The organism is Streptomyces sp. NPDC002787, from assembly GCF_053592095.1.
Map to the genome: position 1 here is coordinate 170,362 of NZ_JBSFVC010000002.1, position 94,379 is coordinate 264,740.

Below are 94,379 nucleotides of genomic sequence, written 5' to 3' on the forward strand. Positions count from 1 at the left end.
ACTTCAGGTAGGCGCGTCGCACCTGGGTCCCCCGGCCCGCGGCGAGGGGCAGCAGCAGCCAGAAGACCGGGCCGATCGTCCGGAGCACCAGCGAGAGGTGGTTCATGGAGTCGGAGAACACGGCCGCAAGTGTCATCGCCGCGATGGTCGTCAGGCCGTAGACGCGGGTGGTCTGCCGGTCGGTGAGGGTGGCCAGCCAGTAGAGCGCCGCCATGATCGGTGCCAGCAACAGGGGCGTGAGCAGAAAGCCCAGTGCCACCGCGACGATCGTGCAGAGGGCGGTCACGACGAGGGCGCCGCGCGGGTGGGTGCGGTGCTTGAGCAGGGCGAGACAGGACACGCCCATGACGGCGACGCCGACCTTGTCCTGGTCCGGCGGCTCGGTGCCGGGCAGGGTGAGCGCGGTGCCGAGGGTGGCGCAGCCCATCAGCGCCATGGCCAGCGCCAGATCGACGAGGAGGGGACGACGCTCGGAGAAGTCCGCCAGGCGATCCACGTAGCGCCCTTCCGGGCTGGAACTGCTGATACTCATCGTGACTCCGGTCGGTGAACTCTGACCATGGTGGTCGACGGGGGATGCGAACGCCCCGAGGGCCGCCCGTGGCCTTCGCCACGGACGGCCCCGGTGGGGGGTGGGGCGGTCGGATCAGGTGCGGGCCACCGCCGCCGGCTCGGCGGTCTCGGCCGGGGCGGACTCCGCCTCGGGCTCGCGGCTGAGGGCCTCGCCCTCCACATCCACGTGGGGCAGCATCCGGTCCAGCCACTTCGGCAGCCACCACGCCTTGTCGCCCAGCAGGGCGAGCACGGCGGGCACGATCGCCATCCGTACGACGAAGGCGTCGAACATGACGGCCGAGGCCAGCCCGAACCCGATCATCTTGATCATGGAGTCGCTCTCGCCGATGAACCCGGCGAACACCGCCATCATGATCAGGGCGGCGGCCACGACCACCCGGGCGCTGTGCCGGAAGCCACTGGTGATCGCCTCGTCGGCCCGGTCGCCGTGGACGTACGCCTCCCGCATCCGCGAGACCAGGAACACCTCGTAGTCCATCGCCAGGCCGAAGACGATGCCCACCAGGAAGATCGGCATCAGGCTCATGATCGGGCCGGTCTGCTCCACGCCCAGGAGCTCCGCGCCGTGGCCCTGCTGGAAGACCAGGACGACCACACCGAGCGAGGCGAGCACCGACAGCAGGAAGCCGAGGGCCGCCTTGAGCGGGACGAGGAGGGAGCGGAAGACGACCAGCAGCAGGATGACGGCGAGGCCGACCACGACCAGCAGGTAGGGGACCAGCGCGGACTGCACCTTGTCGGAGATGTCGATGTTCAGCGCGGTCGTACCGGTGACCTCGAAGGTCGCCCCCGTCTCGGACTCGATGCCGGGACGCTCGTCCCGGATGACGGTCACCAGGTCCTTGGTCTTCTCGTCGGTCGGCGCGGTGGCGGGCACGGCCGAGAAGACGGCGGTGTCACCGGCCTCGTTGAAGCGCGCGGGGGAGACGGACACGATCCCCTCGGTGGCGCCTATCTCCTTCGCGATCGTCTCGGCGGCGCCCTTGGCGTCGTCCACGCCCTCGGCGTCCACCACGATCGTCAGCGGGCCGTTGAAGCCGGGCCCGAAGCCCTCGGCGAGCGCGTCGTAGGCCCGCCGCTCGGTCGTGGAGGTCGACTTGGCCTCGTCGCCGGGCATGCCCAGCTGCAGATCGGTCATGGGCACCGCGAGCGCGCCGAGGCCGATGACACCGAGGACCAGCACGGGCACCGGGCGGCGCAGCACGAACCGGGACCAGCGGGTACCGCCGTTGTCCTGGACGCTCTCCTCGATGCGGCCGCTCCGGCGCGCCTTCCGGGTCAGCACGGCGTTCGGCCAGAAGCCGAGGAGGGCCGGGACCAGCGTCAGCGCGATCAGTACGGCGACGACGACCGCGCCCGCGGCGGCCAGCCCCATCTTCGTCAGCATCGGGATGCCGACCACGGACAGCCCGGCCAGCGCGATGACGACCGTGAGCCCCGCGAACACCACCGCCGACCCGGCCGTGCCCGTGGCGAGCGCGGTCGCCTCCTCGGGCGTACGGCCCTTGGCGCGCTCCTCGCGGTAGCGGGAGACCACGAACAGGGCGTAGTCGATGCCCACCGCGAGGCCCAGCATCATGGCGAGGGTGCCGGTCGTGGTGGACAGGCCGAGGGCGTCGGACAGGGCGAGGATCGTGGCCATGCTGAGGCCGACGCCGACGAGCGCGGTCAGCAGCGGCAGCCCGGCCGCCGCCAGCGAGCCGAAGGTGACCAGCAGGACGACGGCGGCGATGGCGACACCGATCACCTCGGCCATGCCGCCCGCACCGCCCTGCTCGGCCACCGCGTCACCGCCGGCCTCGACCGTCAGCCCGGCGTCCTGCGCCTGGTGCAGCGCGTTCTCCAGGTGGGTCCTGGCGGCGTCGGTGAGGTCGTTCGCGGCGACCTTGTAGGTGACCGTCGCGTACGCCGTCGAGCCGTCCTGGCTGACGGCCCGCGCCTGGAACGGGTCGACGGCGCTCGCGACCTGCGAGCCGTCGGCCAGCTCGGCCACCGTCTCCTCGATCGCCTTCTTGTTCTCGGCGGCGGTCACCTTCTCACCGCTGGGCGCGACGAACACGACCCGGGCGGTCGCGCCGTCGGCCGTGACGCCGGGGAAGCGCTGTTCCAGCAGGTCGAACGCCTTATGGGACTCGATGCCCGGCATGGCGAACTCCTCGTCGGCGGCTCCCGGGGCCTTGAGTGCGCCGAGACCGACGGCGCCCAGGACCGCCACCCACAGAAGGGTCACGTACCAGCGTTTGCGGAAGGCCAGTCGGCCCAGTCGATGAAGAAAGGTTGCCATGGGTCGCAGGTCTCCACGTCAGAAGTCTCGGATGCCTGCCCAAGACTCCCGGCCGGGCCCCTGTCCCGTCGTCGTGCGGCTGCCGACAATCCCGGCTACTCAGAACGCAGTACGCCAGGGCCGCCGGGTCACCCCGGGGTATGACCGGAGCCCCCTACATGGCGTGCAGGGTGTCGCGGGAGGACTTGATGAACGCCCTCAGCGCGTCCCAGAACGGCGAGTAGCAGGCGTCGAAGCGGGCGACGGCACCGGTGTCGCCCTCGATCATGGCCTCGATCGCCTTGTGGAAGGGGCTCGTCGCCCGCCTGACGGTGTTGGCGAGTGCGGCCACCTCCTCGGGCCCCTCCAGCGAGACGACCCAGGTGAGGTTCCGCAGCGCGGCGTACTCGTCCCGCTGCCGCTCACGCAACCGCCGCAGCTCCTCGACCTGCTCCGGCCCGAACCCGTCCTCGGCGCCCCGGACCACGTCGGACACCTTCCAGTGCACGTCGTTCAGCCGCTGCGCCTGCTCCATGAACTCCGCGTACGCCGTCCGCCGCGCCTGCCGCAGCCGCTCCACGCGCTGCGCGCTCGCCGTCGTGTCCGCCTGTATCCGCGCCGCCCGCGCGGTCCCCCGACTCGTCACCCAGCTCGCCAGCACAGCCGTACCCGCGGTGAGCGCGGCGATCCAGAACGCGCTGTCAGCCACGGCGGGACCCCAGGGAGCGTGCGGTGACCCCGGCCAGATGGGCGTCGAACACCGCGCGGGCGTCCGGGGTGAGGGCGCGCAGGGCGACCAGGGCCGTGACGACCACGTCGCACAGCTCCGACCGGACGTCGTCCCAGGTGTGGGTGGTGCCCTTGCGCGGGTTCTGGCCGGTCGCGCCGATGACCGCCTGGGCGACCTCGCCGACCTCCTCCTGGAGCTTCAACATCCGCAGCAGCAGGCCCTCTTGGCCGTCGCACGGTTGGTCCGCCTCCAGCCAGGCGTGGAGGAGGGCGATGGACTGCCAGAGGTCGTCGGGGGAGTCGGGGGCGTCGGTCTGCTCGCTCATGGGCGCAGCTTGCCACGCCCCTGTGACAGCGAGCGGTCACTCCTCGAACAGCGTCTCCTGTTCACCCTCCTTCTCCTTGCGCACCCGCTGGTTGCGCAGGCCCACGACCACGGCGGTGACCGCGGCCGTACCGGCGAGCGCCGTCGGGACCATCCAGCCCCGGTCGACGACATGGCGGAACGCGTGGTCGAGGGAGAGACGGCCGGGACCGGCGATGGCCAGGCCTGCCGCGGCCAGCCCCAGGGTCGCGGCGTACTCGTAGCCGCCCTCGGTGTTGAAGAAGCCGTTGGGCGCGTGGATCGCGGACGCGCCGCCCATCGCGCCCGCCGCGGCGGCACCGGCCGCGGGCGTCGCGAGGCCCAGCGCGAGCAGCACACCGCCGCCCGTCTCGGCCAGCCCGGCCGCGGTCGCGCTCGCCTTGCCCGGCGCGTACCCGACGGACTCCATGAACGCGCCGGTCCCCTCGATCCCGTGTCCGCCGAACCAGCCGAACAGCTTCTGCGTGCCGTGCGCGGCGAGCACACCGCCCGCGCCCAGCCGGAGCAGCAACAGTCCCAGATCGCGTCGGTCGAATGACGTCATGAGCACTCCCGAACAGCAGAGGTACCGGCGGGGAAGCCGACAGCATGAACGTGCGTACGTCCCCCCCGCGTATCCACCGTCGCACCGATCACACCTGCCCGGGGCGACGGGGGCCGCCGTTCGGGTGGCCCCGCCCCGGTCGCGCGCCTCCGGTGGCGTGCCCCCGCGAACGGTGTGACGCTGGCCGCCATGACGATCGCACCCGCCAGACTCAGCGACCCGGCCGTCAGGGCCTTCGTCGCCGCGGTGAACGCCCAGGACGAGGACGCGTTCTTCGCGCTCCTCACGGAGGACGCGACCATGTCGGACGACGGCTCCGACCGCGACCTCGCCGACTGGACCGACCGGGAGATCTTCTCCTCCCACGGTCACATCGAGGTCCAGCGGGAGTCCGACGGCGGCCGTGCCCTGGTCGCCAACTACCGCAACGACACCTGGGGCGAGATGCGCACCGCCTGGCGCTTCACCGTGTCGGAGGACGGCAGGATCAGCCGGTTCGAGACGGGCCAAGCCTGAAAAACAGTTCTCCTGAGGGGCTTGCCTTCGTGTGCGCTCCAACTCCTACCGTCCATGGTCATGGAGACGAACACGTACACGAGGTCCCTCGGCCGCAGCGGTATCCAGGTCAGCGCCCTCGGCTTCGGCTGCTGGGCGATCGGCGGTGAATGGCAGGACGCCGAGGGGCGGCCGCTCGGCTGGGGCAAGGTGGACGACGAGGAGTCCGTACGGGCGGTCCACCGCGCCCTCGACCTCGGCGTCACCTTCTTCGACACGGCCGACGCCTACGGTGCCGGACACAGTGAGCGCCTGCTCGGCCGTGCCCTCGGCAAGCGCCGCGCGGACGTCGTGGTGGCCACCAAGTGGGGCAACCTCTTCGACGAGTCCACCCGCACGTGCGACGGCCAGGACGACACCCCGGCCCACGCCCGCCGCGCCCTCACCGCCTCCCTCGACCGCCTCGGCACCGACCACGTCGACCTGTACCAGCTGCACATCTCCGACGCCGACCCCGAGCGCGCGGCCGAACTCCGCGACACCTGCGAGGAGTTCGTACGGGAGGGCCTGATCCGGGCGTACGCGTGGAGCACCGACGACCCGGACCGCGCCGCCGTGTTCGCCGAAGGAGCGCACTGCACGGCCGTACAGCACCGCCTGAACATCCTGCAGGACGCGCCCGAACTCCTGGCCCTGTGCGAGGAGTCGAACCTCGCGAGCGTCAACCGCAGCCCCCTCGCCATGGGTCTGCTCACCGGCAAGCACACCCCCGGGCGCGCGCTGGAGGCCGGTGACATCCGCAGCGCCCCGCCCGCCTGGCTGCCCGGTTTCAGCGCGGACGGCGGCGCCGACCCGGAGTGGCTCGGCCGGGTGGACGCGCTGCGCGAGATCCTCACCAGCGAGGGCCGTACGCTCGCGCAGGGCGCCCTCGCCTGGATCTGGGCCCGCAGCCCGCGGACCGTGCCGATCCCGGGCTTCCGCTCGGTCGCCTAGGCCGAGGAGAACGCGGGCGCCCTAGCGAAGGGGCCGCTCACCGCGGACCAGGTGGCCGAGATCGACCGGATCCTGGGGCGGTGAACAGCACTGGGGGAACACCCGGGCCTGGGAAACCTCCGGGCCCCTAGGGGAACGCCCGGGCCTTAGGGGAACCCTCGGGGGCAAGCCCCCCTGCGCAGACGCCGGTTGGCGGGCTGCCGACGACGCACGGGGCGGGCGAAGCTCGTTCGTATGACGGACATCAAGCGAAACGCAGCGCTGCTCGCCGCGTCGGCGGCCCTCCTATGCCTCGCCGTACCCCTCACCACCGCGACCGCTTCGACATCGGCGGCGGTCGCTCCGAAGCCGCCGCCCCTCGACTGGACGACGTGCGAGGGGACGGGGCTCGACCCGCGCCAGGAGTGCGCGACCATCGAGGTGCCGATGGACTACGCCGACCCGGGCGGCGAGAAGATCACCGTGGCCTTCTCCCGCATACGCGCCGAGAACGCGGAGGCGCGCCGGGGGGCCCTGTTCATGATCCCCGGCGGTCCCGGCGGCGGCAGCCTCGACGAGCCGTCCAGCAAGGGGCAGAAGCTGCCGCAGGAGGTACGGGACGCCTACGACCTGATCGGGTTCGACCCCCGCGGGTACGGCCGCTCCACCCAGGTCAGCTGCGATGTGGAGCGAGGCGACCTCCCCCGCACGAAGCTCTTCCCCTGGCCCGCCCCCGACGGCTCCGTCACCGAGACCATGGCCACCGCGCGGCGGATCTCGACGGCCTGCGCGCGCAACGGCGGCGAGCTGATCCGGCACATCAGCACCGCCAACGAGGCCCGCGACCTCGACCGTATCCGGGCGGCGCTCGGCGAGCGGAAGATCTCCGCGTGGGGCCTCTCGTACGGGTCCTACGTCGGCGCGGTCTACAACCAACTGTTCCCGCACCGCACCGATCGCTTCGTGCTGGACAGCAATTACGGTCCCGATCCCACCCTGGTGGCCCGCGGCTGGTTCGCCGGGTTCGAGACCGGCGTCGAGGACAACTTCCCCGAGTTCGCCAAGTGGGCCTCGGCGCCCCGTAACGCGGACCGAGTGGCCCGCACCCCGGCGGAGGTGCGCGCGCTCTACCTCCGCCTCGCCGCACGCCTCGACCGCGAGCCCCTCCCCTGGCCCGGCGCCAACCCGGAGGAGCTCAACGGCAAGGTTTTCCGTCAGGCGATGCTGGACAGCCTCTACGACCCCGACGACTACCCGACCCTCGCCCGGCTGATGCTGGCCGTCCAGAAGGGCACCGTGCCGCCCGCGCCCGAGGCGCCGCCCGAGTCCCTGATGCAGAACGTCGTCGCGATCGCCGCCGGCACCCTCTGCAACGACGTGGCCTGGCCCACGTCGGCGGCCGTGTACGAGAAGGACGTCGCCGAGAGCCGGGCCAAGTACCCGCTGACCGCCGGGATGCCGAGGAACGCGACGATGTGTGCCGCCTGGCCGTTCCCGCCGAAGGAGCCCGCGGTGCGGATCACCGACCGCGGCCCCTCCACCGTCCTCATCGTCCAGAACCGGCGTGACGTGGCCACCCCGCTCAGCGGTGCCCTCAAGCTCCGCGAGGCCCTGGGCAGGCGCGCCGTCATGGTGACCGTGAACTCCACCGGCCACGACGCCTACCTCGCCAACGGCAACGCCTGCGGCGACCGGACGGTGACCCGCTTCCTGGTGACGGGGGAGCGACCGGACGGGGACGTCACCTGTGGCTAGAAGAGCCAGGAGGAACCTTTGAGCCGTCGTGAACAAGGAATGTGCGAGGCCTGAGAAAGCGGGCTGCGGCATCAGATATCCATAAGACAGCCAATTCCCAGGCTGTCGAGGGCTCGCTGCCAGGAAGTCCCGGTTGGATACCGCCCGGAGAAGAAGCAGAACGGCGGGCAGCCGTCCCGTTCTCCGGTGCTTACCTCGCGGTCCCACGCGAGGTCCGCCCCCATCCGGATCACGGAACGGCTGCCACCCCCCTCGGGTTGGTCGCCGAAGCCACCACCTCCAAGTGTGAAGCTCTCGTGGAGGCGGGTCATGAGCATATGCCCGCCACGTGCTCGAATGGTCCGGAGTGAATCCCTCCGTTTGTGGAAGTTGCGTTGCCGGCGTCCGGTCTCACTCCGGGTTCCCGCGCTTCGCCAGGAGGCCCCGGGTCCCGTCCACCGCCAGGCCGCCGCCCAGCAGGATGGCGAAGATCGACCAGGGCACCGCCGTCACCACATCGGTCAGATAGAGCAGCAACAGCGTCAGACCGCAGACGACCTTGACCCCGTTGATCAGTCGGTTCACTCTTCCGAATCCTTCACCTGGGTACGGACAGTGCGGGTGGCCCCGGGGCCACCCGCACCATCGTGCTCAACCGCTGTTTTCAGCGGCTCAGTTCATCGTTCGCCACCAGCGCATGTTCCGGTACGAGCGCCATCCCCGGTACACCTTCACACGGCGATAGCGCGAGCCCGAGAACTTGCCGGAACGTCCCACCTTGATCGCGTTGGTCCAGGTGCGACCGAAGAATCCACCGGCCGCGCCCCAGCCGGCCGCGGTCGCGGTACCGCGCCAGGTCTTCCGGCCCGAGCTTCCCCAGTAGCCCATGGCGCCGACGGCCGCGCCGGCGGCGACACCGCAGACGATGGACACACCGCAGCCGAGAGCCGCGCCCACGGTCACCCCGATCGCGCCGACCCGCCAGACCGTGCGCCAGTGGCGCGACCGGACGAAGCGGCTCCTCTTGAACGAGCGCCACTTCTTCTTGAACCAGCCCCATCTGCCGTCCAGGTCATAACGGTTGAGCGGATCACCGTTGACGTACTCGTAGGCGTTCGCGTTGCCGCCGTACACCGGGTCCATGGACAGGAACCGGCCGCTGGCGGGGTTGTACAGACGCACGCCCATGAGCACGAGACCGGTGAGGGTCTCGGCGGACCGCTGCTTGGCGCCGAGCCAGTTGTAGCGGGTGGCCGCCTGGGACGGGCGACGGTTGCCGTACTCGTCCGAGTCCAGGGCGACAGGGGCCTTCGAGGTGTCCAGCGGGAGCTGGAGGGCCACATCGCCGTGGATGGTGGTCAGTTGGAGGACCGTCCCGCCGGTCTTGCCCGTGGTGGCGGCCAGATCGCCCCCGAGGGAGTCGACGTTGCGGGTCAGCGCGCCCGTGGCGGTGTCGTCGACGATCCAGCGGGGAGTGTCTCCGTCACCGTCGTAGTGGTTCCGCCGGGACGCGGTCTGCGTCCAGGTGGTTCCGCTGCCGGTCTCCACGGTCCAGGAGCGCGGACGCAGCGCCGCGTCGAGCTGCCAGGTCTGGCGCTGGGTCCCCGCGGTCTGCTGGTACGCCAGATCATTGGCGTAGTAGCCGAGTGCGCTGCCCGGCAGGGCGGTCGTGCGCCCGAAGGCGTCGTAGGTGTGGCCGGAGTCGACGAGGCGGTCGGCGCTGTCATAGCTGTGGGTGGTGGTAGTGCCTCCGCTCGTGGGGCAGTCGGCGCCGGTCAGGCCGCTCGCCACCGTGCGCGACGTGCGGTTGGTGCGCCCGTCGAAGGCGTACGTCCGGCGGGTGCAGACCGTGTCGAAGGTGTCCTCCACGGTGGTGAGCCGCCCCGCGGCGTCGTACCGGTAGCTCTGGTCCGACCAGCCCGCGTGGGTGGTGACCTGCCCGTGCACGGACTCCGTCACGGTGTCCGAGTAGACGGTCGTTCCGTCGCTGTCGCGGGTGTAGGTGCGTTCGACGGCGGAGCCGGTCGGGTCCTCGGCCTGGGTGAGGGTGTAACCGCCGGGCAGTTTCTCGCTCGCCACGGAGCCGTCCGCGTCATAGGTGGCGGAGAAGGCACCGGCGATCGAGTCGGTCACCTTGGTGGCCAGACCGCGTGGTTCGGCGGTGTGGTCATAGGTGTAGGTGACGGTGGACGGGACGGTGTCCGTGACCTTGACCGGCCTGTCGAGCAGGTCGTACTCGGTGGTGGTCCGGCCGCCGTCGGCGTCGGTGTAGGAGATCTGGCGGCCGAGGCTGTCGTAGGCCTTGGTGATCGTCCCGGCCGTCGGTGAACTCGTCGTGAGCGTACGGCCGGTGACACTGTCGTAGCCGATGGTGGTGGCCGGGACGGTCTGGCCGGTGCCGCCGGTGATCGTCGTGGTGGTGGGGCGGCCGGCGCCGTCGTGGGCGGTGGAGGTGGTGCGGGTGACGCCGTTCGCGGTGTCGACGACGGCCGACGTGTTGCCCCAGGAGTCGTACTCGTAGGTACTGGTCGGCAGCTGGGACGGGTTGCCGCCGCCACCGGTGATCGCGCCCGCCGGGCCGGTGGAGCAGACCAGGTCGGCCCACTCGGGGCGGCCTTCGCAGGTTCCGGTGCCGGTGGCGGACCAGTAGGCGGTCACCCGGGTGGCGGCGTCGGTGCCGGTGGCTCCGGGGAGCAGCTCCTTGGTGACGCGGCCCTGGGCGTCGTACTCCTTCGTCGTGGTGAGGGCGAGGCCCCCGGGGTCCTGGACGGTCTTGGTGGGCAGGCCCTTGGCCCAGTCGAAGACGGTCTGGGTGACCCGCGTCTCGCCCTGGACGGACGGGTGTTCCCGGACCTGGGCGCCGGTCGTGGTCCTGGTGATCTGGTCCTTGACCTTGGCGGTGCCGTCGGTCGGGCGGCCCTCGTCGTACACGTTGACCGTCCAGGCGCGGGCGGTCACCGAGGTGCCCGAGGGAACCAGGGTGGTCGTTCCCGACTTCAGGTCCGCGGTGAGGTCGATCCGGCGCAGCGGGCCGTACTCCTCCAGTTCACGGGTGCCGTTGTCGTTGTAGACCGAGCGGGTGGCCAGCAGGTCAGCGCGCTCGGCCCCGGTGAGCTGGGCGATGCCGAGGTCGGCCTGGGTCGCCCTGTCGGTGGCGGTGAGGCCGAGGGCGACGGCGCGGTTCGCGGCGTTCAGTTCACGGACGGTGTTGCCGAAGCGGTCGTACTCGGAGGTGCTGATGTGACCGCCCGGCGTGACCGAGTTGACGGTACGCCCGGAGACACCGAGGTAGGTGATGTCCGCACGGGTGTACGAGCCGCTGCCGAGGTCGCCGCCGGCGTTCGACGACGGCACGGAGTCCGCCGGGAACACGGCGGTGGCGTCGGTCGGGGCGTCGGTCTGACCCCACGCCTTGACGGCACCGGCGCCCATGTCGTGGGGCGCGCCGGCCCCGGTGAGCGGGACGTCGTAGACGACCGTGGTGACGGCGGAGCCGGAGACGGTGTCGGTGCTGCCCTGGGTCAGTGCCGGGCGGGATGCCTTGAGGAGCATGCCCTCACCGGCCGCGCTGCTGTTGCCGGCCTTGCCGTAGGTGAAGGTCCAGGGCTGGTCGGTGGTCTGCTTGACCCAGAAGACGCGGCCGGCGCTGTCGTACGAGTACTGGGTCTGCGTGGACTGGGCCAGCCTCGGGTTCCACTGCTGGCGCAGCCTGCCGCCGAGGTCGTACCGGTAGGTCGCCACGGGGCGGGCGGTGGCGGAGGTCGCGCCCTTGCCGGAGGCGTAGAGCAGGATCTCCTTGACCTGGCCGGCGTAGTCGCCGAACTCGTCCGCCGTCGAGTAGCCGGTGGCGGTGGTGGTGGTCGCGTACACGAACTCCAGCACCCGGCAGCCCTTGGTGGTCGGGGTCGCCGTACAGGTCGCCGCGGAGGCCGCCGAGGTCGGGGCGATGACGCGCTTGGGGCGGGCCAGCACCTTGCCGTTCACCTGGACCGTCTCGGAGACCACGGTCGTGGTCGTGTTCGCCAGGCCGTCCATCAGGGTGCTGGAGGCCTGCCAGGTGGTGGCCGCGGGGTCGGGCTTGGTGAACTCCGTGACCGTGCCCTGGGTGTCGGTCAGGGTGAACGAGCCGCCGACACCGCCCTTGAGGGTGAGGTCCTCGGAGCCTGGTTCCGCGATCCAGCCGGTCTTCGCCGCGTTGGCCGTGAAGTGGATCTCGCCGCCGTCGGCGGTGACGACGCTCACGGCGGTGGCGGAGGTCTGCTTGAGGTGGGAGTAGTCGGATTCGGTGACCTCGGCCGCCGTGCCGGCCACCCACTCCTTGCCGAAGATCGCGGCCTGCCCCTCCTGCTGCGCCCCGGCGTCCGGGGCACGTGAGGAGGCGGTGCGGCTGACCGTCATGTCGTAGTAGGAGGCGTCGTCCTCGCTGAGGGTGTAGTCACCGGTGAGGAGGTTCACCGAGCCGGGGCCGATCTCGTCGGTGGCGGCACCGTCGGCGTTGCGGTCGACGATCACGGTGAGCGGCTCGGTGCTGCCCGAGGCGCTGTTCGGACCGGTGAAGTCGGCCTTGATCTGGACCGTGCCGTCCGGGTCGACGGTGGTGGTGGCGTTCCAGGTCAGTTGGGCGTTCCTGCCGTTCGTCAGCGGAACCGGCCAGGCGGTGAGCGGATCGCCGCCGGACGTCACGTCGGCCGCCGGGATCCGCACCCAGTCGTCGGCCTCGGAGCGGCGCCAGGAGAAGGAGACGTTGTCGTACTTCGCCGCGTCGGCCTCGGCGACGAGTGGCAGCCGGCGTGCGGTGCGCTCCCCGTCGTCGGGCCGGACGAAGCCGCCGGGGCCCGCGTGGAAGGTGTACTCGATCGCCTCGGACTTGTTGTCCGCCTTGTCCACGGACCGCACCTGGAGGGTGTGGGTGCCGTTCCTCGGCGGGGCGAGGGATATCGCCTTGTCGGCGGCGGCGCCACCGGTGGCGACCTTGGTCCAGGTCACCCCGTCCAGGGACCACTCCAGCCAGTTGTGGTCGGAGGCCGGCGGCGTGACCGTGAAGGTGCCGGTCTGGCCCACGCCCTTGACCCAGGCGTTCGACGGGTAGTCCGTGGAGACGATCTTCGCCGGGGCGGACGGCGCGGTGGCGTCGACGGTGAAGGTCTTCCACGCCGACCAGCCGCTGTTGTAGTGCGTGCCGTCGTACGGGCTGCTGCGGAACTTGTACGTCTTGCCGTTGCTCAGCACTCCGGCGGGAACGGTCACCGAGGCGACCTGGCCCGAGGGCACGTACTTGGACACGATGACATCGCCGACCTGGGTGTTGGTGGCGTTGTCGTAGATCTGGAAGGTGCCGTTGACCCGGTCACCGTCGGCGTCGACGAAGGTGTCGCGGAGGGTGGGGGTGGCGGTGTTGACGACGTAGGAGCCGCCGTAGGAGAAGTACGGCGGTCCGGCCTCCTGCTTGGTGCCGGTGCGCGGCCGGTAGTTGTAGTCCACGACCAGCTTCGGCGGGTTCGACGCGGCGTTGGCGGAGTTGAGACGCTTCCACTGGGCGGTCGCGGTCTCACTGGAGGCGCGCAGACCCATGTGGCCGCGGGTGGCCTGGGCGGAGGCCCACTCCTGGACCAGGGTCGTCACATCCGCGTTGATCCAGCCGTCGGCGGAGCAGTCCGCGTTGCCCTTGGTCTCGGTGGACGTGGCCTTCTTCGCGGTCCACGCGGGCTGCGCGGTCCAGCGGGAGGAGGTCGACGCCGCTCCGGTCGACCACACCTCCCAGGGCGCCGCGGCGCAGTCCGTGTTGCCGGAGTGGAAGTTCCACAGGCTCAGATCGGCGTCCAGCACGAGGGCGTCCTGGATCGGGGTGGTGTTCCAGGAGAGGAAGGAGCGGGCGGTGCGCGGGGTGCCGTCCGCGTTGGTCGTGCCGGGGTTGCCCAGGTCCAGTTCGGTGTCGGTCGACCAGTCGACGGTCTCGCCCTGCTGGACGTAGGTGTCGAAGACGTTCGACAGCGACGAGGTCGAGGGGTCCACCGTGACCGGGTACTTGGTCTCCGGGTCGGCGAGGAACTTCGCGTCCGGGGTGACCACGAGGTCGACAAAGGAACCCTTCTTCACCACCTTCATCGACACGGGCACGCGGCGCGTGTGCTCACCGGAGCGCTTGTCGACCGTGGAGTCCCACATGACTGGCGCGGGCATGACAGCCCGTTTTCTGTCCTTCTTGTCGAGGAACAGCACACTGCCGTCCCGCAGTTGCCGCACCTCCATGCCCTTGGCCTTCAGCGGCAGGGTGTAGGAGTAGCCGTCGGTCTGCGGCTTCTTCTTGATCTCGACGTACTGCTCGAAGCCGGTACGGGTCGCCTCGACCACCACATCGGCTCCGGGCACGGCGTTGACGTACTCCGCCCGCGTCCCGTCGAGCCTGGGCGCGGGCAGCCCGCCCTTCCACTGCAGGGTGATCCGCTCGCCGCCCTCGCCGAGGGTCACCAGATCGACGGCCTTCTGCCCCTGCGCGGCCCGCAGCGACGTCGCGGGCGTTCCCTTCCTGCCGGACAGCCGCAGTCCGCCCGGGTGCGCCACCGGTTCCACGCCCGCGTCAGACTCGCGCAACTCGACATCGACGTCGACCCACTTGCCGTCGCGCTCGAAGCGGATCGGCCCGGCCGAGAGTTCGGTCGTCAGGCTGCCGTCCTTGTTCACCCATGTCGTGGACGTCTCGGTGCGTTCCGAGAGCGCCTCGACGCGCTTGCCGGACAGCCGGGCCGCGACCTTCGCGGACGGTATGTCCGCGGCGGTGGTCACGGCCTTCGCCTTCGGCGCCTTCGCGGGCTCAGCGGCGGCTGCGGCCAGTGCCGTCGCCTCGACGAGCGTCACGGACAGAACGAGGGCGAGCCCGCCGGATATCCAGCGCAGGCTTCTGCCTCTGTCGTTCCAGACCCGGCCTCTCTCCTCGGGAGAGGGCAACTCCTCAGGTCTCACGAATCCCCCTAGTCGTACCAAGCATCAGGTCAAGCAGGCGGAGCCTATGTGTCGTCAGGTGACCTGGGGGTGAAAGGTGAAGGAACAGTGAACGGCTGCCTGGCGGTCACCGGGGGCGCCATGTGGAACCTGTCCACGGCGAGCGCCCCGTCCTGCTCCACCACCGGCGGGCCGGGACGGGTCCCGCCCCGATCCCGCCGACCCGCCGGCCGCGGCTCAGCCCCGCCGCCCCCGGCCGGCGTCGGCTCAGCCGCGCCCCACGTACGGCATCGTCGTAGCCATCACAGTCGCGAACTGCACGTTCGCTTCCAGCGGCAGTTCCGCCATGTGGCGCACCGTTCGCGCCACATCCGCCACGTCCATCACCGGCTCCGGCATCAGCTGGCCGTTCGCCTGGAGCACGCCCTTCCGCATGCGTGCGGTCATGTCCGTCGCCGCGTTGCCGATGTCGATCTGGCCGACCGCGATGCCGTACGGGCGACCGTCCAGGGAGAGCGACTTGGTGAGGCCGGTCAGGGCGTGCTTCGTCGCGGTGTAGGCGACGGAGTGCGGGCGGGGCGTGTGCGCGGAGATCGAGCCGTTGTTGATGATCCGGCCGCCCTGGGGGTCCTGCTCCTTCATCTGCCGGTACGCCGCCTGCGCGCACAGGAATGCCCCGTTGAGGTTGGTGTCCACCACATGCCGCCAGGCCGCGTAGTCCAGCTCCTCCACCGGCACCCCGCCCGGACCGAACGTGCCGGCGTTGTTGAACAGCAGGTCCAGCCGCCCGAACCGGTCGCGCACGGCGGCGAGGAGCGTGTCCACGTCGCCGGGCCGCGAGACGTCCGTACGGACGCACAGCGCCTGCGGGGCGTCGGTGCCCGCGCCCGCGTCCCTGCCGGCGTCCCTGCCGGCGTCCGCCGTGGCGCCGGCCTCGGCCGCCGTCTCGGCGAGCTTCTCCGCGCGGCGGCCCGCCAGCGCCACCGACCAGCCGGCGCGCAGCAACTCCACCGCCACGGCCCGGCCGATCCCGGAGCCCGCGCCCGTCACGATCGCGATCTTGGTTCCCTTAGCCTTCATGGGCTCGCAGCGTAGGGGAGGGGACGCACCAGGCCGAGCACCGAGGGCACGCCATCCGGAACTCATCAGTCCGCCATCTGACTGTTGTGTACGTGACAGAAGGTCGTCGAACCTGACCACTCCAATGCCAAGTACAACAACCGTCAGCGGAGGGCCAGATGACACCCGCAGCCCAGAACCCCCACAGGTCGACGCAGCCCCGCTCGTCCCACTCGGCCGAACTCCGAGCCGCCGCCCGGCACTTCGACCGCCGCCGCTTCCTCACCGTTACCGGCGCGGCCGCCGCACTCGCCTTCGCCACCAACCTCCCCGCCGCGGGCGCCGCGGCCGCCGCCCCGCTCGACGCGCGGCGCATCGCCGAGAACCCCTTCACCCTCGGCGTGGCCTCCGGCGACCCGCTGCCCGCCTCCGTACTCCTGTGGACCCGGCTGGCCCCCGCCCCGTACCAGCCGGACGGCGGGCTGCCCGCCGAACGCGTCGCCGTCCAGTGGGAACTGGCCCACGACGAGAACTTCCGACGCGTCGTCAGACGCGGAACGGCCACCGCCCACCCCGAGTTCCACCACACCGTCCACGTGGAGGTCGGCTACCTCGATCCCGGACGCGTCTACTACTACCGCTTCCGCACCGGCACCTGGATCAGCGAGACCGGCCGCACCCGCACCGCCCCCGGCCGCACCCATCTGACCGGCTCCACCGCCCTGTCCTTCGCGGCCGTCTCCTGCCAGGCCTACACGGACGGCTACTACACCGCCTACCGGCACCTCGCGGGCGAGGACATCGATGTCGTCTTCCACCTCGGGGACTACCTCTACGAGTACGCGGTGAACTCGGTCGGCGGAAACCGCAAGTACAGCGACCGCGTCCTGCCCGACCTGTACAACCACGAGACGGTCACCCTGGAGGACTACCGCCTGCGGTACGCCCTCTTCAAGTCGGACTCCGACCTGCGGGCCGCGCACGCCGCGCACCCGTTCGTCGTCACCTGGGACGACCACGAGACCGAGAACAACTACGCCGACGACATCCCCGAGAACGACGTCCCGCCCGAGGAGTTCCTGCTGCGCCGCGCCGCCGCGTACCGCGCGTACTGGGAGAACCAGCCGCTGCGCAGCCCGCAGAAGCCCACCGGCCCCGACATGAAGCTCTACCGCCGCTTCACCTGGGGCCGCCTCGCCCAGTTCGACATACTCGACACCCGCCAGTACCGCTCCAACCAGGCGTACGGCGACGGCTGGCAGACCCCGGGCCCGGAGGCCGCCGACCCCGCCCGCACGATGACGGGCGCCACCCAGGAGCGCTGGCTCCTGAACGGCTGGGCCAAGTCCGACGCCGTCTGGAACGTCGTCCCCCAGCAGGTCACCTTCTCCCAGCGCCGCAACGCCGTCGGCGACACCTACAAGGTGTCCATGGACTCCTGGGACGGCTACACCGCCTCCCGCGAACGGATCCTCGCGGGCGCCGACGCGGCCGGCATCGAGAACCTCATGGTCCTCACGGGCGACGTCCACGTCGGCTACGCCTTCGACATCAAGCGCGACTTCGACAACCGCTCCTCCCGGACCGTCGGCACGGAGATCGTCGCGACCTCGATCAGCAGCGGCGGCAACGGCTCCGACAAGCCCGCCAACTGGGACACCTACATGACCGCCAACCCCCACATGCGCTTCTACAACGGCCGGCGGGGGTACGTCACGGTCGCCCTCGGCCGCGGGTCCGCCCGCGCCGACTTCAAGGCCGTGCCGTACGTGACGACGACGGGGGCCGGGATCTCGACGGTGGCGTCCTTCGCGGTCGAGGCGGGCAAGCCGGGGCTCACGCCGGCGTGACCACCAGTTCGTCGCCCCGACGGTCGTCCTCGCCGGGATAGCGCACTCCGATGCGGTCCCGGATCGCGTCGAGCGTGCGCATCACGGCGAGGGTGCCGTCGAGGGGGACGAGCGGGGACTCGGTCTCGCCGGCGCGCAGGGCGCGCATGACCTCGGTGGCCTCGTGGCGGAAGCTGTTGCGGGGGCCGTCGGCCGGGTCCGCGGTGAAGGTCCGCGGTTCGCGGCCGACGCGGTGCAGGAGGAATCGGTCCGCGAAGAAGAAGCCGTCGGGGATGTCGATACGGCCCTCGGAGCCGGTGATCGAGGCGGTGGTGCCGGTGCCGCCGACGATGGAACAGTGCACCGAGGCGAAGGCCCCCCTCTCCCAGGAGAGCAGCGCCCCGGTCTGCAGATCGATGCCCTCCTTCGAGAGCACCGCACTCGCCGTGACGTCCGAGGGCTCGCCGAGCAGCAGGTGCGCGAAGGAGACCGGGTACACCCCGAGGTCGAGCATCGCACCCCCGCCCTGCGCCGGGTCCCGCAACCGGTGCGACGGTGCGATGGGCCCCAGGATCCCGAAGTCGGCCTGCACGGTCCGCACTTCACCGATCGCGCCGTCCCGCACCATCTCCGCGATCCGCCGCACCACCGGATTGCAGTACATCCACATGGCCTCCATCAGGAACCGCCCGCGCTCCCGCGCCAGCGCGACCAGTTCCTCCGCCTCCCGCACGTTCAGCGTGAACGGCTTCTCGCACAGCACGTTCCGTCCGGCCTCCAGGCACATCCCGGCGGCGGTCCGGTGCGCCGAGTGCGGGGTGGCGACGTACACCACATCCACGTCCGCGTCCTCGGCGAGCGCACGCCAGTCGCCGTACGCCCTCGGTATCCCGAACCGTTCCGCGAAGGCCTTCGCCGAGTCCTCGCTCCGCGAGGCCACCGCCACGACCTCCGCGTCCGGCAGGTCGACGAGGTCGGCCGTGAAGGCCGCGGCGATCCCTCCGGTCGCCAGGATCCCCCACCGCACACGCCCGTCGTTCGACATCGCCACCCCTGTCCCTCGGTCCCGGGGCGCACCTGTGACCCCGCCCACGTCGTACGAGCTGAGAGCATAGGTGGCGGACCGAACGGAGAGGGAGGGGCACATGCCCGAGGGGCACATACCGGGCTCGGCGCAGGCCGAGTCGGACACGATGGCGGCGGGGTACGCGAAGCCGGACGCGACGGCGACACCCAGGCCGTCGAAACAGCCGGAACAGCCGGGACAGCCGGGACAGCCGGGACAGCCGGGACAGCCGGGACAGCCGGAACAGCCGAAGCCGAACACCACCGCCCTCCGCCGTACCGGTCTCCTCGTCACCCTCGTCCTCGGCGGGCTCACCGCCACCCCGCCCCTCGCCATGGACATGTACCTCCCGGCCCTGCCGGAGGTCACCAACTCCCTCCACGCCCCCGCCACCACGGTCCAGCTGACCCTCACCGCCTGCCTCGCCGGCATGGCCCTCGGCCAGCTGCTGATCGGCCCGATGAGCGACCGCTGGGGCCGCAGGCGCCCCCTCCTCATGGGCCTCGCCGTCTACATCGTCGCCACCGCGCTCTGCGCCCTCGCGCCCACCATCGAGACCCTGATCGCCTTCCGTCTGGTGCAGGGTCTCGCCGGCTCGGCCGGGATCGTGATCGCCAGGGCCGTCGTCCGCGACCTGTACGACGGCGAGGCGATGGCCCGCTTCTTCTCCACCCTCATGCTGATCTCCGGGGTGGCCCCGATCGTCGCGCCGCTGATCGGCGGCCAGATCCTCCGCGTCACGGACTGGCGGGGCGTCTTCGTCGTCCTCACGGTCATCGGCATCGCGCTCCTCGCGGTCGTCTGGGTGAAACTCCCCGAGACGCTCGCCCCCGCCGACCGTCACGTCGGCGGCATCGGCGAGACCCTGGGCGCGATGCGCGGCCTGCTCACCGACCGGGTCTTCATGGGCTACACGCTCGCCGGCGGCTTCGCCTTCGCCGCCCTCTTCGCGTACATCAGCGCCTCCCCGTTCGTGATCCAGGAGATCTACGGCGCCTCCCCGCAGACCTTCAGCCTGCTCTTCGGCGTCAACTCCGTCGGCCTCGTCATCGTCGGCCAGATCAACGGCAAGATCCTGGTCGGCCGGGTGAGCCTGGACAAGGTGTTCGCCGTGGGCCTCACGGTCGTCGCCCTCTCCGCGACCGCGCTGCTGCTGATGTCCCTCGGTGTCTTCGGCGAGGTGGGTCTGGCCCCGGTGGCGGCGGCCCTGTTCGTCCTGATGTCCGCGATGGGCGTCACCCTCCCCAACACCCAGGCGCTCGCGCTGATGCGGGTACGCCACGCGGCGGGTTCGGCGTCGGCGCTGCTGGGTACGTCGTCCTTCCTGATCGGCGCGATAGCGTCCCCCCTGGTCGGCGTCGCGGGCGAGGACACCGCCGTCCCCATGGCCGTCGTCCAGCTGTCCGCGACACTGGTGGCCGCGACCTGCTTCGTGGCACTGTGCCGTCCTTGGAACAGGCGTACGACGGTAGGTACTTCGGTGGGTACGACGGTGGAGGGAGCGGACAGCTGAGCGCGCCGAGACTGCGCACGGACACCCCGGAACGGGCCGGACTCGACCCCGAGGAACTGCGCCATCTCGTACGAGAGGTGCGCGCGCTGACGGAAGGGGACCGCCCCCGGGCCCCCGCCGCCGTCGTCCTCGCCGGACGCGGACCCGTCGTCGCCGTCGAGGAGGCGGCGGGCTGGGCGGTCCGCTACGAGGCCTACGACGAACGCGCCGACAGGGGAGTGGAGCTGCCGCCGGAGTCCCGGGTCCCCGCGACTGCGCACACCCCCTTCGACCTGGCCTCCCTCACCAAGCTCTTCACCGCCGTGGCCGCCGTCCAGCAACTGGAACGCGGCACCCTAGGCATCGACGCGAAGGTGGCGGCGTACCTCCCCGACTTCACCGGCGCGGCCGAATACGGCCTGACGGTGAGGCATCTGCTCACCCACACCTCGGGTCTGCGCCCCGAACTCCCGCTGTACGACTGCCCGTCCCAGGACGCCCGTCTGGCGATGCTGCGCTCCGAGGTGCCCACGGCTCCGCCCGGCACGACGCACCTCTACTCCGACCTGAACCTCCTGCTCCTCCAGCACGTCCTGGAACGCCTGACCGGCCGGGGCCTGGACGTGCTGATCCGCGACGGCATCACCCACCCCCTGGGCATGACGTCCACGGGCTTCGGCCCCTACCGGACGGCCGCCGCCACCGAGGACCAACGCCGCCCCTGGGCCAAGGCCGACCGGGGCATGCTCCGGGGCGAGGTCCACGACGAGAACGCCTGGGCCCTCGGCGGCGTCGCCGGCCACGCGGGCCTGTTCTCGACGGCCCGGGACCTGGCGATCTTCTGCCGCACGCTCCTGGCGGGCGGCTCCTACGGCCCCGCCCGCATCCTCGGCCCCGATTTCGTGGAGCTGATGCTGACCCCGCCGGGTCTCGGGTTCGCGCTCGACCAGCCCTGGTTCATGGGCGAGTTGGCGGGCCGGGGCGCGGCCGGCCACACCGGCTTCACGGGCACGTCACTGGTCCTGGACCGGGCGACCGACACCTTCTTGGTTCTGCTGACGAACGGGGTGCATCCGCGCCGCCGGGATCCGATCAACCCGGCCAGGGCGGCGGCGGGGACTCGGGTGGCTCGGGCGGTGCGGAGTCTCAGAGACCGATGACGTGCACGCGGTCGCCACACAGCTTGGTCATGTCGTCGACGTCGGACGTCAGTACGGCCACCGGGCCCGGCTGGCGCAGCGCCGCCTCGGCCACGGTGGCGTCGATGGCGTACCTGCGGCCGTGCAACCCTGCTGCCTTGAGGAGTCCGGCGGCCGCCCTGGCCGTCTGCTCGGTGACCGGCTCGACCCTGACCCGCGACAGCGTCCAGTTCAGGCGCGGGACGTTCATCCGTACGTGGCTGACTTCCACGATCGTGTTGGCGCCAGTCACGAGATCGGCGCTCATGGCGTGAAACACCTGCAGCATCGCGAGGACCTTGCGATCTTGCGCGACCCAGGCGGAAAGCCCCTCGGAGTCGAGGACGACCGTCTCGAAGCGTGTCTTCACGCCACATCCGTACGGTCACCGGAGTCCGTGGAGCCAAAGATCCTCGCGTGCGCCTCGGCCAGTTCCTCGGCCGTGAAGGAACCGTGCTCCGCCTGGTGGCGTCGCAGGTCGTCGCCGAGGAGTTGATGCCTGATGTGGCGGGCCACCGCGTCGGCCACGTAACCGGACACGTTGTCGGTCAGATTCCTTATTTCCGCCACCTGCTCGGTGGGCAGGGTCACGGTGATGCGCGTGGTGGCAGCCATGACGCAAGCATACTGCGGTATGCGCCTCGTGTCCGACTTCGGGCGCTGAGCGTTGAGGGCCGAGCGCGGATCGAGGCGCGGCCGTCCCTCGTAGAATCACCACGTGAACGTCCCCCTTGCCCCCGCCGACACCCTCCGCACCGCACTGTCCACCCTCCTCGACGGTCTGCCGCCCAAGTCGGCCACGCAGGCGGTGGAGCGGCTGATCACGAACTACCGGGGGCGGACGCCGACGGACGCGCCGGTGCTCAGGGACCGGTCGGACGTGGTGGCGTACGCGGCGTACCGGATGCCGGCGACGTTCGAGGCGGTGTGCTCGGCGCTGGAGGCGTTCGCGGTGGCGGTGCCCGGATGGGTGCCCGGCAGCCATGTCGACGTCGGTGGGGGTACGGGCGCGGCGACCTGGGCGGTGAGCGCGACCTGGGAGGGCGGGCGGCCGGTGACGGTGCTCGACTGGGCGGAGCCGGCGCTGGCGCTCGGGCGGGAGATCGCCGCGGCGAACCCGGGGCTGAAGAACGCCGAGTGGCGGCGCTCCCGTATCGGGTCGGCGCTCACCATCGACAGCACCGACCTCGTCACCGTCTCCTACGTCCTCGGCGAGCTGACCGCCGCCGACCGCACCGCCGTCGTCGACGCGGCCGCCACCGCAGCCCAGGCCGTCGTGATCGTCGAACCCGGCACCCCCGACGGCTACACCCGGGTCATCGAGGCCCGCGACCGCCTCGTCGCCGCCGGGTTCCACATCGCCGCGCCCTGCCCGCACAGCGCCGCCTGCCCCATCGTGCCCGGCGAGGACTGGTGCCACTTCGCCGCCCGGGTCAGCCGTTCCTCCCTGCACCGCCAGGTCAAGGGCGGCTCCCTGCCGTACGAGGACGAGAAGTTCAGCTACGTCGCCGCGACCCGCTTCCCTCCGGCCCCGGCGCCCTCCCGCGTCGTACGCAAGCCCCAGATCCGCAAGGGCCAGGTCCTCCTCGACCTCTGCGAGACGGAGCCGGCCCTCGGTCGGACCACCGTCACCAAGCGCCACGGCCTCCTCTACAAGGCGGCCCGTGACGCGGAGTGGGGCGACGCCTGGCCGCCGGCCGTGGGCGGCGACGAGCTCTGACGGGCTCCGTCCTCTCCTGCTCCTCCCTGTTCATCCCCCGTCCTCACCGGTAATTCGCTTGCGCTCCCCGCCCTCCCTGCGGCTATCTCATCGATCATGTCGACCACTGTGCGTCTGGAAGAGATAACCCCCGCCAACCTCGATGCCGCGCTCGGCGTCCGTGTCCGCCCCGACCAGGAACACCTGGTGGAGCCGGTCGTGCAGTCCCTCGCCGAGGCGTACGTCCGCCCCGGCGTCGCCTGGCCCCGGCTCATCCGGGACGGTGATCGCGCGGTCGGCTTCCTGATGGCCTTCCTCGACATCGACTGGAAGGGCGACGGGACCGGGACCGACATCCGTTCCGGGCTCTGGCGCCTCAACATCGCCGCCGACGAACAGGGGCGCGGCCACGGCCGTTTCGCCGTCGAGTCCGTCGCCGCCGAGATCCGCCGCCGTGGTGGGAGCCGGCTGTTCGTCACCTGGCACCCCGGCCCGGACGGCCCGGAGGCCTTCTACCTCGGCCTCGGCTTCCGGACGACCGGAGAGACCAGCGGGGGCCAGACCGTCGGCGTACTGGAACTGGCCGAATGACGACGCGCCTCGGTTCCCCGGGTGAGTTCTGCTGGATGGACCTCAAGACCCGCGATCTGCCCGGCACCACGGCCTTCTTCGCCGACACCCTGGGCTGGCGCTTCGCGGTGGACGAGGACGACTGGCGCCGGGCGACGAAGATCACCGCGGGGAACGGTCACCGGATCGGCGGTGTGAGCGACCTCGCGAATCCCGTCTACCCGCCGGAGACCCCGGCCCACATCGCCTTCTACCTGGCGGTCGACGACGTCGACCGCCGCACCGGCACGGCGGTGGCGAACGGGGCGCGGCTCGTCGTCCCGCCGTTCGACGCCGGCGACCAGGGGCGCATGGCCACGCTGGCCGACCCGGAGGGCGCGGCCTTCTCTCTCTGGGAGCCTCGCGGGTTCGGAGGGTGGGCGTTCCCGCCGGGAGCCACCGGCGTCCCCCACCACATGGTTCTGGCCTGCCGACAGCCGGACATGGCCCGGGACTTCTACCGCGAGGTGACCGGAACGGCCTTCGGCCAGGCCGACTTCGTCGCCGCCCAGGGACCCGGCGCGGTCACCCCCCAGTGGGAACTCGCCGTCACCGTCGAGGACTTGGGCGAGGTCGCCGCGCGCGTTCGTGCCGACGGCCGGGGTCATGCCGTGTGGCCGAACGACCCCGACCGTTCCCTACTACGGCTGAGCAGCCCGGAAGGCCTCGCCTTCCAAATGGTCCTGCCTCGGTCTCGCTGACGCGGCCGCCCCGGCGGGGCGGACCCGCCGCTGTCACGACGACTCGTCGGCCGTGCGATCACCCGCCGTGCGCCCTTCCTGGCGTTTCTCCTGCAGCTTGCGCAGCAGTTCCCGCTTCTGGGCCTGGGCGTCGAGGCCACCGCCGACGCGGCCGTTCGCGGGGCCGCCGCGCAGCGCCTGGCGGCCCAGGTTCCGGCGGGAACCGCCCACTCCCAGCATGTTTCCTGCTCCACCTCGGGTCATGACACGCTCCTCTACCGCTACGAGACGTTTCGTCTCGACTGCACCTCACCACCATCGGCGAGACGCACCGTCTTGTCAACCTGATAATTTGGAAGCATGGCCAACAAGACCGCCCCCGATTCCGCCCGGCGCAGCGAGAAGTCCCGCCGCGCCATCTACGACGCCGCCCTCACCCTCGTCGGTGAGGTCGGGTACCAGAAGACGACCATCGAGGGCATCGCCGCCCGCGCCGGCGTCGGGAAGCAGACGATCTACCGGTGGTGGTCCTCGAAGGCGGAGGTGCTGCTGGAGGCGTTCCTCGATCTGCAGGAGCAGGCCGCCGAGCAGGCCGCCGGGCCGGGCTCGGAGCCGGTGGAGTACGCCATCCCGGACACCGGCGATCTCGCGGCCGACCTCAAGAACGTCCTGCGCGCCACCGTGGACGAACTCCTCGATCCCAGGTTCGAGGCGCCCTCCCGGGCCCTTACCGCCGCAGGCGTGGTCGACGAGAAGCTGAGTGCCGACTTCGTCGGCAAGCTCCTCGAACCCCAACTGCAGCTCTACGTCCAGCGGTTGAAGGCCGCGCAGGACGCCAAGGAGGTGCGGCCGGACATCGACCTCCGCATCGCCCTCGAACTCTTCGTCGCCCCGCTCGCCCAGCGCTGGCTCCAGCGTTCGGGCCCCCTCTCGTACGAGTACACCGACACGCTCGTCGACTACGCCCTCCACGGCCTCGCACCCCGCTGAGCCGGGTCAACTCCCCGCCCGGGTGTGACCAAACCGACCAACCGGGCCTTCGGAAGGTCCGAAAATCCCGTCAAAGCGTGCAATAGCCCACCATCCCTGCCCGCACCCCGGCATCACCCCACCTACCCCGGATGCGGACTCCGGCCACCCGGGGCGCAGGATGGTGGGACCATGAAGCATGGTGTCCGCACCACAGCGAGGCGAGGCGAGGGGATAGATGAGCGCGACGTTCGGCGGCCGGAGCGGTCGGCAGGGCAGGATCTCCGAGTGGCTGCGCGCCCGTCGTACGAGCCGCCCGCTCGGCGAGGCCACCGACGACGCCGGCCGTGAGGAGCTGCTGCTCGCCGCAGCCGCCGCCGGACTCCCGCTCGCGCCCGCCGCGTACCCCTCGGGCTACCGGTGCTCCTGTGACCGCGTCGGCTGTCCCACTCCCGCCCGGCACCCGGTGTCGTTCGCCTGGCAGACGCAGTCCACCACCGACCGCGCCCAGATCGAGCGATGGGCCAGGCACCAGCCGCAGGCCAACTTCATCACCGCGACCGGCATGGTCCACGACGTGCTGGACGTACCGCTCGCCGCCGGCCGTGAGGCCCTGGAGCGGCTGCTCGCCTCCGGGATCGAGGTCGGGCCCGTCGCGGAGAGCGAGTCCGAGTCCGACGACGGACGGCTCCTCTTCTTCACCTCCACCCGAGGCACGCCCGAGGACGAGGACGAGTGGTGGCCCTGTGAGCTGGACTGCCATCCGGAGACCATGGACGAGCACCCGGGCCTGCGTTGGCACTGCCGGGGGTCGTACGTCCTCGTCCCGCCCGCCCAGCTCCCCGGTGACCTCGCCGTCCACTGGGTACGCGGCCCCGAGCACCCGCTGCCGGACCCGCTGACCCTGCTGGAGATCCTCACCGACGCCTGCTCCCGCCACGTGGGCGAGGAGCAGGACCACACGCACTCGGCCTGGCCCTCCAGGGGCTGACCCCCGCCCCCGGTCAACGGCGGCCGGACAGCGCCCCGTCCCGGGAGCCGCCGGCGCTCACTCGCCCTTCGCCCCCGTGAGCCCGCCCACCTGGCTCAGGAACTTCACCTGCTGGTCCGACTCCGTCTTCGCCGGGTCGAGCACCGCCTGGTTGTTCACGAACTCCAGGGTCAGCGACTCCTTGGGCTCGCCCGTCATCAGCGCCCGGACGGCCGCGTCGTTGACCGGGATGTCCACACCCTGCGCGGCGGTCTGCTTCTGGTAGTGGCGGGTCGTGAAGAAGACCAGCGCCCCGCCGTCCGTGGTGCGCAGCCCGACCGGCGCGTAGTCGCCGTTGGTGAGGGCCTCGTCGATGTACTGCCGTGCCAGGCCCGGCTTCTCCGCGTTCCGCTGGCGCCGGGCACGCTCCTCGGAGGTGTACGGGCCGTCCGCGAAGAGGGCGCTGTCCTCCTTGAGGTAGGTCACGTACTTGTCGGGCAACACCGCGGGCGTGACGGAGAGTTCGGGGTCGTCCGGCGTGACCACCTGGGCGTAGCCGTTCTCGTCCTTCTTGAACTCGGGCATGTCCTTGGCGGCCACGATCGTGAGGAAGGAGACCTCCCACAGATCGGTCAGCCCGTCGCGGGTGAAGACGAACAGCCAACGGGCCGTCTTGTCACCCTTGTTGGCGGTGGCATCGGCCAGGAACCAGCGCGGCCAGGCCGCCTTCTCCGGGATCGTGTACTTGACGTCGGCCAGCTTCAGCGCCACATGGTTCGGGTTGCCGCCCGGGTTGGTCTTCGCGCCCGAGCGGAGCTTGCCGCCGTCGATGTCGGCGAGCGCGCCGGTCACCCGGGAGGCGTCCTGGGACTGGTCGTACGCCTTGTCCGCCTTGTTGTACGCGGTGGTGAAGTCCTGCAGCGCGCGCTCCGCCTCCGCCTGTGTCGCCGTGGGCACGACCTCCAGGTCGCCGCGGACCACCACGCACCCGCTCGCCGTCAACGACAGCGCGGTCACCGCAGTGGTCATCAGCACGCCACGGCCGTACGAACGCAGTCCGGGGAACCTCCCCCGCGTACGAACCGGACGAACCTCACGAAGCCTTCGTGGGCTCCGCATCCCGCGAACCCTGCTCATCAGGAATCTTCACCTTCCCCTTCCCGGAGGCGAACCCTACCGGGGCGAGGAACAGCGCGAGCGTCGGGATCAGATAGAGGAGCCAGACCGTGACTTGGAGGACGGTCGGGTCGGGCTGGAAGTTGAAGACGCCCTTCAGGAGGGTGCCGTACCAGCTGTCCGGCGGGATCGTCCCGGTGATGTCGAACGCCTTGTCCGTCAGACCGGGCAGGAAGTCGGCCTCCTGGAGGTCGTGGAAGCCGTACGCGAGCACACCGGCCGCGACCACGACGAGCATGCCGCCGGTCCAGGTGAAGAACCTAGCCAGGTTGATGCGCAGCGCACCCCGGTAGAACAGCCAGCCGAGCACCACCGCCGTCGCCAGGCCCAGCAGGACGCCGACCAGCGGGCCCTCGGTGCCGTCGCTCGACGCCCGCACGGACGTCCACACGAACAGGGAGGTCTCCAGGCCCTCCCGGCCGACCGCCAGGAACGCGGTCGCCACCAGGGCGCCCGTGCCCATCCGCAGGGCCGCGTCCAGCTTGCCGTGCAGTTCGGACCTCAGATGGCGGGCCGTGCGCCGCATCCAGAAGACCATCCAGGTCACCAGGCCCACCGCGATGATCGACAGCGAGCCGCCGAGCGCCTCCTGCGCCTGGAACGTCAGCTCCTGGGAGCCGAATTCGAGGACGCAGCCGAAGCCGAGGGCGAGCGCCACGGCGACGCCGATGCCGATCCAGATGGGCTTCAGCGCGTCCCGGCGGTCCGTCTTCACCAGATAGGCGATGAGGATGCAGACGACGAGACTGGCCTCCAGGCCCTCCCGCAGACCGATCAGATAGTTGGCGAACACGACGTCAGCCTTCTTCTGTTGTCGGGGAGGAGAACAGCGCCCGTCCCCACCAGTCGTCCGCGTCCCGGACGCCCGGCGGCACCGCGAAGATCGCCGAACCCACGTGCTGGATGTACTCGTTGAGCGCGTCCGTCGCGAGATTGCGCTGGATCGGGATGAACCCCGTCCGCACGTCACGCTGGTACGCGAGGAAGAACAGGCCCGCGTCCAGGCGGCCGAGACCGTCCGTACCGTCGGTGAAGGAGTAACCGCGCCGCAGGATCGTCGCCCCGCCGTTGGAGTCGGGGTGCGTGAGCCGGACATGCGCGTCCGGCAGCATCGCCTTCAGGAACGGCTCGTCCCGTTCCTTCGCCTTGCCGACCGGGGCGCCCTCGCCCTTGTCCCGGCCGAACACGTCCTCCTGCTCCTGGAGCGAGGTCCGGTCCCAGGGCTCGATGTGCATGCGGATACGGCGGGCGACGAGATATGAACCGCCGACCATCCAAGACGAGTTCTCGTCGATGTCCTTCTCGCCCACCCAGACGTGCTTCTTCAGCCGGGCGGTCTCGGTGCCCGCGATGTTGCGGGTGCCGTCCTTGAACCCCATGAGGTTGCGCGGGGTCTGGGCCTCCGGTGTGGTCGAGGAGGTCTTGCCGAAGCCGAGTTGGGACCAGCGCACGGAGACCTTGCCGAAGCCGATGCGGGCGAGGTTGCGGATGGCGTGGACGGCGACCTGCGGATCGTCCGCGCAGGCCTGCACGCACAGATCGCCGCCGCTGCGGGCCCTGTCCAGGTTGTCGCCGGCGAACTGCGGCAGGTCCACCAGCGCTTCGGGCCGCTGCCCCGCGAGCCCGAACCTCTCGAACAGCGACGGCCCGAAGCCGATCGTCAGCGTCAGCCGGGACGGCCTCAGCCCCAGCGCCTCGCCGGTGTCGTCCGGCGGAGCCTCCGCCAGACCGCCGTACGCGCCCTCGCCGACCGTCCTCCCGGCCGTCATCCGCCGCGCGGCGGCCGTCCAGTCCTTCAGCATCGTCACGAACGCCGCCCGGTCGTCCGTCTCCACGTCGAACGCGGCGAAGTGCAGCCGGTCCTGCACGGGCGTGGCGATACCGGCCTGGTGCGCGCCGTGGAAGGCGACCGCCGCCCCGGCGGTGGGGGCCGCGTCGTCGCCCGTACGTGCCACGGCGACCGCGCCGCCGGCCGCGGCGGCACCGAGCGCGAGCCCTGCGCCGCCCCAGCCGATGAGCGAACGCCTCGACGGAGTACGGGAGTCGGGGGAGTCCTCGGCGGTCATCGTCACTTCACCACCGCGGCCGCGAGCTGCGACAGGGGCTCGGCGAGCGCGTTCACCGCGTCCGACAGCTCCTTGCGCCCGTCCTCGCCGACCTTGTCGTAGGAGACGAAGTCATAACCCGTCTTGTCCGCACGGTACTTGTCGAGCAGTGTGTTCAGCGCCGTGAACTGCTTGTCCAGCTCCTTCGTCAGCTCCGGGTCGTTCTCGGCGGCGACGGACCTCAGCAGCTCGTACGACTCCTCGGCGCCCTCGACGTTCGCCTTGAAGTCGACGAGGTCGGTGTGCGAGTAGCGCTCCTCCTCGCCGGTGACCTTGCCGGTGGCGACCTCGTCGAGGAGCTCCTTGGCGCCGTTGGCCATGGAGGTCGGGGTGATCTCGGCCTTGCCGACCCGCTTCTGCCAGTCCTCCAGGTCGGTCACCAGCTGGTCGGCCAGCTCGGAGTCGCGGTCGGTGAGCTTGCCGTCCTTCCACAGCGAACGCTCCAGACGGTGCCAGCCGGTCCAGTCCTTCTCCGGGTCCTGGCCCTCCTCCAGACCGTCCTCGCGCACATCCACCTTCGGGTCGATGTCCCCGAACGACTCGGCGACCGGCTCGGTGCGCTCCCAGCCGATACGGGAGGGCGCGTACGCCTTCTTCGCGGCCTCGATGTCGCCGTCCTTGACGGCCTGGGCGAAGGCCTTCGCCAGCGGGACGGTCTCGTCGGCCTGGGCCTGCGCGTACTTGCGGTAGGAGGCCACGGCCTCGTCGAGCCGGGGGTCGCGCTTCGCGACCTCGCCGCCGCCGGTGGCCGTGACGTCCTGCCGGATGCCGTCGCCCTTCATGCCGGGCTTGCAGGCGATCCGGTAGTCACCGGCCTTCACCTCGGCCGTGACCTTCTGCCTGGTGCCCGGCCCGATGTTCTCGCGCTCGGTGACCACCCGGTCGTCCGGGAAGAGGAGGTAGACCTCGGTGACCTTGGAGCCCTTGTTCTCGATGTCCAGCTCGACGTGCCCCGCCGGGAACTCCTTCTTCGACACCGCGCACTCGGTGTCGGTCGCTGTCACCGCGATGACGCCGTCCGCGCCCGCCCCGCTCTTCTCGGTGCAGCCGGTGACGGCGGCCAGGGCCGCGACGGTCGTGGCGGCGGTGACGACGGAGAGTCTGAGGGGGCGCATTTCGGCTCCAAGGGAGTGCACAGGGGACACACAGAGAAGGTGAGGCCGCCCTTAGTTATCTGAGGCTTACCTCACCAAATGCTGTGCTCCCAGTGAAACCCTCCCGCCCCGAACCGTGCGAGCACGGCCCGATCACGGTGGCTCAAAACAGCCCTCATGATCCGGTCAAGTGCCGGTCAAGAGGCTCATTTCGCGGCCAAGAACCCCGTTTCGGTGTGATCAGGACATCACCGGTCCGTGGATGTGGGAACACCTCGACCGGCTGCCGGTACACCTCCGACAGCAGCTCCTCCTCGAAGACCCCGGCCGGCGGGCCGTCCGCCGCGATCCGCCCGTCACGCAGTACGGCCACCCGGTCCGCGTACGCCGCCGCCAGCCCCAGATCGTGCAGCACGACGACCACCGCGTCCCCGGCCCGCGCCCGAGCCCGGCACACCCGCAGAACCAGCTCCTGGTGCCTGAGGTCCAGCGCGGCCGTCGGCTCGTCCAGCATCAGCAGCGGGGCCCGTTGGGCGAGGACCCGGGCCAGCGCCACCCGGGCACGCTCGCCGCCGCTCAGCGCGGAGAAGGGGCGGGCCGCGAAGGCGGTGACCTCGGTGACGGCCATCGCCTCCGCCACCGCTGTGTCGTCGGGGTCCTCCTCGTCGTACACGGCCGGCTGCCGCGCCCAGGGGGCCCGGCCCATCCGTACGACCTCCTCCACGGTGAACGGGAACGACAGCGTGGCGGCCTGCGGCAACACGGCCCGCCGCAGGGCGAGTTCGGGCGCCGACCACTCGCTCACGGGCCGCCCGTCCACCCGTACGATCCCGTCGTCGACCGGCAGATCGGCGGCCAGGGCGCCCAACAGGGTCGACTTCCCGGCCCCGTTGGGTCCGACGAGCGCGAGCACCTCACCGGCACGCGCGGCGACGGACACGGCGTGGAGCACCTCCCGGGCGCCGAGCCGGACCGTCACGTCCTCGGCCTCGGCGAGGACGTCACCGGGGGCGGACGGGGAGGGGGGAGTGGGGGCGCCCGAACCCAGGCGCACCCTGAGGAGTGCCCGCAGCGACTCCCTGTTCGTCCTGGACGTCATGCCCAGCCTCCCTGCTTGCGGCGGGTTCTGCGGAGCAGCCAGAAGAAGAACGGGCTGCCGATCAGGGCGGTGAGGACGCCGAGGGGGAGTTCGGCGGGCTGGACGATCGTGCGGGCCGCGAGATCCGCCGCCAGGAGCACGACCGCCCCGGCGAGCGCGCTGCCCGGGATCAGGAACCGGTGCCCCGGCCCGGCCGCCATCCGCAGCAGGTGCGGAATGACGAGCCCGACGAACCCGATGACCCCCGACACGCTCACGGCGGCGGCGGTGAGCAGCGCGACGACCAGGATCAGCACGATCCGCAGCCGCTCCACGTCCACCCCGAGGTGCCGCGCCGGCCGCTCACCCAGCGCCAGAAGGTCCAGCTTCCGCGCGTAGAGGGGCGCCACGGCCAGCCCGATCACCGCGCACGGCAACACGGCCAGCACTTTCGGCCACGTCGACTGCGCGAGCGAACCCAGCTGCCAGAAGGTGATCTGGTTGACGGCCGCGGTGTCCTCCGCCAGGAAGATGAACAACCCGATCGTGGCCCCGGCGAACGCGTTCACCGCGATACCGGTGAGGATCAGCGTCACGACCTCCGTACGGCCGCCCGACCGGGACATCGCGTACACGACGAACACGGTGACGAGACCGGCGACGAACGCGAACACCGAGACCGTCCAGTTCCCGAGGAACGCGATCCCGAACGCGATCGTCGCGACCGCGCCCACCGCCGCGCCCAGCGAGACCCCGATGACACTCGGCTCCGCCAGCGGGTTCCCGAAGATCCCCTGCATCAGCGCCCCCGCACACCCCAGCGACGCGCCGATCAGCAGCGCCAGCACGATCCGCGGGAACCGCACGTTCCACAGCACCGACTCGGGGACGCGTGCCAGCTCCGCCCCGCCGAGCCCGATCCGGTGGGCGACCGAGGAGATCACGTCACCGGTGGGGATGGGATAGGCCCCGAGCCCGCCCGCGACGGGAACCAGGACGAGGAGGGCGACGAGGAGGCCGACGGTGAGGAGGAGCGGAGCGCGACGGCGCCCGGGGGCGGCGGACGGGTCCCCGTCACGTGACGTGCGGCTCCCCGTCGCCCCGTCGGACCCGTCGGACCCGTCGGATCTCTCCGGCTCGACCGGCTCGACGCGCTTGTCCAGTACGGTCACTTGGTCCTCTCAAAAGGATGAGGTCGGTCTCCTGATCGCCGCCCGGCCGTACGGTGACCTGGGACGACCCGGTGGCCCGGTTGATGTTTCAATGCGTGCGTGACTGACTTCGACGTGCTGCGGGTCTTCTGCGGCCCCCGTGGCGGATACGGCAACGAACTGGGCGTCGTCCGCGAGGGCTCCGTGATGCCCGACCGCGCCGACCGCCAGGAGTTCGCCGCCAAACTCGGCTTCAGCGAGACCGTGTTCGTGGACGACCCCGAGCGCGGTGTCATCGACATCTACACCCCCTCGCTGCGCCTGCCCTTCGCCGGATACCCCTGCGTGGGCGCGGCCTGGCTGCTCGACGTACCCGAACTCGTCACCCCTGCGGGTGTCGTCGGGGCCCGGCTGGACGGGGAGTTCAGCTGGATCGAGGCCCTGCCTGAGTGGGCCCCGCCCCGCACGTTCCGCCAGTACGCCTCCGCCGCCGAGGTCGACGACCTGCGCGTCCCGCCGCCCGGCGACTGGATCTACGCCTGGGCGTGGGAGGACGAGGCCGCCGGCCGCATCCGCGCCCGCGCCTTCCCCGGCCGCGGCGACGGCATCGACGAGGACGAGGCCACGGGCGCGGCGGCGCTGCAGTTGACGGCCCAGCTGGGCCGCGCCCTGAACATCACCCAGGGCACGGGCTCACAGCTGCTCACAGCCCCGCAGCCGCACGGCTGGGTGGAGGTCGGCGGCCGGGTGTTCCTGGAACGCTGACGAGCGCGCTGCGGCAGTCAGGCAGGCGGGCGAGGCGCTGGTCGCCGAGCGGCCGGGGGCCTTCGGGAACAGGGGGCACCCCATGCTTTTGGCCGAGCGGCCGGGGGGCCTTCGAGAGCAGGGGCACCCCATGCTTTTAAGGGGCGCGGGGAACTGCGCGACCAGCCCCCACGCACCCGCACGGAACCCACGACCGAATCGCCCCCCCGGCCCCACCAGCGGAGCGTTCACGCACTCAACGGAAACTCGGCACCCAAGGCAAGAAAGACCGCGGTGTTGGCCGCGAACGCCCGCTTGCACTCGCTCACGATCCGCTGCTTCTCCAGGTCATCCGCCCGTACCCGGTCCAGCAGCTCCCGGTAACCCCGCTTGAACGCGGCCGGGTTGGTGATCTCCTCGAAGACGTAGAAGCGGACGCCGTCGCCCTTCCTGGCGAAACCCCACGTCTTCTCGGCCCGGTCCCGGATGATCTGCCCGCCGGAGAGGTCGCCGAGGTACCGCGTGTAGTGGTGGGCCACATAGCCACCGGGCCAGGTGCGCGCGCACTCGGCGACCCGCGCCGCGTACTCCTCGGTCGCCGGCAGCGCCGTGAGCGTCGCGCGCCAGCCGGGCCCGCGCAGATGCTCCAGGTCCCGCTCCAGCGCGCCCAGCCGCATCAGCTCGGGCTGGATGAACGGCCCGGCGACCGGGTCGTCGGCCAGCGCGGGCGCCGCGCTCTCCAGCGCCTCGTACACGAACCACAGCTGCTCGGTGTACCGCGTGTACGCCTCGACGCCGAGTTTGCCGCCCAGCATGTCGCCCATGAACGTCGTTGTCTCCGCCTCGGTGTGCTGCTCGTGCGAAGCGGTGCGGATGAGCGTGGAGAACGCTGTGTCCGATGTGACCGACGCGTTCATGAAGGCCTCCGGTGCCGATGAGGGATGGACGAGAACCTGACGCCATTTTTTATGGTTAGGCTTACCTAAGTCAACAGGTTCCCGACTCCCTGTCGGTAAAAACGGTACCCCGGATTCCCACCGGCTCCACATGGAATTCGCGCAAGAAGAAACCCGCCTCAGGCCGGAGCCGGGGGCGGGTCGTCGAGTGGGACCGGGTCTACGGCAGCGTGAGGATCTCCGCGCCGGTCTCCGTCACCACCAGCGTGTGCTCGAACTGGGCGGTGCGCTTGCGGTCCTTCGTCACGACCGTCCAGCCGTCGTCCCACATGTCGTAGTCGTGCGTCCCGAGGGTGAGCATGGGCTCGATCGTGAACGTCATCCCGGTCTGGATCACCGTGGTGGCGTGCGGGGAGTCGTAGTGCGGGACGATCAGCCCGGAGTGGAACGACGAGTTGATCCCGTGCCCCGTGAAGTCGCGCACGACCCCGTACCCGAACCGCTTGGCGTACGACTCGATGACCCGCCCGATGATGTTGATCTGCCGCCCCGGCCTGACAGCCTTGATGGCCCGCGCGAGGGACTCCCGGGTCCGCTCGACGAGCAGCGACGACTCGTCATCCACGTCCCCCACCAGGTAGGTCGCGTTGTTGTCGCCGTGGACGCCGCCGATGTACGCCGTCACGTCCAGGTTGACGATGTCGCCGTCGCGGAGCACGGTCGAGTCCGGGATGCCGTGGCAGATGACCTCGTTGACCGAGGTGCACAGCGACTTGGGGAAGCCGCGGTAGCCGAGGGTCGACGGGTAGGCCCCGTGGTCGCACATGTACTCGTGCGCGACCCGGTCCAGCTCGTCCGTGGTGACCCCGGGAGCGATGTGCTTCGCCGCCTCGGCCATCGCCCGCGCCGCGATCCGGCCGGCGACACGCATCGCCTCGATCGTCTCGGGTGTCTGCACCTCCGGCCCGGTGTACGGAGTCGGGGCGGGCTTGCCCACGTACTCGGGTCGGCGGATGTTTCCCGGGACGGCGCGGGTGGGGGAGAGCTTCCCCGGTGCGAGCAGCGACTGGCCAGACATGTCAGCGAGTTTAACCAGCGGTGGTGGGGGACCATGTCGGTAGGACTGTGAAGGGACTCAGGTCATGCCCCTGTTCAAACGGCGTACGGTCGGCAAGCCCGGCGAGTGGTTCTACTGCCTGGAGCACAAGAAGGTGGAAGAGGGCCCCGACTGCCCCGGCAAGGACCGCATGGGCCCCTACGCCTCCCGCCAGGACGCCACCCGGGCGATGGAAACGGCCCGCGAACGCAACACGGAATGGGAAACGGACCCGCGCTGGCACGACGCCCCCACGGGCCACACGGACGCCGACTGACCCCGCCAAGGCCCCCTCCCGAGCCACAGCGAAGCGCCCCGGAGCCCCGCCCGGTACGACCGGGCGGGGCCCGACCGGAGTCACGGCCGGCAGCCGCCGACGGCGTGGGGCCCCCACGGGAGACCGGTACCTGTCGCCTCGGAGTCACGGGCGGTGCGGGTGGGAAAGGGGGGCGGGTGGAGTCACGGCCGGCAGCCGCCGACGGCGTGGGGCCCCCACGGGAGACCCGTACCTGTCGCCTCGGAGTCACGGGCGGTGCGGGTGGGAAAGGGGGGCGGGTGGAGTCACGGCCGGCAGCCGCCGACGGTGTCGGGCCCCCACGGGAGACCCGTACCTGTCACCTCGGAGTCACGGGCGGTGCGGGTGGGCAAAGACGACCGGCGGAGCCACGGTCCGCAGGGGCCGATGGTGGGCCGCCCCCACGGGATACCCGTCAGCCGGGAGTCCCCGGCGGCCCGGCCGGGCAAGCCGCCCGCCGCTCACGCAACCGCACCGCATGCTCATTCGTCCGCACGTCGTACACCATCAGCTTCGGCAGACACAGCGCCAGCAACCCCACCGCCCCCACGCACAACACCCCACCGGCCCACACGGACGCCCGTACGGAGGTCCACGCGGCCATACTCCCCGCCCGCACCTGCCCGAGCTGAGGCCCGACCGAATACGACAGCAACTCGATCCCCGCGAGCCGCCCACGCAACTCGTCCGGAATGGTCTGATTCCACATCGCGGCCCGAAAGATCCCGCTGACCATGTCGAAGGCACCCCCCAGCACCAGAAAGGCCAGCACCAGCCACACGTCCCGCACCGCCCCCGCCGCCACCACCGACAGCCCCCACAACGCCGCCGCCAGCACCACCACCCGCCCATGCCGGTGCACCCGAGACGTCCACCCACTCGTCAGCGTCACCAGCAACGCCCCCGCCGGCAACGCCGCGTACATCAGCCCGAGCGACCACTCCGCGTCCAACTCGTCCGCGAGGAACGGCAGCAGAGCCAGCGGCATCGCCAGAAACATCGCGGCGAGATCGACGGCGTACGTACCGAGCAGCTCCTTACGGCTCCACGCGTACCGCGCCCCCTCCGCGATGGACCGCAACGACGGCTTCGCGGCCTCGTGCGAGGCGGGGGAGGGGGCGAGCCCCACGGCCAGCGCGACCGACACCACGAAGGTCGCGAGGTCCGCCGCGTACGCCCAGCCGAGCCCCGCGTACGCCACGACGACGCCGGCCAGGGCCGGTGCCGCCACCCCGCCCACCGTCCAGCGCAGCGAGTTGAGCGAGGCGGCGGCCGCCAGATGCTCGTGCGGGACGATACGGGGCGTGATCGAGTCCAGGGCCGGCCGCTGGACCGCGACCAGCGCGGAGGACAGGGCGGCGACCAGGTACAACGGCCAGACCAGCGGCTCCGGCAGCAACGCGTTCACCAGCAGCCCCGCGCACAGCACCCCCTGCCCGACCTCGCTCCACAAGATCAGCGCCCGCTTGTCGAGCGCGTCCGCGAGGGCCCCGCCGTACAGCCCGAACACGACCAGCGGCACGAGTTCGACGGCCCCGATCGCCCCGACCGCGACGACCGACCCCGTCAGCTCCTTCATCTGCACGGGCAGCGCCACGAACGTCAGAAAACTCCCGAAGTTCGTGATCAGCCCCGCCAGCCACAACCGCCGAAAGTCCACGGACGCCCGCCAGGGCGCGAGATCGGGCAGCAGCGCGAGCAGCCGAGAGGACGATCCGGGCGCCGACACGGCGGCCGGCGCGGGAGCGGAAGAGGAGTCATCGCGAGAAGCCACGACCGCCCATGCTCAGCCGCGCCCGACTCCCCGGGCAACCGCTTTTCCAGGAGGCGGGCGGGGGAGCCCCGCCGCAACCCACCACTCGTGACCCGCTGTTCACCCCGAATTAGCCCGAGCCGGGCACTCAGGTCGCGTCAGGAACGCGGCCCCCACGCCGCACCGGCTCGAGCCGCAGCCGGCACCCCCACCCCTGGAGCCCTTGTGACCCTCGTGACCTCCACGCCCGAGATCGAGACCAGTACCCCCTTCCGTGCCGGCCGCGAGGGCTACGCCAGCTTCCGGATCCCGGCGGTCGTCGCCACCCGCTACGGAGACCTGCTCGCCTTCTGCGAGGGAAGGGTCGGCGGACGGGAGGACTTCGGCAACATCGACATCGTGGTGAAGCGGTCGACGGACGGCGGCCGCACCTGGGGCCCGCTCCAGGTCGCGGCCAAGAACGGCGACGCCCTCGCGGGCAACCCCGCCCCCGTCGTCCTCGACACCGGCCGGCTCCTGCTGGTCCACGTCCGCAACGCCGCCCTCGCCACCGAGGACGCCATCCGGCGGGGCGCGGTGAGCGCGGCGGACGGGCGACGCGTGTGGGTGCAGCACAGCGACGACGAGGGGGCGACGTGGTCGAGCCCCGGGGAGATCACAGAACAGACCAAGCGGCCCGAGTGGCGGTGGTACGCCACCACGCCCGGCCACGCGCTCCAGCTCTCCACCGGCCGGGTCGTCGTCCCCGCCAACCACTCGCTCCCGCCCGCCGGCACGGACAACGGCACGGAGGGCAAGTACAACGGCGGGCACTGCCTGCTCAGCGACGACCGGGGCGCCACCTGGCGCATCGGGTACGTCGACGACAACACCGACGGCTACATCAACGTCAACGAGACCACCGCCACCGAACTCCCCGACGGCCGCGTCTACTTCAATACCCGCAACGACTCCCCGGCCCCCGGCACCCGCGCCGACGCGTACTCGCGGGACGGCGGTGAGACCCTCGTCAAACCCTTCCGGCCGCAGGCGGGCGTCGTCGGACCGGTCGTCGAGGGCAGCGTCCTCCAGCTCCGCGACCCCGACCTGCTCCTCTACTCCGGCCCGGCCGACCCCGGCTTCCGCGCCCTGATGACCGTCCGCGCCAGCACCGACCACGGCGTCACCTGGCGTCCCGTACACACCGTCGACGGTCTGCCCGCCGCGTACTCCGATCTCGTCCGCGTCGACGAGGACACCGTCGGACTGCTCTACGAGACGGGCGACTTCAGCGCGTACGAGACGATCACGTTCCGCCGCATCCCCCTCGCGGGCCTCGCCTGAGCCGCTCCGCTGCCCGTGACCGCATCCTGACCGCCACCCGCGACGGGAGCGCACGTAAAGTCGGCCCATGACCTCTACTGACAGTGCACAGCAGCCCACCGAGCAGGCCGCCGGGGCTTCCGCGAAGGCCCCGGCCAAGGACCCCTGGGACCTGCCGGACGTGTCGGGGCTCGTCGTCGGCGTGCTCGGCGGCACCGGGCCGCAGGGCAAGGGCCTCGCCTACCGTCTCGCCAAGGCCGGCCAGAAGGTGATCATCGGTTCGCGGGCCGCCGACCGTGCGCAGGGCGTCGCCGAGGAACTCGGACACGGCGTCGAGGGCGCCGACAACGCCGAGACCGCCCGCCGCAGCGACATCGTGATCGTCGCGGTGCCGTGGGACGGGCACGCCAAGACCCTCGAATCGCTGCGTGAGGAACTGGCCGGCAAGCTCGTCGTCGACTGCGTCAACCCGCTCGGCTTCGACAAGAAGGGCGCCTACGCGCTGAAGCCGGAGGAGGGCAGCGCCGCCGAGCAGGCCGCCGCCCTGCTGCCGGACTCGCGGGTCACCGCCGCCTTCCACCACCTCTCCGCCGTCCTCCTCGAAGACCCGGACATCGAGGAGATCGACACGGATGTGATGGTCCTCGGCGAGGTGCGGGCCGACGTCGAGATCGTGCAGGCGCTGGCGGGCCGTATCCCCGGGATGCGCGGCATCTTCGCCGGTCGGCTCCGCAACGCCCACCAGGTCGAGGCCCTCGTCGCCAACCTGATCTCCGTGAACCGCCGCTACAAGGCCCACGCGGGACTCCGCCTGACCGACGTGTAGCCGACGCACGCGGGCCCTCGGGCATGGGGGACACTGGACGCCGTACCACCCCGTCCAGCCGCGCCCCAGGAGCCGACCCCCATGCCCCGCCTCGCCGTGTACGCCCTCGCCGTCTGCCTCCTCGCGGTCACCGCCGCCGTGGTCTCCTTCGCCCGGGGCAGCTGGCTGGGTGTGGTGTGGGTGCTGATGGCGGGCCTGTCGTCCAACATGACCTGGTACTACCTGCGCAAGGCGAAGGCCGAGCGGTCCGTCACATGCCGGTGAGGCAGATGTCGCTGTCCTCGCGCCAGAAGCGGTAGAGCCAGTAGCCACAGTCGGACAGCTGGTCCTCGATGCCCAGGCCCCGCATGAACGCGTCGATCACGTCCCAGAACACACCGTTCACCGCCGGGATCCACAGGACCGCGAAGACGAGCAGCAGCCCGAAGGGCGCGAGCGGCTCCACCTGACGGCGGATCTTGTACGACAGCCAGGGCTCGATGACGCCGTAGCCGTCCAGGCCGGGCACCGGCAGGAAGTTCAGGATCGCCGCCGTGACCTGGAGCATCGCGAGGAAGGCGAGCGCGAAGAGGAACGCCGCCGGCACGCCGTCCGTGACGCCCAGCCAGAAGGGCGCCGTGCAGACCGCCGCGAACAGGACGTTCGTCAGGGGGCCGGCCGCCGAGATCAGGCTGTGCTTCCAGCGGCCCTGGATACGGCCGCGCTCGATGAACACCGCGCCGCCGGGCAGACCGATACCGCCCATGATCACGAAGACGACGGGCAGCACGATGCTGAGCAGGGCGTGCGTGTACTTCAGGGGGTTGAGGGTGAGATAGCCCTTGGCGCCGATCGAGATGTCACCGCTGTGCAGGGCGGTGCGCGCGTGGGCGTACTCGTGCAGACACAGCGAGACGATCCACGCCGAGGTCACGAACAGGAAGACGGCCAGACCGGGCTGCTCGGCGAACCCGGTCCACGTGGCCCATCCGGTGACCGCCATGACGGCCACGATCCCCACGAAGACGGGGCTGATCCTCCGGTCGCTCCGGCGGGACGCGGCGGTGGTCATGGGACTCCTAGCTGTTTCGATCACTCGTACGGACTGCCCGACGGTACCGGGCACACGGCGAAAACGTCTCGCGATCGCCTCCTGGTTCCTAGGAAGGTGGGAGGACGCCCGGTCGACGGTCGTACGAAGCGTCCGACTCGATGTACCGGCCACACGCCACCCGCCGCCTACGGAGACAATGGACCCCGTGCGCTATCGCATCCTCGGCACCACTCAGGCCCTGCACGCCGACGGCACCCCCGCCCCCGTCGGGGGCCCCCGGCTGCGCGCCCTGCTGACCGTGCTCGCGCTGCGGCCGGGGCGTACGGTGCCCGCGGCCGCGCTCGTCGACGAGGTGTGGGCCGACGATCCACCGGCCGACGCGCACGCCGCGCTCCAGGCGCTGGTCGGCCGGCTGCGCAGGGCGCTGGGCGCGGACGCGGTCGAATCGCTCCACGGCGGTTACCGCCTCAGCGTCGCACCGGACGACGTCGACCTGCACCGCTTCGAACGCCTCGCGGACGAGGGCGCCCGCGCCCTCGCCGACGGCGATCCCGCCAAGGCCGCCGCCGTCCTCGACGACGCCCTCGCGCTCTGGCAGGACCCGCCGCTGGCCGACCTCCCCGACCGCACGGCCGAGGCCGCCCGCTGGGAGACCCGCCGCCTCGACGCCCACCGCACCCGCCTCGCCGCCGCGCTCTCCCTGGGCCGCCCCGAAGCCGCCCTCCCCGACCTCACAGCCCTCTGCGACACCCACCCCCTCGACGAAGCCCTCCAGTCCCTCCGCCTGCGAGCCCTGCGGGACACCGGCCGCTCCGCCGAGGCCCTGGCCGCGTACGAGGAGGTGCGCCGCCTCCTGTCGGACCGCCTGGGCACGAGCCCGGGCCCGACCCTGCGCGAACTCCACGAGGACTTACTGCGATCGGACGGGCCCGCGCCCCGCACGGGGCGCGGGGAACCGCGCGAGAACCCCCACCCCACCCGCCTTCCGGGCAACCTCCGAGCCCGCCTCACCTCGTTCGTCGGCCGGGACACCGACATCGACGCCATCCGCCACGACCTCACCACCACGCGCCTCGTCACCCTCCTCGGCCCCGGCGGCGCGGGCAAGACCCGCCTCTCCCAGGAGGCGGGAGAGGCAGTCGCCCAGGCCATGCCGGACGGCGTCTGGCTCGCCGAACTCGCCCCCGTCGACGACCCCGCGACCGTCCCGGAGGCCGTGCTCACCGCCCTAGGCGCCCGCGAGACCGTCCTGCGCGGCGCCGGCGCCGAGGAGATGCGCGTCGTGGCCGACCGCCAGGACGACCCCCTCGCCCGCCTCACCGAACACTGCGCCAGACGCCGCATGCTGCTGATCCTCGACAACTGCGAACACGTCGTGGACGCCGCAGCCCACCTCGTCGAGCAGCTCCTCCAACGCTGCCCGGCGCTGACCGTACTGGCCACCAGCCGCGAACCTCTCGGCGTACCGGGGGAGTTGGTACGCCCCGTGGAACCGCTGACGGAGCCCCACGCGCTGCGCCTGCTCGCCGACCGGGGAGCCGCCGCCCGGCCCGGATTCACCCTCGCCGCCGACCCGGAGGCCGCCGCCGAGATCTGCCGCCGCCTCGACGGCCTCCCACTCGCCATCGAACTGGCGGCGGCCCGGCTGCGCGTGCTGACGCCCCGCCAGATAGCCGACCGCCTCGACGACCGCTTCCGGCTGCTCACCTCCGGCAGCCGCACCGTCCTGCCCCGACAGCAGACCCTGCGCGCGGTGGTCGACTGGTCCTGGGAACTCCTCGACGAGGACGAACGGGACGTGCTGCGCCGACTGTCGGTCTTCGCCGGCGGCTGCGACCTGGCCGCCGCCGAGGCCGTCTGCGGTCCCGCCGCGCTGGAGGCGCTCGGCTCCCTCGTCGACAAGTCCCTCGTGGTCGCGGCCCCCACGGCGAACGGCGAGATGCGCTACCGGCTCCTGGAGACCGTCGCCGAGTACGCCGGCGAACGCCTCGACGAGACGGGAACCCGTTCCGCCGCCGAACGCGCCCACCGCACCTACTACCGCGAACTCGCCCGCACCACCGACCCGTTGCTCCGAGGCCCCGGCCAGCGCCGGGCGAACGAACTGCTGGAGCTGGAGTACGAGAACCTGCGCACCGCCCTGCGTCACGCCGTCGCCGAAGGGGACGAGCAGGAGGCCCTGTATCTGACACTGTCGCTGGCCTGGTACTGGCAGATGCGGGACCTGAAGACCGAGGCCCGGCACTGGGCCACCCAGGTCATGGCGCTCGGCCCGAATCCGTTCACCCCACCGGCGCGCCCCGTACCCGACGTACGCGAGGGCCTCATCGACAGCCCGCCGCCGATGCGCCCGGAGGTGCTCGACGAGGCCCGGCGCGCGCTCCACCTCGTCCATCTCGCCTGCATGGACATGGAGATCTCCGCCTGGGAGACCCCCGAGGGCCAGGAGAAGCTCCAGGTCATCCGTGACACCTACCGCCCCGGCCAGCCACAGACCTGCCGCTTCCCGGTCGTCATGTGGTTCTACGCCGTCCTGCTCTCCGGCGACATGGAGCGCCTGCGGGAGATCCTCGACGCCGGCATCGCGACCGCCCGCGACCTCGGCTGCACGTGGGAGCTGGCCCAGGCCCTGCACATGCGGGCCAACATCCTCGCCAACCGCAGCGACTGGTCCGGCGACGCCACCCGTGACGCCGACGAGGCGCTGAAGATCTGCGAGGGGCTCGGGGACGCGTGGGGGGCCGCCGAGGCGCTCTCGGCGCGCGCCATGAGCCTGGAGCGCACGGGCCGGTTCGACCTCGCCGCGGCCGACTACCGGCGGGCCATCGCCTACGCCGAACGGATCGGCACGAACGCCCACTCGGGCGTCCTCGGGGTCCGGCTCGGCAACGTGCTCCTGGAATGCGGCGAGGCCGAACTCGGCGAGAAGATGCTGCTCGACGTGCTGGCGCGGCACGACACCCCCAAGGAGGCGTTGCCCGCTGCCCGCCTCTACCTCACCATCTGGTGCGGCCGCACCGGACGCCTGGACGAGGCATGGCGGCACATCACGCGACTGCGCGAGGAGTTCGAGGCCGTCGACTTCGTGCTCTTCGCCGGCTTCGTCCTCGGCCTGGAGGCCTGGCTGATGACGATGTCCGGACGCCACGCCGAAGCGCGAGAACGCGTCCGGCAGGCGTTCGAGCAGGCCATGGACCCGCTGGCCCTGACGATCACACCCCAACTGCCCGCCTCCCACCTCGTGACCGCCTCCGTCGCCGTCGCGGGCATGGACGGCGGAGCCCGCGCCCGCGACGCGGCCCGGCTCCTCGGTGCCTCCGACGCGCGGCTGCCGCCCGGCCACTACGCAAGCCCGCTGGAGGCCGAGGGCCGCGCCCACGCCGAGACCGAGATCCGGGCCAGGCTCGGCGACGAGGCGTACGAGGCCGCGTACGCCGAGGGCGCCGGCCTCACCCTGGAGGAAGCGGGCGCCCTGATCTGACGTGCGTCAGCTTGACGTGTGTCAGCTCTTCGTACGGAACTTGTGGATCGCGATCGGCGCCATGACCGCCGTCAGCACCACGGACCAGCCGAGCGTGACCAGGACGTCGTCGGCGACGGGCCCGCCCGTCATCAGGCCGCGTGCCGCGTCCGCGAGGGAGGACAGCGGGTTGTAGTCGGTGAAGCCCTGCAGCCAGCCCGGCATCGACTGCGTCGGCGCGAAGATCGACGAGCCGAACTGCAGCGGGAACAGCACCAGGAAGCCCATCGCCTGCACGGACTGCGCGTTCTTCAGGGTCACGCCCAGCACCAGGAAGATCCACATCAGGGACGCGCCGAAGACGACGGCCAGACCCACCGCGGCGAGCAGCCCCGGCCAGCTGACGATGTCGAAGCCGATGAGGACGGCGACGGTCAGCAGGATGGTCGTGGCGAGCAGCATCCGCAGCAGCTCGACCGCGATCTTCGCGAGCAGCACCGAGGACCGGCCGATCGGCAGCGACCGGAAGCGGTCCATGACGCCTTTCTGGAAGTCCTCGTTGAAACCCGTGCCGACGCCCATGGCGACGTTCAGGCCCAGCATCGCCATCAGCCCCGGGATCACGTACTGCACATACCGCTCCTGGCCGCCGCCCAGGGCCTGCCCGATGGAGCCGCCGAAGACGTACACGAACAGCAGCGCGAACACGATCGGCATGAGGACCGCGTCGAAGATCGACTGCGGGTCGTTGCGGATCCACAGCAGATTGCGGCGCAGTAGCGCGCCGGTGTGCCGGGCATGGGCACGCGGCCCGATACGGCCGTCGGAGTCGCCGGTGCGGGGCATGGTCACGGTGCTCATACGGCGGCCTTCTCGTAGGCGGGGGACGGGGCCGGGTCCTGCGGCGCACTGGCCTTGTGGCCGGTGAGCGACAGGAACACCTCGTCCAGGCTGGGCAGTTCGGTGCTGATCGAGGCGAGGGTGACGCCGCGCGCGGTGATCGCGCCGACGACCGCGGTGAGCTGCTCGTCGCTGAGGATCGGCACGAGCAGGGTGCCGGTCTCGGGGTCCACGGTGGTGGTGGCGAGCCCGGTGATGCCGAGGTCGTCGAGGTCGTCGGCGAGCGGACGCAGATGGACCGGATCGGCCGTGCGGACGCGGAGCGTACGCCCGCCGACCTGGGCCTTCAGCTCCTCGATCCGGCCGCCCGCGATGACCTTCCCACGGTCGATCACGGTCAGCTCGGAGGCCAGCTGCTCGGCCTCCTCCATGTACTGGGTGGTCAGCAGAACGGTCACGCCGTCGCCGACCATCCGTTTCACCTCGGCCCACACCTCGTTGCGGGTGTGCGGGTCCAGGCCGGTCGTGGGCTCGTCCAGGTACAGCACGGCCGGGCTGCCGATCATGGACGCGGCGAGGTCGAGCCGCCGGCGCATACCGCCGGAGTACGTCGCCGCCGGGCGCCCGGCGGCCTCGGTCAGCGAGAACCGTTCCAGCAGACCGGTCGCGCGGCTCCTCGCCTCCTTGCGGGGCAGGTCGAGCAGCCGGCCGATCATGTACAGGTTCTCGAAGCCGGACAGCTTCTCGTCCACCGAGGCGTACTGCCCGGTCAGGCCGATCACCCGGCGCAGCTGGCGGGGCTGGCGTACGACGTCGTAGCCGGCCACGGTCGCGTGGCCCGAGTCGGGCGCGACGAGCGTCGACAGACACCGCACGAGCGTCGTCTTGCCCGCGCCGTTCGGGCCGAGCACGCCCATCACGGTGCCCTCGCGCACATCCAGATCGACACCGTCCAGCGCCCTGGTCTCGCCGTAGTGCTTGACCAGCCCCCGTACGGTGACAGCGCCCTTCGCGCCGCTGGCTTCCTTGTCGATTCGTGTCATGCGGACGACGGTGCCAGGAGCCACCGACAAACCACCGACAGCGCACCTACACGTCCGACAGCGCACCGACACGCGTCACAGCTCGCCCCAGAAAGACGAAAAGCGCGGGGCGCAGCCCCTGCTTTTCAGGGGCGCGGGGAACTGCGCGAGCAACCACACACCACCCGCACCCGCAAACCCACCGGACCCCCGAGCTCCCCCGCGCCCGCCGAAGGCAAGCCGCAGCCCGCCGACGGGGGAAGATCGGCGGGCTGCTGTGTGGTACCGCAGTGGCTCAACTGGCCCTCAGGGCCCTAGTGGACGGAGTGCTCCTCCAGCGGGAACGTTCCGCCGACGACGTCCTCCGCGAACGCCTTCGCCGCGTCACCCATGACCGTACGGAGGTCCGCGTACTTCTTGACGAACTTCGGCACGCGACCCCCGGTCAGGCCCAGCATGTCGGTCCAGACGAGAACCTGCGCGTCGGTGTCCGGGCCCGCACCGATCCCGACCGTCGGGATGTGCAGCACCCGTGTGACCTCCGCCGCCAGCTCCGCCGGAACCAGCTCCAGGACGACCGCGAACGCGCCCGCGTCCTGGACGGCCTTGGCGTCGCGCAGCAGCTGCTGGGCGGCCTCCTCGCCCCGGCCCTGCACGCGGTAGCCCATCGCGTTGACGGACTGCGGGGTGAGGCCGATGTGGGCCATCACGGGGATGCCGGACTCGACCAGCAGCCGGATCTGCTCGTGCGACCGTTCGCCGCCCTCCAGCTTCACCGCGCCGACCCCGGCCTCCTTGATCAGCCGGGTGGCCGAGCGCAGCGCCTGCACCGGGCCCTCCTGGTAGGAGCCGAACGGCAGGTCGCCGACGATCAGGGCGCGGCTGGTGCCCCGTACGACCGCCGCCGACAGCATGGTCATCTCGTCGAGGGTGACGGGCACGGTCGACTCGTACCCCAGGTGGCAGTTGCCCGCCGAGTCGCCGACGAGTATGACCGGGATGCCGGCCTCGTCGAAGACGGACGCCGTCATCGCGTCGTACGCGGTGAGCATGGGCCACTTCTCGCCGCGCTCCTTGGCGAGGGCGATGTCCCGGACGGTGATACGGCGCGTGCCCTTGCCCCCGTACAGCGCCTTGCTGCCGTCGGAGGGCTTCGTCTGGGCAGCCGAAAGCTGTGTCATGGCTACAGCTCCTTCATGTCATCTCGAGGCACCCTTACGGCGTCCCCGGACCACATCCATGGTGGCACCTCGCGGCAGAGAGGGCTAGGGCAGGGCCGTGTGACTGTCCCGGGCAGGGGGCGCCGGGGGACGTTGCCACAGCCCGCGGCACGTAAGACCTGGGTAAAAAGATTTCGATACGAGACGGTCCCGTATCGGAATGGCGCTACGCTCGATCGCATGACTACCGCAGTCCCTGATCCCCGGATTCCGGCGGCGGTGCACCGGCGCCGCTGGCTGATCCTCGGTGTGCTGATGCTGAGCCTGCTGATCGTGGTGCTCGACAACTCGATCCTCAACGTCGCCATCAAGACGATCTCCACCCCGGAGCCGATCGGCCTCGGCGCCACCCAGAGCGAGCTGGAGTGGGCGATCAACGCCTACACGCTCGTCTTCGCCGGGCTGCTGTTCTCCGCGGGCATCCTCGGCGACCGCCTCGGACGCAAGAAGGTGCTGCTCGGCGGTCTCGTCGTCTTCGGCGTCGGCTCGGCCCTGGCCGCCATGTCGGGCTCACCGGCCGAGCTGATCGTCTTCCGCGCGGTCATGGGCTTCGGCGCCGCCTTCGTGATGCCCGCCACCCTCGCCGTCCTGATGAACGTCTTCGAGCGCGACGAGCAGCCGAAGGCCATCGGCATCTGGGCCGGCGGTGTCGGCCTCGCCATCGTCATCGGCCCGATCACCGGCGGCCTTCTCCTGGACCACTTCTGGTGGGGCTCGGTCTTCCTGGTCAACGTGCCGATCGTGATCCTCGCGCTGGGCCTGATGATCTGGCTGGTGCCCGACTCGCGCGACCCGAACCCCGGCCGCATCGACCCCGTCGGCGTCCTGCTCTCCGTCGTCGGCCTCGTCTTGCTCGTCTACGGCATCATCCGGGGCGGTCAGCTCGCCGACTTCACCGACGCCACGGTCCTCGGCACGATCGCGGCAGGGTTCGCGGTCCTCGCCGCCTTCGTGGTGTTCGAGAAGCGCAGCGACCACCCGTCCATCGACATCTCGTTCTTCCGGAACAAGGTCTTCTCGGCCTCCATCGGCGTCATCGGCCTGGTCTTCTTCGCGCTGATGGGCGTGACCTTCTTCTCCGTCTTCTACACCCAGACCGTGCGCGGCTACTCACCGCTGCAGACCGGCCTGTTGATGCTGCCGCTGGCCGTCGCGCAGCTCGTCTTCGCGCCGCGCGCCCGCCTCGTCGTGGACCGCTTCGGCAACAGCGCGGTGTGTACGGCGGGCATGGTCCTGATCGCCGGGATGCTGGCCGCGTTCGCCGTGCTGGACGCGGACACGCCGATCTGGATCCTCGAAGTGATCTTCTTCTTCATGGGGTTGGGCATGGCGCACGTCATGACCCCGCTGAGCGTCGTCATCATGCAGGCGCTGCCCCGGGAGAAGGCCGGCTCGGCGTCCGCGCTCAGCAACACCTTCCGCCAGGTCGGCGGCGCCCTCGGCATCGCCGTCCTCGGCTCCGTGCTGTCCACCGCCTACCGGGGCGGCATCGAGGACGAGTTGCCCGCCGGCGCCCCGCACGCCGCCGCCGAGTCCATCGAGGCCACGCTCGGCCTCGCGGCCCGCCTCGGTGACCGGGGCGAGGCCCTGGTCGGCCCTGCCCACGACGCCTTCCTGCACGCCATGCACGTGACCGCGCTGTGCGGGGCCGGCGTCGCCCTGGTCGGCGCGGTGGCCATGGCGGTGTTCCTGCCGGGACGCCCGAAGAGCGGCCAAGAGGGAGAGGAGGAGGCGGAGTTGGTGAGCACCGACACTGACAGGACAATGGGGCCGGCCTGACGGCACCGAGGGCCGGTCCCATGACACCGAGGTCCGGGTACGACACAGAGACGGAGTCGATTGTGAGCCTCGCCGAGAGCCACGCCGGAGACGGGCGGGTCCGGGACGGGAGCCCCGTACGGGGGCGGCCCCGGAGCGAGGCCGTGGAGCGTTCCATCATCGAGGGCGTGATGCGGCTCCTCGAAGAGGGCGTGCCGCTCGCGGAGTTGTCCATCGAACGGGTGGCCCGCACCGCCGGCGTCGGCAAGGCGACCATCTACCGCCGCTGGAGCGGCAAGGAGGAACTCTTCGTCGACGTACTGCGGGCCGCCGAACCCCCGGATCCGGTACTGCCCGGCACCTCGATGCGCGACGACCTGGTCGTCTTCCTGGAGTCGGCGCGCCAACGCGGGCTGCTCAACCGCCCGTCGGCGATCCTGCACAACGTCATCGCCCAGATGAAGCGCAGCCCGAGGATCTGGGACGCCTACCACACGGACGTCGTCGACCCCCGCCGCCGGGCCCTGGTCGAGGTGCTGCGCCGGGGGCAGGAGACCGGCGAACTCCGCGCCGACGTGGACATCGACCTCGCCGCGGATCTGGTCGTCGGCCCCATGCTCGTCCGCACGGTACTGAGCCCGGACGCCGAACTTCCCGAGGGCCTCGCGGTGACCATCGTCGACGCGATGCTCGAAGGACTTCGTCCTCCTGCGAAGTGAGCCACCGTGTTCGCGTCCCTGCGAGGTGGGTCACAGTGAATGTGCGCGTTTCGTTACAGAGCGCGTGGCCCGTCCGGCGGTTCGGAACTCCGAACAGCGGGTTGTTCGTCCTCGTGCCCGTACGGCCGCCATGTGGCGGCGGGAACGACGGCGATCATCCCCTAGGGTCTTAAGGCGCGGGGGGACGAAGTGCACGGCAGGTTGTGAGGCGACGGTATGGCGCAGGCGTACATGACGGAGGCGGGCGGCGGTACGGGCCAGGGCCGCGAACAATCCCGGTTCCGGCGCCTGCTCGGACGCCTCTTCGACGGCTGGAGAGGGGACCGGCGGATCTGGCGGCGGGGCATCGTCCTCGCGGTCCTCGCGGTCCTCGTCGCGCTGGTGATGGTGCTGCACGCCCAGGTCCCGAACGCGGTCGGCAACCTCGGCAGCCTGACCGAGACGTTCCTGCCCTGGCTGGGCGTCGCGATCCCGCTGCTGCTGATCCTCGCGCTGGTGCGCAAGTCGGCGACCGCGCTGATCGCGCTCCTGCTGCCCACGATCGTCTGGCTGAACATCTTCGGCGGACTCGTCACCAGCAAGGCCGGCAGCGGCGGTGACTTCACCGTCGTCACCCACAACGTCAACGCGGACAACGCCGACCCCTCCGGCACGGCCCGCGACGTCGCCGCGTCCGGCGCGGACGTGGTGGCGTTGGAGGAGCTGACCGAGGCCGCGGTGCCGGTGTACGAGAAGGCGCTGGCGGCGACGTACAGGTACCACCAGGTCGTCGGCACCGTCGGCCTGTGGAGCAAGTACCGGATGAGCGACACCGAGCCCGTCGACATCAAGCTCGGCTGGGAGCGCGCGATGCGCTCGACGGTGGCGACGCCCGACGGGCCGGTCGCCGTGTACGTCGCCCATCTGCCCTCGGTGCGGGTGAAGTTGGAGGCCGGGTTCACCGCGCGGCAGCGCGACAAGAGCGCGAACGCGCTGGGTGAGGCCATCGCCGACGAGCCGATCGAGCGGGTCGCCCTCCTCGGCGACCTCAACGGCACCATGAACGACCGAGCCCTCAACGCCGTCACCGCCCAGATGCGTTCCACACAGGGCGCGGCGGGCAGCGGGTTCGGCTTCAGCTGGCCCGCGTCGTTCCCGATGGCGCGCATCGACCAGATCATGGTCCGGGGCATGGAGCCGACGGCGTCGTGGACGCTCCCGCAGACGAGCAGCGACCACCTGCCGGTGGCGGCCCGGGTGACGATCGACACGTCGGGTAGCTGACGGCGCAGGTGGGACGGTCGCGAGTGGTGGGGGAATAGGTCCCCGGTTCGAGTTTGTTCCGTAGTTGAACATACGATGGAACGGAACCGATTCCCTTCTTTCCCCCTGCCCTTCGCACCCTTTGAAAGGTCTCTTCGCCATGCCCTTGGCCCTGCTCGCTCTCGCCGTAGGAGCCTTCGGAATCGGCACGACCGAGTTCGTCATCATGGGTCTGCTGCCCGAGGTCGCGGCCGACCTCGGCATCTCGATCCCCGCCGCCGGCCATCTGGTCTCGGCGTACGCGCTGGGCGTCGTGATCGGCGCCCCGCTGCTCGCCGCGGTCACGGCCCGCATGCCCCGCCGCAAGGTCCTGATCGGGCTGATGCTCCTCTTCGTCGCCGGCAACGCCCTGTCCGCCCTCGCCCCCGACGAGCACTGGCTGCTCGCCGCCCGCTTCCTCAGCGGTCTGCCGCACGGCGCCTTCTTCGGCGTCGGCGCGGTCGTCGCGACCGGCCTCGTGGCTCCGGAGCGCAAGGCCCGCTCGGTCTCGCTGATGTTCCTGGGCCTGACGATCGCCAACGTCGCCGGCGTCCCCGCCGCGACCCTCGTGGGCCAGCACTTCGGCTGGCGGATCACCTTCCTCGGCGTGAGCGCGATCGGGCTGGCCGCGATCGCCTCCCTCGCCCTCCTGCTGCCGAACGACCGGGCGGAGAACCACTCTTCCGGCCTGCGCGGCGAACTGGGCGCCCTGCGCTCCCTGCCCGTCTGGCTCGCCCTCGGCACGACCGTCGCCGGCTTCGGCGCCCTCTTCTCCGCCTACAGCTACATCACGCCGATGCTCACGGACTCCGCTGGATACGCCGAGACCAGCGTGACCATGCTGCTCGCGCTGTTCGGAGTCGGCGCGACCATCGGCAACCTGGCCGGCGGCCGTCTCGCCGACCACTCCCTCCGGGGCACCCTCTTCGGCGGCCTGGCGTCACTGATCGTCGTCCTGGCCCTGTTCCCGGTCCTCATGGCCGCGCAGTGGAGCGCCGCCCTGGCCGTCCTCCTCCTCGGCGTCGCCGCGTTCGCCACCGGCTCGCCCCTCCAGCTGATGGTCATGGAGAAGGCCGTCACCGCCCCCTCCCTCGCCTCCTCCGCCAACCAGGCCGCCTTCAACCTCGCCAACGCGGGCGGTGCCTGGATCGGCGGCCTGACCCTTGCCGCAGGCCTCGGCGCGACGGCCCCGGCGACCGCGGGAGCGGGCCTCGCGGTGATCGGCCTGGCGGTCGCGGGAGCGGCGTACGCGGTCGACACCCGCCGGACGCCCCCCACCACACCGCAGCGCGGACGCGTGGTGGCGTCCCACGTACCGGGGAAGTCGGAGAAGGCACCGGCCGCCGCCCTGGACAGCTGACCAGGGCCCGCCTCTCAGGCTCCTCAGGGGCGGGCCAGGGGCGCGGGGAACTGCGCGAGCAACTACGGACAACCCGCAGCCGCCAACGAACCGCCCCCCTCGGGCTATTGGGCGAACAAGGCGCCCAGGGGGCTCCGGCGCCTACGCCCGCTCGCGCCACCGATTAGTGATCGGCAGCCGTCGGTCCTTGCCGAAGCCCTTCGGGGAGATCTTCGTGCCCGGCGGGTACTGCCGCCGCTTGTACTCCGCGGTGTCCACCATCCGCAGAGTCCTGGACACCAGCTCCCGGTCGAACCCGGCCGCGACGATCGCGTCGGCGCCCTGGTCGCGGTCGACGTACAGCTCCAGGATCGCGTCCAGGACCGGGTAGTCCGGCAGGGAGTCCGTGTCGACCTGGCCGGGGCGGAGTTCCGCGCTCGGGGGCTTGGAGATGGAGTTCTCCGGGATCGGCGGGGTCTGGCCCCGCTCCCGCGCCGCCCGGTTGCGCCACTCCGCGAGGCGGAAGACCGACGTCTTGTACACGTCCTTGATGGGGCCGTACGCGCCCACCGAGTCGCCGTACAGCGTCGAATACCCCACCGCCAGCTCCGACTTGTTGCCGGGCGCCAGCACGATGTGGCCCTCCTGGTTGGAGATGGCCATCAACAGCGTTCCGCGCAGGCGCGACTGGAGGTTCTCCTCCGCCAGGCCCGTCAGCTCCGTCGACGACATATACGCGTCGAACATGGGGGCGATCGAGATCGTGCGGAAGTTCAGGCCCGTCCGCCGCGCCAGCTCCGCCGCGTCGCCCTTGGAGTGGTCCGAGGAGTACTTCGACGGCATGGACACGCCGTAGACGTTCCGCGCGCCCAGCGCGTCGCACGCGATCGCCGCGACGAGCGCCGAGTCGATGCCGCCGGACAGCCCGATCAGGACGGACTCGAAGCCGTTCTTCGCGGCGTACGCCCGCAGGCCGACCACCAGCGCCGAGTACACCTCCTCGTCGTCGTCGAGGCGCTCCGCGTACCCGCCGGTCAGCTCCGGCTCGTACGCGGGCAGCGGTTCCTCGGAGAGGACGAGCCGGTCGATGCGCAGCCCGTCGTCGACGACCCCGGTCACGGGTTCGGCGGCGGCCGCCGGGAGGTCCAGGTCGAGGACGACGCACCCCTCCGCGAACTGCGGCGCCCGCGCGACCACTTCACCGTGCCGGTCCACGACGATCGAGTCACCGTCGAAGACCAGCTCGTCCTGACCGCCGATCATCGCCAGGTACGCGGTCGTGCAACCGGCCTCCTGGGCGCGCTTGCGCACCAGTTCGAGCCGGGTGTCGTCCTTGTCGCGCTCGTACGGCGAGGCGTTGATGGAGAGCAGCAGCCCGGCCCCGGCGGACCGGGCGGCCGGGACACGGCCGCCGTCCTGCCAGAGGTCCTCGCAGATGGCGAGGGCGATGTCGACGCCGTGCAGCCGTACGACGGGCATGGTGTCGCCGGGCACGAAGTAGCGGAACTCGTCGAACACGCCGTAGTTGGGGAGGTGGTGCTTGGCGTAGGTGAGCGCCACCTCGCCCCGGTACAGCACCGCGCCCGCGTTGCGGGGCGCGCCCGCCGGCTGGCCGAATCTCGGCGAGGCGGACTCGGAGCGGTCGAGGTAGCCGAGGACCACCGGCAGTTCCCCGAAGCCCTCGTCGGCGAGCCGCGCGGCGAGCGCCTTCAGCGCGGAGCGGGAGGCCTCCACGAAGGACTGGCGCAGCGCCAGGTCCTCGACGGGGTACCCGGTCAGCACCATCTCGGGGAACGCCACGAGATGGGCTCCCTGCTCGGCGGAGTGCCGGGTCCAGCGGACGACCGCCTCGGCGTTCCCGGCGAGATCGCCGACCGTCGAGTCGATCTGATTCAAAGCGAGACGAAGTTGAGGCACGCGGCCAGTGTAATCGTCAAAGCGACGCAATGGGGTGTGGGCCGGCCCACGTTTGGACACCCGCGCCCAAGTCCACGGTCCCGCGTCCCGGGACCTGGGCTTGGGCGCGGGCGCCCGCACGACCGGCTAGGAGTGCTGCTCGTGCTCCTCGCCCGTCGAGGACGGGGAGCCGGACGGCGACGACGACGGGCTCGGCTCCTGCGTCGGGGCCGTGTCACCGGCCTCCCGAGGCGCGGCACCCCGCTCCTTGAGCATGCCCGTCATCAGTGAGATCTCTGACTCCTGCCCGTTGACCATGCCCTGCGCGAGCTTCTTCTCCACGCCGACCGTGCACTTGGAGACACAGCCCTCCGCCATGTGGATGCCGCCCTTGTGGTGGTCGGTCATCAGCTGGAGGTAGAAGATCTCGGCCTGCTCGCCGTTGAGCTTGCCGAGCCTGTCCATCTCGGCGTCGGTCGCCATGCCCGGCATCAGCGAACCGTCCTCGCCGGAGGCCATGTCGCCCATGCCCATCCAGGCCATCGGCTTCGACGACACCTTCGGCAGACCCCACAGGTCGAGCCAACCGATCATCATGCCGCGCTGGTTGGCCTGCGTCTGCGCGATGTCGTACGCGAGCCGCCGGACCTCCTCGTCGTCCGTGCGGTCCCGCACGATGTACGACATCTCGACGGCCTGCTGGTGATGGACGGCCATGTCCCGGGCGAACCCCGCGTCCGCGGAGTCGTTGGAGGGGGCCTTCAACCCGGACTCGTCGCCGTCGGCGACCGCGTACGTGATCGCCCCGGCCGCGACGAGCACCGCCGCGGCCCCCGAGGCGACCCAACCGATGAGCTTCATCTGTCCCACTGTGCCAGGCCGCCGTCAGGAGACGCCGTTGGTGCAGGCCGCACCCGGCTCGGGCGTCTGCTCGCCCTGGACGTACGTCTCGAAGAACTTGTCGAGGTTCGGGTCGGTCGCGCTGGTCACCGTGCGCTGGTGGCCCCACGCGCTGAGCATGATCGGGTCCTTCTGGTCCTCGACCGGGCTCATGAGCGTGTACGGGGTCTTCTTGACCTTCTCCGCGAGTGCCTTGACGTCGGCCTCGGAGGCCTTGCTGTTGTACGTCACCCAGACCGCGCCGTGCTCCAGGGAGTGCACGGCGTTCTCGTTCTTGATGGCCTTGTCGTAGACGTCGCCGTTGCAGTTCTGCCAGACCGGGTTGTGGTCGCCGCCCACCGGGGGCTCCATCGGGTACTTCACGGTCTTGGTGACGTGGTTCTGGGTGAGCTTGGTGCTCCAGGTCTTCACGCCGTCCGACCCGGTCTCCCACTTGCCCGTGGCCTTGGAGTCACTGGCCGTGCTGCTGCTGTCGTCGGACTGCGAGCGGATCAGGACCGTCCCGCCCACGGCGAGGCCGGCGACTATCAGCACGCTGGCGCCGATCGTGAGGATCCGGTTCCGACGCTCGCGGTTGCGCTCGGCACGGCGCATCGCCTCGATGCGCGCCTTGCGCTCCGCGCTGCTGTTGGTCTTGGCGGCCATGGGGTGCGTCCTTAGTGGGGGATGGGTCGGATGGGGCGATCGGCTCAGCTGATCGTAATGTGAAAAGACGAGTAATTTGCAGGGCGGCCCCAGGATTGGCCGGGGAACCGCGCTCCCACGGGTCCGCGCGGGCTCTCGCAGATAATTCGAAGCGGAGATGCGCATTATCTACGCTGCGAGTATGCGGCTGTTGCGCTCCACCGACCTCGCCCTGCGCGTCCTGATGCGGCTGGCCGTGGCGGGTGATTCCAACCCTACGACTCGTGACGTGGCGGCGGACATGGAAGTGCCGTACACGCACGCCGCGAAGGTCGTGGCCGGGCTCCAGCACATGGGACTGGTGGCCGCCCGGAGTGGCCGGGGCGGCGGCCCCGCGCTCACCGACGCGGGCCGCGAGGCGTCCGTCGGCCATGTCGTCCGCAGCTTCGAGGGCGACGGCGACGTCGTCGACTGTGAGGGCGGCGCCGCCCCCTGCCCCCTCAGCCCCGCCTGCCGCCTGCGCGGCGCCCTGCGCCGCGCCCAGGAGGCCTTCTACGCCTCCCTGGACCCCATGACGGTGGGGGGCATGGTCACCGCCCCCACGGGCCCGCTGCTGCTGGGGATCACGAGGGCGCCGTAGGCGACGCAGCCGGCGACTGCGCGCGGGGCGTGGGCGGCACCGTGGGCAAACCGCTGCCGGGGCTGTCCAAGGCGCCGTGGACCCGACCGCCGCCGGTACGTGTCGGCGCTCGTCGATGTGGGGCAGCGTGGCCCGGTGTCGTCGGCGTGTGCCGGGACGCACACGGCCCCGATGCATCTGAGATGCAAATTAACGGATCGAGATCGAGCCGAGGCAGGTCGGCCATTACGGATGCGCGGCCGAGCAGGCAAGATGGGCGTCAGAGCGGTTGAGCGGTGGAGTGGCGGACCGACGTGGTGGTTGAGCGGCGGCGCGAGCGGTACACCTGCCGTATGCCGGGCGTTCGGCTGGACGTCGGTTTGCCGATCAAGGTGCGCAACGCGCGTGAAATGGTGTTGTGGTGGGATGCTCAGGTGCCCGACCGCCTCCCGTCGCTCGGGAGCAGGCGGCCTGACCAGCAAGGAATGGGTGGAAGCGGAAGATGGACAAGCAGCAGGAGTTCGTGCTCCGTACGTTGGAGGAGCGCGACATCCGTTTCGTACGCCTGTGGTTCACGGATGTGCTGGGCTTCCTGAAGTCCGTGGCCGTGGCCCCCGCCGAGCTGGAACAGGCGTTTGACGAGGGCATCGGCTTCGACGGCTCGGCCATCGAGGGCTTCGCCCGGGTGTACGAGTCCGACATGATCGCCAAGCCGGACCCGTCGACCTTCCAGGTCCTGCCGTGGCGCGCGGAGGCCCCCGGCACCGCCCGGATGTTCTGCGACATCCTCATGCCGGACGGCTCCCCGTCCTTCGCGGACCCGAGGTATGTGCTGAAGCGGGCCCTGGCCAAGACCTCCGACCTGGGCTTCACCTTCTACACGCACCCCGAGATCGAGTTCTTCCTGCTGAAGGACAAGCCGACGGACGGCTCCCGCCCGACCCCGGCCGACAACTCGGGCTACTTCGACCACACCCCCCAGAACGTCGGCATGGACTTCCGCCGCCAGGCGATCACCATGCTGGAGTCCATGGGCATCTCGGTCGAGTTCTCCCACCACGAGGGCGCGCCGGGGCAGCAGGAGATCGACCTCCGCTACGCCGACGCGCTCTCCACCGCCGACAACATCATGACGTTCCGCCTGGTCATGAAGCAGGTGGCGCTGGAGCAGGGCGTCCAGGCGACGTTCATGCCGAAGCCGTTCAGCGAGCACCCCGGCTCGGGCATGCACACGCACCTCTCCCTCTTCGAGGGCGACCGGAACGCGTTCTACGAGTCGGGCGCCGAGTACCAGCTCTCCAAGGTCGGCCGCTCCTTCATCGCGGGCCTGCTGAAGCACGCGGCGGAGATCGCCGCCGTGACGAACCAGTGGGTCAACTCCTACAAGCGCATCTGGGGCGGCTCCGAGCGCACGGCGGGCGCCGGCGGCGAGGCCCCCTCGTACATCTGCTGGGGCCACAACAACCGCTCGGCCCTCGTCCGCGTCCCGATGTACAAGCCCGGCAAGACGGGCTCGGCGCGGGTCGAGGTCCGCTCGCTGGACTCCGGCGCGAACCCCTACCTCGCCTACGCCATGCTCCTGGCCGCCGGCCTCAAGGGCATCGAGGAGGGCTACGAACTCCCGCCGGGCGCCGAGGACGACGTCTGGGCCCTCTCCGACGCGGAACGCCGCGCCATGGGCATCGAGCCCCTGCCCCAGAACCTGGGCGAGGCGCTGACCCTGATGGAACGCAGCGACCTCGTCGCCGAGACCCTCGGCGAGCACGTCTTCGACTTCTTCCTGCGCAACAAGAAGCAGGAGTGGGAGGAGTACCGCAGCGAGGTCACCGCGTTCGAACTGCGGAAGAACCTGCCGGTGCTGTAGGCGCGGGTCAGGGCGGGTTCCCGCTGTGACAACGCGTGGGGCCGACGGCCATGGGCCGTCGGCCCCACGATGTTCCACTGCCCTGGGCCGTCCCTGGGCCGTGCGGCCCCGAAACGGTGCCCTCATACAGGCCGTCCGCTGCCTTGCGTGCCCGCGCGTCGCCGGTTAGCTGATCGGCTGCCGAAGCTCGGCCCGGATCCGGAGGGTCCGCTCGGCGAGGCCCGCCAGGTCCACGTCCCTGGCGTCCCCGGAGGAGACCGCGGGGTCGATCTCGCCGACCAGCGCGCCGGTGTTGCCGTCGTTCCAGGCGCACAGCGGCATGAGGACCCGCATGTTCAGGTCCTCCTTGGCGACCACCTGGCAGGTGACGGTGACGTCCGAGCCGGAGGGACGGAAGTCCTCGGGTGCCCGGGCGACCGACATGCCGTCCGGGTCGGCGGCGTCCTTCAACATGGTGTCCCGCGCGTCGTCGGCGTCCTTGAACCGGCCGTACACACCGCTGACGTTCAGCTGGCCACCACGGTCCGCGGGCGTGTAGATCGCGACGGCCACCTGCACGTCACGGCCGCCCAGGGCGCTCTCGGCATGCCGCACGAAACCGTCCTGCGGGGAGTCGGAGAAGTCCTGCTCCAGCTCGTACTCACCGCCGAGCAGCGCCTTGGGCAAGGTCAACCGGTACCGCGCCTCGGGAAGGTCTTCGTCGGTGCCGGCCTCGCTGACCACGACCGCGGCCCACGCGACGATCAACAGGGCCATGACCCCGCCTACCACCCCCAGGAAAACACCGGCCCGGCGCTTCTTCGGCGGCGGAGGCGGCAGGAGGTACGGCTGGGGTGCGGGGGACTGCTGCGGTGGCGGGGGCGTGGACACGCCATGAAGCTACTGCACACACAGCTCGCCCAGGGCGTGGTCGCCCTTCGTCCGCCGCCTCTTCACCGGTGGTCCCGGCACCGTTCACCCCGCCGGCGTTGACAGCTCGTGATCAATACACCTGGCGCGCCACCCGGTGGCGCAGGTAGACGACCTTCGCATTGAAGGTTCGGGTCTCGACGAGTTCGAGGTCCACCCGGCGTTCGTGCCGGGGAAAGAAGGGGATGCCACCGCCGACCAGCACCGGGTAGACCACGGCCCGGTACTCGTCGATCAGACCCGCCTCGGCCGCCTGGGCGGCGAGCGTCGCGCCGCCGATCGCGATGTCGCCCTCCTCCGGCTCGGCCCGCAACCGCTCGATCTCCTCCGCCAGGCCCCCGGAGGCCAGGCGGGCGTGGCCCCGCACCGTCGACAGCGTGGTGGAGAACACCACCTTCGGGAGCGGCTTCCAGAGCGCGGCCCACTCGAGCTCCGCCTCGTCGAGCGCGGCATCCTGGTCGGCGGTCTCCCAGTACAGCATCGTCTCGTACAGCCGCCGTCCCATCAGGTGGACGCCGACCTCTCGGATCTCGTCGATCCAGAAGCGAAAGACCTCCGGGTCGGGCACCGTCCAGTCGAAGCCGCCGTCCGGCCCGACGATGTAGCCGTCCAGTGAGACGCTCATCGAATAGGTCACGCTGCGCATCAGGAGTCCTCCTCGGTGACGGGTTCGACAGTACGGCCACCGGACGCCGACCGCGTCCCGTACGGGGGAGCCCGGCCTCGGAAAAACGCCCTTCCGTACGCCGGGGGGAAGCGGCATGATGAGCGCCGTGATCCCGAACTCGCACCGACGAAAGGCCGATGCCGCGTAATCGGCCCGGCGCGCTGCGCGCCGCACAGCGGCGGCTCCAGGGAGACCGCCCCCGGAACTGGGACAGGCCGCCGGAGAGCCGTATCCATGGACTCTCGGCCCGTACCAGCACCGCCGTACACCGGTTCGAGGCGCTCTCGACCGGCTACGTCTTCCCCGGTGTGACCGCCCGCGCGCTGCGGCGGTACCGAGACTTCCTGGGCCCACCGGGGCGCCGACCGCGTTACCCGTTCCTCAGCGACTGCGGGTGCCGGGGTTGCTCCCTCGACGACGTCAGACACGTACGCGACGTGCTCGGCATGGTGCTTCGCCGACTGCCCCCGCGGGCCCACGCCGAACTGGCCCGCCTCGTCGCGTCCCTCGACGCCGTGTATCTGGAGCGGACCCTGCCGGACCCGTTCGTCGACACCCGCCGGGAGTGGCGGCCCGGAGTCCGGTGGTACCGACGGCTGGAGGGCTGCCGGTACGCGGCGACCGGGGTCGTCTGACGCGCCGGTGCGGGGACCGGGCGGTGCTTCCACCGCTCCCGCCGGGGCGGTTCACCTCGGGGTGCGGAGGCCGTCCAGCGCCGGGGGCAGCGGGTAGACGCGCTCGGAGGGGAACAGGCGCTGGGCCCTCGCGGTCTGGCCGGACTGCACCAGGGCGGCGGCCTTACGGACCTGAGGGGTGAGGTCCGTGAGGCCGACGACCCACTCGTCGGTGAAGGTCCGGATCAGGTGGCGGCCGATGCCCACCTGGATGCTGTAGTGGTTCAGCGCGGCCCCGCGCGCCGAGCGCTCCGGGTCCCACTGGACATGGACGGCGGCGCGGGCCACCGCCGCCGGATCCGCCGTCGTCAGCACGGCCTGCGACAGCGCCTCCTCCCACCCCTCGCGGGTGATCCGCACCGCGAGCACCCGCTCCTGGCCGGACTTACGGGCCCAGTTGCTGCGGTGCATCAGCCACAGGAACGACGGCTTGATCCACGTCATCCGACGGAACGAGAACGGCTCGACGAAACGGCCCGCCCGCAGCGCCGCGTCGGCGATCGCGGGTGCGTACGCCTGGTAGACCATGATCGTGCGGGCGTCGTAGTCGGCCCGGATCTCGTACGGGGGAGCCATGCGCGGCACCCTGCCGGCCGCCGGGCCGGAGCCGCGAGCGAATTTTCCCGGGGCTACTGCTGCCGCGCCAGGTCCGCCAGCACCTGGTGCAGCGGCTCCGCCGCCCGGCGCCGGTACTCCTGGATCGACCAGCCGTTGCCGTCCGGGTCCTTGAAGTACATGAAGGTGGCGCCGTCGTCCGGGGCGTACTGGACGGGTTCCGAGACATCGAGGCCGCGTTCGCGGAGTTCGGCGTGGGCGGCCTTGATGTCGGCGACGCAGAGCTGGAGGCCCTGGTAGGAGCCGGGGGTCGGCGTGGTCTCGCCCTGGGCCATGTCCCAGATGCTGTCGCCGAGGGCGATCGAACAGCCGGAGCCCGGGGGCGTCAGCTGGACGATCCGCATGCCCGGCATGACCTCCTGGTCGATGTCGACATGGAACCCGACCTTGTCCCGGTAGAAGTCGCGGGCCCGGTCGATGTCGCTCACGGGCAGCGGAATCACTTCGAGCGTGTACTGCATCCCTGGTCCTCCAAGTCACCGTTGACGGCAGCGTCTGCGCACAGTTCCCAGCGCCTCTGTGTATCAGCCGAACCGCCACCGCGTCTGGCTGAACGGCTCCCCCTTACCGAAGCCGAAAACGGTGCCGGGCGCCACCGCGAAGACCAGAGCGCGCCCCGCGCCGTGCTGGAAATACCCCTCGCGCACCTCGAAGTGCCAGAAACCGCCGTACTTGGCCTCCCACGCGGCGGCCAGTTCCCGCAGCCGTTCGTCATCGACCACGCGTACGGCCTCCCCCTCCACCACCAGGTCATAGCCCTCGTCCCACGTGTTCGTGCCGGTCGTCAGCACGACGTGCGGGTTCTCCGCGAGATTCCGCGCCTTCCGCTCCTCCGGGCCCGTACAGAAATGCAGCGCCCCCTGTGACCACACCGCGGGCAAGGGCGTCACATGCGGCCGTCCGTCCGGACGCACCGTCGAGATCCAGAACAGCTCCGCGGCGGAGAGCCGCGCCTCGGCCTCCGGCCAGGCAACCGCCTCGGCGGCCGGATCGCTGTAGCGTGCGTCGAGCCGGGTCTGCGGGGTGCTGGTGTCGGACATGGGCTCCCTCTTCCTGTCACCGGGTCACTGGTGGGGGTGTCCGCACGTGTCACCCCCCGTAGAACAACTCCTCCACCACCCCCCGCGCCCGCCGTGTGATCCGACGGTAGTCGTCGAGCATGTCGCCCACGTGGCCGGGGCCGTACCCCAAGTACCGCCCCACCGCGGCGAGTTCGCGGCCGTCGGAGGGGAACGTGTCGCCCGCCCGGCCCCGTACGAGCATCACCGCGTTGCGTACGCGCGTGGCCAGGACCCAGGCCTCGTCCAGTATGGCCGCGTCCTCGGCGCTCACCAGGTCGGCCTCGCGTGCCGCGGCCAGGGCCTCGCGGGTGCGGGTCGTGCGCAGGCCCGACTCGCGTCGGCCGTGTCGGAGTTGGAGGAGCTGGACGGTCCATTCGACATCGGACAGACCGCCGCGGCCGAGCTTGGTGTGGAGGGTCGGGTCGGCGCCGCGCGGCAGCCGCTCGGACTCCATACGGGCCTTCAGACGTCGGATCTCGCGTACGGCGTCGTCGCCGAGCCCGTCCGAGGGGTAGCGGAGCGGATCGATCAGGTCGATGAAGCGGCGGCCCAACTCCTCGTCCCCGGCGACCGGTTCGGCGCGCAGCAGGGCCTGCGACTCCCACCCCAGCGACCAGCGGCGGTAGTAGGCCTCGTACGACTTCAAGGTCCGGACGAGCGGGCCGGTCTTGCCCTCGGGGCGCAGGTCCGCGTCGATGAGGAGCGGTGGGTCGGCGCTCGGGATCTGGAGCAGGCGCCGCATCTCGGAGACGACCGCGTTCGCGGCGCGGGCCGCCTCCTGCTCGTCGGCGCCCTCCCGGGGTTCGTGGACGAAGAGGACGTCGGCGTCGGAGCCGTAGCCCAGTTCGTGGCCACCGAAGCGGCCCATGCCGATGACGGCGAAGCGGGTGGGGAGGGTGTCGCCCCAGCCGTCGCGGACCAAGGCCCGGAGCGTGCCCGCGAGGGTCGCCGCCGTGAGGTCGGAGACCGCGCCGCCCACGAGGTCGACGAGGGTGCCCTGGTCGGCGGTTGCCGGGGACGCCTCGGTGCCGTAGGAGCCGACGATGTCCATGGCCGCCGTACGGAACAGTTCGCGCCGTCGTACGCCGCGTGCGGACGTGACGGCCTGCTGGGCGCCGTCGGCGCGGTTGACGGCGGCGAGGATCTCCTGTTCCAGATGGGCGCGTGGGCGGGGTTCGAGGCCGCCGACGCCACCTGCTACCCCGTCCCCGTCGCCGAGGAGGGAGACGGCCTCGGGGGCCCGCATGAGGAGATCGGGGGCGAGACGGCCGGCGGACAGGACGCGGGCGAGGTTCTCGGCGGCGGCTCCCTCGTCGCGCAACAGCCGCAGATACCAAGGGGTCCGGCCGAGGGCGTCCGAGACCTTGCGGAAGTTCAGCAGCCCCGCGTCCGGGTCGGCGGAGTCCGCGAACCAGCCCAACAGGACGGGAAGCAGCGTGCGTTGGATGGCGGCCTTGCGGGAGACACCGGAGGCCAGCGCCTCCAGGTGACGCAGGGCGGCGGCCGGGTCGGCGTAGCCGAGGGCGACGAGACGTTCGCGGGCCGCGTCGGCGCTCAACCTGGTCTCACCGGGCGCGAGTTGGGCGACGGCGTCGAGAAGCGGGCGGTAGAAGAGCTTCTCGTGCAGACGCCGTACGACGGCCGCGTGGCGCCGCCACTCGCGGTTCAGCTCGGCGACCGGATCGGTGCGCAGGCCGAGCGAACGGCCGATGCGCCGCAGATCGTCCTCGTCCTCGGGGACGAGATGGGTGCGGCGCAGGCGGTAGAGCTGGATGCGGTGTTCCATGGACCGCAGGAAGCGGTACGCGGCGTCGAGTTGGGCCGCGTCGGTCCGCCCCACGTATCCGCCGGCGGCCAGCGCGCCCAGCGCGTCGAGGGTGGTCCCGCTGCGCAGCGAGGTGTCGCCGCGCCCGTGCACGAGCTGGAGCAGCTGCACGGCGAACTCGACGTCCCGCAACCCGCCCGGACCGAGCTTGAGTTGACGGTCCACCTCGGCGGCCGGGATGTTCTCGACGACCCGGCGCCGCATGCGCTGCACGTCGGCGACGAAGTTCTCCCGCTCGGCGGCCTTCCAGACGAGCGGTTCGAGCGCGGCGATGTACTCCTCGCCCAGTCCGAGGTCTCCCGCCACCGGCCGGGCCTTGAGCAGCGCCTGGAACTCCCAGGTCTTCGCCCAGCGTTGGTAGTACGCGAGATGGCTGCTCAGCGTGCGGACGAGGGGGCCGTTGCGCCCCTCCGGCCGCAGATTCGCGTCGACGGGCCAGATGCTGCCCTCGACGGTCGTCTCGGAGCAGATCCGCATCATGTGCGAGGCGAGGCGGGTGGCGGCCCGGATCGCCTTCTGCTCGTCGGCGCCGTCCGCCGTCTCCCCCACGAAGATGACGTCGACGTCGGAGACGTAGTTGAGCTCATGACCTCCGCACTTGCCCATCGCGATCACCGCGAGCCGGCACAGCGCCGCGTCGTCCGGAGCGGCGGCACGCGCTATGGCCAGGGCCGCGCGGAGGGTGGCGGTGGCGAGGTCGGCGAGCTCGGCCGCCGTCTGGGCGACGTCGGTGGTGCCGCACACGTCACGGGCGGCGATGGAGAGGAGACAGCGCCGGTAGGCGACGCGGAGCGAGACCGGGTCGGTGGCCTCCGCGAGCCCCCGCTCGAACTCCTCGATCCCGGGGTGCAGGTCCTGCGGCTCGTACATCACCAGCGCCTGCCAGTCCCGCGCGTGCCGGGCGAGGTGGTCGCCGAGCGCGGCGGACGCGCCGAGCACCCCCAGCAGGCGGTCCCGCAGCGGCTTGGCCGCTATCAGCGTGTCCAGCACCGCCCGCCGCGCCGTGGGGTCCGGCTGCGCCTCCAGCAACCGGACGAGGCCCAGCAGCGCGAGGTTCGGGTCGGCGGTCGCCCCCAGCGCGTCCAGCAGCACCGGATCGTTCCGTACGGCCGACAGCTCCGCACTGTCCAGCAGCCGCTCGGCCGCCGAGGGATCGGTGAAACCGTGCCGCAGCAGTCGCGAGAACGTGCTGCTCCTGCGCCCCGGCGCCGTCATCCCGGCCTCCCGTCGGATCAAGCCCGCCACCCGATCGTCCGCCCGCACCGATCAAGGTCGTACGGGCATGAGCCTAACCGGAGAGTCGGGGAGAAGCGCTGGGCGACCGGGGGCGGGTCCGGTGGCGCGGAAGGGTTTCACGGGGCACTGCCCGGGTGGGTCCGGTGGCGCGGAGGGGGTGACGGCGCTCTGCCCGGTGCGGCGCACCGGTGCACGAGGCGCGGACCGCTGTCCTGACAGGGCCCTGATCGTCATGTCCACGGCTAGTCTGCGGGCATGGCCGATGCGGAGGACAGCGGGAGCGGCTCGACACGGCGCCGTTCGTGGGCGGCGGTGGTGTCGTCGGAGCCGGTGGTGACCACCGTCGTGCTGGAACTCGCCGGTCTCGCCCTCGCCGGGGTCGTCGCGTTGGTGGGGTGGCCGTTCGGGTGGCTGCCCGATCCCGGTCTCGTCGCGCTCCTGGCGAGCATGGCCGCGATCGGGCCCGTGGCCGAGCTGTATCACGCGGGGCGCCCGCCGCGGTGGCGTGCCGTTGTCGTCGCTCTCCTGGCGCTGGCGACGGTGACCCCGCTCGTGTCCGGAGCGACGAACTGGGCGCTGCCCTCGCCGGCCCACCCGGGCGTCGGATTCCTCGTCGGCTTCCTCGTCGCGGTACCGATCAGCGTGGCTGTGCTGGCTCGGTCACTCGGCAGGGCGGACACCGGGTGACGCGGCTACGGACCTTCTCGAAGTGACCCCTGCCCGGTCCGCCGCGCGTACATCCGCCCGGCCAGGCAGATCGGCGGCGTTCGCGGCGAGGACGCGAGGGGGGCGGGGGCGCGGGGACCTGGGGGCATCCTGAGCCACACACGGCCCGAAGCCCGGTGCGCACGGGGCAGCGCCACGCCCGCCAGGACGACGACCATCCCCACGACCACCCGGGGCCCGACCCTCTCGTCCAGGAACAGCGCCCCCAGGGCGACCGACACCACCGGCAGCAGATAGCCCACCGTCGCCGCGCTCGCCGCCCCCTCGTCGGCGATCAGCCGGTAGTTCAGGTAGAAGGCCACCCCGGTGCCGAAGACCCCCAGGACGGCCACCGCGACCAGGGCGGTCACGTCCACCCCGGAGCCCCCGGAGCCCCCGGAGCCCCCGGAACCCCGGCGCTCCATCCACGCCGCCGTACGGGAGACGGCACCGCCGCGACCGGCCCTGCGCACCTTCGTCCGCGTGCTGAGGCAGGCCGCCGACGCCTCGGGCCCGCGGCTAACGGAACCCGCCCGCGCGGCTACAGCTTGACCGGTGCCAACGACGGCGCCCCGTCACTGCCCGCCACGTACCGCGGCAGCGCGTGCGGCAGTGACCCGTACCAGAGGCGGGCCACCGCGAACCCGAAGGCGAGGCAGAGCATTCCGCCCACCGCGTCCAGCCAGAAGTGGTTGGCCGTGGCGACGATGACCACGAGGGTCAGGGCCGGGTAGAGCAGACCCAGGACCCGCACCCACGGCACCGACGCCAGCGCGAAGATCGTCAGCCCGCACCACAGCGACCAGCCGATGTGCATGGACGGCATCGCCGCGTACTGGTTCGACATGTTCTTCAGGTCGCCGGATGCCATGGAGCCCCACGTCTGGTGGACGACGACCGTGTCGACGAAGTTCTCGCCGGTCATCAGGCGGGGCGGGGCCAGCGGGTAGAAGTAGTAGCCGACCAGGGCGACCGCGGTCGTGGAGAAGAGCACCAGACGCGTCGCCGCGTAACGACCGGGATGACTACGGTAGAGCCACACGAGAACACCGAGCGTGACGATGAAGTGCAGGGTCGCGTAGTAGTAGTTCATGCCGACGATCAGCCATGTCACCGAGTTCACGGCGTGGTTGATGGTCTCCTCGACCGCGATCCCGAGGTGGTGCTCCACCTTCCAGATCCAGTCGGCGTTGTCGAGCGCCTGGGTCTTCTGCTCGGGGACCGCGTTGCGGATCAGCGAGTAGGTCCAGTAACTCACCGCGATCAGCAGGATCTCGAACCAGAAGCGCGGGCGACGCGGAGCCCTCAGCCGGTGCAAGGACCCCTGCCCCGGCGCGCCCATGACGGACCGCGGAGCGGCCTGCTCCCGGCCTTCCTCCAGTGTCGTCACGGTTGAGTCACCCATGGGCACAGAGTCTGCCAGAAAAGCCGTTCCCCACCGATCATCCTCTGGTCGGGTTCACTGCGCACGTTCTTCGGGGTACCACGAGGGGACATCTCCTACGCACGTATCGCATCGCCACCCGTTTTCTCCTTCTCAAGTACGAGAGCGGTCCCCAGGAGCCGAAGCGGTCGACCCCCGCACCACCAGTTCCGGCATGAACACGAACTCACTGTGCGGCGCCGGAGTCCCACCGATCTCCTCCAGCAACGTACGCACCGCCGCCTGCCCCATCGCCGGGACCGGCTTGCGGACCGTCGTCAGCGGAGGATCGGTGAAGGCGATCAGGGGGGAGTCGTCGAAGCCGACCACCGAGACGTCCCGCGGCACCTGAAGACCCCGCTGCCGGGCCGCCCGGATCGCGCCGAGCGCCATCATGTCGCTCGCGCACACCACCGCCGTACAGTCGCGGTCGATGAGCGCCATGGCCGCCGCCTGGCCGCCCTCCAGCGTGTAGAGGGAGTGCTGGACGAGATCGGCCTCGACATCCGCCGCCTTCAGGCCCAACTGGTCCTGCATCGTACGGACGAAGCCCTCGATCTTGCGCTGGACCGGGACGAAGCGCTTGGGGCCCAGGGCCAGACCTATCCTCGTGTGCCCCAGCGACACCAGATGCGTCACCGCGAGGGACATCGCCGCACGGTCGTCCGGGGAGATGAACGGGGCCTGCACCTTCGGCGAGAAACCGTCGACGAGGACGAACGGCACGCCCTGGGCCCGCAGTTGTTCGTAGCGCTGCATGTCGGCGGAGGTGTCCGCGTGCAGACCGGAGACGAAGATGATGCCGGCCACCCCACGGTCGACGAGCATCTCGGTCAGCTCGTCCTCCGTGGAACCCCCGGGGGTCTGGGTGGCGAGGACCGGGGTGTAGCCCTGCCGGGTCAGCGCCTGCCCGATGACCTGGGCCAGCGCCGGGAATATGGGGTTCTCCAGCTCCGGGGTTATGAGGCCGACCAGACCCGCGCTGCGCTGACGCAGACGTACGGGGCGCTCGTACCCCAGGACGTCCAGGGCGGCCAGAACGGACTGGCGAGTGGTCGCGGCGACGCCCGGCTTCCCGTTCAGGACGCGGCTGACAGTCGCCTCGCTGACCCCCGCCTGGGCCGCGATGTCGGCAAGCCGTGTGGTCACAGCACTGGACTGTACCGGCCGGGCCTGCGCTTGCCCACCGGCCCGGCGTCGGGTGCGGGCGGGGGTGCGGCCCGCTGCGGGCTGCTGCGTCATCGCGGTCCCTCGTGATTCTGGTCGGTGTCCGGTGCCCCACGTCCGCAAGGCGCTGACGGGGTGATGATTCCCGTCCTCGCAAGTGATGGCAAGAGCTTGCAGAGTCTTGCACACCCGTTCCCGTACGTGCTGATCACCGGAAACCGCAAGGTCCCTGGTGGTCTCGCACAGGTCACGACGGAGTAACCATCAGCGTTTCTTGCGCTTTTTTGCTGCAAGACCTTTCGCACCGCTTACATCGCTGTTACGTTCGGCCACGCCCGGCGGCGTCCCCCACTCTCGAACCGACTCGAGCGGGAGGGGCCCCCTTCGGCGCCCCGGCACTCGGCAGCAGCGGCGGACGGGGCCCTCTGCCCAGCACACGGGCTTTCACCCTCAAGGAGATCTCATGCGGCGTGGCATAGCGGCCACCGCGCTGGTGGCGTCGATCGCCCTCACGGCGACGGCCTGCGGCGGAAGCGACAGCGGCGACTCGGCCGACGGTCCGGTCACCATCACCTGGTGGGACACCTCCAACGCCACCAATGAGGCACCGACGTACAAGGCCTTGGTCAAGGAGTTCGAGGCCGCCAACAAGGACATCAAGGTCAAGTACGTCAACGTGCCCTTCGACCAGGCGCAGAACAAGTTCGACACCGCCGCCGGAGCCTCCGGCGCCCCGGACGTGCTGCGCTCCGAGGTCGGCTGGACACCCGCCTTCGCCAAGAAGGGCTTCTTCGCGCCGCTGGACGGCACCGAGGCCCTCGCGGACCAGGACAAGTTCCAGCCCAGCCTGATCAAGCAGGCCCAGTACGACGGCAAGACCTACGGCGTCCCGTTCGTCACCGACACCCTCGCGCTGGTCTACAACAAGGAACTCTTCGAGAAGGCCGGCGTCGAGGCCCCGAAGACCTGGGACGACCTGAAGAAGGCCGCCGCCACCATCAAGGACAAGACCGGCGTCGACGGCTACTGGGGCTCCACCCAGGCCTACTACGCCCAGTCCTTCCTCTACGGCGACGGCACCGACACCGTCGACGTCGCCGCCAAGAAGATCACGGTCAACTCCGCCGAGGCCAAGAAGGCGTACGGCACCTGGCTGGACCTCTTCGACGGCAAGGGCCTGCACAAGGCGGACACCACCGCCGACGCCTACGCCCACATCCAGGACGCCTTCGTCAACGGCAAGGTCGCCTCGATCATCCAGGGCCCGTGGGAGATCACGAACTTCTACAAGGGCTCGGCGTTCAAGGACAAGGCCAACCTGGGCATCGCCACCGTCCCGGCCGGCTCCACCGGCAAGCCGGGCGCCCCGACGGGCGGTCACAACCTCTCCGTCTACGCCGGCTCGGACAAGGCGCACCAGGAGGCGTCGCTGAAGTTCGTCAACTTCATGACCTCGGCGAAGTCCCAGGAGACCATCGCCCTGAAGAACTCCACGCTGCCCACGCGTGACGACGCCTACACCGCCGAGGTCAAGGCCGACCCGGGCATCGCCGGCTACCAGACGGTCCTCGCCGCCGCCCAGCCGCGCCCCGAGCTGCCCGAGTACAGCTCCCTGTGGGGCCCGCTCGACTCCGAACTGCTCGCGATCGCCGGCGGCAAGGAGTCCCTGGACAAGGGCCTGAGCAACGCGGAGACCGCGATCGCCAAGCTGGTCCCGGACTTCAGCAAGTGACCCCGCGTGGCCGCCGCATCCGAGATGTCCCATCGGGGGACGGATGCGGCGGCCACCGGCCCGTACCCGCCCCGCTCCCCCCAGTGATCTTCCAGAAGGTGTCGAACGATGACAGTCGCCATCGACCGCGCGACCGGCAAGCGCCGCGGTGAGCCGGGCGGGCGCCCCGGTCCGCTGACGCGTCTGAAGCACGGGTACCAGCGCTACTGGTACGCGTACGCGATGATCGCCCCCGTGGTCGTCGTCCTCGGCGTCCTCGTGGTGTACCCCCTGGTGCGCGGCTTCTATCTCACGCTCACCAACGCCAACAGCCTGAACTCGGCGCGCACCATCGGCGTCAACCACATCGAGGCCACCTACGAGTTCATCGGCTTCGACAACTACGCCGACATCCTGTGGGGCCCCACCTCGTACGACCGCTTCTGGTCGCACTTCATCTGGACGATTCTCTGGACGGCCCTCTGTGTCGCCCTGCACTACGTCATCGGTCTCGGCCTCGCGCTGCTGCTCAACCAGAAGCTGCGCGGCCGCACCTTCTACCGGCTGATCCTGGTCCTGCCGTGGGCGGTGCCCACCTTCGTCACCGTGTTCGGCTGGCGGTTCATGCTCGCCGACGGCGGCATCATCAACGCCGGCCTCGAAGCGCTGCACCTGCCGACCCCGCTGTGGCTGGAGGACACCTTCTGGCAGCGGTTCGCCGCGATCATGGTGAACACCTGGTGCGGTGTGCCGTTCATGATGGTCTCGCTGCTCGGCGGACTGCAGTCCATCGACTCCTCGCTCTACGAGGCCGCCGAGATGGACGGCGCGAGCGCCTGGCAGCGCTTCCGCTACGTCACCCTGCCGGGCCTGCGGTCGGTCAGCTCCACCGTCGTCCTCCTCGGCGTCATCTGGACCTTCAACCAGTTCGCCGTCATCTTCCTGCTGTTCGGCGACACCGCGCCCGAGGCGCAGATCCTCGTCACCTGGGCGTACTACCTCGGCTTCGGGCAGCAGCCGCGTGACTTCGCGCAGTCGGCGGCCTACGGCATCCTGCTGCTGGCCATCCTGATCGTCTTCACCTCCGTCTACCGCCGCTGGCTGAACCGCGATGAGCAGCAGCTCGCGATCTGAGGCAGGAGCCCCCATGAGCACCACGACCGTCAAGCCCACGGCTCCCGAGAACCGGTCGGCCGTCCCGGCGACCGTGCCCCGCGGGACACGCCGACGCGGCGAGAACAGCCTCGCCGGCACCCTCGTCTCCCACACCATCCTCGTCGTGGCGAGCCTGGTCGCGCTCTTCCCGATCGCCTGGCTGGTCTTCCTGTCCCTCGGCCCGGACAAGGACGATTACCTGCATCCGGGGCGCATCTTCGGCAAGATGACGTTCGACAATTACTCGTTCGTCCTCCAGGAGACGCCGTTCTTCGACTGGCTCGTCAGCACGCTCGTCGTCTCGCTCGGCACCACCGTCATCGGGGTGCTGATCGCCGCGACCACCGGTTACGCGGTCTCGCGCATGCGCTTCCCGGGCTACCGGAAGTTCATGTGGGTGCTCCTGGTCACGCAGATGTTCCCGGTGGCCGTACTGATGGTGCCGATGTACGAGATCCTGTCCGAACTGAAACTCATCGACAGCTATCTCGGCCTCATCCTCGTCTACTGCTCGACGGCCGTGCCGTACTGCGCCTGGCTGCTCAAGGGCTACTTCGACACGATCCCGTTCGAGATCGACGAGGCGGGACGCGTCGACGGGCTGACCCCCTTCGGCACGTTCGCGCGGCTGATCCTGCCGCTGGCCAAGCCGGGCCTCGCGGTCGCCGCGTTCTACAGCTTCATCACCGCGTTCGGCGAGGTCGCCTTCGCCTCGACGTTCATGCTGTCCGACACGAAGTACACCTTCGCCGTCGGTCTGCAGAGCTTCGTCAGCGAACACGACGCCCAGCGCAACCTGATGGCCGCCACGGCGGTACTGGTCGCGATCCCCGTCTCCGCGTTCTTCTACCTCGTGCAGAAGAACCTGGTGACCGGGCTCACGGCGGGCGGCACCAAGGGCTGACCGCCGGTTGAGCCGCGCTGGGCCGTCGCTTGTCCGCGGCTCTCGTCGTGGCTGGTCGCGCAGTTCCCCGCGCCCCTTCCAGGCGCGGGTGGCGGCCGCGGTGTCCCTCCGACCCCGCTGACACCGCGGCCGCCTCTGTCACCCGTCCCGTATCTACCTCCGACCCGATGACTCCCTTACGCACCAAGGACGCCATGAGCCAGCAGCACTCCGCCGACACGGCCCCGACCTCCGCCGTCGCCACCGTCGCCCAGCGCAGCGACTGGTGGCGCGACGCGGTGATCTACCAGGTCTATCCGCGCAGCTTCGCCGACAGCAACGGCGACGGCATGGGCGACCTGGAGGGCGTACGTTCCCGACTCCCGTACCTGCGCGACCTCGGCATCGACGCCGTGTGGCTCAGCCCCTTCTACGCCTCCCCGCAGGCCGACGCCGGCTACGACGTCGCCGACTACCGCGCGGTCGACCCGATGTTCGGGTCGTTGCTGGACGCGGACGCCCTGATCCGCGACGCCCACGACCTGGGCCTGCGGATCATCGTCGACCTGGTCCCCAACCACTCCTCCGACCAGCACGAGTGGTTCAAGCGGGCGGTGGCGGAGGGCCCCGGCTCCCCGCTGCGCGACCGCTACCACTTCCGGCCGGGCAAGGGCGAGAGCGGCGCACTCCCGCCCAACGACTGGGAGTCCATCTTCGGCGGCCCGGCGTGGACGCGGGTGACCGAGCCGGACGGCACCCCGGGCGAGTGGTACCTGCACCTCTTCGCCCCCGAGCAGCCCGACTTCAACTGGGACCACCCGGCGGTCGGGGACGAGTTCCGCTCGATCCTCCGCTTCTGGCTGGACATGGGTGTCGACGGCTTCCGTATCGACGTGGCCCACGGCCTGGTGAAGGCGGACGGCCTCCCGGACCTGGGCGCCCACGACCAGCTGAAACTGCTGGGCAACGATGTCATGCCGTTCTTCGACCAGGACGGCGTCCACGCGATCTACCGCGAGTGGCGCCGGGTCCTGGACGAGTACGCGGGTGAGCGCATCTTCGTGGCCGAGGCCTGGACCCCGACCGTCGAACGCACGGCGAACTACGTCCGCCCGGACGAGCTCCACCAGGCCTTCAACTTCCAGTACCTGAGCACGGACTGGGACGCGGCCGAGCTGAAGGTCGTCATCGACCGAACCCTGGACGCCATGCGCCCGGTGAACGCCCCCGCCACGTGGGTCCTGTCGAACCACGACGTGACCCGCCACGCGACCCGCTTCGCGAACGAGCCGGGCCTGGGCACGCAGATCCGCCTCGCGGGCGACCGCGAGCTGGGCCTGCGCCGCGCCCGCGCCGCCTCCCTTCTGATGTTGGCTCTCCCGGGCTCGGCGTACGTCTACCAGGGCGAGGAGCTGGGCCTCCCCGACGTCGTCGACCTCCCGGACGAGGTCCGCCAGGACCCGGCGTACTTCCGAGGCGCCGGCCAGGACGGCTTCCGCGACGGCTGCCGGGTCCCCATCCCGTGGACCCGGGCGGGATCGTCGTACGGCTTCGGGACGGGCGGCTCCTGGCTGCCGCAGCCTTCCGAGTGGGCCGACCTGAGTGTCGAGGCCCAGACGGGGGCGGCGGGCTCGACCCTGGAGCTGTACCGGGCCGCGCTGGCGGTGCGCCGCGAGCAGCCCGGCCTCGGCGCGGGCGACTCGGTCGAATGGCTGAAGGCGCCTGAGGGCGTCCTGGCCTTCCGCCGGGGAGAGTTCGTCTGCGTCGCGAACACCACCGGTGAGGCGGTGACGATCCCGGCGTACGGCCGTGTCCTGATCGCCAGCGGCGAGGTCACGGTGGCGGAGGGCGAGGCGAAGCTGCCGGGCGACGTGACGGTGTGGTGGACGACGGCCTGAGCATCCCGCGAGAACGGTCCTCGCAGGAACCCGCGGTCGCTCACGATGCCCGCCGCCCCTTCGGGAGCGGCGGGCATCGCCGCGGTCACCAGCGGTCTTTTCCGCTGCCTTCAGTCGCCAATCCCGGAGGTTTTCTCGATGAGGCGGGTGAAGACGACGAGCGCCCCCAGGGCGGGAAGGAGACTGGCCAGCGTCCACAGGACGCAGAAACCCGCCGCCGCCCCGGCCATCATGCGCAGCGGCGTCGGGGCGTCCTCGGAAACTCCGGCCACCACCAGGAGAAAGACAGTGGACAGGACAGCCATGGCGATGACAGTGAAGAACGGCCACAGGTAGTTGGTGATGGGGAGGATGCCCGCTTTTCTCGCTTTCCGTAGAAACGTGTTGTCGCAGGCGCGCGTGATCATCGCCAGGATGGCGAAAACGGACCCGATGATGACACCGACCATGGATACGGCGACTCCCAGGGTCTCGTCCATCGGCAGGTCGCCGTCGTGACCGAGCCAGGCGCCGCCCGCCGCGCCGCACACCGCGGCCAGGGGCTCCCCCCACCACCAGCTCCGCAGGCTCACATGCACAAGTCCCGCGAACTCCTTGAAGTACTTGTCGCCCAGGGTGCGCCCTCGGGGTTCCTCCGGGTGTGAGCCGAATTCTTTGGGCTGCTCCACGGTCATGAAAAGCCTCCGCCCGTGGCGGATACTCCCTGGGCCGCTTTTATACGGCCCAGTTCCACCTCACCCCACTCTCCTCATGGCCGGCGGAACGCTCCGTCGACCTTGGCCCTGTGTTTTTCTTCCTCTAATTCGGATCCATACACGCACATGTCGCGTATGGCGTCGTAGAGGGAAGCGCCATCGGCAGGCGAACCCTGCCCCGATTCCCTTACTTCGCGCTGAGTGAGCTCTCGAAGAGGACCATCCATTAGTTGAGCCACCTTTCGAGTTGGTCCAACTTTATGTGGGAGCCGTTGAGGGGGCCCGTCATGGCGACATTTGGGTGAACAATGGGCGAACGCTTCTGGTGGGCGTTCGCAGGGACATGCCGAGTCGCCGTGCGGCAGCCTCGTCCGCGGCGCCCGACCCCCGCGCGCCCAGGACCTTTCGGCTCTCGGCGTCGAGCTGGGGATGGCGGCCTGGCCGCTCTCCTGGCCCGCCTGCGAGGAGGCCGGAATCGCCTTCGAGTCCTACTTCCCCCTTGGCGGCGGTCTCACGGACCTCGCCGACCTCGCCGGTGGCCGCATCACCAAGGTCGCGGAACGTCGTGGCGCCACGGTTCCCCGGATCGCCCTGGCCTGGCTGCTCGCCACCTCACCCGCCGCCTTCGCCTGAGCCACCTCACCCCGGCGCCCCACCCCGGCGCCCCATCCCAACGCCCCACCCGGTGAAGGGATTTCGTAGGCGTGAAGAAGGTGTGTCGGGAGGGTTGACCGTTTGACAAGTGGACTCGTACCTTCCTGTCCGTTGAAAGTTTTCAGCCATCTTGCAGCAAGAAACGGCAACGGATCTTGCATGGGCTTGCCACGGCCCCGGAAACCCTCCCCTTCGGACCCCTTCAACGGAGAAGGCCCCACACATGACCAGCAGAACCCTCTCCGGCGCGCTCGCCCTTGCGGCGGGCGCGTCGATCGCGCTCGCGGTGCCCGCGGGAAGCGCGTACGCGTCGCCGCCCGGGACCAAGGACGTCACCGCCGTCCTCTTCGAGTGGAACTTCGCCTCGGTGGCCAAGGAGTGCACCAACACCCTCGGCCCGAACGGGTACGGATACGTCCAGGTCTCGCCGCCCGCCGAGCACATACAGGGCTCGCAGTGGTGGACGTCGTATCAGCCCGTCAGTTACAGGATCGCCGGGCGGCTCGGGGACGCCACCGCCTTCAAGAGCATGGTCGACACGTGTCACGCGGCCGGCGTCAAGGTCGTCGTCGACACCGTCATCAACCACATGGCGGCCGGGAGCGGCACCGGCACCGGCGGCTCGTCGTACACGAAGTACGACTACCCGGGCCTGTACTCGTCCTTCGACTTCGACAACTGCACCGCGCGGATCACCAACTACCAGGACCGCGCGAACGTCCAGAACTGCGAACTCGTGGGGCTCGCCGACCTGGACACCGGTGAGGACTACGTCCGCTCGGCCATCGCCGGCTACATGAACACCCTGCTCGGCTACGGCGTCGACGGCTTCCGCATCGACGCGGCCAAGCACATCCCGGCCGCCGACCTGGCCAACATCAAGTCGCGGTTGAGCAACACCTCCGTGTACTGGAAGCAGGAGGCCATCTACGGCTCCGGGGAAGCCGTGCAGCCCGGCGAGTACACCGGCAACGGGGACGTGCAGGAGTTCCGGTACGCCTTCGACCTCAAGCGGGTCTTCAACAACGAGAACCTCGCCTACCTCAAGAACTACGGCGAGGGCTGGGGCTACATGAGCAGTTCCGTCGCCGGTGTCTTCGTGGACAACCACGACACCGAGCGCAACGGCTCCACCCTCAGCTACAAGGACGGCGCCAACTACACGCTGGCCAACGTCTTCATGCTGGCCTACCCGTACGGCGCGCCCGACATCAACTCCGGCTACGAGTTCACCGACCATGACGCGGGCCCGCCCAACGGTGGTGCGGTCGGCGCCTGTTGGCGGAACGGCTGGAAGTGCCAGCACGCCTGGCCGGAGATCATGCGCATGGTCCCCTTCCGCAACGCCACCCGCGGTGAGGCCGTCACCAACTGGTGGGACAACGGCAACGACGCGATCGCCTTCGGCCGGGGCAGCAAGGGCTTCGTCGCCCTCAACCACGAGTCCGGCAGCCTCAGCCGCACCTACCAGACCTCCCTTCCGGCCGGCACGTACTGCAACGTGCAGAACAACACCACGGTGACCGTGAACAGTGCGGGCCAGCTCACCGCCACCCTCGGCTCCAACACGGCCCTGGCGATCTACGCGGGCAAGTCCAGCTGCTGAGCAGACGCCGACCGTGGTGGCCGGGGCTGCTGAGCACGACATCCACGCCTGAAAGTACTTTCCGTTACTTTCAAGCCTCTTGCTGAAAAGCTTTCGGCGGCGATACGGTCGCGCGGGGTCGGACCCACCAGAGCCGTCATCGCAAGGAGCCCATCTGTGATACCGAGATGGCCGACGCCGTCGAGGCGCCGAACCGCCCACGCCGGACGGGTGACAGCGGTCGGCGCGGTCACCGTGACCGCGCTGACCGCCGCGCTCGTCCAGCCCCTCGCCGCCGGGGCCGCGACTCCGCCCGCACCGCCGTCCGACGCGAAGCTGGCGAAGACCGCCGCCCGTCACGACCTCACCCGCGAGCAGTTCTACTTCGTCCTGCCGGATCGTTTCGCCAATGGGGACAGGGCGAACGACAAGGGCGGGCTGACCGGCTCGCGCCTCGCCACCGGCTACGACCCCACCGACAAGGGCTTCTACCAGGGCGGCGACCTCAAGGGCCTGACCAGGAAGCTCGACTACATCAAGGGCCTCGGCACCACCGCCATCTGGATGGCCCCGATCTTCAAGAACCAGCCCGTGCAGGGGACGGGGGCCAACGCCTCCGCCGGCTACCACGGCTACTGGATCACCGACTTCACCCAGGTCGACCCGCACTTCGGCACCAACAAGGACCTGGAGACCCTCATCTCCAAGGCCCACGCCAAGGGCATGAAGGTCTTCTTCGACGTCATCACCAACCACACCGCCGACGTCGTCGACTACGAGGAGAAGTCCTACGACTATCTGTCGAAGGGCGCCTTCCCGTATCTGACCAAGGACGGGAAACCCTTCGACGACGCCGACTACGCGGACGGGGAGAAGAACTTCCCATCCGTCGACCGGGACTCCTTCCCCCGGACCCCCGTCGTCCCGGCCGCCGAGAAAAACGCCAAGGTCCCCTCCTGGCTGAACGACCCGACGATGTACCACAACCGGGGCGACTCCACCTGGGCCGGCGAGTCCGCCACCTACGGCGACTTCGTCGGGCTGGACGACCTGTGGACCGAGCGTCCCGAGGTCGTCTCCGGCATGGAGAAGATCTACGAGAAGTGGGTGCGGGACTTCGACATCGACGGCTTCCGCATCGACACCGTGAAGCACGTCAACACGGATTTCTGGACCCAGTGGGCCACCGCGCTCGACGCGTACGCCGCGAAGAAGGGCCGCGACGACTTCTTCATGTTCGGCGAGGTCTACTCCGCCGACACGTCCGTGACCTCCCCGTACGTCACCCAGGGCCGCCTCGACTCCACGCTCGACTTCCCCTTCCAGGACGCGGCACGGGGGTACGCCTCCCAGGGCGGCAGCGCGAAGAAGCTGGCCTCGGTCTTCGGTGACGACTACAAGTACACGACCGACAAGGCCAACGCGTACGAGCAGGTCACCTTCCTCGGCAACCACGACATGGGGCGGATGGGGACCTTCCTCCGGCAGGACAACCCGAAGGCCACCGACACCGAACTGCTCGCCAAGGGCAGGCTGGCCAACGAGCTGACGTTCCTCAGCCGCGGCAACCCCGTCGTCTACTACGGCGACGAACAGGGCTTCACCGGCGCGGGCGGCGACAAGGACGCCCGCCAGACCATGTTCGCCTCGAAGACCGCCGACTACCTGGACGACGACCAGCTCGGCACGACCCGTACGCACGCCTCCGACGCGTACGACACGAGCGCGCCGCTCTACCGGCGGATCAGCGCGCTCGCCAAGCTCCGCAAGGCCCACCCGGCCCTCGCCGACGGCGTCCAGACCGAGCGGTACGCGGCCGACGGGGCGGGCGTCTACGCCTTCTCCCGGACCGACGCCACGTCGGGGACCGAGTACGTCGTCGCCTTCAACAACGCGGACGACGCCAGGACGGCCACCTTCGCCACCGGGTCTGCCCACATGACCTTCAAGGGCGTCTACGGGACGACCGCGCGGGTGAGGAGCGACGCCGACCGCGAGGTCACCGTCACCGTCCCGGCCGGCTCCGCGATCGTCCTCAGGGCCGCCGGCAAGCTCGCCGAGCCCGCCACCAAGCCTTCCCTGGCCCTCAAGGCCCCGGCCACCGGCGCCACCGGCACGGTCGAGATCACCGCGGACGTCGACGGAGGACAGCTCAACCGCGTCGTCTTCGCCGCCCAGGTCGGCAACGGCAACTGGCGAACGCTGGGCTCCGCCGACCACGCCCCGTACAAGGTCACCCAGACCATCGGCGAGGGCGTTCCGGCCGACACCGCATTGCGGTACAAAGCAGTGGTGATCGACCGAACCGGACGTACGGCGAGCGCCACCGCGACCTCCACCACGGGCACCCCGCCCGCCCCCGAGGTCCCCACCGCCTCCTCCCGCGACTACGCGATCGTCCACTACAAGCGCGCCGACGGCGACTACACCGACTGGCGGCTGTACGCCTGGGGCGGCATCGCGGACGGCGAGGGGACGACCTGGCCGGACGGGCACGACTTCGTCGGGCGGGACGCGTACGGCGCCTTCGCGTACGTCAAGCTCAAGCCCGGTGCCACCAGCGTCGACTACCTCGTCATCGACAAGGACGGCACCAAGGACGTCTCCGCCGACCGCTCGATCGACGTGACGAGGACGGGGGAGATCTGGGTCGAGCAGGGCAAGGAGGCCGTCCTGACGGAGAGACCGGCCGCCGACTACCCCGAGCAGGACAGGACCAAGGCCGTCCTCCACTACCACCGCGCCGACGGAAACTACGACGGCTGGGGCCTGCACGTCTGGTCCGGCGCCGCCGACCCCACGGACTGGTCCAAGCCCCTGGAGCCGGTGCGGACCGACGCCTACGGGGCCGTCTTCGAGGTGCCCCTCACCGACGGGGCCACCAGCCTCAGTTACATCATCCACAAGGGCGACGAAAAGGACCTCTCCGCCGACCAGGCCCTCGACCTCAAGACCAACGGGCACGAGGTGTGGCTGCTGAGCGGACAGGAGAAGTACCTCCTCCCGCAGTCGGCCGGGTCCGCCGCAGCGCTCGACCTCACCACCTCCAAGGCGGTCTGGATCGACCGGAGCACCCTCGCCTGGAACGGCGACGACACCGCCGCCTCCACCCAGCTGCTGTACTCCCGCACCGGCTCGATCACCGCGAAGGACGGCACCCTCACCAGCACCGACGAGCGGTGGCTGCGCCTGAGCAAGTCGGCGCTCACCGACGCCCAGAGGGCGCGGTTCCCGCACTTGAAGTCGTACACCGCCTGGACCGTCGACCCGCGCGACCGCGACCGGGTCCGTGAGGCCCTGCGGGGACAGGTCGTGGCCTCCCAACGGGCCGCGAACGGAGCCGTGCTCACGGCGACGGGCGTCCAGATCGCCGGCGTGCTCGACGATCTCTACGGCGACGCGGCGGACGCGGACCTCGGCCCGACCTTCCGCGACGGCCGTCCCACGCTCGCCGTCTGGGCACCCACCGCGCGGACGGTGTCCCTCGAACTCGACGGCCGGACCCTCCCCATGAAGCGGGACGACGCCACCGGCGTCTGGTCCGTCACCGGCACGAAGTCGTGGAAGAACAAGCCCTACCGGTACGTCGTGAAGGTGTGGGCGCCGAGCGTCGGCGAGGTCGTCACCAACAAGGTCACCGACCCCTACTCCGTCGCCCTGACCGCCGACTCCGAGCGCAGCCTCGTCGTCGACCTGAACGACAGGTCGCTCGCTCCGGCCGGCTGGACCTCGTACACCAAGCCCGAGGCCGTACCGCTCAAGGACGCGCAGATCCAGGAGCTGCACGTCCGGGACTTCTCCATCGACGACAGGACCGTCCCCGCGAAGGACAAGGGCACCTACCTCGCCTTCACCGACAAGGGCAGCGCCGGCTCGAAGCACCTGCGGGAACTGGCGAAGGCCGGAACGTCGTACGTGCATCTCCTCCCCGTCGCCGACATCGCCACCATCCCCGAGAAGAAGGCGGACCAGGCGACCGTCGACTGCGACCTCGGCTCCTACGCCGCCGACTCCGACCAGCAGCAGGCGTGCGTGGCGAAGGCCGCGGCCAAGGACGGGTTCAACTGGGGCTACGACCCGTACCACTACACCGTCCCGGAGGGCTCCTACGCGACCGATCCGGACGGGACGCGCCGCACGGTCGAGTTCCGGAAGATGGTGAAGGCGCTCAACGACGACGGTCTCGGGGTCGTGCTGGACGTGGTCTACAACCACACCCCCGCGAGCGGTCAGGCCGACAAGAGCGTCCTCGACAAGGTGGTCCCCGGCTACTACCACCGGCTCCTCGCCGACGGCTCGGTCGCCACCTCCACCTGCTGCGCCAACACCGCGCCCGAGAACACCATGATGGGCAAACTGGTCGTCGACTCGGTCGTCACCTGGGCCAGGGAGTACAAGGTCGACGGGTTCCGCTTCGACCTCATGGGGCACCACCCGAAGGCCAACATCCTGGCGGTCAGGAAGGCCCTCGACGCGCTGACGATCGAGAAGGACGGCGTCGACGGGAAGAAGATCATCCTGTACGGGGAGGGATGGAACTTCGGCGAGGTCGCCGACGACGCCCGCTTCACCCAGGCCACGCAGAAGAACATGGCCGGCACGGGCATCGCGACCTTCTCCGACCGGGCCCGTGACGCCGTACGCGGCGGTGGCCCCTTCGACGAGGACCCCGGCGTCCAGGGCTTCGCCTCCGGCCTCTACACCGAACCCAACTCCTCGGCCAACAACGGCACTTCGGACGAGCAGAAGGCCCGGTTGCTGCACTACCAGGACCTCATCAAGGTCGGGCTGAGCGGCAACCTCGCGCACTACCGGTTCACCGACACCAGCGGCAAGGAGGTCAAGGGCTCCGAGGTCGACTACAACGGCGTCGCCGCCGGATACGCGGACGCCCCCGGCGACGCCCTCGCCTATGTCGACGCGCACGACAACGAGTCCCTGTTCGACGCGCTGGCCTTCAAGCTGCCGAAGTCGACGAGCGCGAGCGACCGGGCCCGTATGCAGGTCCTCGCCATGGCGACGGCCGCCCTCTCCCAGGGCCCGGCGCTCTCCCAGGCGGGCACCGACCTGCTGCGCTCCAAGTCGCTCGACCGGAACTCCTACGACAGCGGGGACTGGTTCAACGCGATCCACTGGGACTGCCGGGACGGCAACGGCTTCGGACGCGGGCTGCCGCCGGCGGCCGACAACGAGTCCAAGTGGCCTTACGCCAAGCCCCTGTTGACCTCGGTCGGGGTCGGCTGTGAGCAGATCGAGGGAGCCTCGGCGGCCTATCGGGACCTGCTGAGGATCCGTACGACGGAGGACGTGTTCTCCCTCGACACGACCGGACAGGTGCAGTCGAGACTGTCCTTCCCGCTGTCGGGGAAGGACGAGACCCCCGGCGTGATCACCATGGAACTCGGCGACCTCGTCGTCGTCTTCAACGCGACCCCCGAGAAGCGGAAGCAGACGGTGACGGACCTGGCCGGGACGGCATATGCCCTGCATCAGGTGCAGGCAGCGGGTGCGGACTCTACCGTCCGGGACTCCTCTTACGAAGCGGAATCGGGGACGTTCGTCGTTCCGGGGCGGACCGTGGCGGTATTCGCACGATCCGACCGGTAGGGCGCTAGCTTGGGTGGTGCAGGTGGAGTGGGCCTGCGCCACCCGAACGAGAGCCTCATGAGCCTGATGGCCGACGAAGCAAGCACCACAGTGCTGGTGGTCGACGACGCGGCCGCCAGCCGGTACGCGATGGGCGCGGTACTGCGCCGGGCCGGGCACAGCGTCGTCCCCGTGGCAAGCGCCGGCGAGGCCCTCGCCGAACTCGACCTGCGGCTCCGCTCGGGCGTCCTGCCCGATGTGGCCCTCGTCGACGTGGGCCTGCCCGACATGAGCGGCTTCGAACTCTGCCGCCGCCTCAAGGCCCGGCCCCCGACGGCCGCGCTGCCCGTCGTCCACTTCTCCGCCGCGGCGGTCGCCCCCAGCGACCGCTGCCGGGGACTGGACGCGGGCGGCGAGGCCTATCTGACGGTCCCCGCCGAACCCGAGGAGATCCAGGCGGTCGTCCGGGCCGCCGTACGCGGCGCCCGGATGCGCAACGGCGCCGAGGCCCTCGTGCAACGGCTCACCCTGCTGTCCGAGACCATCGTCGACGTCCAGGCCGCCCGCACCCTGGAGGAGCTGGCGGGGGCCGCCGCCGAAGGCGCCGCCAGGCTCGCCCGGTCGCCCGCCGCCGTGTTCGTGCTCGGCGAGGACGGCCACCTCTACAGCGGCACCTCCCGGGCGAGGGCCCGCACCACCCTTCCCGGCGCCGGCGCGCACGAGGCGGTGGCCCGGCTCCTGCGCCGCATCACCGACGGCGAGCCCGGCCCGCACGACACCGTCGTCCCCGCGCCCCTGTGGCCCGCGGGCTTCTTCCGGCCCGGCGTCTCCGAGGACGCCCGCCTGGTCCTGGCCCGCACCGAGGGCGGCACGCCCGTCTGTGTCGCCACGCCCCTGCGCGGCACCGGCACCGCGACACCCGGCACCACGGGGCTGGTCGCCCGCCTCGCCCAGGCCACCGCCCTGGCCGCGCAGCCCCTCCTGATGTACCAGGTCGAGCGCCATGTCGCGCTCACCCTCCAGCACAGCTTCCTGCCCCAGCGGGTACCGGAGTTCCCCGGCCTCGAAGTCGTCGTCCGGTACGTCCCCGCGTCCCGCCAGACCGAGATCGGCGGCGACTTCTACGCGGCCCTCTCCACGCCCGGCGGCGTCCTCACGGCCGTCGGCGACGTCGTCGGGCACTCGCTGGAGGCGGCCACCGTGATGGTCGAGATCCGGCACGCCCTGCGCGCCTACTGCGTGGAACAGTCCGACCCCACGGCACTCGCCGAGCGGCTCGACCGGATGCTCCAGCACTACCACCCCGACGTCACCGCCACCGTCTGCCTGGCTCTCGTCGATCCGGCCGGCGGGCGGGTACGGGTCGCCAACGCGGGCCACATACCGCCGCTGATCGTCCACGAGACCGGCGAGGCCGAGTATGTGAAGGCCGCCGGGCCGCTCCTCGGCCTCGGCCTCGAACGGCCCGAGCCGACGGAGACGGTGCTGTGGCCGACCGACCGGCTCCTCATGGTCACGGACGGGCTCGTGGAGACCCGGGGCATCGATCTGTCGCTCTCCCTGGAGCAGCTGCGGGCCGCCGCGGCGGACGCTCCGCCCGGGACGGTCGCGTTGTGCGACACCCTGCTGCACTGCTTCGGGCGGGACCGGGAGGACGACATCGCGATGCTGGCGTTGCGCCTGCGGCTAGGCTGACGGGGTTGCCTTGTTGTTGACCTGGTTGTTCACCTGGTCGCTGACCTTGTTGTGAAGGGGCGCCCCATGCCGCAGATCACCGTGGACTACTCCGCCGTACTCGCCGAGGGCTTTGACCGGCCCGCGTTCGCCAAGGCCCTGCACGAGGAGGTCGTGCGGACCGCCGCCGCGAAGCCGGAGGCGTGCAAGACGCAGTTCCGGGCGACCGAGGACACGGTGGTCGGGCCCGACACGGACGGCCACGCGATCGCGCATGTCACGCTCGGGCTGCTCGCGGGGCGGACCGACGAGACCAAGGTGACGTTGACGGAGAACGTGCTCGGGCTGCTTCGGGAGTACGTGAAGGTGGGGGAGGGGCTGGCGTTCCACGCGTCGGCGGAGGTGCGGGACCTCGACCCGTCGTACCGGAAGTTCGAGAGCTAGACGAGAAGCTCAGGCGCGCAAAGCCACCAGGCGCCCGACCAGATCGCTGAACGGGCCCTCCTGGGGTTCCTCGGCGAGCATCTTGCGGAGCAACGCCGCCATTTCCTCGTCCTGGGCCGCGCTCACGGCTGCCAGGGCCGCGAAGTCGTGGACGAGCTGGATCTCCAGTTCCTGTCTCGGGATGCGGCGGCCGTCCAGCCAGAGCAGGGCCGTGGACTCGGCCAGGGAGATCCAGGAGCGGATGACGAGTTCGAGGCGGGCCGGCGGGGTGTCCATGTCGAGGTGCGAAAGGATCTGGACATAGGCGGCCTGGCGTACGCCGTCGATGAGGGCGTTGGTGCGGGACGAGCCGACGGCGGGGCCACCGCGCATCAGGGCGGCGAAACCGGGGCCGTGTTCGTCGACGAAGTCGAAGAAACGGTGGGTGACGCGGAGCAGGCGGGCGCCGAGGGGACCCTCGCGGGGCTCGACGAAACGGCTCGCGAGATCGTCGGAGGCACGCTTCAACGCCGCCTCGTACAGGCTGAGTTTGCCGGGGAAGTAGTGGTAGACGAGCGGGCGTGAGATGCCCGCAGCCGACGCTATCTCGTCGATGGAGACCTCGTCGGGCGAGCGCCGGCTGAACAGGTCGAGGGCGACCCCGATCAACTGCTGCCGCCGCTCCTCCACGCCCATCCTGCGGCGCGCACCTGTTCGCATACGAACACCTTACCGATTGATTCCAGCCTGCCATGGGCTGGATCGCGTATCGGTGTTCGATCACTGACCGGACCGAAGCCCGTTGATCTCCCGGCCGTTCGCCAGCGTGCCCTTCAACTCGGCCCGGACGCCTTCCCCGGCCGGTACGGCGAGGAGGTTGCCCTGGGCCGAGCCGCTCGCCCCGCCGCTCAGTTCGATGGAGACGGTGTCCTTGCTGCCGGCGGCGAGGAGGTAGGAGTCGCCGGTGGCGGACTTCCACGGACCGGTGGCGAGCACATGGGGATCGGCGGGGCCGCAGGCGGGCACCTCGTCGGCGGCGGCGGTGATGTAGGCGCCGGCCGGGGTGTCGAACTGGGTCAGCGCCCGGGTGCCCGCGCCCCGCCAGGTCTCGGTGCGGGTGCACACCCAGTCGGCCGTGCCGCTGCCGTCGGGCAGCGGCTGGCGGGCGAACTGCCAGGCGTTCACGGTCCGCACGCCCTGCGACCGTACGGCCGCGAGGGAGCAGGCGAAGGGCGACCAGGTCACGGGCGAGGCGGACGCGTCACGGCCGGGCCCGCTCGACGGGCGGCCGACGGTGAGATGCGCGGGGGTCACCTCGGACAGGTCGGTCAGCATCCGCGTACCGCCCCGCGCGTCGGTCAGCTGCAGGACGTCCCACGACCGGCACTCCCCGGTACGCAGCGCCGGGCTGGCGAACGGGGCCGTCGTCCCGTCCTTCGCCAGCGCGAGCTTCCGCACCTCGGCGTCGGGCTTCGCCAGATCCCGTACGGCCGCCTCCCGCACCCAAGGGGCCGTCAGATAACGGACGTTGCCGTCGGACCGGCCCAGCACCAGGGCGCTCGCGCCGGCGCCGGACGCCCCGTCGACCCGGGTGAGATCGAGGGCGGCCATGCCCGGGTTGTCGAGGGGCTCGGCGTAACGGGCGATGCGCAGGCCGTCATGGAGCATCACCACGCGGAGGTTGTCGACCTCGCCCGCGTACAGCAGCTGCGGCGGACCGGGCGGGGGGCCGGCCGGGGTGCCGAGGGTGACCGCGACCTGGACGGACTCGCCGGGGCGGGCCCAGACGGCGAGGGCGCGCCGCAACAGGGCCTTGTCCTTGACGAGATCGCCGCGCGCGGGCCAGGTGGTGAAGTCCGTACGCCCGGTCGCCTGCCAGGCCGTGGCCGTCGCCGTCGTCAGCTCGGCCGGGTCGAGGGCCGCCTGGGCCGCCGGATTCCGCGCGTACGGGGGTGCCGCCGCGCCGTCGGGTCCCCAGGCCTCGCCCGGCAGGCCGAGCAGCGCACCGCACGCGACCACCGCGGCCGAGGCGGCCAGCGCGGCCTTCGTGTGCTGGCGGCGGCGCATCAGGTCCGTGGGGCGGGCGTGCAGCGAGCAGGGGTCGTACTCGGGGGAGGCGAGGAGCGGGTACTGCTGGGGCGAGACGGAGTCGGCCTCCTTCAGCGCCGCCGCCGGGTTGTCGACGCCGGCCTCTTCGAGGAGGGTCTTGATCACAGGGTCGGGGAGCTTCTCCAGACCGCGCAGGACGTAGGCCGCGCGGGCCGGGGAGGTGAGCGCCGACAGCCGCTGGTCCAGGGCCAGTTCGTCGGCGCCGCCCGAGCGGGGGAAGAGACGCAGGCCCCACACCTGCGGCAGCAGGGGCGGCAGTTGGGACCGCTTCGGCCATGCCTTGCGGCGGAGGGGGAGGCCCGCCTCCAGGGCGGTACGGACGACTTGGAGCCGGACGAAGGCGTACCCCGGGCTGCGCTCCCGGCCCGGCACCGTCCCTGCCGCCGTGCCCGTCGCCGTGGACTGCGCCGGGATCAGCGATGTCGTCTTGCGCCCCCGGGGCAGCGCCCGCTGCGTCAGCGAGTGGGCCGTCAGCACGCGACGGTTCCGGCCGAGGCTGGGCGGCAACGTCAGATACGCGAGCCGCACCAGGCGCGGGTAGTGCTCGACGAGCGCGGCCTCCGCCTGCTCGACGTCCACGACCAGTTCCTGGGGGCGGTGAGATGAGGGGCGCGGGGCGACATCCTGTGACTGCACGTTCAGCAGAACGAGCGAATGGTCGGATGGTGGCGCCCAATGGCTCGGGGCGCGTGTGAGTTGGCGGGTGCGGGTGGCGTGTGGTATCTCGCGCGGTTCCCCGCGCCCCTGGTCTTTCAAGGGGCGCGGGGAACCGCGCGAGAAGCCCCACCGGCGGGGCGGGAAACCGCTACGTGAGCGACCACCCACTGAACTCGACCGTCCCCCGAGCCCCGCTCCCCCCATTCGTCGCGCTCATGAACAACCCCACATCCTGCGCCCCCGCCGCCGCCCCCGGCACACTCACCGAGGCCACCACCCGCCATGTCGCGCCCTCATCCGTGGAGCACTCCCCCGTGTACGAACCGGGAGCGGTCCGCGTCAACCGCAGCGACACCGGCGCCTTGACCCCCGTGATCCGCCGATACGTGTCGAGCGTCCCGTCGCCCGTGCTGTCGTACGACAGGACCACCCCGTTCGCGGGCGTGACCGCGAGGTTCAAGAAGCCGGGCGACCCCGCCGTACCGAGGCTGTCGCGCACCACGATCCCCGCCCGCGCCCAGTTCCCCGTCGCGGCCTGGGAGTCGACGCGCAGTACGGCGGACGTACCGTCCCGCAGCGCCCCCGGTCGGTAGAGCGTGCCGAACTCCGTCGTCCCCCGCCACAGATCCGCCCCGCCGCCGTCGATGGCGAAGCGGTCCTCCAGTTGCCCGAAGACCGCACCGTTGTTGGTGTAGGTGCTCCACCCCGCGTCCAGCGCCCCCGCCTCGAACAGCGTCCCGTCGAACCGGCTGCTCACCCGCTCCTCGCCCCGCGGACCGTACTGGACCGTGATCGTGTACGGCAGCGGCCGCAACGGCCGGTCGAGCGGCGCGTCCGGCGCGTCCGCGCGCCAGCGCACCGTCCCCGCCCCGGCCGCCGGCACGCTCGCCAACGATGTCGGCCCCTCCGGCTCGACCGTGCCGTCGAACCCGGTGAGCGCGAAGTCCACCCGCCCCGTCGCCCGCAACCCGTTGACGTTCCGGAACTCGGCCGAGACGCGCGCACCACCCCCGGGCGGCAGCACCGGCGGCTCCGCGCCGACGGTCAGCGTCCCCTGGTACGGCGCCCGCGCCAGGACGTCACGCACCCGCCCGGCCAGCGCGTACGCGTCGCCCACGGGCCGCAGGGGATAGTCCTTGCGCTCCCGGGTCCACGGCTCCTCGAACGCGAACCAGTCCACGGCCGCCGGAGCGGTCCCCGTGGCGAGCGCGTCCTGAAGGGTGTCGAGCCACTTCTGCCAGCGCGGGACGTAGAAGTCGGCCATGAGGCCGTTCCACTCCCGGTTGCCGTACTCGTGCAGGTTGCCCGTGTCGGAGGTCGCGCGCCCGCCCCACACCGTGATCAGCACCTTCGCCGTCCGCTCGAACTCGGCCCGCTCGGCGTCGTTCGTGGCCATCAGCCGGGCGTCGTTCACCCACGGGCCCAGCAGGAACGCCCCGTTCGCGCCCGTGACCTCGTCGGACAGCCGCATCAGCCGCAGCCAGAGGGTGGACAGGGCGCGGAAGGTCTCCAGGTCCTTGCGCCGGTAGGCCTCCCGCAGTTGCGGCAGATACTGGCGGCCGCGGTGCGCGAGCGCCTGCCGCGCCACGTCGACGACGTCGTACTTGTACGCCGGGTTGCCGCGCAGCCCGCCCGCCACGCCCAGCAGCCCGGCGAGGGCCGCGTCGAAGCGGCCGGGGTCGTACGTCAGTGTCCTCGGCGCGTACTCGGCGGCCCGGTCCGCGGCGAGGTCGGGGCGGGCGCAGAAGAGCGAGTCGTGCGGGTCGCTGCGCTCGACGGCTCGCTGTTGGTACGCGGTGTCGTGCAGCGCCCGCCAGGCCCCGCGGGCGGAGTCGTCCCGGCCGCCGTAGCGGAAGTCGGCGTACGAGGAGAACCAGGCCGCCCGGTCGAGCTTCCTCGGTGTCCACGCCAGCTCGGAGAAGAGCTCGAAGGCCGCCGGGTCGCGGTCGGTGGCCTCCGGCATGAACGCCGTACCGACCAGCGCGCTGTTCGCCTTGTCCCGCCAGGCGAAGAACTTGTCGTTCCAGATGTGCGCGCGGGCCCCGATCGTCGTACGGCCGCCGAAGTTGGGGATCGTGCCGAAGCAGTACGGCGTGCCGCCCCAGTCGCGTTCGCGGTCGGTGACGCTCGTGTAGCGGTCGGAGACACCATCGACGATCAGCATCCTCGACCTGTCGATGGCGTCCAGGAGTTCGGGCAGGGGGTTCTCCTGCCAGCCGAGGATCACCCAGGTGGCGCCCGGGTGGGCCTTCTGGAGGGCACGCTCCACACCCTGGGCCGCGTCCGGGACGGGTACGTCACCCGCCGTGCCGCCCTCGTGGAGGAGGTCCATCTTGAAGTGGGCCGCCTCACCGAACACGTCCTTCACATGGCCGTAGAAGGAGGCGGCGACGCGGGCGAAGGAGTCGGTGCGCGGATCGAGCCAGTCGGGGCGTTCGAAGCCGTGCCAGATGCCCTGCGGGACGACATGCGCGTCACCGCCGTTGCGCTCCACGAACTCCTTGGGCACGTGGCCGTAGTAGCCGGGGAGCACGGGAGCCATGCCCAGCTCGCGCAGCCGGTCGGCGATCCGGCGGCCCAGCGCGGCCCGGCGGGCGATCAGCTCGGGGGAGAGGGGGCCGCCGTAGCCGGAGAGGTTCTGCAGCAGCCACCAGGGCTGGTGTGAGGGGGCGGGCAGCCAGGCGCGGGACTCCTCGTCGGAGTAGCCGAAGTCCTTCAGCAGCCGGTGGTAGACGGCCTCCATGCCCGCGATGACCAGCACCTCGTTGCAGCCGTGCGCCGCCAGGAGGTCGATCTGGTGTTCCCAGTACGACCAGTCCGCGTACGGGGCGGTGTAGCCGTCGTTGGTGTCGTTGAGGGCGAAGCGGTGGGGGAGGGCGGTGGATCTCTCCAGGGGCCGGGCAGGGGCGGGGAGGCGGCGAGGGAGGTCCAGTTGGCTGCCGTTCCAGGCGAGGTGGGCCCCGCAGACGTACTTGAGGTACCAGTGCACGCCCATGAGCAGCGTGGCCGGTGTCGTGGCCTGGACCTGGATGCGTCCGGTGGTGCCGGTGACCCGGAACCGGTCGACGGTGCCGCTGCGGTCCAGGAGACTGAGCCGGAACTGTCCGGCGTGGCCGGGCAGCAGCCGATTGAGCGCGGAGCGCGCGGGAGCCGTATCGAAGACGGGGCCCCCGCCGGGGCTCTCTGCGGCGTGGGCCGGAACCGACCACTGCAGATAGGTTCCGAGGCCGATGACACCGGCCGAGCCCAGCACCGTGCGTCGCGACGGACTGTTCATGTCTGTGTGCCCCCTGTGTCGACAGTGGCGGCACGCTAGCTGGGCGACCGTCCGTGAACAACGGTGCGCACGGAGCTGGCGAGTTCATGTCGCCGGAATGGACCCGGAGGTACGGATGAGTTTGACCAGGAAGAGGCTTGCGGGAAGCGCGGCCGGAGCGGCTGTCGCCCTGCTGGCGCTGACCGGCTGCGGCTCGGCCGACGACGCCGAGGCCGCTGTCCCCAAGACGGCGACCGGGACGCTGGAGCACATCGCGGGCGAGGTGGGCTGCAAGCCGGACATGCAGACGGACGCCGACACGATCCGCCAGGCCCTCTGCACCAACAAGGACGGCGACTTCGACGGCAAGTTCGTCCTCGCGACCTTCGCCACCGACCGCGGTCAGGCGGAGTGGCTCGCCGGCGCCAAGGACTACGGCGGCTACTACCTCGTCGGCCGCAAGTGGGTCGCCGTCGGTGAGAAGAAGACGGTGGGCGGGCTGCAGGGCACGCTCGGCGGGGAGATGCAGGAGGGGTCCGAGCACATGAACCCCGGCGGCAGTCACAACAACGGCAGCCACAGCGGCTGACGACGAGGGAAACCGAAAGCCGGCGGTGGGTTCCCACCGCCGGCTTCCTCGTTACTGCGTCGTACGTCAGTACCTCAGTACGTCAGTACCTCGGTGCTGCTACTGGCAGTCCTGGCCGCTGTTGATGCACTCGACCATCTGGTTCATCGTGTTCTCGTCGAAGAAGTTGATGAAGTCGTTGTGGTCGGTGATCGCCTTGTGCAGCTGGTCCGGGAAGGAGTCGATCGCGTAGGCGTTCTGCAGCTGCCCGTTCTGGATGGACGGGGCCGGGATGTCGTAGACCAGGCGGACCTGGAGCTGCGGGATGGCCTGGAAGCCGTTGGAGCAGCTGCCGTCCTGGTTGACGAAGTCGACGTGCGTGCGGTGGTTGGCGCTGTCGATGTTCTGGCCGTCCCAGCAGCTCTGGAAGAAGGACGTGCGGACCACGGAGCTGCCCTGCGGGCAGATCGGGTACTTGTCCGTCACCACGCGGTCCTCGAAGCCCGTGCAGCTCCAGTTCGTGTTGGCGTTGTTCAGGCCGTTCACGAAGGACTTGGCGTCACCGGTGATGATGCGCAGCGCGGTCGGCATCGCGACGACGTCGCCCTGCTTGTTGCCGACGAACTTCAGCTCGGCCTGGCTCGGCTCGACGATCTTGCCGACGTTGCCGTCCTGACCGCCACCGGGGGCGTTGGCGTCGATGTCGTTCGTGCCGTCCTGCAGACGGATGACCGGCCAGAAGTAGGAGGACTTGTCGCCCTGGTTCTGGCAGGTGGTCTGCGCGTTGGCCAGGTCCTGGTCGCTCGCGAAGGCGTTGTTGCTCTGGTTGCCGACGTAGTCGTGCTGGTGCTGGGCACCGTTGCTGACACCGGGGGCGACGATCACGTTGTCCGAGTTGCGGAGCTCGTTCTCGTTGGTGCCGCAGTTCGTGGTGAAGCTACCCGTCGAACCGCCGTCACCGTTGGCCGCGAGGCCGTTGCCGTTGACGCCCTTCGGGCCGCCGTTCGGCTGGACCTGGTTGATGTCGATGAAGTCGCCCGCGACCGGACCGTTGCCGCCCTGGCCGTCGCCACCCTGGTTCTGACCGTCGCCACCCTGGTTCTGGCCGTCGCCGCCCTGGTTCTGGCCATCACCGCCCTGGTTCTGGCCGTCGCCGTTCTGGTCCTGGCCGCCCTGGTTCTGGTCCTGGCCGTCGTTGTTGCCGCCCTGGTCCTGGCCGCCACCCGCGTTGGTCTGGTTCGGGTCGGCGACGCCCTTGCAGCCGGCGAGCTGGTCCATGCCCTGCGGAGTCTGCCCGCCCGCGTTCCGGATGTTGATGCCGATCCGGTCGAGGGTGGCCACTCGCTTGGACCTGAGCGGGCCGATGATGGCGTTGTTGACGAAGCCGGCGTCTCCTGCCTGGGCCTGGCGCGTGTCAGCGAGGCGCTTGTAGGCCTCGGTGATCTGCTGGTCCAGCAGCGCCAACTCCTTGGCGACCCCCGCGCGTGCCTTCTCGGGCACGTTCGTCAGCTGCTGGCCGACATCCGGGCAGTCGATGGTGGCCACCTGCGCGGAGGCCAGCGTGCTGTTCTGGTTGGACTTCGACTCACCGGCCGAGGCGTAGAAGTTCGCCCAGACCAGGCCGCCGCCCGCGACCGCGAGCGCCGCGGATGCGGCAATGGCCCGGACGGCCAGCGGCGAACGTCGTTTCCTTGTGTTGCGTCCCATGGAACTCCTCTGACTTCCTTGCGGGGCATCGAGGCGCCCGACAGGAGTGAAGCGGCTCCCTCACATACGCGGGGAGTCCCAGGAGTGTTCAGGCGACTCAGAAATCGATGAGAGATTCGTGGGACAAACTGGTTTCAACGCCCCTTTAAACACCGGGAGTTGCAGACCGCCTACGGCGTGTGCGCGGCGACCGCCCCGGGCGGGGTCCGTGAAGGGATCGTTTCGGCGGCGCTGGCCAAGATACGCGAGAACCGCCGCCCGCATGCCGATTTGCCGTCTATGGGCCCAGCACCTTCGCCTCCACCGCCGGGGCCAGTCCCACCGCCGGCCGGTCCGGTCGCCGGGGCGCGACCCCGCCGAGTCCGGTCAGCCACTCCCAGGTGTCGCGTACGGTCTCCGCGACGCCCCGGCAGCGCAGTCCGTCCCCTACGGCCCGTGACACGTCCGCCCGGTGCAGTGCGTCGTGGAGATCGCTCCCCTCGGGCACCCACACCGGCAGCTGTGTCCACGGTTCGATCCCGGCATCGAGGAGCAACTCCGGTTCCGTCCAGCGCAGTTCGGCCGACGATCCGGTCACCCGTACGCAGGTGTCGAGCAGTTCGCCCATGGTGGTCACGCCCTGCGGGCCGACGAGGTTGTAGGCGCCGCTCGACTTCCGTTCCACCGCGTCGAGCATCCACGAGGCGAGATCCCGGACGTCGATGTACTGGAGGGGGAGGTCCCGTGGGCCGGGTGCCAGGACGGGTCCGCCTCGGGCGACACGGTTGAGCCACCAGGGCAGACGGCCGATGTTCTCGTACGGCCCGAGGATCAGCCCGGAGCGCACGAGGAGCGAGCGGTCGGAGCCGAAGCCCTCGACGGCGGCCAGCTCCCCGCCCCGCTTGTCGCGGGCGTAGTCCGTCTGCTCCGCGTCGGCCGACGCACCCTCCACCAGCGGTGCCCGCTCGTCGTAACCGGCGGCCGGCGGCCAGGCGTACACCGAGCAACTCGACACGTACACATACCGTTCGGCCTTGCCGGCCAGCAGCCGCGCGGTGTCCCGAACGGCTCGCGGCGCAGCCGACCAGGTGTCGACGACGACATCCCACCCGTCCCCGCCGGAAGCGGGGCCGGTGGTGGAGGCGTCGACGAGCGCCGCGAGCCCGTCCGGAGCGGTGGGGGGGGGCGCCCCCCCCCCCCCCCCCCCCGGGGGGGGGGGGGGGGGCCGGGGGGAGAAGGGGGACACCCCGCCGCCGGGGCGCGCCGAGTCGCCCAGGGGGCGGGGCCCCCGAGACCGGG

The 94,379-nt window shown here is 70.8% G+C and carries 76 protein-coding genes and 2 pseudogenes (1 of these 78 running past the window's edge); 35 read left to right on the plus strand and 43 right to left on the minus strand.

From position 1 onward, the window contains the following. The 5 genes from ACWD26_RS02900 to ACWD26_RS02920 form a co-directional block, all read right to left on the minus strand. Positions 1–532, minus strand: partial view of a sensor histidine kinase gene (locus ACWD26_RS02900; RefSeq protein ID WP_451265549.1) — the beginning only. 722 nt of this gene lie to the left of the window's left edge; the window shows 532 of its 1,254 coding nt (coding positions 1–532); it begins with the start codon at positions 530–532; its stop codon lies off the left edge, out of view. Positions 533–646: 114 nt separating this feature from the next. Next, entirely contained in the window at positions 647–2,860 is a 2,214-nt protein-coding gene (locus ACWD26_RS02905; protein ID WP_451265551.1) for an MMPL family transporter, read from the minus strand. Between the two features lie 154 nt (positions 2,861–3,014). After that, positions 3,015–3,548: a hypothetical protein gene (locus ACWD26_RS02910; RefSeq protein WP_451265553.1), complete on the minus strand. Its 534-nt coding sequence runs from the start codon at positions 3,546–3,548 to the stop codon at positions 3,015–3,017. After that, positions 3,541–3,894, minus strand: coding sequence for a MazG-like family protein (locus ACWD26_RS02915; protein ID WP_451265555.1), 354 nt, complete (start codon positions 3,892–3,894; stop codon positions 3,541–3,543). Before ACWD26_RS02915 ends, ACWD26_RS02910 begins: the two co-directional genes overlap by 8 nt. 36 nt (positions 3,895–3,930) lie before the next feature. Beyond that, positions 3,931–4,476 (minus strand): DoxX family membrane protein, encoded by a 546-nt coding sequence (locus ACWD26_RS02920; protein WP_451265557.1) that lies wholly within the window; start codon positions 4,474–4,476, stop codon positions 3,931–3,933. 189 nt (positions 4,477–4,665) lie between these two features. On the opposite strand from ACWD26_RS02920, the gene ACWD26_RS02925 reads away from it, so the two are divergent. The 3 genes and pseudogenes from ACWD26_RS02925 to ACWD26_RS02935 all read left to right on the plus strand — a co-directional run bounded on the left by ACWD26_RS02925 (position 4,666) and on the right by ACWD26_RS02935 (position 7,698). Beyond that, positions 4,666–4,992, plus strand: coding sequence for a nuclear transport factor 2 family protein (locus ACWD26_RS02925; RefSeq protein WP_451265559.1), 327 nt, complete (start codon positions 4,666–4,668; stop codon positions 4,990–4,992). A gap of 60 nt (positions 4,993–5,052) precedes the next feature. After that, positions 5,053–6,048 (plus strand): annotated as a pseudogene (locus ACWD26_RS02930) (aldo/keto reductase). A gap of 150 nt (positions 6,049–6,198) precedes the next feature. After that, the gene (locus ACWD26_RS02935; RefSeq protein WP_451265561.1) at positions 6,199–7,698 is read left to right on the plus strand and encodes an alpha/beta hydrolase; all 1,500 of its coding nucleotides are present in this window, start codon (positions 6,199–6,201) and stop codon (positions 7,696–7,698) included. A 390-nt stretch (positions 7,699–8,088) separates the two neighbouring features. Here ACWD26_RS02935 and ACWD26_RS02940 read toward each other — a convergent pair whose 3' ends face one another. From ACWD26_RS02940 to ACWD26_RS02950, 3 genes are all read right to left on the minus strand, one after another. Then, a complete protein-coding gene (locus ACWD26_RS02940; RefSeq protein ID WP_451265563.1) occupies positions 8,089–8,262 on the minus strand; it encodes a hypothetical protein in 174 nt (57 codons plus the stop codon). 87 nt (positions 8,263–8,349) lie between these two features. Further along, positions 8,350–14,532: a DNRLRE domain-containing protein gene (locus ACWD26_RS02945; RefSeq protein WP_451265978.1), complete on the minus strand. Its 6,183-nt coding sequence runs from the start codon at positions 14,530–14,532 to the stop codon at positions 8,350–8,352. Positions 14,533–14,883: 351 nt separating this feature from the next. Further along, the gene (locus ACWD26_RS02950; RefSeq protein WP_451265565.1) at positions 14,884–15,696 is read right to left on the minus strand and encodes an SDR family oxidoreductase; all 813 of its coding nucleotides are present in this window, start codon (positions 15,694–15,696) and stop codon (positions 14,884–14,886) included. A gap of 158 nt (positions 15,697–15,854) precedes the next feature. Here ACWD26_RS02950 and ACWD26_RS02955 point away from each other — a divergent pair, with 158 nt between their 5' ends. Beyond that, on the plus strand, positions 15,855–17,525 hold the full coding sequence (locus tag ACWD26_RS02955) for an alkaline phosphatase D family protein (protein ID WP_451265567.1): 1,671 nt from the start codon (positions 15,855–15,857) through the stop codon (positions 17,523–17,525). Here the strand turns inward: ACWD26_RS02955 and ACWD26_RS02960 are convergent. After that, positions 17,512–18,549, minus strand: coding sequence for a Gfo/Idh/MocA family protein (locus ACWD26_RS02960; protein WP_451265569.1), 1,038 nt, complete (start codon positions 18,547–18,549; stop codon positions 17,512–17,514). The genes ACWD26_RS02955 and ACWD26_RS02960 overlap by 14 nt on opposite strands. Before the next feature lie 100 nt (positions 18,550–18,649). On the opposite strand from ACWD26_RS02960, the gene ACWD26_RS02965 reads away from it, so the two are divergent. Together ACWD26_RS02965 and ACWD26_RS02970 are read left to right on the plus strand one after the other, a co-directional pair. Beyond that, positions 18,650–20,083 carry a multidrug effflux MFS transporter gene (locus ACWD26_RS02965; protein ID WP_451265571.1) on the plus strand — a complete coding sequence of 478 codons (1,434 nt, stop codon included), beginning with the start codon at positions 18,650–18,652 and terminating at the stop codon, positions 20,081–20,083. Continuing rightward, on the plus strand, positions 20,011–21,222 hold the full coding sequence (locus ACWD26_RS02970; protein WP_451265573.1) for a serine hydrolase domain-containing protein: 1,212 nt from the start codon (positions 20,011–20,013) through the stop codon (positions 21,220–21,222). Before ACWD26_RS02965 ends, ACWD26_RS02970 begins: the two co-directional genes overlap by 73 nt. Here ACWD26_RS02970 and ACWD26_RS02975 read toward each other — a convergent pair. Together ACWD26_RS02975 and ACWD26_RS02980 are read right to left on the minus strand one after the other, a co-directional pair. Next, a complete protein-coding gene (locus ACWD26_RS02975) occupies positions 21,209–21,610 on the minus strand; it encodes a DNA-binding protein (RefSeq protein ID WP_451265575.1) in 402 nt (133 codons plus the stop codon). The genes ACWD26_RS02970 and ACWD26_RS02975 overlap by 14 nt on opposite strands. Then, a complete protein-coding gene (locus ACWD26_RS02980; protein WP_451265577.1) occupies positions 21,607–21,855 on the minus strand; it encodes a hypothetical protein in 249 nt (82 codons plus the stop codon). Before ACWD26_RS02980 ends, ACWD26_RS02975 begins: the two co-directional genes overlap by 4 nt. A 103-nt stretch (positions 21,856–21,958) precedes the next feature. On the opposite strand from ACWD26_RS02980, the gene ACWD26_RS02985 reads away from it, so the two are divergent. The 3 genes from ACWD26_RS02985 (at position 21,959) to ACWD26_RS02995 (ending at position 24,249) form a co-directional block, all read left to right on the plus strand. Beyond that, on the plus strand, positions 21,959–22,960 hold the full coding sequence (locus ACWD26_RS02985) for a small ribosomal subunit Rsm22 family protein (RefSeq protein ID WP_451265579.1): 1,002 nt from the start codon (positions 21,959–21,961) through the stop codon (positions 22,958–22,960). 96 nt (positions 22,961–23,056) lie between these two features. After that, positions 23,057–23,530 carry a GNAT family N-acetyltransferase gene (locus ACWD26_RS02990; RefSeq protein ID WP_451265581.1) on the plus strand — a complete coding sequence of 158 codons (474 nt, stop codon included), beginning with the start codon at positions 23,057–23,059 and terminating at the stop codon, positions 23,528–23,530. Continuing rightward, positions 23,527–24,249, plus strand: coding sequence for a VOC family protein (locus tag ACWD26_RS02995; protein ID WP_451265583.1), 723 nt, complete (start codon positions 23,527–23,529; stop codon positions 24,247–24,249). Before ACWD26_RS02990 ends, ACWD26_RS02995 begins: the two co-directional genes overlap by 4 nt. A 33-nt stretch (positions 24,250–24,282) precedes the next feature. Here the strand turns inward: ACWD26_RS02995 and ACWD26_RS03000 are convergent, their stop codons facing one another. Next, a complete protein-coding gene (locus tag ACWD26_RS03000) occupies positions 24,283–24,492 on the minus strand; it encodes a DUF6243 family protein (protein ID WP_451265585.1) in 210 nt (69 codons plus the stop codon). Between the two features lie 96 nt (positions 24,493–24,588). On the opposite strand from ACWD26_RS03000, the gene ACWD26_RS03005 reads away from it, so the two are divergent. Further along, a complete protein-coding gene (locus tag ACWD26_RS03005) occupies positions 24,589–25,218 on the plus strand; it encodes a TetR/AcrR family transcriptional regulator (RefSeq protein WP_451265587.1) in 630 nt (209 codons plus the stop codon). A gap of 217 nt (positions 25,219–25,435) precedes the next feature. After that, entirely contained in the window at positions 25,436–26,188 is a 753-nt protein-coding gene (locus ACWD26_RS03010) for a bifunctional DNA primase/polymerase (RefSeq protein ID WP_451265589.1), read from the plus strand. 57 nt (positions 26,189–26,245) lie between these two features. On the opposite strand, the gene ACWD26_RS03015 is transcribed toward ACWD26_RS03010, so the two are convergent. The 6 genes from ACWD26_RS03015 to ACWD26_RS03040 form a co-directional block, all read right to left on the minus strand. Next, positions 26,246–27,304, minus strand: a complete 1,059-nt coding sequence (locus ACWD26_RS03015; protein WP_451265591.1) for a hypothetical protein — start codon at positions 27,302–27,304, stop codon at positions 26,246–26,248. Beyond that, the gene (gene efeU / locus ACWD26_RS03020; RefSeq protein WP_451265593.1) at positions 27,261–28,136 is read right to left on the minus strand and encodes an iron uptake transporter permease EfeU; all 876 of its coding nucleotides are present in this window, start codon (positions 28,134–28,136) and stop codon (positions 27,261–27,263) included. Before efeU ends, ACWD26_RS03015 begins: the two co-directional genes overlap by 44 nt. A gap of 4 nt (positions 28,137–28,140) precedes the next feature. After that, entirely contained in the window at positions 28,141–29,409 is a 1,269-nt protein-coding gene (efeB, locus tag ACWD26_RS03025) for an iron uptake transporter deferrochelatase/peroxidase subunit (protein ID WP_451265595.1), read from the minus strand. Positions 29,410–29,411: 2 nt separating this feature from the next. Further along, the gene (gene efeO / locus ACWD26_RS03030) at positions 29,412–30,563 is read right to left on the minus strand and encodes an iron uptake system protein EfeO (protein WP_451265597.1); all 1,152 of its coding nucleotides are present in this window, start codon (positions 30,561–30,563) and stop codon (positions 29,412–29,414) included. Positions 30,564–30,717: 154 nt separating this feature from the next. Continuing rightward, on the minus strand, positions 30,718–31,641 hold the full coding sequence (locus ACWD26_RS03035; RefSeq protein ID WP_451265599.1) for a heme ABC transporter ATP-binding protein: 924 nt from the start codon (positions 31,639–31,641) through the stop codon (positions 30,718–30,720). Continuing rightward, positions 31,638–32,792 (minus strand): FecCD family ABC transporter permease, encoded by a 1,155-nt coding sequence (locus ACWD26_RS03040; protein WP_451265601.1) that lies wholly within the window; start codon positions 32,790–32,792, stop codon positions 31,638–31,640. The genes ACWD26_RS03035 and ACWD26_RS03040 overlap by 4 nt, the downstream gene beginning before the upstream one ends. Positions 32,793–32,891: 99 nt before the next feature. Here ACWD26_RS03040 and ACWD26_RS03045 point away from each other — a divergent pair, with 99 nt between their 5' ends. Next, positions 32,892–33,536 (plus strand): PhzF family phenazine biosynthesis protein, encoded by a 645-nt coding sequence (locus tag ACWD26_RS03045; protein ID WP_451265603.1) that lies wholly within the window; start codon positions 32,892–32,894, stop codon positions 33,534–33,536. A gap of 227 nt (positions 33,537–33,763) precedes the next feature. On the opposite strand, the gene ACWD26_RS03050 is transcribed toward ACWD26_RS03045, so the two are convergent. Both ACWD26_RS03050 and map read right to left on the minus strand, forming a co-directional pair. After that, entirely contained in the window at positions 33,764–34,432 is a 669-nt protein-coding gene (locus ACWD26_RS03050; protein WP_451265605.1) for a biliverdin-producing heme oxygenase, read from the minus strand. Positions 34,433–34,631: 199 nt separating this feature from the next. Continuing rightward, on the minus strand, positions 34,632–35,489 hold the full coding sequence (gene map, locus ACWD26_RS03055) for a type I methionyl aminopeptidase (RefSeq protein WP_451265607.1): 858 nt from the start codon (positions 35,487–35,489) through the stop codon (positions 34,632–34,634). Positions 35,490–35,553: 64 nt separating this feature from the next. Here map and ACWD26_RS03060 point away from each other — a divergent pair, with 64 nt between their 5' ends. Beyond that, positions 35,554–35,784, plus strand: coding sequence for a hypothetical protein (locus ACWD26_RS03060; RefSeq protein WP_451265609.1), 231 nt, complete (start codon positions 35,554–35,556; stop codon positions 35,782–35,784). 433 nt (positions 35,785–36,217) lie between these two features. Here the strand turns inward: ACWD26_RS03060 and ACWD26_RS03065 are convergent, their stop codons facing one another. Beyond that, positions 36,218–37,504, minus strand: a complete 1,287-nt coding sequence (locus ACWD26_RS03065; protein ID WP_451265980.1) for an MFS transporter — start codon at positions 37,502–37,504, stop codon at positions 36,218–36,220. Between the two features lie 285 nt (positions 37,505–37,789). On the opposite strand from ACWD26_RS03065, the gene ACWD26_RS03070 reads away from it, so the two are divergent. From ACWD26_RS03070 to ACWD26_RS03080, 3 genes and pseudogenes are all read left to right on the plus strand, one after another. Further along, positions 37,790–38,878: a sialidase family protein gene (locus ACWD26_RS03070; RefSeq protein WP_451265982.1), complete on the plus strand. Its 1,089-nt coding sequence runs from the start codon at positions 37,790–37,792 to the stop codon at positions 38,876–38,878. 67 nt (positions 38,879–38,945) lie between these two features. Beyond that, positions 38,946–39,683, plus strand: coding sequence for an NADPH-dependent F420 reductase (gene npdG / locus ACWD26_RS03075; protein ID WP_451265611.1), 738 nt, complete (start codon positions 38,946–38,948; stop codon positions 39,681–39,683). Between the two features lie 23 nt (positions 39,684–39,706). Then, positions 39,707–39,947 (plus strand): annotated as a pseudogene (locus tag ACWD26_RS03080) (hypothetical protein). Here ACWD26_RS03080 and ACWD26_RS03085 read toward each other — a convergent pair. Continuing rightward, positions 39,934–40,734 carry a site-2 protease family protein gene (locus tag ACWD26_RS03085; RefSeq protein ID WP_037704628.1) on the minus strand — a complete coding sequence of 267 codons (801 nt, stop codon included), beginning with the start codon at positions 40,732–40,734 and terminating at the stop codon, positions 39,934–39,936. The pseudogene ACWD26_RS03080 and the gene ACWD26_RS03085 overlap by 14 nt on opposite strands. 178 nt (positions 40,735–40,912) lie before the next feature. On the opposite strand from ACWD26_RS03085, the gene ACWD26_RS03090 reads away from it, so the two are divergent. After that, a complete protein-coding gene (locus ACWD26_RS03090; protein WP_451265613.1) occupies positions 40,913–44,197 on the plus strand; it encodes a BTAD domain-containing putative transcriptional regulator in 3,285 nt (1,094 codons plus the stop codon). Positions 44,198–44,218: 21 nt separating this feature from the next. On the opposite strand, the gene ACWD26_RS03095 is transcribed toward ACWD26_RS03090, so the two are convergent. The 3 genes from ACWD26_RS03095 to panB form a co-directional block, all read right to left on the minus strand. Then, on the minus strand, positions 44,219–45,037 hold the full coding sequence (locus ACWD26_RS03095; RefSeq protein WP_451265615.1) for an ABC transporter permease: 819 nt from the start codon (positions 45,035–45,037) through the stop codon (positions 44,219–44,221). Further along, the gene (locus ACWD26_RS03100) at positions 45,034–46,059 is read right to left on the minus strand and encodes an ATP-binding cassette domain-containing protein (RefSeq protein WP_451265617.1); all 1,026 of its coding nucleotides are present in this window, start codon (positions 46,057–46,059) and stop codon (positions 45,034–45,036) included. Before ACWD26_RS03100 ends, ACWD26_RS03095 begins: the two co-directional genes overlap by 4 nt. Positions 46,060–46,352: 293 nt before the next feature. After that, positions 46,353–47,219, minus strand: coding sequence for a 3-methyl-2-oxobutanoate hydroxymethyltransferase (gene panB, locus ACWD26_RS03105; RefSeq protein ID WP_451265619.1), 867 nt, complete (start codon positions 47,217–47,219; stop codon positions 46,353–46,355). Between the two features lie 219 nt (positions 47,220–47,438). Here panB and ACWD26_RS03110 point away from each other — a divergent pair, with 219 nt between their 5' ends. From ACWD26_RS03110 to ACWD26_RS03125, 4 genes are all read left to right on the plus strand, one after another. Beyond that, entirely contained in the window at positions 47,439–49,037 is a 1,599-nt protein-coding gene (locus ACWD26_RS03110; protein WP_451265621.1) for an MFS transporter, read from the plus strand. Positions 49,038–49,099: 62 nt separating this feature from the next. Then, positions 49,100–49,735 carry a TetR/AcrR family transcriptional regulator gene (locus ACWD26_RS03115; protein WP_451265623.1) on the plus strand — a complete coding sequence of 212 codons (636 nt, stop codon included), beginning with the start codon at positions 49,100–49,102 and terminating at the stop codon, positions 49,733–49,735. A 216-nt stretch (positions 49,736–49,951) separates the two neighbouring features. Continuing rightward, complete coding sequence (locus tag ACWD26_RS03120; RefSeq protein ID WP_451265625.1) at positions 49,952–50,998, plus strand: endonuclease/exonuclease/phosphatase family protein; 1,047 nt, start codon at positions 49,952–49,954, stop codon at positions 50,996–50,998. 139 nt (positions 50,999–51,137) lie between these two features. Continuing rightward, positions 51,138–52,376: an MFS transporter gene (locus tag ACWD26_RS03125; RefSeq protein ID WP_451265627.1), complete on the plus strand. Its 1,239-nt coding sequence runs from the start codon at positions 51,138–51,140 to the stop codon at positions 52,374–52,376. Between the two features lie 141 nt (positions 52,377–52,517). Here ACWD26_RS03125 and ACWD26_RS03130 read toward each other — a convergent pair whose 3' ends face one another. The 3 genes from ACWD26_RS03130 to ACWD26_RS03140 all read right to left on the minus strand — a co-directional run bounded on the left by ACWD26_RS03130 (position 52,518) and on the right by ACWD26_RS03140 (position 55,796). Then, a complete protein-coding gene (locus tag ACWD26_RS03130; protein WP_451265629.1) occupies positions 52,518–54,272 on the minus strand; it encodes an NAD+ synthase in 1,755 nt (584 codons plus the stop codon). 126 nt (positions 54,273–54,398) lie between these two features. Beyond that, positions 54,399–55,112, minus strand: a complete 714-nt coding sequence (locus tag ACWD26_RS03135) for a DUF305 domain-containing protein (RefSeq protein WP_451265631.1) — start codon at positions 55,110–55,112, stop codon at positions 54,399–54,401. 24 nt (positions 55,113–55,136) lie between these two features. Next, positions 55,137–55,796 carry a DUF3105 domain-containing protein gene (locus tag ACWD26_RS03140; RefSeq protein WP_451265633.1) on the minus strand — a complete coding sequence of 220 codons (660 nt, stop codon included), beginning with the start codon at positions 55,794–55,796 and terminating at the stop codon, positions 55,137–55,139. 181 nt (positions 55,797–55,977) lie between these two features. Between ACWD26_RS03140 and ACWD26_RS03145 the strand changes: the two genes are divergently transcribed. Both ACWD26_RS03145 and ACWD26_RS03150 read left to right on the plus strand, forming a co-directional pair. Beyond that, on the plus strand, positions 55,978–56,415 hold the full coding sequence (locus ACWD26_RS03145) for an RrF2 family transcriptional regulator (protein ID WP_451265635.1): 438 nt from the start codon (positions 55,978–55,980) through the stop codon (positions 56,413–56,415). Between the two features lie 481 nt (positions 56,416–56,896). Beyond that, positions 56,897–58,258 carry a glutamine synthetase family protein gene (locus tag ACWD26_RS03150; protein ID WP_451265637.1) on the plus strand — a complete coding sequence of 454 codons (1,362 nt, stop codon included), beginning with the start codon at positions 56,897–56,899 and terminating at the stop codon, positions 58,256–58,258. Positions 58,259–58,423: 165 nt separating this feature from the next. Here ACWD26_RS03150 and ACWD26_RS03155 read toward each other — a convergent pair whose 3' ends face one another. Both ACWD26_RS03155 and ACWD26_RS03160 read right to left on the minus strand, forming a co-directional pair. Next, positions 58,424–59,128, minus strand: a complete 705-nt coding sequence (locus ACWD26_RS03155; protein ID WP_451265639.1) for a hypothetical protein — start codon at positions 59,126–59,128, stop codon at positions 58,424–58,426. A 112-nt stretch (positions 59,129–59,240) separates the two neighbouring features. Next, positions 59,241–59,813, minus strand: coding sequence for a dihydrofolate reductase family protein (locus ACWD26_RS03160; RefSeq protein ID WP_451265641.1), 573 nt, complete (start codon positions 59,811–59,813; stop codon positions 59,241–59,243). A 158-nt stretch (positions 59,814–59,971) separates the two neighbouring features. Between ACWD26_RS03160 and ACWD26_RS03165 the strand changes: the two genes are divergently transcribed. Then, positions 59,972–60,469, plus strand: a complete 498-nt coding sequence (locus ACWD26_RS03165) for a hypothetical protein (protein ID WP_451265643.1) — start codon at positions 59,972–59,974, stop codon at positions 60,467–60,469. 51 nt (positions 60,470–60,520) lie between these two features. On the opposite strand, the gene ACWD26_RS03170 is transcribed toward ACWD26_RS03165, so the two are convergent. The 4 genes from ACWD26_RS03170 to ACWD26_RS03185 form a co-directional block, all read right to left on the minus strand. Continuing rightward, positions 60,521–61,084, minus strand: a complete 564-nt coding sequence (locus ACWD26_RS03170; protein ID WP_451265644.1) for a DUF4291 domain-containing protein — start codon at positions 61,082–61,084, stop codon at positions 60,521–60,523. Positions 61,085–61,137: 53 nt separating this feature from the next. Then, positions 61,138–61,584: a VOC family protein gene (locus tag ACWD26_RS03175; RefSeq protein WP_451265646.1), complete on the minus strand. Its 447-nt coding sequence runs from the start codon at positions 61,582–61,584 to the stop codon at positions 61,138–61,140. 63 nt (positions 61,585–61,647) lie between these two features. Continuing rightward, positions 61,648–62,163, minus strand: coding sequence for a pyridoxamine 5'-phosphate oxidase family protein (locus tag ACWD26_RS03180; protein WP_451265648.1), 516 nt, complete (start codon positions 62,161–62,163; stop codon positions 61,648–61,650). 49 nt (positions 62,164–62,212) lie between these two features. Next, on the minus strand, positions 62,213–65,224 hold the full coding sequence (locus tag ACWD26_RS03185; protein WP_451265650.1) for a bifunctional [glutamine synthetase] adenylyltransferase/[glutamine synthetase]-adenylyl-L-tyrosine phosphorylase: 3,012 nt from the start codon (positions 65,222–65,224) through the stop codon (positions 62,213–62,215). Positions 65,225–65,500: 276 nt separating this feature from the next. Here ACWD26_RS03185 and ACWD26_RS03190 point away from each other — a divergent pair, with 276 nt between their 5' ends. Further along, positions 65,501–65,932 carry a hypothetical protein gene (locus ACWD26_RS03190; protein WP_451265652.1) on the plus strand — a complete coding sequence of 144 codons (432 nt, stop codon included), beginning with the start codon at positions 65,501–65,503 and terminating at the stop codon, positions 65,930–65,932. Positions 65,933–65,937: 5 nt separating this feature from the next. Here ACWD26_RS03190 and ACWD26_RS03195 read toward each other — a convergent pair whose 3' ends face one another. The 3 genes from ACWD26_RS03195 to ACWD26_RS03205 form a co-directional block, all read right to left on the minus strand. Next, positions 65,938–66,423 carry an EamA family transporter gene (locus ACWD26_RS03195; protein ID WP_451265654.1) on the minus strand — a complete coding sequence of 162 codons (486 nt, stop codon included), beginning with the start codon at positions 66,421–66,423 and terminating at the stop codon, positions 65,938–65,940. Positions 66,424–66,491: 68 nt separating this feature from the next. Next, positions 66,492–67,355, minus strand: a complete 864-nt coding sequence (locus ACWD26_RS03200) for a phosphatase PAP2 family protein (protein ID WP_451265656.1) — start codon at positions 67,353–67,355, stop codon at positions 66,492–66,494. A gap of 132 nt (positions 67,356–67,487) precedes the next feature. Further along, a complete protein-coding gene (locus ACWD26_RS03205; protein ID WP_451265658.1) occupies positions 67,488–68,522 on the minus strand; it encodes a LacI family DNA-binding transcriptional regulator in 1,035 nt (344 codons plus the stop codon). Between the two features lie 481 nt (positions 68,523–69,003). Here ACWD26_RS03205 and ACWD26_RS03210 point away from each other — a divergent pair, with 481 nt between their 5' ends. From ACWD26_RS03210 to ACWD26_RS03225, 4 genes are all read left to right on the plus strand, one after another. Then, positions 69,004–70,272: an extracellular solute-binding protein gene (locus ACWD26_RS03210; protein ID WP_451265660.1), complete on the plus strand. Its 1,269-nt coding sequence runs from the start codon at positions 69,004–69,006 to the stop codon at positions 70,270–70,272. 108 nt (positions 70,273–70,380) lie between these two features. Continuing rightward, positions 70,381–71,385, plus strand: coding sequence for a carbohydrate ABC transporter permease (locus ACWD26_RS03215; protein ID WP_451265662.1), 1,005 nt, complete (start codon positions 70,381–70,383; stop codon positions 71,383–71,385). A 13-nt stretch (positions 71,386–71,398) separates the two neighbouring features. Continuing rightward, complete coding sequence (locus tag ACWD26_RS03220) at positions 71,399–72,310, plus strand: sugar ABC transporter permease (RefSeq protein WP_451265664.1); 912 nt, start codon at positions 71,399–71,401, stop codon at positions 72,308–72,310. A gap of 194 nt (positions 72,311–72,504) precedes the next feature. Further along, positions 72,505–74,187, plus strand: a complete 1,683-nt coding sequence (locus tag ACWD26_RS03225) for a glycoside hydrolase family 13 protein (protein ID WP_451265984.1) — start codon at positions 72,505–72,507, stop codon at positions 74,185–74,187. A gap of 110 nt (positions 74,188–74,297) precedes the next feature. On the opposite strand, the gene ACWD26_RS03230 is transcribed toward ACWD26_RS03225, so the two are convergent. Beyond that, positions 74,298–74,861, minus strand: a complete 564-nt coding sequence (locus tag ACWD26_RS03230; protein ID WP_451265666.1) for a hypothetical protein — start codon at positions 74,859–74,861, stop codon at positions 74,298–74,300. A gap of 450 nt (positions 74,862–75,311) precedes the next feature. On the opposite strand from ACWD26_RS03230, the gene ACWD26_RS03235 reads away from it, so the two are divergent. The 5 genes from ACWD26_RS03235 to ACWD26_RS03255 all read left to right on the plus strand — a co-directional run bounded on the left by ACWD26_RS03235 (position 75,312) and on the right by ACWD26_RS03255 (position 84,825). Further along, the gene (locus ACWD26_RS03235) at positions 75,312–75,515 is read left to right on the plus strand and encodes a hypothetical protein (RefSeq protein WP_451265668.1); all 204 of its coding nucleotides are present in this window, start codon (positions 75,312–75,314) and stop codon (positions 75,513–75,515) included. 244 nt (positions 75,516–75,759) lie between these two features. Further along, positions 75,760–77,142, plus strand: a complete 1,383-nt coding sequence (locus ACWD26_RS03240) for an alpha-amylase (RefSeq protein ID WP_451265670.1) — start codon at positions 75,760–75,762, stop codon at positions 77,140–77,142. A 156-nt stretch (positions 77,143–77,298) separates the two neighbouring features. Further along, positions 77,299–82,728: a pullulanase-type alpha-1,6-glucosidase gene (gene pulA / locus ACWD26_RS03245; protein WP_451265672.1), complete on the plus strand. Its 5,430-nt coding sequence runs from the start codon at positions 77,299–77,301 to the stop codon at positions 82,726–82,728. A gap of 66 nt (positions 82,729–82,794) precedes the next feature. Continuing rightward, complete coding sequence (locus ACWD26_RS03250) at positions 82,795–84,402, plus strand: SpoIIE family protein phosphatase (RefSeq protein ID WP_451265674.1); 1,608 nt, start codon at positions 82,795–82,797, stop codon at positions 84,400–84,402. A 66-nt stretch (positions 84,403–84,468) separates the two neighbouring features. After that, on the plus strand, positions 84,469–84,825 hold the full coding sequence (locus ACWD26_RS03255; protein WP_451265676.1) for a 5-carboxymethyl-2-hydroxymuconate Delta-isomerase: 357 nt from the start codon (positions 84,469–84,471) through the stop codon (positions 84,823–84,825). A 9-nt stretch (positions 84,826–84,834) separates the two neighbouring features. Here ACWD26_RS03255 and ACWD26_RS03260 read toward each other — a convergent pair whose 3' ends face one another. The 3 genes from ACWD26_RS03260 to ACWD26_RS03270 form a co-directional block, all read right to left on the minus strand. After that, positions 84,835–85,524 carry a TetR/AcrR family transcriptional regulator gene (locus tag ACWD26_RS03260; RefSeq protein WP_451265678.1) on the minus strand — a complete coding sequence of 230 codons (690 nt, stop codon included), beginning with the start codon at positions 85,522–85,524 and terminating at the stop codon, positions 84,835–84,837. A gap of 60 nt (positions 85,525–85,584) precedes the next feature. After that, positions 85,585–87,549: a hypothetical protein gene (locus ACWD26_RS03265; protein ID WP_451265680.1), complete on the minus strand. Its 1,965-nt coding sequence runs from the start codon at positions 87,547–87,549 to the stop codon at positions 85,585–85,587. A 169-nt stretch (positions 87,550–87,718) separates the two neighbouring features. Further along, a complete protein-coding gene (locus ACWD26_RS03270; RefSeq protein ID WP_451265682.1) occupies positions 87,719–90,847 on the minus strand; it encodes an alpha-N-acetylglucosaminidase in 3,129 nt (1,042 codons plus the stop codon). Between the two features lie 115 nt (positions 90,848–90,962). Between ACWD26_RS03270 and ACWD26_RS03275 the strand changes: the two genes are divergently transcribed. After that, on the plus strand, positions 90,963–91,415 hold the full coding sequence (locus ACWD26_RS03275) for a hypothetical protein (protein WP_451265684.1): 453 nt from the start codon (positions 90,963–90,965) through the stop codon (positions 91,413–91,415). 99 nt (positions 91,416–91,514) lie between these two features. Here ACWD26_RS03275 and ACWD26_RS03280 read toward each other — a convergent pair whose 3' ends face one another. Both ACWD26_RS03280 and ACWD26_RS03285 read right to left on the minus strand, forming a co-directional pair. Beyond that, complete coding sequence (locus ACWD26_RS03280; RefSeq protein WP_451265686.1) at positions 91,515–93,101, minus strand: DUF1996 domain-containing protein; 1,587 nt, start codon at positions 93,099–93,101, stop codon at positions 91,515–91,517. Positions 93,102–93,378: 277 nt separating this feature from the next. Beyond that, positions 93,379–94,326: an NAD-dependent epimerase/dehydratase family protein gene (locus ACWD26_RS03285; protein ID WP_451265986.1), complete on the minus strand. Its 948-nt coding sequence runs from the start codon at positions 94,324–94,326 to the stop codon at positions 93,379–93,381. Between the last annotated feature and the right edge of the window lie 53 nt (positions 94,327–94,379).

Coding starts and splice junctions, on each gene's coding strand:
- ACWD26_RS03170 (WP_451265644.1), bottom strand. CDS start 61,084: ATGGCTCCCCCGTACGAGATCCGGGCCGACTACGACGCCCGCACGATC.
- ACWD26_RS03270 (WP_451265682.1), bottom strand. CDS start 90,847: ATGAACAGTCCGTCGCGACGCACGGTGCTGGGCTCGGCCGGTGTCATC.
- ACWD26_RS03280 (WP_451265686.1), bottom strand. CDS start 93,101: ATGGGACGCAACACAAGGAAACGACGTTCGCCGCTGGCCGTCCGGGCC.
- ACWD26_RS02990 (WP_451265581.1), top strand. CDS start 23,057: ATGTCGACCACTGTGCGTCTGGAAGAGATAACCCCCGCCAACCTCGAT.
- ACWD26_RS03050 (WP_451265605.1), bottom strand. CDS start 34,432: ATGAACGCGTCGGTCACATCGGACACAGCGTTCTCCACGCTCATCCGC.
- ACWD26_RS03235 (WP_451265668.1), top strand. CDS start 75,312: ATGGCGGCCTGGCCGCTCTCCTGGCCCGCCTGCGAGGAGGCCGGAATC.
- ACWD26_RS03125 (WP_451265627.1), top strand. CDS start 51,138: ATGCCCTTGGCCCTGCTCGCTCTCGCCGTAGGAGCCTTCGGAATCGGC.
- ACWD26_RS03010 (WP_451265589.1), top strand. CDS start 25,436: ATGAGCGCGACGTTCGGCGGCCGGAGCGGTCGGCAGGGCAGGATCTCC.
- ACWD26_RS03090 (WP_451265613.1), top strand. CDS start 40,913: ATGGACCCCGTGCGCTATCGCATCCTCGGCACCACTCAGGCCCTGCAC.
- ACWD26_RS03240 (WP_451265670.1), top strand. CDS start 75,760: ATGACCAGCAGAACCCTCTCCGGCGCGCTCGCCCTTGCGGCGGGCGCG.
- ACWD26_RS03095 (WP_451265615.1), bottom strand. CDS start 45,037: ATGAGCACCGTGACCATGCCCCGCACCGGCGACTCCGACGGCCGTATC.
- ACWD26_RS03210 (WP_451265660.1), top strand. CDS start 69,004: ATGCGGCGTGGCATAGCGGCCACCGCGCTGGTGGCGTCGATCGCCCTC.
- ACWD26_RS03275 (WP_451265684.1), top strand. CDS start 90,963: ATGAGTTTGACCAGGAAGAGGCTTGCGGGAAGCGCGGCCGGAGCGGCT.
- ACWD26_RS03250 (WP_451265674.1), top strand. CDS start 82,795: ATGGCCGACGAAGCAAGCACCACAGTGCTGGTGGTCGACGACGCGGCC.
- ACWD26_RS03120 (WP_451265625.1), top strand. CDS start 49,952: ATGGCGCAGGCGTACATGACGGAGGCGGGCGGCGGTACGGGCCAGGGC.
- ACWD26_RS02965 (WP_451265571.1), top strand. CDS start 18,650: ATGCCCGAGGGGCACATACCGGGCTCGGCGCAGGCCGAGTCGGACACG.
- ACWD26_RS03110 (WP_451265621.1), top strand. CDS start 47,439: ATGACTACCGCAGTCCCTGATCCCCGGATTCCGGCGGCGGTGCACCGG.
- ACWD26_RS03000 (WP_451265585.1), bottom strand. CDS start 24,492: ATGACCCGAGGTGGAGCAGGAAACATGCTGGGAGTGGGCGGTTCCCGC.
- ACWD26_RS02955 (WP_451265567.1), top strand. CDS start 15,855: ATGACACCCGCAGCCCAGAACCCCCACAGGTCGACGCAGCCCCGCTCG.
- ACWD26_RS03225 (WP_451265984.1), top strand. CDS start 72,505: ATGAGCCAGCAGCACTCCGCCGACACGGCCCCGACCTCCGCCGTCGCC.
- npdG (WP_451265611.1), top strand. CDS start 38,946: ATGACCTCTACTGACAGTGCACAGCAGCCCACCGAGCAGGCCGCCGGG.
- ACWD26_RS03230 (WP_451265666.1), bottom strand. CDS start 74,861: ATGACCGTGGAGCAGCCCAAAGAATTCGGCTCACACCCGGAGGAACCC.
- ACWD26_RS02995 (WP_451265583.1), top strand. CDS start 23,527: ATGACGACGCGCCTCGGTTCCCCGGGTGAGTTCTGCTGGATGGACCTC.
- ACWD26_RS03190 (WP_451265652.1), top strand. CDS start 65,501: ATGGCCGATGCGGAGGACAGCGGGAGCGGCTCGACACGGCGCCGTTCG.
- ACWD26_RS03145 (WP_451265635.1), top strand. CDS start 55,978: ATGCGGCTGTTGCGCTCCACCGACCTCGCCCTGCGCGTCCTGATGCGG.
- ACWD26_RS03060 (WP_451265609.1), top strand. CDS start 35,554: ATGCCCCTGTTCAAACGGCGTACGGTCGGCAAGCCCGGCGAGTGGTTC.
- ACWD26_RS03100 (WP_451265617.1), bottom strand. CDS start 46,059: ATGACACGAATCGACAAGGAAGCCAGCGGCGCGAAGGGCGCTGTCACC.
- ACWD26_RS02980 (WP_451265577.1), bottom strand. CDS start 21,855: ATGGCTGCCACCACGCGCATCACCGTGACCCTGCCCACCGAGCAGGTG.
- ACWD26_RS03200 (WP_451265656.1), bottom strand. CDS start 67,355: ATGGGTGACTCAACCGTGACGACACTGGAGGAAGGCCGGGAGCAGGCC.
- panB (WP_451265619.1), bottom strand. CDS start 47,219: ATGACACAGCTTTCGGCTGCCCAGACGAAGCCCTCCGACGGCAGCAAG.
- ACWD26_RS03150 (WP_451265637.1), top strand. CDS start 56,897: ATGGACAAGCAGCAGGAGTTCGTGCTCCGTACGTTGGAGGAGCGCGAC.
- ACWD26_RS02920 (WP_451265557.1), bottom strand. CDS start 4,476: ATGACGTCATTCGACCGACGCGATCTGGGACTGTTGCTGCTCCGGCTG.
- ACWD26_RS03140 (WP_451265633.1), bottom strand. CDS start 55,796: ATGGCCGCCAAGACCAACAGCAGCGCGGAGCGCAAGGCGCGCATCGAG.
- ACWD26_RS02935 (WP_451265561.1), top strand. CDS start 6,199: ATGACGGACATCAAGCGAAACGCAGCGCTGCTCGCCGCGTCGGCGGCC.
- ACWD26_RS03035 (WP_451265599.1), bottom strand. CDS start 31,641: ATGACGTCCAGGACGAACAGGGAGTCGCTGCGGGCACTCCTCAGGGTG.
- ACWD26_RS03005 (WP_451265587.1), top strand. CDS start 24,589: ATGGCCAACAAGACCGCCCCCGATTCCGCCCGGCGCAGCGAGAAGTCC.
- ACWD26_RS03220 (WP_451265664.1), top strand. CDS start 71,399: ATGAGCACCACGACCGTCAAGCCCACGGCTCCCGAGAACCGGTCGGCC.
- ACWD26_RS03165 (WP_451265643.1), top strand. CDS start 59,972: ATGCCGCGTAATCGGCCCGGCGCGCTGCGCGCCGCACAGCGGCGGCTC.
- ACWD26_RS03135 (WP_451265631.1), bottom strand. CDS start 55,112: ATGAAGCTCATCGGTTGGGTCGCCTCGGGGGCCGCGGCGGTGCTCGTC.
- ACWD26_RS03255 (WP_451265676.1), top strand. CDS start 84,469: ATGCCGCAGATCACCGTGGACTACTCCGCCGTACTCGCCGAGGGCTTT.
- ACWD26_RS02960 (WP_451265569.1), bottom strand. CDS start 18,549: ATGTCGAACGACGGGCGTGTGCGGTGGGGGATCCTGGCGACCGGAGGG.
- efeO (WP_451265597.1), bottom strand. CDS start 30,563: ATGCGCCCCCTCAGACTCTCCGTCGTCACCGCCGCCACGACCGTCGCG.
- ACWD26_RS03185 (WP_451265650.1), bottom strand. CDS start 65,224: ATGACGGCGCCGGGGCGCAGGAGCAGCACGTTCTCGCGACTGCTGCGG.
- ACWD26_RS03175 (WP_451265646.1), bottom strand. CDS start 61,584: ATGCAGTACACGCTCGAAGTGATTCCGCTGCCCGTGAGCGACATCGAC.
- efeB (WP_451265595.1), bottom strand. CDS start 29,409: ATGACCGCCGAGGACTCCCCCGACTCCCGTACTCCGTCGAGGCGTTCG.
- map (WP_451265607.1), bottom strand. CDS start 35,489: ATGTCTGGCCAGTCGCTGCTCGCACCGGGGAAGCTCTCCCCCACCCGC.
- ACWD26_RS02950 (WP_451265565.1), bottom strand. CDS start 15,696: ATGAAGGCTAAGGGAACCAAGATCGCGATCGTGACGGGCGCGGGCTCC.
- ACWD26_RS02915 (WP_451265555.1), bottom strand. CDS start 3,894: ATGAGCGAGCAGACCGACGCCCCCGACTCCCCCGACGACCTCTGGCAG.
- ACWD26_RS02925 (WP_451265559.1), top strand. CDS start 4,666: ATGACGATCGCACCCGCCAGACTCAGCGACCCGGCCGTCAGGGCCTTC.
- ACWD26_RS03180 (WP_451265648.1), bottom strand. CDS start 62,163: ATGTCCGACACCAGCACCCCGCAGACCCGGCTCGACGCACGCTACAGC.
- ACWD26_RS03015 (WP_451265591.1), bottom strand. CDS start 27,304: ATGAGCAGGGTTCGCGGGATGCGGAGCCCACGAAGGCTTCGTGAGGTT.
- ACWD26_RS03160 (WP_451265641.1), bottom strand. CDS start 59,813: ATGCGCAGCGTGACCTATTCGATGAGCGTCTCACTGGACGGCTACATC.
- ACWD26_RS03215 (WP_451265662.1), top strand. CDS start 70,381: ATGACAGTCGCCATCGACCGCGCGACCGGCAAGCGCCGCGGTGAGCCG.
- ACWD26_RS03260 (WP_451265678.1), bottom strand. CDS start 85,524: ATGCGAACAGGTGCGCGCCGCAGGATGGGCGTGGAGGAGCGGCGGCAG.
- ACWD26_RS02905 (WP_451265551.1), bottom strand. CDS start 2,860: ATGGCAACCTTTCTTCATCGACTGGGCCGACTGGCCTTCCGCAAACGC.
- ACWD26_RS03085 (WP_037704628.1), bottom strand. CDS start 40,734: ATGACCACCGCCGCGTCCCGCCGGAGCGACCGGAGGATCAGCCCCGTC.